At 59.7% G+C, this 115343-nt stretch carries 95 protein-coding genes (2 of these 95 running past the window's edge); 53 read left to right on the top strand and 42 right to left on the bottom strand.

Annotated features, from left to right (window positions below):
• Positions 1 to 373: the 5' portion of a GntR family transcriptional regulator gene (locus tag ASE04_RS22270; RefSeq protein ID WP_443216899.1), read on the bottom strand. The gene continues 305 nt to the left of window position 1, outside the view; only the first 373 of its 678 coding nucleotides appear in the window; its start codon is at positions 371 to 373; the stop codon falls past the left edge of the window.
• Positions 374 to 378: 5 nt separating this feature from the next.
• Positions 379 to 1263: a dihydrodipicolinate synthase family protein gene (locus tag ASE04_RS22265; RefSeq protein ID WP_056822742.1), complete on the bottom strand. Its 885-nt coding sequence runs from the start codon at positions 1261 to 1263 to the stop codon at positions 379 to 381.
• A gap of 202 nt (positions 1264 to 1465) precedes the next feature.
• Here ASE04_RS22265 and cobF point away from each other — a divergent pair, with 202 nt between their 5' ends.
• The 5 genes from cobF to ASE04_RS30330 are packed head-to-tail and all read left to right on the top strand — an operon-like array spanning position 1466 to position 5730.
• On the top strand, positions 1466 to 2233 hold the full coding sequence (cobF, locus tag ASE04_RS22260; protein ID WP_056822208.1) for a precorrin-6A synthase (deacetylating): 768 nt from the start codon (positions 1466 to 1468) through the stop codon (positions 2231 to 2233).
• 32 nt (positions 2234 to 2265) lie between these two features.
• Positions 2266 to 3615 carry a precorrin-3B synthase gene (cobG, locus tag ASE04_RS22255; RefSeq protein ID WP_056822739.1) on the top strand — a complete coding sequence of 450 codons (1350 nt, stop codon included), beginning with the start codon at positions 2266 to 2268 and terminating at the stop codon, positions 3613 to 3615.
• A gap of 2 nt (positions 3616 to 3617) precedes the next feature.
• Positions 3618 to 4250 carry a precorrin-8X methylmutase gene (locus ASE04_RS22250; protein WP_056822205.1) on the top strand — a complete coding sequence of 211 codons (633 nt, stop codon included), beginning with the start codon at positions 3618 to 3620 and terminating at the stop codon, positions 4248 to 4250.
• Positions 4247 to 4978, top strand: coding sequence for a precorrin-2 C(20)-methyltransferase (locus ASE04_RS22245; RefSeq protein ID WP_056822201.1), 732 nt, complete (start codon positions 4247 to 4249; stop codon positions 4976 to 4978). Before ASE04_RS22250 ends, ASE04_RS22245 begins: the two co-directional genes overlap by 4 nt.
• A complete protein-coding gene (locus ASE04_RS30330) occupies positions 4975 to 5730 on the top strand; it encodes a precorrin-3B C(17)-methyltransferase (protein WP_082597439.1) in 756 nt (251 codons plus the stop codon). The genes ASE04_RS22245 and ASE04_RS30330 overlap by 4 nt, the downstream gene beginning before the upstream one ends.
• On the opposite strand, the gene ASE04_RS22235 is transcribed toward ASE04_RS30330, so the two are convergent.
• Entirely contained in the window at positions 5717 to 6472 is a 756-nt protein-coding gene (locus ASE04_RS22235) for a cobalt-precorrin-6A reductase (protein ID WP_082597438.1), read from the bottom strand. The genes ASE04_RS30330 and ASE04_RS22235 overlap by 14 nt on opposite strands.
• Here ASE04_RS22235 and ASE04_RS22230 point away from each other — a divergent pair.
• From ASE04_RS22230 to ASE04_RS22220, 3 genes are all read left to right on the top strand, one after another.
• Entirely contained in the window at positions 6471 to 7700 is a 1230-nt protein-coding gene (locus ASE04_RS22230; protein ID WP_056822196.1) for a bifunctional cobalt-precorrin-7 (C(5))-methyltransferase/cobalt-precorrin-6B (C(15))-methyltransferase, read from the top strand. The two genes, ASE04_RS22235 and ASE04_RS22230, sit on opposite strands and share 2 nt — an antisense overlap.
• 9 nt (positions 7701 to 7709) lie before the next feature.
• Positions 7710 to 8468 (top strand): precorrin-4 C(11)-methyltransferase, encoded by a 759-nt coding sequence (gene cobM / locus ASE04_RS22225; RefSeq protein ID WP_056822193.1) that lies wholly within the window; start codon positions 7710 to 7712, stop codon positions 8466 to 8468.
• A gap of 528 nt (positions 8469 to 8996) precedes the next feature.
• Positions 8997 to 9716, top strand: a complete 720-nt coding sequence (locus tag ASE04_RS22220) for a LuxR C-terminal-related transcriptional regulator (RefSeq protein ID WP_443216902.1) — start codon at positions 8997 to 8999, stop codon at positions 9714 to 9716.
• A 1-nt stretch (position 9717) separates the two neighbouring features.
• Here ASE04_RS22220 and ASE04_RS22215 read toward each other — a convergent pair whose 3' ends face one another.
• Complete coding sequence (locus ASE04_RS22215; protein ID WP_156408867.1) at positions 9718 to 10725, bottom strand: sterol desaturase family protein; 1008 nt, start codon at positions 10723 to 10725, stop codon at positions 9718 to 9720.
• An 847-nt stretch (positions 10726 to 11572) separates the two neighbouring features.
• Between ASE04_RS22215 and ASE04_RS22210 the strand changes: the two genes are divergently transcribed.
• The 5 genes from ASE04_RS22210 to ASE04_RS22190 all read left to right on the top strand — a co-directional run bounded on the left by ASE04_RS22210 (position 11573) and on the right by ASE04_RS22190 (position 17124).
• The gene (locus tag ASE04_RS22210; protein ID WP_056822188.1) at positions 11573 to 12835 is read left to right on the top strand and encodes a polysaccharide biosynthesis/export family protein; all 1263 of its coding nucleotides are present in this window, start codon (positions 11573 to 11575) and stop codon (positions 12833 to 12835) included.
• A 58-nt stretch (positions 12836 to 12893) separates the two neighbouring features.
• Entirely contained in the window at positions 12894 to 14399 is a 1506-nt protein-coding gene (locus tag ASE04_RS22205; protein ID WP_056822185.1) for a GumC family protein, read from the top strand.
• 30 nt (positions 14400 to 14429) lie between these two features.
• Positions 14430 to 15203 (top strand): hypothetical protein, encoded by a 774-nt coding sequence (locus ASE04_RS22200; protein WP_056822182.1) that lies wholly within the window; start codon positions 14430 to 14432, stop codon positions 15201 to 15203.
• 77 nt (positions 15204 to 15280) lie between these two features.
• On the top strand, positions 15281 to 16138 hold the full coding sequence (locus ASE04_RS22195; protein WP_056822180.1) for an ExeA family protein: 858 nt from the start codon (positions 15281 to 15283) through the stop codon (positions 16136 to 16138).
• A gap of 11 nt (positions 16139 to 16149) precedes the next feature.
• Positions 16150 to 17124 (top strand): glycosyltransferase family 2 protein, encoded by a 975-nt coding sequence (locus tag ASE04_RS22190; protein ID WP_056822176.1) that lies wholly within the window; start codon positions 16150 to 16152, stop codon positions 17122 to 17124.
• A gap of 7 nt (positions 17125 to 17131) precedes the next feature.
• Here ASE04_RS22190 and ASE04_RS22185 read toward each other — a convergent pair whose 3' ends face one another.
• Positions 17132 to 18388, bottom strand: coding sequence for a glycosyltransferase family 4 protein (locus tag ASE04_RS22185; RefSeq protein WP_082597437.1), 1257 nt, complete (start codon positions 18386 to 18388; stop codon positions 17132 to 17134).
• 245 nt (positions 18389 to 18633) lie between these two features.
• On the opposite strand from ASE04_RS22185, the gene ASE04_RS22180 reads away from it, so the two are divergent.
• The 25 genes from ASE04_RS22180 to ASE04_RS22060 all read left to right on the top strand — a co-directional run bounded on the left by ASE04_RS22180 (position 18634) and on the right by ASE04_RS22060 (position 53114).
• The gene (locus ASE04_RS22180) at positions 18634 to 19692 is read left to right on the top strand and encodes a glycosyltransferase (RefSeq protein ID WP_244490477.1); all 1059 of its coding nucleotides are present in this window, start codon (positions 18634 to 18636) and stop codon (positions 19690 to 19692) included.
• Between the two features lie 565 nt (positions 19693 to 20257).
• Complete coding sequence (locus tag ASE04_RS22175; RefSeq protein WP_056822172.1) at positions 20258 to 21655, top strand: nucleotide sugar dehydrogenase; 1398 nt, start codon at positions 20258 to 20260, stop codon at positions 21653 to 21655.
• A gap of 103 nt (positions 21656 to 21758) precedes the next feature.
• On the top strand, positions 21759 to 23417 hold the full coding sequence (locus ASE04_RS22170; RefSeq protein ID WP_082597435.1) for a glycosyltransferase: 1659 nt from the start codon (positions 21759 to 21761) through the stop codon (positions 23415 to 23417).
• 9 nt (positions 23418 to 23426) lie between these two features.
• Positions 23427 to 24563: an alginate biosynthesis protein Alg44 gene (locus ASE04_RS22165; protein ID WP_244490472.1), complete on the top strand. Its 1137-nt coding sequence runs from the start codon at positions 23427 to 23429 to the stop codon at positions 24561 to 24563.
• Positions 24564 to 24671: 108 nt separating this feature from the next.
• The gene (locus ASE04_RS22160) at positions 24672 to 28373 is read left to right on the top strand and encodes a right-handed parallel beta-helix repeat-containing protein (RefSeq protein WP_156408862.1); all 3702 of its coding nucleotides are present in this window, start codon (positions 24672 to 24674) and stop codon (positions 28371 to 28373) included.
• Positions 28373 to 29506 (top strand): alginate lyase family protein, encoded by a 1134-nt coding sequence (locus tag ASE04_RS22155; protein ID WP_056822166.1) that lies wholly within the window; start codon positions 28373 to 28375, stop codon positions 29504 to 29506. The genes ASE04_RS22160 and ASE04_RS22155 overlap by 1 nt, the downstream gene beginning before the upstream one ends.
• A complete protein-coding gene (locus ASE04_RS22150) occupies positions 29503 to 32463 on the top strand; it encodes an SEL1-like repeat protein (RefSeq protein ID WP_056822728.1) in 2961 nt (986 codons plus the stop codon). The genes ASE04_RS22155 and ASE04_RS22150 overlap by 4 nt, the downstream gene beginning before the upstream one ends.
• 4 nt (positions 32464 to 32467) lie before the next feature.
• Complete coding sequence (locus ASE04_RS31075) at positions 32468 to 32704, top strand: hypothetical protein (protein WP_162260545.1); 237 nt, start codon at positions 32468 to 32470, stop codon at positions 32702 to 32704.
• A 10-nt stretch (positions 32705 to 32714) separates the two neighbouring features.
• Positions 32715 to 35591 (top strand): tetratricopeptide repeat protein, encoded by a 2877-nt coding sequence (locus ASE04_RS22140; RefSeq protein ID WP_162260544.1) that lies wholly within the window; start codon positions 32715 to 32717, stop codon positions 35589 to 35591.
• 20 nt (positions 35592 to 35611) lie between these two features.
• The gene (locus ASE04_RS22135; protein ID WP_156408861.1) at positions 35612 to 36892 is read left to right on the top strand and encodes a tetratricopeptide repeat protein; all 1281 of its coding nucleotides are present in this window, start codon (positions 35612 to 35614) and stop codon (positions 36890 to 36892) included.
• Between the two features lie 116 nt (positions 36893 to 37008).
• Positions 37009 to 37371 carry a hypothetical protein gene (locus ASE04_RS22130; RefSeq protein ID WP_056822156.1) on the top strand — a complete coding sequence of 121 codons (363 nt, stop codon included), beginning with the start codon at positions 37009 to 37011 and terminating at the stop codon, positions 37369 to 37371.
• Between the two features lie 223 nt (positions 37372 to 37594).
• Complete coding sequence (locus ASE04_RS22125; RefSeq protein ID WP_056822153.1) at positions 37595 to 39037, top strand: exopolysaccharide biosynthesis polyprenyl glycosylphosphotransferase; 1443 nt, start codon at positions 37595 to 37597, stop codon at positions 39035 to 39037.
• Positions 39038 to 39086: 49 nt separating this feature from the next.
• Complete coding sequence (gene rfbB / locus ASE04_RS22120; RefSeq protein WP_056822150.1) at positions 39087 to 40136, top strand: dTDP-glucose 4,6-dehydratase; 1050 nt, start codon at positions 39087 to 39089, stop codon at positions 40134 to 40136.
• Positions 40133 to 41032, top strand: a complete 900-nt coding sequence (rfbD, locus tag ASE04_RS22115) for a dTDP-4-dehydrorhamnose reductase (RefSeq protein WP_056822147.1) — start codon at positions 40133 to 40135, stop codon at positions 41030 to 41032. Before rfbB ends, rfbD begins: the two co-directional genes overlap by 4 nt.
• On the top strand, positions 41029 to 41913 hold the full coding sequence (gene rfbA, locus ASE04_RS22110) for a glucose-1-phosphate thymidylyltransferase RfbA (protein WP_056822722.1): 885 nt from the start codon (positions 41029 to 41031) through the stop codon (positions 41911 to 41913). Before rfbD ends, rfbA begins: the two co-directional genes overlap by 4 nt.
• Positions 41910 to 42455: a dTDP-4-dehydrorhamnose 3,5-epimerase gene (gene rfbC, locus ASE04_RS22105; protein WP_056822144.1), complete on the top strand. Its 546-nt coding sequence runs from the start codon at positions 41910 to 41912 to the stop codon at positions 42453 to 42455. Before rfbA ends, rfbC begins: the two co-directional genes overlap by 4 nt.
• A 213-nt stretch (positions 42456 to 42668) precedes the next feature.
• Positions 42669 to 43706, top strand: coding sequence for a substrate-binding domain-containing protein (locus ASE04_RS22100; protein ID WP_056822142.1), 1038 nt, complete (start codon positions 42669 to 42671; stop codon positions 43704 to 43706).
• A gap of 12 nt (positions 43707 to 43718) precedes the next feature.
• Complete coding sequence (locus ASE04_RS22095) at positions 43719 to 44972, top strand: glycerate kinase type-2 family protein (protein ID WP_056822139.1); 1254 nt, start codon at positions 43719 to 43721, stop codon at positions 44970 to 44972.
• Positions 44973 to 45195: 223 nt separating this feature from the next.
• Complete coding sequence (locus ASE04_RS22090; protein WP_082597433.1) at positions 45196 to 46230, top strand: Gfo/Idh/MocA family protein; 1035 nt, start codon at positions 45196 to 45198, stop codon at positions 46228 to 46230.
• Between the two features lie 11 nt (positions 46231 to 46241).
• Positions 46242 to 47144: a sugar phosphate isomerase/epimerase family protein gene (locus ASE04_RS22085; RefSeq protein ID WP_056822133.1), complete on the top strand. Its 903-nt coding sequence runs from the start codon at positions 46242 to 46244 to the stop codon at positions 47142 to 47144.
• 65 nt (positions 47145 to 47209) lie between these two features.
• A complete protein-coding gene (locus ASE04_RS22080) occupies positions 47210 to 48442 on the top strand; it encodes an ABC transporter substrate-binding protein (RefSeq protein WP_056822130.1) in 1233 nt (410 codons plus the stop codon).
• A gap of 111 nt (positions 48443 to 48553) precedes the next feature.
• The gene (locus tag ASE04_RS22075; RefSeq protein WP_056822127.1) at positions 48554 to 49456 is read left to right on the top strand and encodes a carbohydrate ABC transporter permease; all 903 of its coding nucleotides are present in this window, start codon (positions 48554 to 48556) and stop codon (positions 49454 to 49456) included.
• Entirely contained in the window at positions 49453 to 50280 is an 828-nt protein-coding gene (locus ASE04_RS22070) for a carbohydrate ABC transporter permease (protein WP_056822125.1), read from the top strand. The genes ASE04_RS22075 and ASE04_RS22070 overlap by 4 nt, the downstream gene beginning before the upstream one ends.
• A complete protein-coding gene (locus ASE04_RS22065; RefSeq protein WP_056822122.1) occupies positions 50277 to 51347 on the top strand; it encodes an ABC transporter ATP-binding protein in 1071 nt (356 codons plus the stop codon). The genes ASE04_RS22070 and ASE04_RS22065 overlap by 4 nt, the downstream gene beginning before the upstream one ends.
• Positions 51348 to 51572: 225 nt before the next feature.
• A complete protein-coding gene (locus ASE04_RS22060) occupies positions 51573 to 53114 on the top strand; it encodes a hypothetical protein (RefSeq protein ID WP_244490471.1) in 1542 nt (513 codons plus the stop codon).
• A gap of 57 nt (positions 53115 to 53171) precedes the next feature.
• On the opposite strand, the gene ASE04_RS22055 is transcribed toward ASE04_RS22060, so the two are convergent.
• From ASE04_RS22055 to ASE04_RS22045, 3 genes are read right to left on the bottom strand one after another with little or no spacing between them, the layout of a single operon-like run.
• On the bottom strand, positions 53172 to 54203 hold the full coding sequence (locus ASE04_RS22055; protein ID WP_056822118.1) for an aldo/keto reductase: 1032 nt from the start codon (positions 54201 to 54203) through the stop codon (positions 53172 to 53174).
• A gap of 47 nt (positions 54204 to 54250) precedes the next feature.
• Positions 54251 to 56149 (bottom strand): ABC transporter ATP-binding protein, encoded by a 1899-nt coding sequence (locus tag ASE04_RS22050; RefSeq protein WP_056822112.1) that lies wholly within the window; start codon positions 56147 to 56149, stop codon positions 54251 to 54253.
• A gap of 11 nt (positions 56150 to 56160) precedes the next feature.
• The gene (locus tag ASE04_RS22045) at positions 56161 to 57969 is read right to left on the bottom strand and encodes an ABC transporter ATP-binding protein (RefSeq protein WP_056822706.1); all 1809 of its coding nucleotides are present in this window, start codon (positions 57967 to 57969) and stop codon (positions 56161 to 56163) included.
• 453 nt (positions 57970 to 58422) lie between these two features.
• On the opposite strand from ASE04_RS22045, the gene ASE04_RS22040 reads away from it, so the two are divergent.
• The gene (locus ASE04_RS22040; RefSeq protein ID WP_056822109.1) at positions 58423 to 59829 is read left to right on the top strand and encodes an FAD/NAD(P)-binding protein; all 1407 of its coding nucleotides are present in this window, start codon (positions 58423 to 58425) and stop codon (positions 59827 to 59829) included.
• Here the strand turns inward: ASE04_RS22040 and ASE04_RS22035 are convergent, their stop codons facing one another.
• From ASE04_RS22035 to cyoA, 5 genes are read right to left on the bottom strand one after another with little or no spacing between them, the layout of a single operon-like run.
• Positions 59830 to 60585: an SURF1 family protein gene (locus ASE04_RS22035; protein ID WP_056822106.1), complete on the bottom strand. Its 756-nt coding sequence runs from the start codon at positions 60583 to 60585 to the stop codon at positions 59830 to 59832.
• A 45-nt stretch (positions 60586 to 60630) separates the two neighbouring features.
• Complete coding sequence (cyoD, locus tag ASE04_RS22030) at positions 60631 to 61032, bottom strand: cytochrome o ubiquinol oxidase subunit IV (protein WP_056822102.1); 402 nt, start codon at positions 61030 to 61032, stop codon at positions 60631 to 60633.
• Positions 61029 to 61649 (bottom strand): cytochrome o ubiquinol oxidase subunit III, encoded by a 621-nt coding sequence (gene cyoC / locus ASE04_RS22025; protein ID WP_056822098.1) that lies wholly within the window; start codon positions 61647 to 61649, stop codon positions 61029 to 61031. The genes cyoD and cyoC overlap by 4 nt, the downstream gene beginning before the upstream one ends.
• Before the next feature lie 4 nt (positions 61650 to 61653).
• Positions 61654 to 63657 carry a cytochrome o ubiquinol oxidase subunit I gene (cyoB, locus tag ASE04_RS22020; RefSeq protein WP_056822095.1) on the bottom strand — a complete coding sequence of 668 codons (2004 nt, stop codon included), beginning with the start codon at positions 63655 to 63657 and terminating at the stop codon, positions 61654 to 61656.
• Between the two features lie 46 nt (positions 63658 to 63703).
• A complete protein-coding gene (gene cyoA / locus ASE04_RS22015; RefSeq protein WP_056822088.1) occupies positions 63704 to 64876 on the bottom strand; it encodes a ubiquinol oxidase subunit II in 1173 nt (390 codons plus the stop codon).
• 378 nt (positions 64877 to 65254) lie between these two features.
• On the opposite strand from cyoA, the gene ASE04_RS22010 reads away from it, so the two are divergent.
• Positions 65255 to 66583, top strand: coding sequence for an MFS transporter (locus ASE04_RS22010; protein ID WP_056822076.1), 1329 nt, complete (start codon positions 65255 to 65257; stop codon positions 66581 to 66583).
• A 73-nt stretch (positions 66584 to 66656) separates the two neighbouring features.
• Here ASE04_RS22010 and ASE04_RS22005 read toward each other — a convergent pair whose 3' ends face one another.
• The 10 genes from ASE04_RS22005 to ASE04_RS21960 form a co-directional block, all read right to left on the bottom strand.
• Complete coding sequence (locus ASE04_RS22005; protein WP_056822066.1) at positions 66657 to 67127, bottom strand: cyclic nucleotide-binding domain-containing protein; 471 nt, start codon at positions 67125 to 67127, stop codon at positions 66657 to 66659.
• 94 nt (positions 67128 to 67221) lie between these two features.
• Positions 67222 to 69936: an ABC transporter ATP-binding protein gene (locus ASE04_RS22000; protein WP_056822054.1), complete on the bottom strand. Its 2715-nt coding sequence runs from the start codon at positions 69934 to 69936 to the stop codon at positions 67222 to 67224.
• A 195-nt stretch (positions 69937 to 70131) separates the two neighbouring features.
• Positions 70132 to 71265 (bottom strand): glycosyltransferase family protein, encoded by a 1134-nt coding sequence (locus tag ASE04_RS21995; RefSeq protein ID WP_056822043.1) that lies wholly within the window; start codon positions 71263 to 71265, stop codon positions 70132 to 70134.
• Entirely contained in the window at positions 71262 to 72509 is a 1248-nt protein-coding gene (locus tag ASE04_RS21990) for a glycosyltransferase (protein WP_056822032.1), read from the bottom strand. The genes ASE04_RS21995 and ASE04_RS21990 overlap by 4 nt, the downstream gene beginning before the upstream one ends.
• Before the next feature lie 11 nt (positions 72510 to 72520).
• Positions 72521 to 73729: a glycosyltransferase family protein gene (locus ASE04_RS21985; RefSeq protein WP_056822020.1), complete on the bottom strand. Its 1209-nt coding sequence runs from the start codon at positions 73727 to 73729 to the stop codon at positions 72521 to 72523.
• An 86-nt stretch (positions 73730 to 73815) separates the two neighbouring features.
• On the bottom strand, positions 73816 to 74988 hold the full coding sequence (locus ASE04_RS21980; protein ID WP_056822012.1) for an ABC transporter permease: 1173 nt from the start codon (positions 74986 to 74988) through the stop codon (positions 73816 to 73818).
• Entirely contained in the window at positions 74988 to 75986 is a 999-nt protein-coding gene (locus tag ASE04_RS21975) for an ABC transporter permease (protein WP_056822000.1), read from the bottom strand. The genes ASE04_RS21980 and ASE04_RS21975 overlap by 1 nt, the downstream gene beginning before the upstream one ends.
• 3 nt (positions 75987 to 75989) lie before the next feature.
• Positions 75990 to 77900 (bottom strand): ABC transporter substrate-binding protein, encoded by a 1911-nt coding sequence (locus tag ASE04_RS21970; RefSeq protein WP_056821995.1) that lies wholly within the window; start codon positions 77898 to 77900, stop codon positions 75990 to 75992.
• Positions 77894 to 79792, bottom strand: a complete 1899-nt coding sequence (locus tag ASE04_RS21965; RefSeq protein ID WP_056821986.1) for an ABC transporter ATP-binding protein — start codon at positions 79790 to 79792, stop codon at positions 77894 to 77896. The genes ASE04_RS21970 and ASE04_RS21965 overlap by 7 nt, the downstream gene beginning before the upstream one ends.
• A 148-nt stretch (positions 79793 to 79940) precedes the next feature.
• Complete coding sequence (locus ASE04_RS21960; RefSeq protein ID WP_056821981.1) at positions 79941 to 81284, bottom strand: adenylate/guanylate cyclase domain-containing protein; 1344 nt, start codon at positions 81282 to 81284, stop codon at positions 79941 to 79943.
• A gap of 445 nt (positions 81285 to 81729) precedes the next feature.
• On the opposite strand from ASE04_RS21960, the gene ASE04_RS21955 reads away from it, so the two are divergent.
• A complete protein-coding gene (locus ASE04_RS21955) occupies positions 81730 to 83070 on the top strand; it encodes a nucleotide sugar dehydrogenase (RefSeq protein WP_056821975.1) in 1341 nt (446 codons plus the stop codon).
• Here ASE04_RS21955 and ASE04_RS21950 read toward each other — a convergent pair.
• Positions 83060 to 84235: a DUF3095 domain-containing protein gene (locus tag ASE04_RS21950; RefSeq protein WP_056821964.1), complete on the bottom strand. Its 1176-nt coding sequence runs from the start codon at positions 84233 to 84235 to the stop codon at positions 83060 to 83062. The two genes, ASE04_RS21955 and ASE04_RS21950, sit on opposite strands and share 11 nt — an antisense overlap.
• A 250-nt stretch (positions 84236 to 84485) precedes the next feature.
• Between ASE04_RS21950 and ASE04_RS21945 the strand changes: the two genes are divergently transcribed.
• Positions 84486 to 84965 carry a class I SAM-dependent methyltransferase gene (locus tag ASE04_RS21945; RefSeq protein WP_056821957.1) on the top strand — a complete coding sequence of 160 codons (480 nt, stop codon included), beginning with the start codon at positions 84486 to 84488 and terminating at the stop codon, positions 84963 to 84965.
• Here ASE04_RS21945 and ASE04_RS21940 read toward each other — a convergent pair whose 3' ends face one another.
• Together ASE04_RS21940 and ASE04_RS21935 are read right to left on the bottom strand one after the other, a co-directional pair.
• Positions 84966 to 85841 carry an FkbM family methyltransferase gene (locus ASE04_RS21940; RefSeq protein WP_056821954.1) on the bottom strand — a complete coding sequence of 292 codons (876 nt, stop codon included), beginning with the start codon at positions 85839 to 85841 and terminating at the stop codon, positions 84966 to 84968.
• On the bottom strand, positions 85838 to 87556 hold the full coding sequence (locus tag ASE04_RS21935; protein ID WP_056821951.1) for an adenylate/guanylate cyclase domain-containing protein: 1719 nt from the start codon (positions 87554 to 87556) through the stop codon (positions 85838 to 85840). Before ASE04_RS21935 ends, ASE04_RS21940 begins: the two co-directional genes overlap by 4 nt.
• 191 nt (positions 87557 to 87747) lie before the next feature.
• On the opposite strand from ASE04_RS21935, the gene ASE04_RS21930 reads away from it, so the two are divergent.
• Both ASE04_RS21930 and ASE04_RS21925 read left to right on the top strand, forming a co-directional pair.
• Positions 87748 to 88827: a glycosyltransferase family 4 protein gene (locus ASE04_RS21930; RefSeq protein ID WP_056821946.1), complete on the top strand. Its 1080-nt coding sequence runs from the start codon at positions 87748 to 87750 to the stop codon at positions 88825 to 88827.
• Positions 88828 to 88832: 5 nt separating this feature from the next.
• Positions 88833 to 89585 (top strand): polysaccharide deacetylase family protein, encoded by a 753-nt coding sequence (locus tag ASE04_RS21925; protein ID WP_056822686.1) that lies wholly within the window; start codon positions 88833 to 88835, stop codon positions 89583 to 89585.
• Here the strand turns inward: ASE04_RS21925 and ASE04_RS21920 are convergent.
• The 11 genes from ASE04_RS21920 to pcaD all read right to left on the bottom strand — a co-directional run bounded on the left by ASE04_RS21920 (position 89582) and on the right by pcaD (position 99185).
• Positions 89582 to 90412 carry an MBL fold metallo-hydrolase gene (locus ASE04_RS21920; protein ID WP_056821937.1) on the bottom strand — a complete coding sequence of 277 codons (831 nt, stop codon included), beginning with the start codon at positions 90410 to 90412 and terminating at the stop codon, positions 89582 to 89584. The two genes, ASE04_RS21925 and ASE04_RS21920, sit on opposite strands and share 4 nt — an antisense overlap.
• Before the next feature lie 326 nt (positions 90413 to 90738).
• Positions 90739 to 91455, bottom strand: coding sequence for an ABC transporter ATP-binding protein (locus ASE04_RS21915; RefSeq protein WP_056821931.1), 717 nt, complete (start codon positions 91453 to 91455; stop codon positions 90739 to 90741).
• Positions 91436 to 92200, bottom strand: a complete 765-nt coding sequence (locus ASE04_RS21910; protein ID WP_056821928.1) for an ABC transporter ATP-binding protein — start codon at positions 92198 to 92200, stop codon at positions 91436 to 91438. The genes ASE04_RS21915 and ASE04_RS21910 overlap by 20 nt, the downstream gene beginning before the upstream one ends.
• Entirely contained in the window at positions 92197 to 93207 is a 1011-nt protein-coding gene (locus ASE04_RS21905; RefSeq protein ID WP_056821923.1) for a branched-chain amino acid ABC transporter permease, read from the bottom strand. The genes ASE04_RS21910 and ASE04_RS21905 overlap by 4 nt, the downstream gene beginning before the upstream one ends.
• A gap of 1 nt (position 93208) precedes the next feature.
• A complete protein-coding gene (locus ASE04_RS21900) occupies positions 93209 to 94072 on the bottom strand; it encodes a branched-chain amino acid ABC transporter permease (protein ID WP_056821919.1) in 864 nt (287 codons plus the stop codon).
• 103 nt (positions 94073 to 94175) lie between these two features.
• Entirely contained in the window at positions 94176 to 95348 is a 1173-nt protein-coding gene (locus ASE04_RS21895) for an ABC transporter substrate-binding protein (RefSeq protein WP_056821916.1), read from the bottom strand.
• A gap of 119 nt (positions 95349 to 95467) precedes the next feature.
• Complete coding sequence (locus ASE04_RS21890) at positions 95468 to 96526, bottom strand: 3-carboxy-cis,cis-muconate cycloisomerase (protein WP_056822685.1); 1059 nt, start codon at positions 96524 to 96526, stop codon at positions 95468 to 95470.
• A 74-nt stretch (positions 96527 to 96600) separates the two neighbouring features.
• On the bottom strand, positions 96601 to 97212 hold the full coding sequence (gene pcaG, locus ASE04_RS21885) for a protocatechuate 3,4-dioxygenase subunit alpha (protein WP_200960762.1): 612 nt from the start codon (positions 97210 to 97212) through the stop codon (positions 96601 to 96603).
• A gap of 2 nt (positions 97213 to 97214) precedes the next feature.
• Complete coding sequence (gene pcaH, locus ASE04_RS21880) at positions 97215 to 97964, bottom strand: protocatechuate 3,4-dioxygenase subunit beta (protein WP_056821911.1); 750 nt, start codon at positions 97962 to 97964, stop codon at positions 97215 to 97217.
• A gap of 10 nt (positions 97965 to 97974) precedes the next feature.
• Complete coding sequence (pcaC, locus tag ASE04_RS21875; RefSeq protein WP_056821908.1) at positions 97975 to 98379, bottom strand: 4-carboxymuconolactone decarboxylase; 405 nt, start codon at positions 98377 to 98379, stop codon at positions 97975 to 97977.
• Positions 98376 to 99185 (bottom strand): 3-oxoadipate enol-lactonase, encoded by an 810-nt coding sequence (pcaD, locus tag ASE04_RS21870; protein ID WP_056821905.1) that lies wholly within the window; start codon positions 99183 to 99185, stop codon positions 98376 to 98378. Before pcaD ends, pcaC begins: the two co-directional genes overlap by 4 nt.
• A gap of 121 nt (positions 99186 to 99306) precedes the next feature.
• Between pcaD and pcaQ the strand changes: the two genes are divergently transcribed.
• From pcaQ to ASE04_RS21855, 3 genes are all read left to right on the top strand, one after another.
• A complete protein-coding gene (gene pcaQ, locus ASE04_RS21865; RefSeq protein WP_056821903.1) occupies positions 99307 to 100239 on the top strand; it encodes a pca operon transcription factor PcaQ in 933 nt (310 codons plus the stop codon).
• A 67-nt stretch (positions 100240 to 100306) separates the two neighbouring features.
• Entirely contained in the window at positions 100307 to 100735 is a 429-nt protein-coding gene (locus ASE04_RS21860; protein ID WP_056821901.1) for a lipocalin-like domain-containing protein, read from the top strand.
• A 273-nt stretch (positions 100736 to 101008) separates the two neighbouring features.
• Positions 101009 to 102541 (top strand): adenylate/guanylate cyclase domain-containing protein, encoded by a 1533-nt coding sequence (locus tag ASE04_RS21855; protein WP_056822680.1) that lies wholly within the window; start codon positions 101009 to 101011, stop codon positions 102539 to 102541.
• A 75-nt stretch (positions 102542 to 102616) separates the two neighbouring features.
• Here ASE04_RS21855 and pobA read toward each other — a convergent pair whose 3' ends face one another.
• Entirely contained in the window at positions 102617 to 103789 is a 1173-nt protein-coding gene (gene pobA / locus ASE04_RS21850; protein ID WP_056821899.1) for a 4-hydroxybenzoate 3-monooxygenase, read from the bottom strand.
• A gap of 114 nt (positions 103790 to 103903) precedes the next feature.
• Here pobA and ASE04_RS21845 point away from each other — a divergent pair, with 114 nt between their 5' ends.
• Positions 103904 to 104791, top strand: a complete 888-nt coding sequence (locus ASE04_RS21845; RefSeq protein ID WP_056821896.1) for a helix-turn-helix domain-containing protein — start codon at positions 103904 to 103906, stop codon at positions 104789 to 104791.
• On the opposite strand, the gene ASE04_RS21840 is transcribed toward ASE04_RS21845, so the two are convergent.
• Entirely contained in the window at positions 104788 to 105543 is a 756-nt protein-coding gene (locus ASE04_RS21840) for an IclR family transcriptional regulator (RefSeq protein ID WP_056821893.1), read from the bottom strand. The two genes, ASE04_RS21845 and ASE04_RS21840, sit on opposite strands and share 4 nt — an antisense overlap.
• A 237-nt stretch (positions 105544 to 105780) precedes the next feature.
• On the opposite strand from ASE04_RS21840, the gene ASE04_RS21835 reads away from it, so the two are divergent.
• The 3 genes from ASE04_RS21835 to ASE04_RS21825 all read left to right on the top strand — a co-directional run bounded on the left by ASE04_RS21835 (position 105781) and on the right by ASE04_RS21825 (position 108586).
• Positions 105781 to 106128, top strand: coding sequence for a hypothetical protein (locus tag ASE04_RS21835; RefSeq protein ID WP_056821890.1), 348 nt, complete (start codon positions 105781 to 105783; stop codon positions 106126 to 106128).
• Between the two features lie 70 nt (positions 106129 to 106198).
• Positions 106199 to 106939, top strand: a complete 741-nt coding sequence (locus ASE04_RS21830) for a YoaK family protein (RefSeq protein ID WP_082597431.1) — start codon at positions 106199 to 106201, stop codon at positions 106937 to 106939.
• 141 nt (positions 106940 to 107080) lie between these two features.
• Positions 107081 to 108586 carry a DegQ family serine endoprotease gene (locus ASE04_RS21825; protein WP_056821884.1) on the top strand — a complete coding sequence of 502 codons (1506 nt, stop codon included), beginning with the start codon at positions 107081 to 107083 and terminating at the stop codon, positions 108584 to 108586.
• A 104-nt stretch (positions 108587 to 108690) separates the two neighbouring features.
• Here the strand turns inward: ASE04_RS21825 and ASE04_RS21820 are convergent, their stop codons facing one another.
• From ASE04_RS21820 to ASE04_RS21810, 3 genes are all read right to left on the bottom strand, one after another.
• The gene (locus ASE04_RS21820) at positions 108691 to 109026 is read right to left on the bottom strand and encodes a hypothetical protein (RefSeq protein ID WP_056821881.1); all 336 of its coding nucleotides are present in this window, start codon (positions 109024 to 109026) and stop codon (positions 108691 to 108693) included.
• A gap of 73 nt (positions 109027 to 109099) precedes the next feature.
• Positions 109100 to 112207: an efflux RND transporter permease subunit gene (locus tag ASE04_RS21815; protein WP_056821879.1), complete on the bottom strand. Its 3108-nt coding sequence runs from the start codon at positions 112205 to 112207 to the stop codon at positions 109100 to 109102.
• A gap of 3 nt (positions 112208 to 112210) precedes the next feature.
• Entirely contained in the window at positions 112211 to 113386 is a 1176-nt protein-coding gene (locus ASE04_RS21810) for an efflux RND transporter periplasmic adaptor subunit (RefSeq protein WP_056821870.1), read from the bottom strand.
• 558 nt (positions 113387 to 113944) lie between these two features.
• On the opposite strand from ASE04_RS21810, the gene ASE04_RS21805 reads away from it, so the two are divergent.
• Together ASE04_RS21805 and ASE04_RS21800 are read left to right on the top strand one after the other, a co-directional pair.
• Positions 113945 to 115105 (top strand): NAD-dependent formate dehydrogenase, encoded by a 1161-nt coding sequence (locus ASE04_RS21805; RefSeq protein ID WP_056821869.1) that lies wholly within the window; start codon positions 113945 to 113947, stop codon positions 115103 to 115105.
• 94 nt (positions 115106 to 115199) lie between these two features.
• Positions 115200 to 115343 carry the 5' end (the start) of an oxalate decarboxylase family bicupin gene (locus ASE04_RS21800; RefSeq protein ID WP_056821868.1) on the top strand. Its footprint extends 993 nt past the window's final position, so the window shows 144 of its 1137 coding nt (coding positions 1-144); the start codon lies at positions 115200 to 115202; its stop codon lies off the right edge, out of view.

Genomic DNA, 115343 nt, shown 5'->3' with positions numbered 1-115343 from the left:
CGGTGATGTCGCGATGCTGCCCTACGAGCTTCGCGATCGCCTCGTCGGACGCGGAGCGTGTGAACAGTGCCACCGCCTCCTTCTCCAGGAAAAGGCGCAGCTGAAAGGCCTCACGAATGAGGTTCAGGTCGATGTGGGCAATCTGCAGACCGCGCTGCGGGACCGTCTTGATCAACCCTTCCGCCTCAAGCCGGGGAATGAGTTCGCGGATCGCCGCAAGTGTCAGCCCCGTCAATTCGACAAGCCGGCGCTGGGAGACGAACTGACCGGGACGGACGTCGCGCGCCAGCAGGTGGCGCGTGAAGCTCTCATACGCCTTTTCCCGCAGTGTCGGCTGTTCGTCCGTTCCGTCCATCGGCTCCCCCTCGTACATGGCGCCTATGCTGCTTTGGAGCGGAAAAGTGAATCGAAGGCAAGAGCAAGCTGTTCTTGTCCCCCTTCGGATATTGAAACGAGCGGCGGGCGAACCGCAAGCCAAACATCATCGCCGGTAAGCCGGGCGACCATGACCTTGACCGCTGCCGTGACAGGGTATTTCAGAAGCTCCAGAACGAAGTCCTCGATCCGGGCGTCATCCGTGCCCTCTTCGGCCATCGCCTTGACTTCGCGGGGGAGGAAGTTCGCCATTCCGGATATGGCGCCCTGGCCACCGAGCCGCACACCTTTCGCAAGATGCCGTTCATCGCCGATCAGAATGATCAGGTCGCCATGCGCCTTGAGAAGCGTTTCGGTGAACGGCCAGTCGCCCGACGAATCCTTGACGCCGGTGACCACAGCCGGAAAGGCGTCGCGAAGGCGGGCAATCAGCGAGACCGTCAGCGGCACCATGGTTACCGAAGGAATATTGTAGACGATGATGTCCCGCGCCTTGTCGCCGAGGATCGCGAACACCGCGGAGAACCATTTGAATAGTCCATCATCGCTGACATTCTTGAAGTAGGAAGGCGGCGCGAGCAGGATATTGCGTACGCCTTGCGACAGCGCGTGGCCGGTTTGCGCGGCAGCGTCTTCGGCAGCGTCGACCAGCACACCCATGACGATGTTGCGAGGCTGGATGCCGGAACCAATCAAGGCTGCAAGAATGCGTTCCCGTTCCTGCGTGCCGACGGAGCAACCCTCGCCTGTCGTGCCGAACAGCGTGACGCTCGCACATCCTGCTGCAAGGCTTCGTTTCGCCTGTGCGATCATCGCGTCGACGTCGATGTCACCATTGGCGTCAAACGGCGTGGCAAGCGCAACGGACAGCCCGAATTTCTCAGTCAACTTCATTCCTCCCAATTGACGGGTTAGATATAGCAGACTGACATGTTAGTTGTAAACGTCTAAACTACCACGAAGATGTGGACGTATTCGGCGACCAGCGTGAGCGCAGGCGTGACCCGGTATATCCAAATTACCGGTTCTCTCTTGCGAAGTTGGCTCGGCTGTTTCAGATACGGAGACAGATCGACCAAGGACCGGACATTTGCGGCATATTCACATCATCGGCATCGGGACCGGAAATCCGGAACACGTTACCATTCAGGCGATCAACGCGATGAATGCCGCCGATGCTGTGTTTCTCCCGACGAAGGGCGAGGGCAAAGAGGGGCTTGCATTGGTGCGCAGAGACATCTGCGAGCGCTACATTTCCAATCCGCGTTGCTCGATCATCGACTACGAGGTTCCAAAACGTCAGACGGAAGGCCGAAGCTACGTCCAGAGCGTAGCTGAATGGCATGCCGCGCTCGCCGATAGCTATGTCGACCTGATCCTCAGCCTTCCCCCGAATGGTGCCGGGGCTTTTCTGGTTTGGGGCGATCCGAGCCTCTATGATAGCACGATCCGCATCATCGAGCGGGCCAGGGAGCGAATGACAGTCGAATTCGACTACAGCATCGTTCCCGGCATAACGAGCGTCCAGGCGCTGGCGGCAAGTCACCGCATACCCCTCAATCACGTTGGCAAGCCTGTGGAAATCACGACGGGACGCCGTCTTTCGGAGCTTGGTCTGCAATCGGAATCGACAGTCGTGATGCTCGATGGCGAACAGTCGTTTCGCAAGATCGACGAGCCCGATGCGGAGATCTTCTGGGGCGCCTATCTTGGAACGGAGGACGAAATCATCCTCTCCGGACGGTTGGGTGATATCGCCGAGGAAATCCTGAAGGCGCGCGCCGAAGCGCGGCAACGCCACGGCTGGATCATGGACATCTACCTGCTGCGGAAGGGGCAGGATCTTGAAGAGACTTGACGCGCGCTGTCGTCCACCCGGAGCCTTTTGACATGGCAAGCGAGCAAAGCGATCGCCCAGACGCTGGTGTTGTCGCCGCATCGCGAAGGGGCGCATGCCCGAGCCTGACCGAGCCAATGCAGACGGGTGACGGGTTGCTGGTGCGCCTGCGCCCTCGGCATGGCATTCTCAGTCTCCAACAAGGTCGAGCATTGGGAGAAGCCGCGCTCCGGTTCGGCAACGGACTTATTGAAATCACGGCCCGCGGCAGCATTCAAATTCGTGGCCTGACCTCCGAGATGATCGCACCCCTGGCGGCGGCACTTCATGAGGCGGCAATCGAAATTCCGAAAGGACCGGCGATCGAACTGCCGCCCCTCCATGGCCTGTTTCAAGAGAATGCCAACGCCGCCGCGCTCGAAGACTTGGTGCGACAGCGTCTGACTGCCCTGCTGGACTCGAAAAAGCTTGCCGCAAAGCTCTCCGTCGTCATCGATGGCGGCGGTCCTTTTGGACTCTCCGCCGTGCCCGCCGATATTCGTCTGGAAGCCATTGGGCCAGAACGCTGGCTGGTTTTGATCAATGCAGATGGACATAAGCGCCTCCCTGTTGCCGTCGGGAACGCCGGAGAGGCAGTCGACTGTCTTGAAAAGCTGCTGCAGTTCCTCGCCGAGAATGGCGGCGCGCGGTGGCGCGACATTCCGTCGGACCGATTGCACGCGACATTCCCGGAGTTGCCTGAAAGCAGCGAGACAATCATACGGGCAACACCCGAAGCTCCGATCGGCCTAGTGCAGATCGATGGCGGAGCAATTGCCTATGGCCTGCGAGCCCGGTTTGGTCAGTTGCGGGCAGCCGATCTGATTGGCTTCATTGATGATATCAGCCACCTCGGCATTCAGAGCCTGCGGCCGGGGCCGGGACGGTGGCTGTTTCTTGTTGGTTTCGCGAAGTCCGATATAGATATTGTCGCAGACGCAGCACGGCGCCACGGTCTGTCGATCGACGCGGATGACCCGTCGATCAAAATGGCAGCTTGCGCCGGAGCCGGAGCGTGTGCGTCCGGCCACTATCACACACGGGCGCTGGGCGAGACCATGATCGACCGTTGGCCGGGCGTTCTCGACGGCTCGCTGGCGGTTCACATGTCCGGCTGTGTCAAGGGGTGCGCTGAGCGTCGTGCCGCGCTGACGTTTGCCGGTGTTGACGGCGGCTACCATGTCGTGCTTTCCGGTCGCGCTTCCGATCCGCCTGATGCACTGATCGCTGGCGGTGACATCGAATCCGCTATAGAGAGGCTGGCGCGCCTCATAGAGGCAGAGAAACAGGGCGGCGAAACGACCGCCACTTGCCTCGCGCGCCTCGGCAAGAAGCGCATCGTGGGCGCGCTGCGACAGGAATAGGAATGCCAGAATACGATTACATCCATAGCGGCGACGCAATATACGAGCGGTCGTTTGCAATCATCAGGGCAGAGGCGGATCTTACCCGGTTTTCGGAGCAGGAGGCAGACGTTGCCGTCCGCATGATCCACGCCTGTGGCCTAGTGGAGGCGAGCGAGCGGTTCTTGTTCTCGCCGACTTTTGTCAGCGATGCGCGAGCTGCCCTGAAAGCCGGTGCGCCGATCCTTTGCGACGCCGAGATGGTCGCTCATGGCGTGACGCGCGCGCGCCTGCCGGCGAGCAATGACGTTCTGTGCACGCTCCACGATCCGCGTACGGCTGAGTTGGCAAAGCAGACCAAAAACACGCGGTCGGCCGCGGCCATTCATCTTTGGATGGACCGGCTTGCCGGAAGCGTGGTCGCGATCGGGAATGCCCCGACGGCACTTTTTCATTTGCTTGAAATGCTTCGCGATGGAGCGCCCAAGCCAGCTGCGATCATCGGAATGCCGGTCGGATTCGTCGGTGCAGCAGAATCGAAGGATGCTCTTGCCGAGAATTCCTACGGCGTGCCCTTTGCGATCGTCAAAGGACGACTGGGCGGGAGTGCAATGACGGCAGCCGCACTTAACGCTCTGGCGAGGCCCGGACTATGAGCGGTCAGGGTTGTCTCATCGGCGTCGGCACCGGCCCCGGTGATCCGGAGCTGTTGACGGTCAAGGCGGTCAAGGCGATCGAGAGCGCCGACGTCGTGGCCTATTTTGCCAAGCAGGGCAGGTCGGGCAACGGGAAGGCTGTGGTCGAGCATTTGCTGCGCGCCGACACGACGCTTGTTCCACTTTATTATCCGGTCACGACCGAGATCGATAAATCGGAAGCCGCGTATGTCGATCAGATCACCGCATTTTACGAGCAATCGGCAGAAACGATCGCCGGTCATCTCGATGACGGCAAGACGGTCGTTATTCTGAGCGAAGGCGATCCGCTTTTCTACGGTTCTTATATGCATCTGCACGTGCGACTGGCGAACCGCTATCCGACGCAGGTGGTGCCGGGGATCAGCGCGATGTCGGGGTGCTGGTCGCTGGCCGGTATACCGATCGTGCAGGGTGACGATGTCCTCTGCGTTCTGCCAGGCACAATGGCCGAAGATGAGCTGGAGCGCAGGCTCATCGATACCCAAGCCGCGGTCATCATGAAGGTCGGGCGCAATCTGCCGAAGATCCGGCGCGCGCTTCAGCGCTCGGGACGTCTTGGCGAGGCAGTCTACGTCGAGCGCGGGACGATGGTGAATGGCGCGATGCAGCGGCTTGTCGATCGGGCCGAAGACGAAGCTCCCTATTTTTCGCTGGTGCTCGTTCCCGGATGGGAGGAGAAGCGATGAGCGGTCGGCTTTACGTCATCGGCACCGGGCCTGGTAACCCGGATCAAATGACGCCGGAGACCTGCCGGGCAGTTTCCGATTCGACCGAATTCTTCGGATACGGTCCCTATGTCGATCGGCTTGAACTCCGGCCGGATCAGCACCGCCACGCCTCTGACAATCGCGAGGAGTTGAGCCGTGCTGCTGCGGCCTTGAAGGCCGCCTCGGCGGGTGCGGTCGTCTGCGTCGTATCAGGCGGAGACCCCGGTGTGTTTGCAATGGCAGCCGCGGTTTGCGAGGCGATCGACACGGGGCCGGCGCAATGGCGCGAAGTCGAGCTGGTTATTCTTCCCGGCATCACTGCGATGCTTGCGGTCGCAGCCCGGGTTGGTGCTCCGCTCGGGCATGATTTCTGCACGATATCGCTCTCCGACAATCTGAAGCCTTGGGAGATCGTCGAACGCCGGCTGGAAGCTGCCGCCCGCGGCGGCTTCGTCATTGCTCTTTATAATCCCACCAGCAAAGCGCGGCCATGGCAGCTCGCCAAGGCCTTCGAACTCCTGCGCACACACTTGCCTGCGACAACACCGGTTATATTCGGCCGGGCCGCCGGTCGGCCCGACGAGCGCATTGTTGTGCAGGAGCTACAGAATGCCGACGCCGGGCTTGCCGACATGGCGACCTGTGTCATCATTGGCTCGCCGGCGACAAAAGTCGTCGCACGGCCCGGGATGCAGGATATCGTTTATACGCCGCGCTTCATCGCAGGGTAAAAAGGTGGTCGATTGCTGCCAACGCCTCACTGACATTGCTGACCGTCGGCAGCGCGGAGGCGGAAGCGCGTTCAATCATGACGACGGGCAGAGCCAGACGACGAGCGGCTTCGATCTTCGCATAGGTGGCGCTTCCGCCGCTGTTCTTGGCAATGATTGCGTCGATGCGCCGGGTCGTCAAAAGCTCGAGCTCCCGTTCGACCTCGAAGGGGCCGCGATCGAGAATAGTCTCGACGAAAGGCAATGCCAGCGGCGGATCGACCGGATCGACGCTGCGCACGAGGTAGAAATGCTGCGGAGCCGCCTCAGCATTATGCGCCTCCTGTCTGCCGATGGCCAGAAAGACGCGCCGGGACGCAGGTCCGAGCGCGGCAATCGCATGGGGCACGTCGGGAACAGCTTGCCAGTTGTCGCCCGCTTCGGGTTTCCACGCCTCGCGGCGCAGTCCGAAGGCCCGTGTTTTCGAGTGCAAGACCGCCTCGGCCGCATTGCTGGAAATATTGACCGCGTAAGGGTGCGTCGCGTCTATCAACAAATCGAAACAGCCGTCCTGAAGGAAGGTTGCCAATCCTTGCGCGCCTCCGAAGCCGCCAATGCGGACCGGCACGGGTTGTGCGGACGGCTTTACGGTGCGCCCAGCAAGCGAGAGAAGCACGTCAAAGCGCGGATTGCCTGCAAGCGCTTCGGCCAACGCGCTCGCCTCACTCGTACCCCCAAGCATCAGGATGCGGATTATGTCCATGTCTGAAACCTCGATCGCTCCTGGCCGCTGGCTGACTATTATCGGGATTGGCGAGGACGGTCCAGCCGCCCTCGGAGAGCACGCGAAGCGCCTGATTTCAGAGGCTCCGGTGGTCTATGGCGGCGCGCGACACCACACGTTGATGGCCTCGCTGGTTCAAGGCCAGCAGCTGGATTGGGCCAGCCCCTTCGAGCGCTCCGTGGCGGAGATCGTTGCGCGCAGGGGCACGCCGGTCGTGGTGCTGGCCTCCGGCGATCCATTTCTCTATGGGGTTGGCGCGACGCTTTCGCGGCACGTTCCTGCGGACGAGATTCTCACCATTCCCGCACCGTCATCCTTCAGTCTCGCCGCGTCGCGGCTTGGGTGGGCGCTGCAGGACGTGGCATCGGTATCGCTTCATGGCCGACCGATCGAGCTCCTTTATCCGCATCTGCATCCGGGTCGGCGGATAATCGCTCTGACCTCCGATGCCGAGACGCCTGCGCAACTTGCGGCGCTGCTTTGCAGTCAAGGCTTCGCACTGTCGAAGATCCATGTCCTGGAGGCGCTGGGAGGGTCGCGCGAGCGTATCCGGCAGCAGCTAGCCGAGTACTTCGATCTTGACGATATCGACCCGCTGAATGTGTGCGCGCTTGAGATTGAGGGTGCTGCGGATGCCAGAGTAATCGGCTTTGCGAGTGGCCTCGACGATCGCTTCTTTGAGCACGACGGCCAGCTTACCAAGCGGGAGCATCGGGCGATCACGCTTTCGGCGCTTTCGCCTTGTTATGGCGAGCTGCTGTGGGACATCGGTTCGGGTTCCGGCTCCATCGCGATAGAATGGATGCTGCGGCACCCTTCTCTCAAAGCCATTGCCGTCGAGCAATCGGGCGAACGGGCGCAGCGTATTGCGCGCAACGCGGCTAACCTCGGGGTGCCCACTCTTGCGGTGGTCGAGGGCAGGGCGCCCGAGGCTCTGGAGAACCTACCGCGGCCAGACGTTATCTTCGTCGGCGGCGGGGGGAGCGAAGACGGCGTCATGGATGCCGCTCTTGCCGCGCTCAAGCCCGGTGGCCGCATCGTCGCCAATGGCGTGACGCTTGAGATGGAAGCAAAAATAATGGCGCTGCACGCGGCCATTGGTGGCTCGATGACGCGGATCGAAATCAGCCGCGTGGCAGCCATTGGTCAAATGACGGGCTGGCGTCCGGCAATGCCGGTGACGCAGTGGTGCTGGACGAAGGAGTAGAGACGAGACATGACGGTGCATTTCATTGGAGCCGGACCTGGTGCCGCAGACCTTATTACAGTGCGCGGTCGCGATCTGATCGGCCGATGCCCGGTATGCCTCTACGCCGGGTCGATCGTGTCGCCGGAACTGCTGCAGTATTGCCCGCCGAATGCGCTGATCGTCGATACCGCGCCATTGTCGCTCGATGAGATAGAAGCGGAGTATGTGAAGGCAGCCGATGCCGGCCACGATGTTGCGCGTCTTCATTCCGGCGACCTGTCCGTCTGGAGCGCTGTCGCGGAGCAGATCCGTCGACTGGAGAGACTTGGCATCGACTACACGCTGACGCCCGGAGTGCCTTCATTCGCTGCTGCTGCTGCGGCCCTCGGGCGGGAACTCACGATCCCGGCGGTTGCGCAAAGCCTCGTCCTGACGCGCGTCTCGGGTCGTGCATCGCCGATGCCCAACGACGAGACACTGTCCAAGTTCGGGGCGACCGGATCCACGCTTGCCATTCATCTCGCGATTCATGCCTTGGCGCAGGTCGTTGAGGAGCTGACGCCGCTCTACGGTGCCGATTGCCCGGTCGCGATCGTGGCTAAGGCCACCTGGTCGGATGAAAGGATCATTCGAGGCACGCTTGGCGACATTGAGGCAAAGCTGTCGCAGAACCCGATCGAGCGAACGGCGATCATATTTGTCGGGCCATCGCTCGCGGCCGACGATTTCCGGGAAAGTTCGCTTTACGATCCAGCCTATCAAAGGCGGTTTCGGGACCGGCGATGAAAGTCGCCATTTAGTTACTTCCCGATATTCCTCAATGCTTTTCTTAGCTTGCGGAGATGTAGATTTAAATACAACTTAAACGAAACTTTATGGACATATGCAATATTCAGCCGAGCAATCGCGGCAAGAACTATATTTTTCCGTTATTATTAAGAAACGTTATTTCCAATCAGTAAAGGAAGGGTGCTGCAAGATCGCCTTTCGGTCATACTGGGAAAATTAAATTCCTACTTTGGGCCAATGGAGGTAGAATTTTATATACTAGGCTCTAGTTATGCTTTTGCCGATAAATATTTGAGGTTGATTATTAGAAGGCCTGTATGTAGGTTCTTAACAAAGTAGAAACCTTCTCTCTTCACCGAAGTCAGCGCCGGAAACTACTTGAATATAATAAAGCAGGAAGAAGTCCCAGAGTATTGCATTTCGTTACGAATGGTCACCTCGATAACTATTGAGTATGAGGCTAGTATGAATTACGTACCTTCGGAATTTGAAAGTGGACGCACACCTATCGGCAAAATACAGACGATGACAACGTCGGCGCGAGGACTTAACGATCTCGCCGGCGTCGATGATGATCGCTGCCTTCTAATCATCGACTCCCGGACGCTTGAGCGCGAATGCCTGGCGACGACCCTGACAAGAAACGGATTGGGGATGAAGGCGCTCGCTGTCGGATCAGTATCCGAATGGCGCAGAAAGAAGGATTCGTTCCAGAATCTGACAGCCGTTTTGTTTAACATTGCTGGTCGCAGAGCAAGCGACGGCAATCTTTGCGATGAAATTGCAAGTATCGCTGCCGAGCTTGCTCCGGCGCCTGTCGTCATTCTTGCCGACGGCGATGACCTGAACCAGACGCTCAAAGTATTGGAGCGCGGTGCACGTGGTTTTATTCCGACCTCCGTTGGGGTCGAGGTATGTGTGGAAGCGATTGCGCTCGCGGTTGCGGGTGGCACCTTCATCATTGCCGGAAACACGTTCTCTTCGTCGACCGTTGTCGACAACGCGCCCCGGCAGAAAGAACTCAGCCGCATGTTCACCCTGCGACAGGCGGAAGTGGTCCAAGCTCTTCGAAAGGGCAAGGCAAACAAAATCATTGCGTATGAACTCAACCTGCGCGAAAGCACCGTCAAGGTTCATATCCGCAACATCATGAAGAAGCTGAAAGCGACCAACCGCACCGAGGTCGCCTACAAGCTCAACGATATGTTCCAGGGCGAGTCCCGTTGGAGCGCATCTGCAGAATAGCCTATTGGCTGTTCTGCATTTCGACGATCGACCCTGGTGTGCGATCGTCGGACCTAGATTCAGGTCCATCAAGGCCGGCGATCCCCATTGTGGGATGGTCGGCCTTTCTTCCGAGAATCTGCCGGAACCCGCGTGTCGAAAAGGGCTGCAGGAACTGGCCGACAAAACTGTCGGCGACACGTCCGCTTATGCCGATATCAACCGGCGGACGGCGGTCGGGGTTAAAGTATGTTCTGAAAATCTGGTCCCATATGACCAGGTTCTCTCCGTAGTTGGTGTTGCCTTCGGCCAGGACGCGCGAATGATGCCAGCGATGAAGCTGCGGGGTGCTGAAAATGAAATCCAGCGGTCCAGTGCGAACATCAATGTTGCAGTGAGTGAGCAGACCGATGAAAGCCGTTACCGCGCCGACCCATAAAAAGACTTCGAGCGGCGCCCCGAGCAGATAGAGCGGGATCTGGCTCAGCGCGATCTTGAAAAGGGAATCGACGAGGTGGAAGCGGCCCGTGTTCACCACCCACAGCCGTTCGACGCTGTGATGGAGCGCATGAAACCGCCAGAGAGCCAACTTTTCATGGGCGGCGCGATGGGCGATGTAGAGCCCGAGTTCAGCGATGATCAATCCAATCACCACCTGCACCGCAAGCGGCCATCCCACCGGCCACAGCCAGGCCGGCGCATTGATGGCCGGCTGAGCGATCGTCGCAACAGCAATCGGCGCGGACGCGCCGAGCGCCGCCGCCAGTTGAACGCCGCCCTTGCTCAATAGGGTGTGAGCGACATCGTTGAACGTCTCCCCGTCCCGCTGCAGCCATTGCTGCTCGTAAGGCATCAGCCGCTCGCAGATGGCGATAGCAGCGACGATCGAGAGGTAGACGACGTTGAACCACAATAGAGGCATGGCTGTATGGAAGGCGAAGCCCGCACCGATGAGGCCAGCCGCAAATAGCCCTGGCCAAAGAAGCCATGAAGCCAGACGATAGAACTGAGATCTTGCTTTGATTTGCACGCGCCACTCTCGCTGCTGTCTGAGTGACGCGTAATAGACAGCGAGTTGTGTCGAGACGCAAGACGAACATGCGCCTCCGCGCAGCGCTTGATTGCCCCGTTCCGGCAGCAGGGAAGCGCCCGTCAAACTTATCGCCCTATATAAAGCGAGCCCAGCCAGCTCGCGCAAAATCCATCGCTTGGCTCCTTCGGCGTGACGCACACCCGCGATCTGGTCGCGCCAACCTATGGTGGTGTTTGACGGTTGAGGCAAGCCCCCGGCGCGTTGGCCGCATGCTCATTCTTCCGGAAGCTATGGAAATTCCACCCCGTCACCGACTGTGATCTACACTATCCAAACGGATGATGGCCTATCTCTTCCGACGGACATTGACTTTGGCCCGGCTCGCGCGTCGCTTCCGACAAGGGAGCGGGTGTTCGTTCGTGATAGTTTCGATTTTAATCGAATTTAATACTTTCTCGGAATCGAGCAAGTCGAATTTATACGTAGCATAGAGGGAAATTCATGCGGCAGCTTTCGGATATAATATAAATCGATCAATATATTAGGCGTGGCGCGTCGTTTACTGAGTATAAATTCAACTGTGTCGGAAATATACGGTCGATTGCGGCATGTCATTTTACCGACGTGGACTGCGCCGCAACATGTTCATTGACCCTTGTTCACAGCTCAGCTCCCAAAATGAGGAATCGCGCCTCTGACCCTTTAGCTCCCATGGGGCTTGGCCCATCCGGAATGTACTCCATTGTGCGTTGTTCTCACCCACCGGCGAAGCCATTACTATGCATCCAATGACGGCCCAAGTCGGGCCAAGCTTTGAGAAATAATACTCCTGTCGAGGCAAAGTATGCGTATAAAATATGCCTGTGCGGGTCTGCTTTACTTGGTGCTGTTGGGTGCGGCCCAGGGGCAGGAAAAATATCTGCTACAGCCCGGGGATACTCTCGAGGTTTGGGTTGCTCAGGAAGAAGACCTTCGTCGCAACGTTGTCGTTGAGCCCGATGGCTGGGTGTCGTTCCCTCTGGCAGGCCATCTCAAGGCTGCCGGCATGACAGTCACGGAGGTCGAGGCAGCCTTCAACGAGAAGCTTCGGCCATTCTTCAAGGAGAACCCGAACCTGACGATCATGCTGCGTCCAGATCCTTTGCATCAGCCGAGCATTTTTCTTGGCGGCGAAGTCACGACGCCGGGATCCTATCCGTTTCGCAAGGGCATGACCGTTCTGCACGGTGTCAGTGTTGCAGGAGGGCTGCGTCGCAGCCCGTTGCTGCCCAGCGATGAAGACCGCACGATCGTTGTGCGGCGGACGATTGCGGAGACCGAAACGCGCTTGAAGCAGTTGACGGCCCGCCATGGCCGTCTGCAGGCGGAGCTCGAAGACAAGACCATTCTCGAAGTGGACAGTCAGGATGCGGAGAGCAGGGCGATCATAGAGCAGGAGCAGACGCTTCTCGACGCCTATCGCCAAGGGATAGAGGCCCAGGCAAAGGCTCGCAAGGACACAGAAACACTCGGAGCGCGAAATATCGCGGCCATCAACGAGCAGTCGGAAACACTCGATCGCCGGATCGAAGTCGCCAAGCAACGCCGCGACTCTGTCGTCGCGTTGGTCGAAAGGGGCGCTCTGCAAGCCACCCAGAAATTTGATCGTGAGAACGAAATCGCCGATCTCGAAATTGCCAAAGGCCGGCTCGTCGCTGACTTCACCACCGCTCAGCGCGCGGTTCAGCAGGAACTGACGCAAATCGACACGTCCGTCCGTCAGCAGAGAGAAAGAACACTGTCGGAGATAGTTGATGTCGAGCGTCAGGAGGAGGGAGCAAAGAACAGTCTCGCCGATGCTCGAAAAGTCCTCGATGTATATGAACGCAGCGCGAGTGAGAACCCTGGAAGCAACGTCCGAACAGTTCGCTATCGCATCGTACGAGCGGTCGGAGGTTCACCACAGGAGTTCGAGGCGGATGAGATGACGCCGCTTCTGCCAGGCGATCTTGTGCGCGTTCTTTATGGCACCCTCGATAGCCTGACGACCGGGATTTTACCAAGTGCCCCTGTGCCGCCGCGGCTCGAAAGCAAGGCCGCCGCCGCCGAGGGGGCTGCGGTTCAATGACAATTCGCAACAGCATCCCGCCAGAAACCGAGCAGGCGCCAGGCCGACGAGTGACGCGATGAACAAAGATTTCCTGATCCGAAACGCCCAATACTACTTCGACCTCTTGTTGGCGAAGAAGACCCATTTCCTGATCCCTTTCTTGATAATCCTCCTGTGTGGAATGGCGGTCGTCTTGCAGCTACCGCGCAGTTACTATTCCCAGGCGGTCCTGATCGTTGAAGGGCAACAGATACCCTCCACGCTGGTGCCGGCTACGGTGACGAACGAGCGTCTGCAACTGATCGAGCAACGAGTCCTTGCTCGAGACAGTCTCCTTGACCTCGCCGAACGTCAAAATTTGTTCCCTGCGCTGGCGCAGACGCTTTCCAAAAGCAAGTTTGCTGATCTTATTCGTTTGGCCGTCACAATCACGAGCGAGACGCCGGAAGGCGCCGACCCGACATCGGCCAGTTCCGTCGTCCATGTTGGTTTCAAGTATGGTGATCCAAAGGTTGCAGCCGCCGTAACGAGCGACCTCATCGATATGTTGATGAACGAAACGAAGCGAATTCGTGTCTCGCGTGCAACGGAAACGGCGCAATTCCTGACGCGAGAAACGGAGGATCTGGACGCGAAACTGAAGCAGAAGGAAGCCTATCGCGACAAGTTCGTCGAGGAAAACAAGGACGTGATGCCGAACCGCGTTCCCCAGCTTCTGATCGAGCTACAGGAAAGAGAACGCGATTTGTCGAGCTTGGAGACGGCGATTACCTCGCAGAATGAAGAGGTGAGCCTCCTGCAAGCGCAGTTGCGTCTTGGAATTGAGAACTCGGCCGATACGACGCGCCGGCGTGCCCAGTTGGCGCAATTGCAGACCCAGATCAACGAGAAGCTTCTGATCTACTCTGAGTCCCACCCGCAGATCCGCGCATTGAAGCAGAAGATTGACCTGCTGAAGAGCCAAGCCGCGGCGCCACAGGAAGCAGGTGCGGAAACCGCCAACGCCGATCCAGTCGATTTGCCGCCGGAGTTGGCACTGGTATCGCAACGTGTTCCGATCGCCAAGGCGCGGCAGGCGGCGTTGTTGCAGCAGCGAGATCAGGTGCGGGCGAAAATCTCCGCCATCAAGATGGATATCAGCCGCGCGCCCGATATCGAAGCGCAGATGAATGCAATCGATATCGAGCGCACTGGCCTGCAGCGCAGCCTCGACGACATGAAGAGCAAGCTTGAAACGGCCCGGACCGGGGAGCGCCTGGAAAGCGGTGAATCCGCCATGCAGATCGAAGTCATCGAGACGCCGGATGTTCCTCTCTATCCGACGCAGTCGCGGATGAAGTTCATGATTGTTGTCCTGGTTCTGTCGCTTGCCGCGGGAATGGGCACGGTCCTTCTCGCGGACCTTCTGACACCGACAATACGCGGCACATTTGATCTTGCTGAATCGCTCGGGGGCCAAACGCTGGTGGTGTTGCCGGAGTGGACGCCGCCTGATCCGTCGGGATCTGCGCGACGAGGATGGTTCGGTTCCGTCCGAAAGTTTTTCTCCACGCCGACTGTGCAGAGCGCATCGCGGACCTGAACACCACGTCTTCGAACGGGAAGTGACGTCATGGAAATCATCGCTAGAGCTTTACAGCGTGCCAGAAGCACACCGCAGTTGAATGCGATCGGCGGCTTGCCTGTACAGCCCGAGCGCGCCGCATTGATGGGCGATGAACAGGAGAACGCAGCGGTCAGGTTGTCTCCTTCGACCATGCTGGCCGCTCGCATCGTGGCGTACGACACAAACCATATGGCAACACGTCCCTATGATGTTTTGCGCAACCAGTTGCAATCGCTGACCCAGGACGACCGGAGCGGCCTGATTGCGGTGACTGCGCCGACAGTGGGGTGTGGAACGACAACCGTTGCGGCAAATCTCGCGTTCAGCTTTGCCCGTACGCCCTCTGCCAATGTCTTGCTGGTCGATGCTAATGCCGGCGCCTCGTCTATTATGGCGATGATGGGGTTTCCGCTGAAGGGGCCGCCCGGAAAGATGGAGCGACCGGAGCTTATCCTGGCGGATCTCGGCGGCATGCAGGTGCATGTCTTCTGCCCGGGAAACAGCTATGAGAAGACGTCCGGCAAGAGCGACGCGATGCAGCTGATGCGTCGCATTGATGCGCTCCGTCGCGCGCTCAATCCGACGATCACCATACTCGACCTGCCGCCGATGCTGACCACGGACGAGTCGGCTGCGCTTGCGTCCGAGGCGCAGGCGGTGGTTCTGCTTCTTGCCGTCGGCCAAACTCGGCTCGCGGAGCTTGAGGCCTGCCGCACGTATCTCGGGACAAAGAGCAACGTGCAGGTCGTCCTGAACAAGTGCCGAAAGCACGGTTTGTAGCAAAGGGCATCTCTTGCTGCCGATAGCCCAGGCGCGGAGAGTTCTACCCGGTAGGGCAGGTTTGAGTGGAGTAGTGAATGTACGAAAAACATTACGGACTGTTGGAAAAGCCCTTCTCCATTCTGCCAGATCCGAAGTTTCTATATTTCGGCTCCTCGCATTCCATGGCATTGTCGATGTTGGAATACGGCTTGGTCAACCAGGCGGGTTTTACGGTCATCACCGGAACCGTCGGCTCCGGCAAGACGACGTTGATCCAGCATTTCCTGAGCAACATGCATCAGTCGACCAGGATCGGCATGATCACCCATACCACTCGGGCCGGCGGCAACCTGCTGGAATGGATTCTCATGGCCTTCGGGCAGGGGTTCGAGGACGCGTCCTATCCACGTCTCTACAAGCGGTTCTGCGAGTTCGTGGAGGGCGAGGTGAAGCGCCGCGGGCGCGTGGTTCTGATTATCGACGAAGCCCAGAATCTCGAGCCGGATCGGCTCGAAGAGTTGCGGATGCTCTCCAACATCAATACCAAGTCGATGCTGATGCAGCTCATCCTTGTCGGACAATCGGAGCTGCGCGCGACGCTCCAGCTGCCTGAATTGAGACAATTCGCGCAGCGCGTTTCATCGGACTTCCAGCTGCCGGAACTCGGCCGGGTTGAAGCCAGAGCATACATTGATCATCGCATTCGTGTTGCCGGTGGCCCCGATCATCTCTTCTCCTCGTCCGCCAAGACGCTTCTCTTCGAAGCTTCGAAGGGTATTCCGCGCCAGATCAATGTCCTTGCAGACCGCTGCCTCGTCTATGCCTATGCGAAAATGCGGACGCAGGTTAGCGCCAGCACCGTTCGCCGGGTCCTTGAGGACCGAAGCCGTTATGGGATCTTCGCGTCTGACGAGGCATCCGCTCTGCGCCCCGAGCTGCAACGCGCGTTTTGAAGGCATCTGTCATGGTCGAGCACGATCACAAGCTTTTCATCGTTATCGTCAACTATCGAACCGCCGATCTCGTCATTGACTGCATGCACTCGCTGATGCAGCCGGAGGGCGTGCCGGAGCCAACGCGTATCGTTGTCGTCGACGGCGCGTCCGGCGACGGATCTGCGCGGAAACTCGAGGCGGCGATCGTCGAAAACAGGTGGCAGGACAGGATCGATCTTCTGCCACTGGAGACGAACGGTGGCTTTTCCTACGGCAATAACCGCGGGATCGAGCACCTGAAAGAACGATACGGAAGTGCGGAATACGTGCACCTGCTGAATCCGGACACCGTGGCGCGCGCCGGTAGCATCGGCACACTTGTCGCGTTTATGGATGGGCATCCTTCAGCCGGCATTGCAGGCAGTCGGCTTGAGGATCCGGACGGCACGCCGCAGGCATGCGCATTTCGGTTTCCCACGGCTGTTGCCCAGTTCGAGGGCGAGTTTCGGTTCGGTCTCGTGAGCAAATTGCTGGATCGCTGGCGCGTGGTTCTGGACACCCCAACGGAGGCCGTTCGCGTCGATTGGGTGTCCGGTGCGAGCTTCCTGATCCGAAGCACCCTGCTCGACAAGATCGGCCACCTCGACGAAGAGTACTTTCTCTATCACGAAGAGGTCGATTTCTGCCTCCGTGCTGCCCGCGAAGGCTGGGAGTGCTGGCATGTTCCGCAGAGCCGTGTGATCCATCTGGTGGGGCAATCGACCGGTGTAACGGAGCGCGACGTAGCGCCAAGGCGGCTACCGGCTTATTGGTTCGAGTCTCGGCGGCGCTACTTCACCAAGAACCACGGCAGAACCTATACCGCGATCGCCGATTCCTGCTGGCTTGCGGGAAATCTGCTCGGTCGCGTGAAATCGGCCGTCAAGCGGGAGCATTACCCTCATCCTCCGCATCTGTTGCGCGATTTCGTCCATCACGCGACTTCAAAAGCGAAGCAATCCTGAAGATAAGTTAGCTATCGGTCTGAAGCTGCAGGGAGGTCGTGGCGACCAGTCCCGAAGAGCGGACCTCGGCGGCGCGGACGATCAGTTCTTCGATCTGCGCGGCCGACTGCGAGATATCGTGCCGGGCAAGAACATGCTTGCGGGCAAGCGCGCCCATCGCAGAAAGCGTAGCGGGCTCCGCTGTAAGTGCCGCTTTCATGGCGTCAGCGAGGGCATCGACGTCGCCGGCCGGGACAAGCCAGCCATTTTCAGACTGGACCAGTTCGGGTATTCCGGCGACATAGGTCGAGATGACCGGCCGCCCAAGCGCCATGCTCTCCATCAGCACGACGGGCAGCCCCTCAGCAAAGCTTGCGAGCACCATCGCTCTCGATGCGGCGATCTCGGCTTGGACTCGATCCTGGTCGACGGTGCCAATCAGATCGACGACAGCCTCCAGCGACAGCCTCTTGACCTCTCGTTCGATTTCGCTGCGTAGAGGCCCGTTGCCGGCAAGGATAAGCTTGAAGGATATACCGTCGCGCCTGACGCGTGCTGCAGCCTGCAACAGGAGAAGGTGTCCCTTTTGTTCGCCCAGACGCGCAACGCAGACGAGGCGGCGGTCTTCGGGGAGCGGAACTGCTGGCTGCTGCCGATAGCGCTCATCCAGACCGCAGCGAACGACATGCAACTTGTGCCAGTCATCGGTTCGGGTCCAGCGCATCAGCTGGCTGCGCCCGAACGAGCTGACGCCGATCACGAAGGACGCGGCGCGAGCCTTGAGGCCGAGCCCGATCGTTTGTGGCCTGTCGAATTCCTCGGGGCCATGAACGGTAAAGCTGAACGGCACGCCGGAAATCGCGTTTGCCAGTGCGGCGACTGCCGCCGGGTTGGTGCCGAAGTGAACATGCAGATGATCTATGTCCTGCTCACGGCACCATTTCGAGAGGATCATTGCTTCCGCGAGATAGATAATGTGTCGCGGAAGACTGCCGCCCGGCATAGCGCCAAGACGAAAAGCCAACTTGGCCGCTCTGCCCATGCCTGCCGGATGATGAAGAAGCGTCGATGCAAACGCCGCAAGGGATCTGCCCGCACCTTGCTTGAGCAGGTACGAAGTTCTTGCTTGCTCCGCGATGTCTTCGAGGTCGCTCAGCACGCCGGAAAACGGGCGTATCGCGTATCGGAAAACGGAGTGCCCCCGCTTTTCCAAGGCAAGAATTTCGCGGCGGATAAACGTGTGGCTTGGGGCGGGGTACTGGTTCGTTAGATACGCGATCCTCATGGACAACCCGCCGACACTCGTTACTGCTCAGTCATGTATAGCAACATCGTGCTCACGGCTTAATTTATCCAAAAGGGGAAAATAGCGCCGCGGTTCCAGCCGAAAGGCGGTATCCCACTGTTGGCCTTCGCTCTCTATAGTCAATCCATGGTCGCTACGTTCGCAGTCAGAGTAATGACAGACGCGAACTTTTCAGGCGACATCCCAGCTGCCGGGTTGGCTTCGCGTAGAGCGCTTCGTTGAGTATGATGACGAGCATTGCCAAATTTGATCTGCACGACAGTTCGCCGGTCGCTTCCCTTGAACAGGGAAAAAGCTCTCTAGAAATCAGGAATGGCGACGGAGAGCTTTCCGATGTCGGGATCGTCGCAATAGGACGAAACGAAGGGCAGCGCCTGGTCGACTGCCTGGTTTCGTTGAAAAGCCGTGTGCCGCGTATCGTCTACGTGGACTCCGGGTCCAAGGACGGCAGCGTCGAACGCGCCCGTGATCTTGGAGCGATTGCGGTTGCCTTGGATGACAGCCTTCCTTTCACGGCCGCGCGCGGGCGCAACCGGGGCCTGGAAACGCTGATCGAGCAATGGCCTGATCTCAAGTTCGTTCAGTTCATCGACGGCGATTGCCAACTGCAGGAGGGATGGCTGGAGCGGGCGCGATCTTTCCTCGTTGCGAATTCGACGGCTGTCGCCGCCTACGGCAACCGTCGCGAGAAATTTCCAGAAAGAACGCTCTACAACGCGCTGGTCGATCGGGACTGGAAGGGGCGTCCCGGTGAGATTTACGGCTGCGGCGGCGATGTGATGATGCGCATATCCGCACTCCGCGACGTCGGGGGATACAGGGACTGGCTGATCGCCGGCGAAGAATCCGAGATGTGCGTGCGGCTTCGGGAGAAGGGCTGGCGTATATGGCGGCTGGATGGAGAGATGTCGCGGCATGACGTCGACATGCACAGCTTCAAGCAATGGTGGCGCCGGTCGGTTCGTGGCGGTCATGCCTTCGCGCAGGTTTCCTATCTGCATCGCAAATCCGCCTGTGCCATCTGGAAAAAGGATGTCGCGCGGATCGTCTTCTGGGCCTGCTGCCTGCCACTGACCGCGTTGGCGACGATGGATCCGTCGCTGTTGATCCTATACCCGCTTCAGATCATCAGACAGGCGTGGCGGGAAGGTCTGTTCCGGCGGGAAAGCTGGCGCAATGCGCTGTTCGACAGCCTTATAAAGTTCGCCGAGATGCAAGGGGTGTTCAAGTTCTACGCCAACCTACTTGCGGGCAGGTTGCAGACCATCATTGAGTACAAGTAAGTAAAATCCCGCTAAAGAAGGTTCTACCGCAAATTGAAGGATGTACTGACGGCCTTCTAATACATTTTAATGAACGCCTTTACTTCCAAAGAGCGGGATAGCCCCGAAAGCTCCTGAAAGCAGTTGTCAAGAGGGACCGCTAAGGTCAGAAAGCCACCCTGCTCGAGGACGAAAAGCACTTAAATTTCAAATGCATGTCGGTATAGGATGCGGCGAAAATTCGGCGACTAACGCTGCGTAGGGCAGGCAAAAGCTGCCAACGGGTAGTGTGAACAGAGCGAGCTTGATTGCCGAAAACCCGGTGCAAAGGTCGTCGAGAGTGCCGAAATAGGGTCTTAAGTGTTTGATTTTCCGTAGAGTTGTCGCTCTATTGCAACGCCGCCATTCTATATTAGTAATGGTTAATTTTTGACTATTGCATACATAAATTTTTGCGCTTAGCATCAATTCATAACAAAAAAGACGTCCGAAAATATCACCTAGTGGGGACTCCTTAGACCGCAGGCAGTTGAACTGGCGCGTGTAGTGCGCCGGAGTGTTAATCTGTGCGCAGACGAGGTCTATTATGGAAATTGAGTTGAATCCCGCCAGTCTTTCGCAGAATTCGAAGGCGGCGGTACTGGACAATTTTTATCCCGCGGTAGCGCCTGACGTTAGCAATTCGCGTATCAGCATTTTTGGTGCCGGTTATGTGGGGTGTGTTTCGGCTGCTTGCTTGAGCAATGACGGGTTCCAAGTCGTTGCAGTCGATCCCGATCAGTTTAAAGTCGAGCGTTTGGCCAAGGGCCAGGCGCCGATCGTTGAACCAGGCCTCGCAGAGCTCCTGGATCACGGTCATCACATCGATCTGCTTTCCGCAACGCAGTCCGTGGCAGACGCCATCAGCAATACGGACATCTCCCTATGCTGTGTTGGAACGCCAAGTCTTCCAGACGGAACGTTGAACACCGATTATGTACGCCAGGTCTGCGAGGACATAGGCAAGGCGCTGAAACACAAGTCGGCGTTTCATGTCGTGGTGATGAGATCCACGATCCTGCCGGGAACCATGGAAGAGCTGGTCGTGCCGACCTTGGAACGCGTTTCGGGGAAGACCGCTGGCCGCGATTTCGGTGTCGCCTACTATCCCGAATTCCTTCGCGAAGGCACGGCAATCGCCGATTACTATCGTCCCGGTGCGATCGTGTTCGGCCAGTATGACGGCGACAGCCGGTCGATCGAAGCGCTGAAAGCACTTGTCAGCCACATTCCCGTGACACCGCATGTCGTGGCAATGCGCTGCGCGGAAATCGTGAAATATGCCAACAACTGCTGGCATGCCGTGAAGATCAGCTTCTCGAACGAGATCGGCAACCTTTGCAAGGCAAAGAGCATCGACAGCCATGTCGTCATGGATGTGCTTTGTTCAGATACCCGCCTCAACATATCCCGCGCCTACATGAAGCCGGGTTTTGCCTATGGTGGTTCCTGCCTTCCGAAGGATCTTCGCGCGTTGACGGCGCTCGGCCGGATATTGAACGTGCCGACCCCGGTACTGGATGCCGCCCGCATCGCCAATGCCGGACAGATCGAGCATGCGCGGTCGCTCATCGATACGGCGCACCAGGAGAGGATCGGTTTCGTCGGCATCACGTTCAAGTCCGACACCGACGATCTCAGGGAAAGCCCCTTGCTGGAACTGGTCGAACGCTTCCTCGGCAAGGGCAAAGAGATCGCTGTCTACGACCCGAATGTTGCAAGGACTCCGAGCGAAGGCCGCAATTTCCTAAAGCATGTCGCGCCCTTGCTGCGTGGCAGCATCGAGGACGTTCTGGCGGCGTCTTCGGTCGTGGTTATCGGCAACAAATATCCGGGCCTCAAGGAGGCGATCGAGACGGCAAAGAAACCGCTTGTTGTCATCGATCTGACGCGCATCGAAACACCGCAGAACAGGAACGTAATCTACCACGGCCTGTGCTGGTAGCGCAGGTCCGGGCCATCGGCACGAGGCCGTAAGCTCTGGTTTACAGCATAAAAAGTGGGCCATGACGGCCCGCAGAACCCGTGATGTGTGATGGCAGGGGCATATGCTTGAGCATGCGAAATACGATGATGGCGGAGGTGGCGTTATAGCTACCCCGGTTGCGCAGGACGCGACCGACGGCAGTGATCGGCGTTCGGTTGCCGGCGCGTCGCTCGTTTCCTGGAGTGAGACGCTTGAGGCTCATCTGCTGTACGCTGCGCTTGTGGTGTTCGTGGCGTGGATCGTCCCGGCAGAGGATCTCTGGAGGAGCCACTCCGGTGCGCTTGTTGGCCTCGGATTTCTCGCGGTCTGGCGCTACGGCTGGGGCCTTCTCCATTTCCTCCGCTCCAATATTTACCGCTTCATCGTTTTCCCGCGGATGCGTGCCAAAGCTGATGCGGCGCTTCGTGCCCGCCGCAGCATAGGCGGTGACCCGCATGTCTACTTTCTCGTGACGAGTTTTAGAATTGACGGCGACACGACCGCCCAGGTCTATCGGGCCGTCTTCGACGCGGCGAAGCAGGCTTCAGGTGGAGCGACTGTTGTCGCCTCGATCGTGGAAATGGCCGACCAGCGATTGATCCGGCAGTTGCACCGATTGATTTGCGGTCAGGCATCGGGCGTTCGTCTGGTTATCACGCGTATCGAAGGCAGTGGCAAGCGCGACGCGCTCGCCTATGGATTCCGTGCGATCTCGCATCAGGATCCGAAGCCCGACGATATGGTCGCGGTCATCGACGGCGATTCCATCATTCCTGTCGATCTCGTCAGCAAGTGCGCAGGCTTCTTCCGCACCGACGCCAAAGTTGGAGCGTTGACGACCGATGAGCGGTCGCTCGTCCATGGCGATGCGAAATTTCACATCTGGTACAGCCTGCGTTTCGCGCAGCGCCACATCCTGATGTCGTCGAATGGCTTGTCTCGCAAGGTGCTGACGTTGACCGGACGGATGTCGATGTTCCGCGCCTCGATCGTTTGCGATCCGGATTTCGTACAGCAGGTCGAAGCCGACTACCTCGATCATTGGCGGTTCGGCAGGCTGAAGTTCCTGACGGGCGATGACAAGTCCAGCTGGTTCTGGCTGCTCCGCAACGGCTACCGCATGCTCTACGTACCCGACGTGGTCGTGGCGACCGTCGAGGAACCACCATCGACCCGGTTTCTGCCGGCCGCGACGCAATTGATGGTCCGTTGGTTCGGAAACATGTTGCGTACCAACCGCCGTGCCTTGGCACTCGGTCCGACAAGGATCGGCTGGTTTACATGGTGGACCATTCTCGATCAGAGGATATCGATGTGGACCTCGCTAGCGGGCGTCGCGATGGTGCTCTTGGTCGGCATCTTCGAAACGCCGACGGCGTTCCTCGTCTACCTGCTCTGGATCCTGGTCACGCGCTATCTGCAGACGCTGCTGCTCCTGAATTCGCGACCGCGCGTCTCGGCCTTCTATCCGTTCTTCATCTATTTCAATCAGGTCTACGGCTCGTTGGTGAAGACCTACATCTTCTTCCATCTCAACAAGCAGAGATGGACCCGTCAGAAGACGACATTGGCAGACAACAGAAGTCGCCTGCAGATGTTTTCGCGAGAGTTTGCATCAAGCACGCTGCATGTCGGTTCGCTTCTCTGCTTCATCACATTTGTTGCTTTGCTCCTGGGCCAGCTGCCCATCCCGGAGGCAAGGACGTTTTCCCTGGTCTACGAGTCGAACATGTTAAAGTGAGGGGTTCCCATGAGTATCAATGTCGTCAGTTTCGAAGCGGACACCCAACGCCAGCATCAGCGCTATAAGCTGCCGTTGAAGTGCATCATTGATGGCTATCGCTACAGCTGCCTCGATTGGTCTGTCGGTGGTGTTGGCGTGGCCACCGGGCGCACTGTTTTTCCTCAGTTCGAGACATTTCCAATCGAGCTGGAGTTTCCGTTCGGCGACATTGTCATTTCCATGAAGGTCAACGCGCAGATCCGCTACAGCGATGCAAACAAGGGGCGGACGGGTCTGCAGTATGTTTCTCCGACCGAGAGCAATCTTCGCTTCTTTCGATATGTCAGGGATTGCTATCTGACGGGCGACCTTGTCGCCGCCAACGAAGTCCTCGATTTTTCCAGCCGCATGATCGACACCAAGGCACGCAAGAAGGACGCGGCGCCGCCGGCAAAAGCACCCGCCGAAAAAGTGAAAGCGACCGTCGTTCAGTCGCTGCGCATCGTGGCGACGGCAGCTGCTGGGGTGGCACTGCTGGTGTTCCTGGGCGCGTCGCTCTACCAGAAACTCTGGACGTTCCGCGCGGAGGAATCACTGGTCGCGATCGACGCCTCGGCGGTGGTCGCACCGACCGACGGGATGCTGACGAACATCGTCAAGAGTGGCGCTGTCAAAGCCGGCGATCCTGTTGCGACGATCCTGCCAAGTGCGAACGGCCGAAGCGTAACGGTATTCTCGCGTTGTGACTGCGTGGTTCAAGAAGCGCAAGCCGATGTCGATACGCAGGTCCGCGCGGGTCAATCGCTGTTGTCTCTCAGCATGCACGATGCCAAGCCCCATGTGGTGGCAATGGTGGATTACGGCCAGGCGCTGCGGCTCTACAAAGGTGCTGACGTGGTCGTCGACCTGCCGCAAGGCGGCCGGCTGTCGGATGCACAGATCAGAGAGTTGCCGAAGATCTCCGGTGCCGACCTGGCGTCCGGCCGAAAGTTTCCGGTCAATATCGATGTCGATGGCGCGGATCTCAACGCCATCGTGGGAGCGCCGGTCACCGTCCGGTTCGTCCAAGCACCGTGGACGGGGGCGAGCCCCTCTGTCGATCCTAAGCGTATCGTGACATCCGCACCGGCGGAGAACCGGACGCGACCTGGCTCGGAGGGATAGCAAGGCGCCCCGGTCATGAGGGGCGGTTCGGAGTGAGGGCGATATCCAGGGAATAGCGAGGGCAGGTAAATGCGTCAGATCTGCAAACAATGGGGTTTTGGCAGAATCATGCTCGTTTGGGCGGCCGGGGCGCTGTTGTCGATGGGCCAACTGGAGAGCCCGGCATTCGCCGCTGGGGCCGATGTGCCGGCCCTGGCGGACGACATCAGGCAGTCGGTTCTCCAGGCCGACCGGTCGAAGACGATGGACGAGCGACTTGCTGCCTATAATGACGGGCACGAACATTGGATGTCTCTGTCTGCGCTGGCCGCTGATGGTTCACCCGAAGCGAAAGCCGCGCTGTCAGAGCTGCAGGATGACGGAATCAACGGTGACACTCTGACGAGCGGGGCCTTGAGCGCGTCGCTGTCGCAGCTCGAGAGCAAGATGGACGATCCCGATGCGCGCGTGGCATTGCGCACGAGCGTAGAGGAACTGACCGAAAGCCTGACGACTCCCAGTCTCAAGGTTTCTGCCCTGTCCAGCTATGCACGCCAGCTCGCCGGTGACCACGATGCCGCCGCCGGTCTTCTCCAGCGCGCCATCAATGCAAGCACGCAGATTTCGGATCTCGACGAGAAGAACGCGGCGCTCAACAACATTGCGCAAGTCGCCGCCTCCGTGGAACCGCAGATCGGCTCCACGATCGTCAACCGGACGATCGCCGGCATGTGGCCGGCGCGGATGCGGGGCTACGCTCGCTACGATGTGGCTCTGCGTCTGCTGGACAAGGAGACGATCGGAGGCAAGAAGGTCAAGGAAGCCGATGCCGGCGCCATCCTTGCCGCCGTCAAGTCGTCGTTGAAGGGCGGAAAGCTTGAGGCCGCGTTGCTCTGGGCGCTGGCGATCGACCCGGAGGCGGCCGAAAAGCGGGCGGATGCGGTGAATGAAGTCCTGACTGCGGCCTTGAAAGCCAATGCAGTCAATCTCTTGCCGATCTTCGCGACCAGCCTTGCCGATCGGAGCGACCAGGAAGACCTGATCGTGCGCATCGTGAAGGATCGCATCGATGCCAACCGGCTGGTCGACGCCACGGCGATGACCGCAAACATGGAAGCGGGACCGGGGCTCGTCGAGATCGATTTCACCTTGGCGTCGGAGCTGAACGATCGTGGCCTTTCGGCGATGGCGAAGGAGCAATACCAGCGCGCGCTTTCCATGACCAAGAACTTGAATGGCGATGAAAAACAGGCCGCATTGGTCTCGGCCTTGCGCAGTTCCACCGATCTCAAATTGCTGGACGAGGCGCGTGGTCTTGCTGACGAACTCGGCGGGCACCGCGATGCGTCCAACGCATTGGGCAATCTCGCAAAGGCCTTCGCGGATGCGGGAGATCTCAAGGAAGCCGAGGCTCTCCTGCCAAGGATCGCTTTGGTGAAGGATCAGGAGCAGGCGTTATCAGGTATCGGACGGGCGAAGGCGAAATCCGGCGATGTCGACGAGGCAGTCAAGATCGCGGAGCGCATAGGTGATGTCGAGGATAAGGGGCGCGTCCAGTCCGAGATCGCCCGGGCTTGGGCGCGCAGCGGGCAGGTCGATGATGCGCTCGGGTTGGCATCGTCGATCGCGGAACCGCAATACAGGGTCGAGGCCCTGTTGCGCGTTGCGAAGGAAATCTCCGGCAAGGCTGGTGGGGAAGGCAAGGTTGTCGACCAAGTCGTTGCCTATGTCGGCAAGATTGACGATTCCCATGAACGGGATCAGCGCCTCCTCGATATCGTTGATTATTTCTCCAAGGCCGGACAAATCGATCGCGCCAAGCAGATGGCGGAGAAGATTTCCGACGAGAAACTGAAGGCGAAGGCCGTCGGGCGAATTGCCAGCCGGGCGGTGCTGTCAGACGATGCTCCAAGCGCTGTCGCCTATTTCCAGGCCAGCAAGGCGGCTGCGGACGAAGGGCTCGTGGCCGACGTCATGATCGCGGCCTCGGCAGACCCGAATTACATGAAGCAGGCGGTTCTAGCGGTCGCAAAGATAGAAGACACGATGCTGCGGGTGCGGACCTTCCGTGCGATCGCCGAAGCGCAATTGCGCCAGCTCGATCGCCTTGGATTTGGTTCCGGCAAGGGCCAGCCGTCCGATTTCAAGGACTGGGTTCAGAAGGCCTCCGCCAATGCCACAGGATCTTCCGCTGCAACCCCCGCTGCCCTGCTTTCCGATGGGCGGATGCAGCTTCGGAAAGGGTCGTCCGGGGCCGGTGACTTTGCGGAATACGGCTATCCCGACCTTTCCAAAGGTGCGAGCACAATTCGGGCGATGCTTCCATTGCCGGTGCCAGGACATGTCGCCCTGACGCTTGGGAATCTGAGCCCATATCTTGGAAAGTTCGTCGAGGATATTCAGGACGGTTCGACGAGCCTTTCCTACGCCGCGCGTGCGCAAGGTATGCTCTTCCCGCGCATCATCGTGGTTCAGAGCGGCGTCTACACGCTCGGCAGTCTTGCCGATCAACTGGACAGCGTCAGCGGCATGCGCCTCGTCGAACGGCAAGGCGACACCATCACCCTTCGGGCCCCCATACTTGTAGGTGAAGGCGCGTCGCTCATCCTGTCGGGCGAGGAAGCTTCGACATATCGCCTCTCCGCCACGGCAGGCGCGTTCGTGATCGTTGCCGGGAAGCTGTACATTCAGGACACGACAGTCACGTCATGGGACGAGGAACGGCAGCAGCCTCGCCATTCCGACAAGGACAAGCGAACCATTTTTCGCCCCTTCATCGTCGCGTGGAGCAATTCCGAAACCTACATCGGCGGTTCGATCCTGGACTCCCTTGGATACGCGGCTCCGAAGTCGTTCGGCCTGTCGTTTTCGGCCGGACCGAAATGGGCAAGCGAGACAAAGGACGATACCCGCCGGCCAACGGGCATCGTGGTCGACAACTATTTTCACAACTTTGAATACGGCTTCTATTCCTACGAGGCGGATGACATTTCGCTTGTCGGCAATGAATACGACGACAACGTTCTTTACGCCATCGACCCGCACGACCGCTCGCGCCGTCTGCTGATCGCGCTGAACACCGCGCATGACACGATCATAAAGCACGGCATCATCATCTCGCGGAACGTCGACGACAGTTGGAAAGTCGGCAACGTCGCGTTTCACAACAACGGCTCCGGCCTGATGCTTGACCGCTCCAGCGTCGGCAATCTGATCTATGGCAACACTGCCTTCGAGAACAAGCAGGACGGACTGACTTTCTTCGAAAGCGCCTGCAATCTGGCCTTCAACAACGCCTTCTTCGACAACGGTCGATCCGGCATTCGCGTCCGCAACAGTTGGGACGTTGCCATTCATGACAACCGGATAACCAACAATAAGCTTGAGGCGATCGGTGGCTACATCAGCAATGTCACGCTCGTGCAGACAGACCATAAGCGCGATCTTGCGATCGATCCCTATGTGCCGCTGACCACATTCGCTGCGGTCGACAACGTGATTTCCGAAAATGGAAACGGGATCAAGGTCGCCGGCGTATCCGGGATCACTCTCGCGGGCAATCGCTTCGTCAATCAGCAGGGCAGGCTTCTGGGTGGCGACGCTCGGCCTTTTGAAGGACATATGTTGCGGCTTGCCAGTCAAACCGACGTTGCAATCTCGTCCACATGCCGCCCGCAGCGTCCGCCCGCCGATATCTGCACATTCCGTGAGGCCGGCCTGATCGGCCACGACGACCCACTGTTCTTCGACAGCAAGGGTCCCGCGACGTGCACCGATCAGCGAGGCTCTGTCCAGTTCGGTGCGTTCCACGGCAAGAAGGACGACACGTGATGGCCAGAAATCAATTGATTGCCGTCGTTGGCGCCTGCTCCCTCCTGCTTGCCGGCGCCGTATCGGCTGTGGCGCAGACACCCCAGGCCTATCGCGGTCTGTTTGATGTGGCGGCGCGCAAGGCTTTTCTCGCGCAGGACTCCGCCTCGGACGCGCGCAAGGCATGCCTGGCCGTCGACGCGGATCCCGCTTGGGCTCGCCTCGATGTCATCAAGGGTCTTTCGAGCACGCAGGGATACGGTACGGATCGCTCAGGCGCGGCCTATGCCTGGGCAACGATGGTGTTGTCGGGCCGTGCCCTTGCCGGTGATCAGAATGCCGAGGCGTCACTGAAAGCCCTTCTTTTGAAGTGGGCCGATGCCGACGCTTTCGCGCAGACCGAACAAGTGCACGACGCCTATTATGCGCTCAAGCGCTTGCTGCTGCCGACCATCGTCGCTTTTTCGATCATCCGCGATGACCTGACCGCCGAGGAGAACAAGCGCCTGGAAGCCTGGATCGATCCGTTGGTGCGCCGCGTCGACCAGACATTCGATGGCGATGTCGATCTCAACAACCACCGTTATCTTGCCGACAGTGTCCTGATGACCTGGGGCAGCATGATCGGCGACGAGGCACTGTATCGCAAGGGAATGGACCGGTTCCATGTAATTCTCAGCGAAGCCCGGGACGACGGAAGCCTGCCGCTCGAGACACGACGGGGCTCGCGGTCGCTCTGGTACATGCGCCAATCGCTGAGCAGCATGACGGTCATGACGGAAGTCGCCGCCGGGCACGGCGACGATCTGCTGCGCGAAACCGTCGGCGACGCCGGGGGTCGGCGATCCTTCGCCGCGATCTTGTCCTTTTGGATGAATGGTCTGACGAACCCGATCATGGTTAACGCTTATGCTGCGGAAAACTATATTCCGGGGCCTGAGGAAGATTTCATGAAGACGGATTTCGGATTCCTGCAAAACCGGGGCAATGGGCGTCACTATCTGGCTTTCCTCGAGGGCTTGGCGGTCCATCAACCGGACAGCTACGCGCTCCGCCGCTCCGCTGCGTTGCTGGCGCGTGAGGGAAGCGACGAGCGCCCGTTGATCGACGAATTCATCGGCGGCAACGCCACATGTTTCTGGAGCCGATCATGACACGGCTGCGGCGACATCTCCCGACGGCATTGCTGTTGGCAACGGCGCTTCTGTTGACCTCAAGGTCACCCGGAATTGCGGCCCCTACCGATCAGCCGATCGCAGCTGAGATCAACGAGCTCGTTCAGGACAAGGATGGAATGGGCCTCGTCAAGATGGCGAAGAAGTTGCGGTCGGGCTCGGCCGTGTCTTCCGCCAATCCGCTTCGCATTCCTGACTACATTGCCGCCCGCCAGGTTCTGGAGAACACTGTTTCACTGACTGGTGCCATTCCGGTTGAAGCGAAGGTGATGCTCGCCAAGATGCTGTTGGTCGGTGAGGGCGGGCCGATTGATACCAAACGAGCGCTCGTTCTCCTCGACGAGGCGACGAAGGTCGGGGATGCGTCGGCGGCCTACCTCAAGGGACAGCAGCTTGCCGCGGTCGCCGGGAAGGCGCAAGAAGCTCGTGAGGCTCTGAACCTTGCCTTTCGCCTGGGGGATGCATCTGCGGCCTTCGCGCTTGCGAAGTTGCCTGCTACCGGTGCCGAGCAGGCGCGGGCGATGAATACGTTCGGATTGAACGTCCTGCTCCAGCGCGCGGCTCAGGGGGATGCGGATGCTGCCTTCGAGCTGGGCGCCTATTATCGCAGCCTGCCGCCGAAGCCGGAGGATCAGAGAAGTGCCTTGGACTGGTACCGGAAGGCAGCTGAGCTCGGTAGCGACAGAGCGCCTGTTTGGGTTGCCAGACTTTTGGCCGTGCCGCAGAGCAGCGTCTTTGATCGGCAGGCTGCGCTTGCTCAATACGAGGCGGCAGCAAACGCCGGAAGTCTCGAGGCAGCTCAGGAGATGGTGCGCGATTACACCGACGCGGGAGCGCTCGATGTGCCGGCACCGACCTATGAACAGTGGATCACCAAGCTGCTCGAGGCGAAGGATGCAACGGCGGTTCTTTACAGGCTGGAGGGAGCCGGGGAGAGCTTCGAACAGCGAAAACGGGCGTCGGACGAGCTCTATGCGGCAGCGGTGGGCGGCGCGATCGTCGATGTAGATGATCTGATAAGGGTCGGTGACAGCTTCCAGGATGGCAGTGGTGTTCTCACCGATCGCCGGCGTGCGCTTGATATCTTCCGGCTGGGCATAGAGAGAGGCTCGAACGCGGCATTGACGCGCTTTGTGAAAGCGCTCATCGGTTCGCCGTCGCTCCGTACTGCCGACAACTACGCGCTTGCGTCCGAAAAACTCATCCTTATGGCGCAGAACCAAAGCGCTACCGCCGACCTGCTGCTCGGTGATCTGGCCGCCAAAGGTGTCGGCGGGACGGTCGACGAAGAGAAGGCCGCGAGCTACTACAAACACGCCCTGTCGGTAAGCCAGTCCGCCGAGGTGCTGGAGCGCGTGGCCGGCGTGTATCTCGCATCTCCCGATGCCGATCGCAGGAAGCAGGCTTTTCCCTATCTTCTCCGCGCCTCCGAGCTTGGCTCGAAGAATGCGCTCCTGCGGTTGGCGCGGGCCTATGCGGACGGCGATCTGGTCGCCGTCAACGTCCAGAAGGCGATCCCGCTTTATCGGCAGGCTCTGGCCGCCGGGGCGACAGATGCACTGGGGGAATTGGCCAACCTTTATGTCTCGCAGGATCCGAAGGACGGTCTCGCGAATGCGCGCAAGCTGTTTGCCGAGACGGTCGCTGCCGGCAACAAGGAAGCCGTTCTCGCAATGGCGCGTTTCCTGAAGGCGAACGGCAAGATGGACGAGGCGATCGGTAGCCTCACCGTGGCCGCCCGCAAGGACGATAGCCAGGCAGCCGTGGAACTCTACCGGTTTCTCGCCGAGCGTGCCCACGACGCCAATGTCAGCAAGGAGTGGCTGGAACAGGCTTTGAGCCATGCGGGGCAGCACCCGCAGGACAAGATCGGCCTCGCCAGCGCCATGCTTGAAACCGCGGATCTGAAGCTCAATCTCCGAGGCGTTTCCATCCTGCGCGAGCTTGTTGACATCGATATCCCGGGCGCCAGTGTCGCGCTATCGGCTGCTTATATTGAACGCAAGGGATCGCTCACGGATGCAGCGACAGGCGTGGAACTCCTGCGGCAGGCAGCATCGCGCGGCGACATCGACGCCAGCCTGAAGCTGGGCGATCTCTATATGGAAGGCAAGTTCGTCGAGCAGGACCAGGAAAAAGCGGTCAGCTACTATCAGCAAGCGCTCGCCGACGAGCCAGACAACAGGGCCGCCAATGTCCGGTTGGCCGATGCCTACAGGACGGGCAGGGGTGTCGAGCGCAATCTTGCAAAGTCGGCCGCCCATCTCACCATCTCCGCAGAGGCCGGAAGCCGCATGGCGACGCGGGACCTGGGCCTTGCCTATCTCGAGGGCAGCGGTGTTGCGCGCGACGACGATCGGGCGATCCGGCTTCTGAGTGCCGCCGGCGAACGTGGTTTCGTCTTCGCCTGGCAGGATCTGTCTCAGGCTTACAGTTCCGCGATCGGTCCGGATGTCGACAGCGCGAAGAGCTTCCGTTTCGCCATGCGTGGCGCCCGCAACGGTGACGTATCCTCCATGATCTCGACCGGGACCGCCTTGCTATCCGGATACGGCACCGTCCGGGATTCGGAGGCCGGCATCCTGTGGCTCGAGCGGGCCGCAAGCACAGCTGGGCCGGAGGCATCGGTTGCGATGATGCGCCTTGCCGACACCTATCGATACGGCGCAGGCGTGCCGAAGGACATCGCGAAGGCGCAAGCCTGGCAATTGAAGGCGGCCCAGGCCGGTAGCGGAAGCGCGATGTTTCATATGGCGTTGGATCGTCAGGCGGAGGCGACGCCCGAAGGTCACGCGGCTGCTGTCGAATGGCTGCGCAGCGCAACCGCGCAGCGGCATGTTCAGTCCAGAAAACTGCTTGGAAAAATGGGACTTGGCGCCGACTTCCCGTCCTCGGCGTCTCACGAGAAGGTCGAGGATGATGGCGTGGAAGAGTGAACGGATGCGCAGCATCACGTTCCGCAAGCGCAAACTGCGACCAACGCAGGTCGGGTGGCGCTTGCCTGGGGACGGAGACATGAATACCCGCGTCCTCGCCTGCATGGCAATCATCATGCCTCTGGGGCGAAAGACGGACGTGGAGAGCATTCAGAATTGGTTGCTGCTGATGAAGTTGGACGAAATGGTACGGGCACAAACCCGGGCAATGCGTAACAGGGATGACAGTTCAGACGAGTGAGGCGTTCGAGATGGGTAGGATCGACGAGCAACGAGCACTGAAACTATTGGCCGCATGCCGGCGCGGTGGAATACCGCTCTGCTTCGTCGTGGCGGCGACGATCGCTTCGACATTTGCCACGACAAGCGCGCTGGCCGATCAAGCCGTCCCGATCCCTGTCAGCCCTGAATTCGACTATTCGCAGATATGTGTGACTCCCGCCGTTCCGGCGCCTCCTCGCAACTGGTCCAGCTGGGATGGCAAGAGTGCACCCAAGGTCTCTCCGGATGCGATGCTGAAGGATGCACAGGCGCTCTATAATCCCTACAGCCGATATCCGAGGAGCCCCGCCACAGCCGAGCGCATCGTGCATTATCTCGGTCAGCAATCGTTTCCGGGTGCCGGTCGTGCCCTCTATCTCTATGGTCGCATTCTGGCCGACAGCGATGTGGCTGCCGGATATGCTGAGGAGATCGTGAAGGCCGAGAAGACGGCTTACGAGCGGGGCGTCATCGAAGCGGGAACATTTCTCGGCAAGATGTACAGGAGGGGCGATCTCGTTTCTCCAGACCTTCCCCTCGCCAAGACCTATCTTCGCAATGCCGCCGATGCCGGTGATACCGGGGCCGCTATCGAGCTTGTGCGTCTCTACGCCACAAGCCCCGATCTTGCCGAAACGCCTGACGCGGGCCGGATGCTGCTACAGCGGATCATCGGCAAGCTTTCCGAAAATCTTGGAAAGGGTGACTGCAGCGCACTGACCAGCTTTGCCGAAATTCTTGCCGATCCTGATATTGGCGAGAGGGATGTGAAGGCGTCGGTCCAATGGCTGGCGTCGGCCGCAAAGCTCGGCGACATCAGGGCCATCTCGCTTCTCGCCAAGCGGCTGCGAGATGGCGGCGATGGCATCGATGTTGATCGACAAAAAGCCGCAGAACTACTGCGAACTGCATCGCGTCTCGGCCACTCGGCAAGCAGCTTGGCGCTCGCCGACCTGCTGTTGTCCACTCCTTCCGACGGACAGGCCCGGGAGGAAGGACTTGCCTTGGTCGGGCAAGAATCCGCACGCGGCAATGCTGCCGCCTTCACGATGCGGGCCGCCGATTATCGCGGAAGCTATGGTGGAGCTGTAAACCCCGCACTGGAACGACAGGCCCTGGAGAAGGCGGCCTCGCTGCCGGATGTCTCGGCCGCCGTGCTGGAGCGACTGGGTGTCGTCTATGCCCGAGGCATAGGCGGCTCGCCTGACAGCGTGCGCGCCGTCAAGGTGCAGATGCGCGCGTTGGAGATGGGCTCGGCCCAGGCTGCGTTCGACCTCTACAAGCTCGGCTCCGGTCCGGATGCGGTCCAACTCGATCGTGGGCCACTCGACTATCTCAAGCAATCGTCGGATGCGGGCTTTTCTGGCGCGATGCGGGAACTGTCGGCGCTCTATGACTGCGGGCAGGGCGTGGAAAAGGACCGCGCGAAAGCCGCCGAATGGCTAGAAAAGGCGGCTGCGGCCGGTGACAGCGAGAGCCTGCTGGAACTTGCCGACAAGGCCTTTGCCTCAGCATCCTCCGACAGCAAGGCTGAGGGCGTGGCCTATCTGCAGAAGGCAGCCGAGCAGGGCGACGTCGAAGCCATGATGCGCCTCAGCCTCGCCTATGCCGGTGGAACCGGTACGCCACGCGACGAAGCCGCCAGCCAATCCTGGCGCGCGAAGGCCGTCGCGGCGGATGCGATACTCGCCAAGCTGGTCGAAGCAAAAACGCTGCTGACGCCGACCGGATCAGTGGAACGTGATGCTCCGGCTGCACGCGCGCTTCTGGAGGCATCGCTCTCGACCGAGAATGCCGACGCGCTTTATGAACTCGGGAGGTTGTACGTCGATAATGATCCGGCACTTGATCCAGATCCAATCCGCGCCAAGAGCCTTTTTGTGCGGGCAGCGCAGAAGGGCAGCGTTTCCGCGATGCTTCGGCTTGTTGACCTCAAGGTAAGCGCATCGGAGGGCGGCGGTACGGACTGGCGCCAATGGCTGGATAGCGCGGCGCGCGCGGGTGATCTTCGTGTTGTGTTGAAACAGGCGCAGGTGGAGCCCGATAGTTCCCGCAAGGCGACCATTCTATCCGGTCTGCTTGATCGCCCATTGTGTCTGGACAAGGACAAGGTGCAGCTCGCGCTCGCTCTGCAGGATGTTCCGCAGTTTCGTGACAAGTACCTGGCGATGTTCGATGGGCTGATTGCCGAGAAAACCGATGATCCGGCGATAGAGTACCAGATTGCTGCGTTTCTCCGCGACGAACGACCGAGCGAACAGACCGCTGCGGTGGAATACATGAAAGGCGCGGCCGAGGGCGGCAAGCGAGAGGCGATGCGGGAGCTTGGTCGCCTCTATATGGCCGGCACGGACGTCGGTCTCAGCAAGGCGGAAGCCTATGGATGGCTCTTCAAGGCCGCTCGCCTCGGCGATGGCGGTGCTCTGGAGAGCCTCGTCAAGATGATCCTCGCGCAGCAGACGACACTCGACCATCCAACGCTTGGGGATCAGGAGATCGAAGGCGCTCTCAACAAGCTCACCGCAGAGAATTCACCGCAGGTCGCCATGCTTCTGGCCAGGCTTTATCTGCGTCTTTCGGATAGCAGCCCGGCGTTCAAGGAGCTTGGCAAGACGTGGGTTTTGAAAGCCGCGACGCTCGGAAACGGCCAGGCCATGCTTCTGGCTTCCGATTTCTACGCGACTGGGACCCATGGTTTCGAACAGTCGAGCGAGAAAAGCACCGAATGGATCGCCAAGGCCGCTGATGCGGGGTTCCGGAAAGCCTTCGAGAAATACGCCATTGCGCTGCAAATCGGCTTTGGGACGCCGCCCGACGAAGCACGCGCCCAGGAGTGGTTGGAGAAGTCGGCGAAGCTGTCGAACTGACGGACGGGAGGATAAAATAAATGACGCGCCATCGATCAATCGCTTTCACCGTTCTGGCGTTCCTTGCGATGGCCGCCGGCGCGAACGCCGCGCAACCCGCCAAGCCGACGCCGAGGCCGGCCACCGAGACGTTCTCAAGCTGGGAGGAAATGCGCACCGCCAAAGGCTGGCCCAGCGTCGAGGCGGCAGCCAAACTGCCGCCGCAGAAGCGGCTGGAGATCGCATCCGCGGCCCTGACATCGCGCAACCGCAACATTCGTAACCTTGACTACGGGTTTGCTCTCCTGCTGACGGGAACACCCTCCAAGGATACGACGCGTCTGCTTGCCAAGGCGATCCTCATGAACGAGTACACGTTCGGTCCGAAAGCGCCTTCGGTCCTCAGTCTTCTCGCGGCGGAGAGCATGCGCGGCTGCAAGAGCTGTGTCGCCGCTTATGCCGAGATTCAGTATTCCGGCGACGGCATTCCGCAGAATGACGAGGTTGCTTTCAAATGGTACCGCTGGGCGGCGATCGTCGGCAACAGCAAGGGTATCGAGGCGACAGCGATCGCCCTTACCGAAGGCCGAGGGACACCTAAAGACTTCAAGGAAGCGATGACCTGGGCCGACCGCCTGGACGCGCCGCGCCGCGCCAAGCTTTACGTGGAACTTGCAAAGAGCGTTGCCGGCGGCGGAACTCCCGAGGACCTTGCCACAAGCGCTGACCTCCTGGTGCGCTCGATAAAGCTCAATCCGGCTGATGCACGTCGACCGATCAAGCAGCTTTTGGCGTCCGGATATCCTGCCGATGTTCGAAGCAAGGCGATTTCAGCCTTGCGCGCTGCCGGCGACAAAGCTGATCCTGTCGCGCTTCTCACCATTGCGCAGAGTTTGTGGAATGCGGGCTCTACGGGTGAATCGATCCCGATTTTCGAAGAACTTGTCTCTAACGGTGATGCCGCGGCTGCGGACTACCTCTCTCAGGCACTGGGGCGGTCGGACGTTGCTCAACACGAAAAGGACCGCATTATCGAGACTCTGAGGAAGGCGGCTGATGCTGGGCAGCCTTCCGCTGCGAGAGCACTTGGCAATGCATACTACTATGGTACCGGCGTTCAGCAATCGGCGGTCAAGGCCCGATCCTTTCGCGAACAGGCGGCCAAACGGAACGACGCTGAGGCGCAATATCTTCTCGGCATGATGATCCTGGATGCAGGTGCCGCGGATGAAGCGGCGATCGGCCGGCAATGGTTGGAAAGGTCCGCATCCAGCGGATATACCTTGGCTCGAGCCGCAATCATGAAGATGAACTCAAATTAGTGTTATACGATGTAGAATTGGAATGATTTGGCTGAAAAAATTGCGTGAACTCGTAAGTAAACAACAGAAATGCAAGGTGTAACCTGGAGAAGCGAACGCTAAGGAGGCTTGGTATCATGTGGAAGTCAGCTTTTGCCTTTTCGTTGTCCCTATCGCTGTCGGCGATTTCCGCCCATGCGGATAGCCCCTGGTACCAGTTGTTGCCGGTCCCGAATGCGCCAGAATGCAAGGTCCTGGCCGATCCGCACGGCGAGCCGATTCAACGCCGGTTCGACAAGGGCGGCGCCCGGATCTATGCGATCGGCGGGAAAGCCTGCCCGCCAAGTTTTCCCGGAAACGACTACGCCAAAATATCGACAGCGCGCACCATCACGACCGATGGAAATTTCGCGCGCATCATAACCAAGACCCGGAAATACGTCGTGAGCCGCGCGGGCAGCGGCAATCGCTATGAATTCTCGAGTTTCAAGCTCGATTGAGCTGTGAAAGCGTTTGGAACATCCAGACGGGGTGCTGCCGCCCTGGCTTTCTGCAGCACCCGTCGCCTCTCTGCCTCTCCTCCATCGCTTGCTTTATACTTATGCCAGTATTGGGGGCATCTTGAGCGCATACTTCAGTTTTACTGAATAAGGAGTATTTCGGGGCAATTGTTGCGCGCATTTATCTCATGTTAACTAAGCTGGTGGGTTGAGGTGATCTCTTATGACCATGCCAGTCGAACAGAATTGGAATGCGCGCTTTTCGGTCCGCAGCGATCGGAAGTGGTTGGGCTTTAACAGCGTTGTCGTGACCTATGCGGCAGCAATGGCTGATTTCGCACTGTTGCTCTTCGCCAGCGCCGCGGGCCACATCGCCTACCAGGACCTAACGTTCGGCTTTAGTGACGACCCGTCAGTCTACATCGGTATCGGTCTCCTGGTCGCGACGATGTTTGTTCTGGCGATGGCAGGCGCGCATACCTACAGAGCTGCGGAACTCGTGTCGTTTCGCCGCCAGCTCACCGCGATATGCACCATTCTCCCTGCCGTGGTGGTATTCCTGCTGACAATTGCATTCTTCATGAAAGTTGGATCCGCCATCTCACGCGGGGCGATCGCCTCGACGACGGTTTTGTCTCTTGCCGGACTTCTGGGATTGCGGGTGTTGTGGCGTTCCTATCTCAAACGCGCGGCAGCGCATGCTGCCTTCCCAACGCATCGCGTGCTGCTGATTTGCCCGGAAACAACCGCTGTCGAACCGCTTTCCGAGCGAGCGACTCGCAACGGGTTGGTGATAACGCAAACGATGCGCATCGGGCGCGACGGCAGTGCAGCTGGACCGGGCCTCCTTGAGGCTTGCAGCAAACACGGCATCGACGATGTGGATGAAGTGCTGATCGTCTGGGGCGACTACGGGAATCTAAAGGTTCTGGACGAGTGCCTCGTCACGCTTCGCCAGTTCTGCCTACCGGTCAGCGTCATGTTCACTGGCCTAGTGGGCGAGATCGTGCAAGGCTTCGCACACGGCCTTGGGGAAAACTGCGCATTCCAGACGCATCGCCCGCCGCTCGATCTGTTCGAACGCGCTGTCAAGCGGACTTTCGATATCGCCTTTTCGATTGGTGCGCTTCTCGTCACCCTGCCGATGTGCATCGTCATTGCGATTGCCATCAAGCTTGACAGCCGCGGCCCAATATTCTTCTGGCAGTCGCGCAAGGGCTACAGCGGAAAATCCTTCCGCATTCTGAAGTTCCGCAGCATGTCGGTGATGGAGGACGGTAGCGATATCCGTCAGGCCACCCGGAACGATCCGCGCGTAACGCGGGTCGGCGCGTTCATTCGCTCGTCTAGTCTCGATGAGTTGCCGCAGTTCTGGAACGTGCTGCGTGGCGAGATGTCGGTGGTCGGTCCTCGTCCGCACGCTCTGGCTCATGACGACTTCTACGGCACGCTGATCGCACAGTATGCCTCGCGTCGTCACGTCAAGCCGGGCTTGACCGGCTGGGCGCAGATCAACGGCTACAGGGGCGAGACCCCGACGGTCGACCGCATGGCGGAACGTGTCCGCCATGACATCTGGTACATCAATAACTGGTCTCTCTGGCTTGATCTACGGATCGTTTTGCAGACGATGCTCGGGATCAAGGACCGCAAGAATGTCTATTAGCGGGTGATCCCTCACCTTGTGTTTGCGTTGTAAAAAGGGGTGCGTAGACGTGTTGTTCGTAACGGGTGGTGCCGGATTCATCGGCTCAAATTTTGTCCTGGACTGGTTGGCGCAGAGCGATGAGCCGGTGCTTAATCTGGACGCGCTGACCTACGCCGGAAACCTCGGCAATCTCCGTAGTCTTGAGGGCGACGAAGGGCATATTTTCGTCCACGGCAGCATTGCTGACGGCGCGCTTGTCGAAAGACTACTGGCGGACTATCGGCCGAGGGCCATCGTCAATTTCGCGGCGGAAAGCCATGTCGACAGGTCGATCCATGGTCCCGCCGACTTCATCGACACGAATATCGTCGGCACCTTCCGCCTTCTGGAGGCGGCCCGCGCATATTGGAGCGGCGGTTCCAAGGACGACTCGTTTCGCTTCCTGCATATTTCGACAGACGAGGTCTTTGGCACGCTCGACGCTGACGACGAAGCGTTCCACGAAGAGACGCAATATCAACCGAACAGCCCCTATTCCGCAAGCAAGGCAGCCAGCGACCACTTGGTCAGGGCGTACCATCACACCTACGGGCTTCCGGTCCTCACCACCAATTGCTCGAACAACTATGGGCCATTCCACTTTCCGGAAAAGCTCATCCCGCTGGTGATCAACAATGCGCTGCTCGGGCGGCCGTTGCCGCTTTACGGCGACGGCCAGCAGATCAGAGACTGGCTCTACGTCAAGGATCATTGCAGCGCGCTGCGTCGTGTATTGCAGTCAGGTGTGCCCGGGCGCACCTACAATGTCGGCGGCTGGAACGAGCGCACCAATCTCGATGTCGTGCAATCGATCTGCGATCTGCTTGATGAGCTGAAGCCAAGAGACGATGGTCAGTCTTATCGAGGGCAGATCACGTTTGTTACGGATCGCCCTGGGCACGATCGCCGCTATGCCATCGACGCGCGCAGGATCGAAAGCGAGCTTGGTTGGCGCCCGAGCGAGACGTTCGAGAGCGGCATCCGCAAGACCGTCGGCTGGTATCTCGATAATGCCGAATGGGTGCGCAACGTCACATCCGGCAGTTATCGCAACTGGCTCGAGAAGCAATACGCATGACCGTGATGCTGCTCGGCAGAAATGGCCAGGTTTCCCGCGAATTGCAGCGTACCCTGTTGCCCTTCGGTTCCCTTGATGTTTTCGGAAGGGATCGTCTCGACCTTGAGAAACCCGAGACGATTTCTGCGGCCCTGCGAGAGGCGGCCAATGCGGCGGTCATCGCAAACGCTGCCGCCTTTACCCAAGTCGACCAGGCGGAAACAAATTCCGCTGTGGCCTTCGCGGTCAACCGGGATGCTGTTGGCATACTCGCGCAGCAGGCGCTCGAGCGGGACGCCCTGTTGCTTCACTATTCGACCGACTATGTTTTCAACGGCCGGAAGACTGCGCCTTATGTCGAGACGGACGAGACAGATCCGCTGAATGTGTACGGGCAATCCAAACGGGGTGGCGAACTGGCGATCACCGGTTCGCGCTGCAAGCATCTCGTATTCCGCACAAGCTGGGTGTTTTCGGCAGACGGCGACAATTTCATCAAGACGATCCTGCGATTGGCGCATGAGCGCCCGCAGCTTCGCGTGGTGGCCGACCAGTTCGGTGCGCCGACGTCGGCCGAATTGATCGCTGACGTGACGGCGCTTGCGGTGGCCGGTTATCGCCGCGGCGGTTTGCCTGACGGCATCTATCATTTGACGGCGGGCGGTCGGACGAGCTGGCACGGCCTCGCATGTCATGTGGTGCGTCGCGCTATCGATATCGGATTCGAGCCCAAGGCCGGTCCTGATGACATCGAGCCGATCACCACGGCCGAGTTTCCGCGTCCGGCCGCCCGGCCGATGAACTCGTCACTTGATTGCCATGCTCTCTCGTCCCGCCTTGGGCTCAGCCTGCCGGACTGGACAGTGCACGTCGACCGCATGCTGGATCAACTTCGAAAAAGGGGATGGAAGCCATGACCCGCAAAGGCATCATTCTGGCCGGAGGGTCCGGCACACGCCTGCATCCCGCGACGCTTGCGATCAGCAAGCAGCTGTTGCCGGTCTTCGACAAGCCGATGATCTACTATCCATTGTCGACTTTGATGCTCGCCGGCATCCGCGACATTCTGATCATCTCCACGCCGCAGGACATTCCGAGATTTCGGCAATTGCTGGGGAGCGGACAGGAGTGGGGCGTGACGTTTTCCTACGCCGAGCAACCGTCTCCGGATGGGCTGGCGCAGGCGTTCATCATTGCCGAGGATTTCCTCGCGGGGGCTCCTTCTGCACTGGTTTTGGGGGACAACATTTTCTACGGCCACGACCTCCCTTCCTTGCTTGAAAGCGGGATGTCGCGCAGGCAGGGTGCCACGGTTTTCGCCTATCACGTGCTGGATCCGGAGCGTTACGGTGTCGTCGAATTCGACCGCCGCCGCCGTGTTCTTTCCATCGAGGAGAAGCCGGCCGTTGCGAAATCCAACTACGCTGTGACCGGTCTCTACTTCTACGACGAACGCGCTGTCGAATTCGCAAAGCAGCTGAAACCTTCGCCGCGCGGCGAACTCGAGATCACGGATCTCAACCGTTGCTACCTCGATGACGAAAGCCTGACGGTCGAGATCATGGGCCGGGGCTACGCCTGGCTGGACACCGGGACACATGATTCCCTGCTCGATGCCGGACAGTTCATTTCGACGCTCGAACGTCGCCAGGGACTGAAGGTGTCGTGCCCGGAAGAGATCGCATTCCGCAACGGTTGGGTCAGCCGTGCCGATCTTGAGCGGCTTGCCATGCCGCTTTCGAAGAACGGATACGGCAAGTACCTGTTGCGGCTGCTGGACGAAGGCGCCCTGCAATGAGTTTCATTCCGCTGGATATTCCGGACGTGCTTCTCGTTCAGCCAAAGGTTTATGGCGACGAGCGAGGATTTTTCTTCGAGAGCTTCAATCAGGCACAATTCGATACCGCACTGGGCCGCACGGTGACCTTCGTTCAGGACAACCATTCACGGTCGGGCAAGAATGTCCTGCGCGGGCTGCACTACCAGATCAAGCAACCGCAGGGCAAACTCGTGCGTGTCGTCGAGGGAGAGGTGTTTGATGTCTGCGTCGATATCAGGCGCTCGTCTCCCACCTTCGGACGCTGGGTAGGCGAGGTTTTGTCAGCGACGAACAAGCATCAGCTCTGGGTGCCGCCCGGCTTTGCGCACGGTTTTCTTGTCCTGTCCGAAAGCGCGCAGTTCCTCTACAAGACGACCGATTTCTACTCTCCGGAAAATGAACGAGCGATTATCTGGAATGACCGGCAGCTCGATATTCGCTGGCCGATCGATGGCGAGCCGATCCTCTCGTCCAAGGATGCGATCGCCTCTTCCTTTCAGGATGCTGAACTGTTTCCGTGACGGCGTTTCAGAGCGATCTCAAGTATTCGCGAAAGAGTATTGCGCCTCGGAAGACCAAACCATTACACGCGTAACGTCGTGAAAGGTTCGGCTTGCCTGATCACGTCCCGTGTCAGCATATCGCGCCGAACATTGCCTAAAGTGCTTCTCGGAAACGTTTCTGTATGGCAGATATGAGCCGAGGCGTTTCGGGTGAGGAGGAATTTGCCGCCAATGAAGGGAATTCGCCAGCTGGCAAAACATCTCGATATCTCGATCGGGACAGTATCGCGGGCGCTGAATGACAAGCCTGACGTCAACGAGGAGACTCGCAAGCGCGTGTTGGCGGCAGCGGAGGAACTCGGCTATGTCGCCAATCAATCCGGCCGCAGCCTTCGCCAGGGTACGACGAATGTTATCGGGCTGATGATCGAAGCGAGCCAGGAAACCGTCGAGAACGGGGACAACTTCTTCCTTAGCGTCACGGGCGGGCTTCAGTCCGTCTTTACGCGCCACAAGCTTGACCTCGTCATGCTCCCTTGCCCAAGCGATGAGGATCCGCATGAGTATCTGAAGCGCATGGTCGCCCGCCGCGTCGTCGACGCAATGATCATCTCGGCAACGCAGCGCATCGACAAGCGTATCGATTTCCTCTCGAAGGCAAAGATTCCGTTCGTGGCGCTCGGGCGCAGCTCGTCCGGCGGCAACTATCCATGGATCGATCTCGATTTCGAGGGCGTCGCGGCTTGTGCCGTCGAGCGCCTCGTCGCTAAGGGGCACCGCCGCATCGCCATTGCGGCACCTTCCACCGATATCAACCTCGGCTATGTCTTCGTGGATGCCTACCGGCAGGCGCTGGAGCGGCACGGCCTGGAGTTTGATCCAGATTTAATCATTCGCGTGAAGTCCAGCGAGCAGGGCGGCTATCAGGCCGGTACGGAATTGCTGCGCCTCAAGGACCGGCCAACAGCGATCATCCTGATCTACGAATTGATGGCCATTGGGCTCTATCGGCGAATGGTCGAGGCAGGGGTCGTTCCCGGCCGCGATCTCGCCGTGATCGGTTTTCGCGAGGAGCCTCGCGCGAGGTTCCTGCAACCGACGCTCACTTGCTTCCGCCTGTCGCTTCGCGACCTCGGTACCAAGCTTGCCGAGACACTTCTTGCGTCGATGCCTGCCTATTCCGCTCTTTACCCAAAAGGCGCACAGAATACGATCTGGCCGCTGGAACTCGCCCCTGGCGAAAGCGACGCATTCACAATCACCCCCTGACTGGCAGGCATCATGAAACCGCGCGAGCTTCTCTCCGAACTGTTTACGGCCGCCGTGCGCGCCGCTGATCCGCTGACGGGCATTGCATCCCGTCTTCCCGCCCCACCGCGCGGTCGCACCGTGGTCGTCGGGGCAGGAAAGGGAGCCGCCCAGATGGCGCGCGCGCTGGAAAGCCTCTGGCCGACGCCCCTCGAGGGCATCGTCGTCACGCGCTACGGATATGGTTGCGATACCAAGAGCATCAGGGTCATCGAAGCATCGCATCCGGTCCCCGATGCGGCTGGATTGACTGCATCAGGACTGCTGATGGAGGCCGTTGCCGGGTTGACTGAGGACGATCTTGTCATTGCTCTCATCTGCGGCGGCGGTTCGGCATTGCTGCCGGCTCCGCCAGTCGGCTTGACGCTTCAGGACGAGATCGCGTTCAATGAGCTTCTGCTGGCTTCCGGCGCACCGATCGCCTCGATGAACGTCGTGCGCAAGCATCTGTCGACGATCAAGGGAGGGCGACTGGCGGCTGCGACGAAAGCACGCGTGGTCAGCCTCATCGTATCAGACATACCGGGCGACAATCCCGCTCATGTTGCCTCCGGCCCGACGGTTGCGGACTTCTCCAATCGCCAGCAGGCACAGGCGGTGGTCGCGCAGTACCGATTGAAATTGCCGCAGGCGGCGCTTGATCATCTCGCATCGCCTTCCGCAGACGCGCCGCGGCCGGATGATCCGATTTTTGCCCGCCACGAGCACCATATCATCGCGTCCGCCGGTGTCTCCCTGGAGGCTGCTGCCGCTGCTGCCCGCGCGCATGGCATCGAAGCCGTGATCCTCTCGGATTCGATCGAAGGTGAATCGCGCGATGTTGCGCTCGTCCACGCCGCGATTGCACGAGAGGTGGCCACAAGGAACCGGCCGTTTTCCAAGCCGGTCGTTATCCTTTCCGGCGGGGAGACCACCGTTACCCTGAAGGAACGCGGAGGCCGGGGCGGACGCAACGGGGAATTTGCCCTGGCAATGGCGCTCGCCATCGGCGAGCAGAATATTCACGTCCTGGCTGCCGATACGGATGGAATCGACGGTTCCGAAAACAACGCCGGGGCGTTCGTTGACGGCGATACACTCAGGCGTTTGCGTGAAAAGGGCATCGATCCGCGAAAGCTGCTCGACGCCAACGACTGCTACACATGCTTCGAAGCTCTGGGCGACCTCTTCGTCACCGGCCCGACCGGTACCAACGTGAATGATTTTCGTGCGATCCTGATCGCGTGACGCTTCCGTAAAACGTCGCAAAAAGCAGCTGAAGGGCCTGAAAATTTTCGATGCTGCAGTGCGGCATAGCGTCACCTAAGGCCCGGCATTTTCAGGTGTTTTTCGCAGCATTTTAGCTCCAAGTGCGGCCTATTGACACCACGAAACGTTTCCGCTTAGTATCGTAAACGTTTACGGGATACGTTTCGGGAGGAAAACCGGAAACGATCCACCGGAGGAAATCGTGATATTGAATGCCGTTCTATGCGGGTGCGGAGCCATGTCCAAAGGCTGGTTGCGCGCCATCAAGGAAACCCCGGCTCTCGCGGCCGCCATCGAGGTCAAGGGCCTTGTCGATGTCAATCCAGCGGCCGCCGAAGCGCTCGCTGCCGAGTTCGGTCTTGAGGGCGTTGTCATCGGCACCGATCTTGCCGACGTCATCGCCAAGTCGAACGCCGATATCGTCTTCGACGTCGTTATACCGACGGCACGTTTCAACGTCGTTTCCACGGCGATGAAAGCGGGCTGCCACGTTCTCAGCGAAAAACCAATGGCGACGTCGCTTGCCGAAGGCGCCGCTCTGATCGATCTCGCCGCCGAGACCGGAAAGATCCACGCCATCATCCAGAACCGCCGCTTCATTTCCGGCGTACGCCGCATGCGTCGCTTCGTCGAGAGCGGAGCAATCGGCGATCTGACCGCCATCCATTGTGATTTCTTCCTCGGCCCGCATTTCGGCGGTTTCCGCGAGGAGATGGACAACGTCCTGCTGCTCGACATGGCGATCCACACCTTCGACGCCGCCCGCTACGTGGCTGACAAGAAGCCGCTCGCCGTCTATTGCGTCGAGCGCAATCCGAATGGATCCTGGTACAAGCATGGCGCCTCCGCCAATGCGACCTTCGAATTTTCCGACGACGTCGTCTTCACCTACCGTGGCTCGTGGTGTGCGGAAGGCGAGCGCACCAGCTGGGAAAGCGAATGGCGCCTCGTAGGTTCCAAGGGAATGTTGACCTGGGACGGTGGCGACACGTTCAATGCAGCCGTCGCCGGCACTGAGCCGGGTCTTCTGCATGGCTTTGCTTCCGTAAACGTTCCCGAGCCGGCACACGAAGAAGAGACGCACGGCCACGCCAGCGTCATCGCAAGCTTCGTCGAGGCGATCAAAACCGGCAAGCGGCCCGAGACCGCAAGCTCCGACAATATCAGAAGCCTCGCCATGGTGTTCGGCGCGATCGAAAGCGCCAAGACCGGCAAGCGCATCGAAATTTCAGCATAAGGACAGACATTGTGAGCAACCCCGCCAAGTCCATTCGTGTAGGTACCATGGTCAGCGCCTCCAAGGGCGGCGCCGACAAGCGCATCGGTCAGATTGCCGACATGGGTTTCGAGAGCTTCGAGCCCTTCTTCTGGCAGACGACGAACGGTCAGGATCTGGCCGATCTCGGCAAGCGCTGCGTCGATGCCATTGGTGATCGCGACATCACCATCTCGACGCTCGGCATGTTCGGAAATCCGCTTGAGGCGACCGACATCGACCTGCAGACGCTCCAAGGCTGGAAAGACTGCATCGACAACGCACATCATTTCGGCGCCACCTGCATCGCCGGCTTCACCGGCCGCGTCCGCAACAAGCCGTTGACCGACAGTCTGCCGCGCTACAAGGAAATCTGGAGTGAACTTGCCAAGCGCGCCGCTGACAAGGGCGTCAAGATCGCCTTCGAAAACTGCGCCATGGACGGCAACTGGGCGACCGGCGACTGGAACATCGCCCACAATCCCGATGCCTGGGAACTGATCTTCAACGAAACGCCCGATGACCACATTGGTATCGAGTGGGAACCCTGCCACCAGATGGTTTATCTGATCGATCCACTGCCGCAGATCCGCAAGTGGGCGAAGAAGATCTTTCACGTGCACGGCAAGGATGCGACGATCCGTTGGGACGTCATCAAGGAACACGGCATTTTCGGCAAGGAGAAGTTCGTCTTCATGCGCACGCCGGGCTTCGGCGACAGCAACTGGACCGACATCATTTCGGAACTGCGTCTTGCAGGCTGGTCCGGTTCGATCGACATCGAAGGCTGGCACGATCCTGTTTACCGCGACGAGCTGGAGATGACCGGTCAGGTCTACGCGCTCAACCACCTCAAGCATGCCCGGGGCGGCGACTTCGTCGTCGATCCGGTTTGATGACATCGTGGCCGGCGAGGAGGAATCGCCGGCTTCCGACAGGATAACCACAAAGGAGGAGAACTATGGGTATCCGCAAGTTTGCAATGGTCGGCGCTTTGGCGCTGGCAGGCGTCTCTCTCTTTGGCCTGACTGCCAAGGCCGAAGATGTCACCTTGACCCTCTGGTCGCTGGACAAGGACATCCAGCCGGCACCGAACCTCGTCAAGGAATTCAACGCCCAGAACAACGGCATCAAGATCGAGTATCGTCTGATCCAGTTCGATGACGTCGTCACCGAAGCCATGCGCGCCTATGCCACTGGCCAGGCTCCCGACATCATCGCGGTCGACAATCCCGAGCATGCGATGTTCGCCTCGCGCGGCGCCTTCCTCGATATTTCCGACATGATCAAGGGCTCCTCGGTCATCAAGCCGGACAACTATTTCCCCGGTCCGCTGAAATCCGTGGAATGGGATGGCAAGTATTTCGGTATTCCGAAGGCGACCAACACGATCGCGCTCTACTACAACAAGGACATGTTCAAGGCGAAGGGCCTCGACCCGAACAAGCCGCCGCAGACCTGGGACGAGCTTGTCGAGGATGCACGCAAGCTGACCGATCCGGCCAAGAACGTCTACGGTCTTGCCTTCTCCGCCAAGGCGAACGAGGAAGGTACCTTCCAGTTCTTGCCCTGGGCCCAGATGGGCGGCGGCGGCTACCAGAACATCAATGCCGAAGGCGCGGTCAAGGCGCTTGAGACCTGGAAGACGATCATGGACGAGAAGCTTGCTTCTCCGGACACCCTGACGCGCGGCCAGTGGGATTCCACCGGGACGTTCAACTCCGGCAATGCCGCCATGGCGATCTCCGGTCCTTGGGAACTTGATCGCATGACCAAGGAAGCCAAGTTCGACTGGGGCGTTGCCCTGCTTCCGGTTCCAAAGGAAGGCGCTGAGCGGTCGTCGGCAATGGGCGACTTCAACTGGGCGATCTTCTCGAGCACGAAGCACCCGGCCGAAGCCTTCAAGGCGCTTGAGTTCTTCGCTTCTCAGGACGACAAGATGTTCAAGAACTACGGCCAGCTTCCGGCCCGTTCCGACATCACCATCCCGGAGACCGGCGAGAAGCTCAAGGATGAGGGCCTCAAGGTCTTTATCGAGCAGCTGAAGTATGCGAAGCCGCGCGGCCCGCATCCGCAGTGGCCGAAGATCTCCAAGGCGATCCAGGACGCAATCCAGGCGGCTCTGACCGGCCAGATGACTCCGAAGGATGCGCTCGACCAGGCTGCCGAGAAGATCAAGGCTGTTCTCGGCTAATCCACTCCGCATAACCGGATGGCTTTCGGGCCATCCCTACCATTTCCTCCCGGCAGGGGTTGTCTTGCAGCGCAAGCTCTCGGCAGCCCCGTTCGGAGTATTGGAGGATCGATGAAACGGATTCTTTCAAGCGTCAGGGACGGCCGCGGCTTCGACATCACGCTCGTCGCCTTCCCACTGACGTTCCTGTTCCTGATGGCCGGGCTGCCGCTCATCTATAATGTGGTGATGAGTTTCCAGGAGGTTGATATGTTCAGCCTTGGAACCTTCGCGCGTCCCTTCGTCGGTTTTAAGAACTACAAGGATCTCTTCGCTCAGCCGGAAACCTGGCCGATCCTCGGCAATACGGTGATTTTCGTCGTGGGCTCGATCGCCGGCCAGTTTCTGATCGGCTTCGGTCTGGCGCTGTTCTTCTGGGTCAATTTCCCCGGCGCCTCGTGGCTGCGTGGCCTCTTCCTCGTTTCGTGGGTGATGCCCGGCCTTGTCGTGGGTGCGATCTGGAATTGGATTTTGTCCGGTGACTTCGGTGTCCTCAACTTCATCCTGAAGGAGAGCGGCATCATCAGCAGCAACATCTTCTGGCGCTCCGATCCGCACTTCTCGCTCTATGCCGTGATCATCGCCAACGTCTGGCTGGGCACGGCCTTCAACATGATCCTCCTTTCGGTCGGCCTGTCCGGAATCCCCGGCGACCTCTATGAGGCCGCGGAACTCGACGGCGCCAATGCCTGGCAGCGGTTCTGGACGATCACTTTGCCGATGATGCGCTCCACCATTGGCGCCATCGTCGCCCTCGGCCTGATCTTCACGCTGCAGCAGTTCGACCTCTTCGCTGCGATCACCTCGGGCGGTCCGAACAATTCATCCAACGTCACACAATACTGGGCGTGGGACCTGTCCTTCCGTCAGTATGATTTCGCCAAGGGCGCGACTATCTCCGTGATCATGATCATCTTCGTCATGTTCGCCTCGGTCGTCTATGTCCGCTCCACACGCCATGAGGTGCGCGGATGACCGAAACGATACGCAACCGTCTCATGCTTGTGATCGCCATCGTCATGGCGGCGATCTATCTCTTTCCGCTCTACTGGATGTACATCACGGCCCTCAAGGGCGGATCCGAAATGTTCGCGACACCGCCGAGCTTCTGGCCGGCAGAGCCGCAGTGGGGCACGTTCGGCTATGTCTGGGAAAGCCGCGGCATGGGCCGTTATCTCTGGAACTCGCTGGTCATCGCCATCGGCTCCGTCACGCTCATCACCGTCCTCGGCGTCGGCTGTGCCTACGTGCTGGCCCGCTACCGCAACGTCTGGGTCGATATCGGTCTCTTCATGATCCTGATGCTGCAGGTTCTGCCGGCGTCGCTGATGGTAACTCCGATCTTCGTCGGCTTCTCGCAGTTCGGCATGCTCGACTATCCGCGCCTTGCCGTCATCATCGCGATCGCCGCGAAAAGCATGCCCTTCTTCGTCGTCCTCGTTCGCGCCACCTTCATGGCGGTGCCGATGGAGCTCGAGGAAGCTGCGCTCGTCGATGGCAACAGCCGCGTCGGCGCTTTCTTCAGCATCGTGCTGCCGCTTGCCCGCAACGGCATTCTTGTCAGCGCCATCCTGATCTTCATGCAGGCCTTCGGTGAGTTCGTCTACTCGAAGTCTATGATCCAGGCCGTCGACCTTCAGCCCGCCAGCGTTGGTCTCAATTCCTTCATGGGACCGAATACCAACGAGTGGAACAACATCATGGCCTACGCCACGATGTATGTAACACCGATCCTTGCCATCTTCGTTCTTTTGCAGCGCCGCATCGTATCCGGCCTCACCTCTGGAGCCCTCAAATGACCAATCAGATCGAGCTCAGCGGCGTCAACAAGCATTACGGCGCGTTCCATGCCCTCAAGAACATCAACCTGTCGATCGCAAAGGGCACGTTTGTCGCACTCGTCGGGCCATCCGGCTGTGGCAAGTCCACGCTACTTCGCTCGCTCGCAGGCCTTGAAAGCATCTCCGAAGGTGAGTTGAAGATCGCCGGTGAGCTGATGAACAACGTGCCGCCACGCAAGCGCGACGTCGCCATGGTGTTCCAGTCCTATGCGCTCTATCCGCACATGACCGTCGAGGAGAACCTGACATATAGCCTGCGTATTCGCGGCGTCGCCAAGGCGGAAGCGAAAAAGGCGGCAGAAGAAGTTGCCGCAACCACCGGGCTGTCGAATCTCATGAAACGTTACCCGCGCGAGCTTTCGGGCGGTCAACGCCAGCGCGTCGCGATGAGCCGGGCGATCATTCGCCATCCGAAGGCCTTCCTGTTCGACGAGCCGCTCTCCAACCTCGACGCCGCACTGCGCGTTCACATGCGCAAGGAAATCCGCGCGCTCCACGACCGACTCGGTGCCACCTCGGTTTACGTTACCCACGACCAGATCGAAGCCATGACCATGGCGGACCATGTTGTCGTCATGCGTGAGGGGATCATCGAGCAGCAGGGCAAGCCGCTCGATCTATACGACAGGCCCGCCAACAAGTTCGTTGCCGGCTTCATCGGCTCTCCCGCCATGAATTTCATTCCGGCGGTTGTTGGCGAGGATGGAAAAAGCCTGACGATCGACCTCGGAAGCGTCAAGCAGAAGATCGTGATCGACCATCAGGTACAGCCCGGTCGCAAGGTGACTGCCGGCATTCGCCCCGAGCATATCGGCGTGACCGCGCCGGGACAGGGTACGTTTGACGTGCCTGTCGCGGTGGTGGAATCCACTGGTTCATCCACCTTTGTCACGGCGGCGACCACGCCCGAACTGACCATCGTCGAGACGGGACGCGGCACCGCGCGGGCGGGGGAGACGGTCGGTGCGGTCGTCGATCCGTCGCAGCTGCACTTGTTTGACGACACGAGCGGCACACGTATCTAGCAATGACTTTCAGAAGCGCGGATTGGCTCTAGGGCTATCCGCGCTTTGACTTTCCGCGCAGTATGCGCGCGAAATGGCTTCCCCTAAAGGATGACGGCACGCCACGGCATCTCGTATTTTGTCGGTCTTGCCATTCGATACAGTCTTCCGTTGAATTCCGATACTGGACGCGCCTTCCGGGTTGAGACCCAAATGCGCGGATCGTGAGTACGGAAGGATAGTGCTGTGAAGCGTCGCGATGTTCTGCAAATTCTCTCGGCCGCCGCCTTGGGCCCCTTCGTAAGCCAGTTTCCCTTGAGAAGGCTCGCTGCGGCTCCCTCCGGAAGGAATGGCAGGCTTGGTCTGAATCTGGCCGGCGCTTCCTACTGGTCGAACGAGCAAGTCTTCTCGAATCTCGCTTTGAACGCGTCGAGATGGAGGGTACAGCTCGGCCAGATGCCCTTCACCTGGGACACGCCGCTGCCGCCGATGACCGACTATGGCTATCCGAAGGAAATCCCCGCGCAGGCGTTTCTGGAAAGCTTTCTCATCTTCACGCCGTATCGGAAGAACCTGCCGGTACAGCTTTCGCTCTATTATGATGGCAAGGGGAAGATCGGCTATACGAATGGCGCCGAACTGGAACGGCGCTTCCCTGGCCGCGACGATGTCCGCAACATGCGCAAGAACGAAGCGTTTGTCGCGAGGATCGTGGAAACCGATCCCGACGATCCCATCCGCAACATCCGCCTTTACGAGCGTGGAGAAATGCCGACGAGCGCGTTTCGCCAGCCGTTCCTTGATCGTGCGCGCGACATGTCGGCAATACGGTTCATGGACTGGATGTCGACCAACGGCTCCACTGTAAAGCAGTGGAACGACAGGCCGAAGTATGGCCGCTTCGGCAATTCGGATCTCGGCGTTCCCCTGGAATACATGATCGACCTTTGTAACACCGTCAAAGCTGAACCGTGGTTCAACATGCCCCATGGGGCGGACGACGATTACGTCAGGCAGTTCGCGACTCAGGTGAAGAAGGATCTGTCTCCTGATCTCAACGTCAATGTCGAATACTCCAACGAGGTATGGAACACGTTCTTTGGTCAGTACGATTATGCCGCCTCGCAAGGTAAAGCCCTTGGCTTGTCGAACGATGAGTTCCAAGGGGCGATGATGTTCTACGCAAAGCGGGCAACCGAGATCATCGCCATATGGGAGGATGTCTTCGGAGCGGACAAGGCCCGTGTGATTGGCGTCTACGGTGCACAATCCGCCAACGAGTGGACGAGTGAGGTCATCCTATCCTACGAGGGCGTGAAAGAGCATGCAGACGTGCTGGCGATCGCTCCCTATTTCGGCAATTCGCTGGGGGATCCGGAGCGTGCAAATGATGTCGCGACTTGGTCGCTCGACCGTGTTTTCGATGCGCTTGGCCAGGAGGTCGAGGGCCTGAATCGCGAAACCATCGGGAAGCAGGTCGCTATCGCCGGGAAATACGGCGTGAAACTCTATGCCTATGAAGGTGGTCAACATCTCGTCGGCCACGGCGGGACCGAAAACAACGATGCGCTCACCAAACTGTTCATCGCGGCCAACCGTGATCCCAGGATGGGGGATCTGTACCTGCGCCACCTGAAGAATTGGTGGGCGGCCGGCGGCGATCTCTACACTCTCTTCACGTCGATGAGCGAGCCCGGCAAGTGGGGAAGCTGGGGGCTGTTGGAGTATGAGGGCGCCTCCACACCCAAATGGGATGCCGTGCAGAAGGCGCTGCATATGGAGATCTGATCGAGGCGTAAGAGGGCTTGCACGCCAGGCATGGTCAGCGTGCAAGCCGATCGGATGCTATCGTCCGCCTTCGATCTTGCGATGCCGCTGGCTGGTGCCGCCCGCCCCGTACGGGTAGTCGGCGACGTGCGGCTCGCTGACGTCGCTGAGCCTCGTCATCTCCTCTTCCGAAAGCGAAAGTTTTGCCGCAGCGAGGTTGTCGGCGAGCTGCTCGCTCGTCCGCGCTCCGAGAATGACTGATGTCACGGCCGGTCGCGCCGCTGTCCAGGCAAGGGCCACCTGTGCCATGCTGACGCCACGGGCCTTGGCAATCGCTTCCACAGTTTCGATGATCGCCCATGTCCGTTCCTGCGCGTTGCGCTGGGCATAGGATTCCATTCCCCGGCTCGGGTTCTCGCCGAGGCGAGTGGCACCCGTCGGCGCCTGGTCGCGTCGATATTTGCCTGTCAACCAACCGCCGCCGAGCGGCGACCACGGCAGCAGGCCCATGCCGGCGTCCTGGCATGCGGCGACGATCTCGAACTCGATGTCGCGCACCAGCAGGTTATATTGCGGCTGCAGCGTCACCGGCCGGGTGTAGCCTCGCGCCTTGGCGATTTCGTTGGCCTTGGCAATCTGCCATCCGACGTAGTTGGAGAAGCCGTAGTAGCCGATCTTGCCAGCGGAAACGGCGTCATCGAGAAAGCGCAGCGTCTCCTCGATCGGAGTCAACGCGTCCCAGGCGTGCATCTGGTAGAGATCGATATGCTCGACGCCGAGCCGTGCAAGCGAGACATCCAGCGCTTGGTTCAGATGGCGACGGGAAAGGCCGATGTCGTTCGGACCGGGACCCATCGGGAACCGGCCCTTGGTCGCGATCACCGCTTGTTTCGCTTCGGTCGGGTGCGTCTTCAGCCACCGCCCGATGATCTCTTCCGACTTGCCGGCGCTATAGACGTCGGCCGTGTCGATGAAGTTTCCGCCCCAGGCGAAATAGTCGTCGAGCAGTTTATGCGATGCGGTTTCGTCGGCCTCGGCGCCGAACGTCATGGTGCCGAGGCAGTAGGCGGTCACGACTGCGCCGCTGTGGCCAAGCTTGCGATAATCCATGGAAGATCCTCCTCTTCGGATAGTGGATTTGCTTGAAGGCTTGATCTTTAAGTTGCTGAACCGCTCGCCGTCGTCTCTTCGAGCACGGCATCCGGAATGTCGTCGAAGGACGCGTAGTTGAGGTTATAGAGTCGCGAATAGAGCTTGCGGTTCTTCATCAGCTGCTGGTGGTTGCCGCTCTCGATCAGCTCGCCGTTCTGCAGCACGATGATGCGGTCCGCCTCCCGGATGGTGGCTAGGCGATGGGCGATGACCAGCCCGGTGCGGTTTTCAAGCAGCTTCACGAGCGCCTTCTGGATCAGCATCTCGGTGTAGCTGTCGATGTTAGCCGTCGCCTCGTCGAGCACCAGGATCTTCGCGTCGGCGACAAGCGCACGGGCAAAGCTTAGAAGCTGGCGCTGGCCGAGTGAGAGATTGCCGCCGCGCTCGCCGAGCATGCTGTCGTAGCCCTCGGGCAGGCGCATGATGAAATCGTGAGCGCCAACGGCCTTTGCCGCCTCGATGACCTGCTCGCGGGTCGCTTCCGCTTTGTGGTAGCGGATGTTCTCGAAGACCGTGCCGGTAAACAGGAACGGCTCCTGAAGGACCATGGCGATCTGGTTGCCGAGCGAATCCTGCGCCAGGTCGCGCACATCGTGTCCACCGACCAGCACCTGTCCCTGTTGCACATCATAAAAACGATGGATCAGCGACATGCAACTCGACTTGCCGGAGCCGGTCGGGCCGACAAGGGCAACCGTTTCACCGGGGTTCACCTTGAAGCTCACGTGCTTCAAGACCGGGTGCTTCGGATGATAGCCGAAGACCACATCACGAAACTCGACGGAGCCGTCCATATCGGCGGTAAGTTCCTTTGCGTCAGGCGCGTCCCTGATCTCGACGGGAACGTCGAGAACTTCCGTCAGCCGCTGACCGGAGGCCATGGCGCGCTGCATCACCGAGTATTGCAACGTCAGCGAACGGATCGGATCGAAGAAGCGCTGGATGTAGAACAGAAAGGCGACGAGCACGCCGACATCGAGTGCCTGGTTGAGAACACGCGCACCGCCGACGACGATAACGAGCGCCATGGCGACGCCGGTCAAGGAATCCACGATCGGCACCATCACCTGGGCGTAACGCGCCGCCGTCAGGTGCGTCTTCAGGTTAGCCTTTGCCTTGTCATCGTAGAGCATGAAGTTGACGCCCTGGCGGTCCATGCTCTGCACGGCGCGCACGCCATGAATGGCTTCGGCCAACGCCCCGTTGGCAACGGAGTTGGTCTCATGCGCCGCCATGAAGGACTTTCGTGCCAGCGGCAGCCAGAAGAGGCGAACGACAAACAGGGTCGGCAGAACCGAGAGCGTCAGTAGCCCGAGCTTGAAGTCGAGATAAAGCATGACGAAGACGATGCCGAACAGCAGCACGATGTCGCCGACCGAGAGGACCGAGGTTTCCAGAAACTCCTGCATCGAGTTGACGTCGCCCTGCAGGCGCGACATCAGGCGGCCGACCTCGGTCTTGTCCATGAAGGACAGCGAGACCCGCTGCAGATGCGAGAACATCGCCTTGCGAATGTCGAAGAGCACCTCCTCCGCGACGTTGCCGACCAGCGTCTCCTGCCAGTAGCTGGCGCAGTAGTTGATCAGGATCGCGGCGAGGAAGACGACCATCGCCCATCCCAAGGCGGAATGACTTCCTCCGGGCCGCATGCCGTGGTCGATCGCATAGCGGATGATCAGCGGGATCAGAAGCTGCATGGCAGTGAACGTCAGGACGGCAGCTACCGATAGCAGCACCTGCCTGCGGTAGGGATGTACGAAGGCCCAGATGCGCTTGATGATGTTGCCGTCGAAGGCCTTGCCGAACATCTCCTCTTCGACGCGATGCGAGCCGACGACTGCCCGGGGTGGGCGGCGTCCATCCTCGCGAACGTCGGAGCGTTCGGTTTCCAGTTCCTCGGCCATTTCATTCCTCCCTAGGCGCTCAGCGCCTCGTCGCCCGGCCGCACCTGCAGATCGTAAAGCGCCTTGTAGCGCCCGCCGGCTGCCAGCAGTTCCTCGTGCGTACCCTGTTCGACGATTTCGCCGTTCTCGACGAACAGGATCTGGTCGGCGTGCATCAGTGAGCTCAGGCGGTGTGCAACAATAATTGTCACGCGATCGGCCGCGTATTTGCGCATCGCCGAGCGGATGCGCTGTTCGGTGGCTGCATCGATCGCCGCCGTCGAGTCGTCGAAGACCATGATGGCGGGTTTCAACATCAGTGCGCGGGCAATCGACAGGCGTTGACGCTGGCCGCCCGACAGCGACACGCCACGCTCGCCAACGACCGTGCCGTAGCCGGTCGGCAGGCCCAGCACGTAGTTGTGCAATTGTGCGCTTTCGCTGGCGCGCTCGATCCGCCCTTCCTTGGCCCACGGATCGCCGTAGGCGATGTTGTTTTCGATCGAGGTGGTGAACAGGAAGGAATCCTGTTGGACGACGGCGACCGCCCGACGAAGAGACTGCAGCGTCGCCTTGCGGATGTCCTGGCCATCGATCGTGATCCTGCCCTTGGTGACGTCGTAGAAACGCGGGATAAGATGGGCAAGCGTCGACTTGCCGCTACCAGGCGGTCCCACAATGCCGATCGTCTCGCCGCGTCTTGCTTCGAAGGAGACGTTGTCGAGAACCTCGTGCATCGGCGAGCTCGGATAGGCAAAGCTTACATTCTCGAAGCGAAGCGTCCCCTCCGTCAGCGCCAGGTCCTTGGCGTCTGGCGCATCGCGCACCGCGATTTCGAGGTCGAGCAGGTTGAACAGACGGGTGCCGCAGGTGGAGGCGCGCGCGAAAGCGTTGACCATCAGGCCAAGCTGGCGGACCGGCATCTGCAGGATTGTCATGAACGTCAGAAACGATGCCAGCGTGCCGACGGTGATCTGACCGGCCATCACCTTGCCGCCGCCAATCCAGAGCACAAGGCCCATGGCTGCGAAGAAGGAGAAGGTCATGGCGCTGGTGTTGACGACACGGATGCCGACGCGTTGGTGAGCGAGCAAGAGAGCGTTCTTGGAGGCACCTTCGAACTTCATCATCTCATGTGCCTGCGCGGCGAATGCGCGGACCACGCGGATGCCGCCGAGATTTTCTTCCATGATGCGTGTCAGCACCGACAGCCGCTCCTGCAGGTCGAGCCAGGTCGCGCGTAATTTCAGCTGCGTCACCGAGGAGCGCCAGGCGACGAAGGGCACGAAGCTCAAGGCAAGCAGGCCGAGGACGACATCCGTGGAAAGCAACATGTATGCGCCGATGCCGATCAGCGTGCTCAAGAGCACCATGCGCACCAGCGCCGTCGAGAAATACATGCGCACGCCTTCGAGATCGAGCAGGCCCACGGTGATCAGGTCACCGGAGTGGACGCTGTCATGAAAGCTGAAGGAAAGGCGCTGAATCTTTTCGTAACAGGCAAGGCGCAGCTCGTAGCCCATATGGTGGCCGACGCTCTCGCTGAAATAGTTCTGGACCATGGTGAAGATGCCGCGCAGAACGCTGGCGCCGAGCAGCATCAGCGCCGTCGTCAAGAGCGCATCCTGGGCGAGTTGACCCGCCTGGCCACCCTCCATAGCCACTTGGGTATGATCGACCGCGCGGCCGAGCAGGCGAGGGATCATCAGCTGGAAGGTGGAAGCCACAAGGGTCGCGCCGATGGCGAAACCCGATTGCCAGGGATGGCGAAATGCCATGACGGTGATGCGGACGAGCGTGAAGAGGCCTTTGCCCCAGCCTGCCGCAGTCGCCTTCGCCATCGAGGCCGATGGCTTCGTCGAACGTGTTAAAGCATCGCTGCTCACGGTAATGTTCCAAAACAGAAGTGTGGTCGGACGCTGGTCCGGAAAGACGGCGAATCCATGAAGGGATTGATTAGCGCCCTTACTTTTGCCGATTCCTTGCGGGCCTTCAAGTCAATAATTCACCAGTTGGTTATTTTATCGTGAGTGCGTCAAATGGCGCGATGAAGTCCCAAAACGCCGCTTTTAGCGACCGAAATGTGACAATAATTACAGGCGCTTGCCCTGAACCTGCACGGTGCCCGCGAACAAAGGGCTTGCCTAGAGCGTCATTTGGAGCTTTCATACACGACTAGTTTGATAGACTACGGGCGGTTCAAAACCGCGTGAACCAAGCTCAACGCGCGAACGGTTCTTCCCGCGTTGAAACCAGTCGAGACACGATGCGCAGACGGTCGCAGGGGAGTTGAGATGACGGTTCAAGGCCTGTTTTCTTCGAAGTCAGCGGCGGCAGCACAAATCTCCGCCATACCGCGCTTTGCCATTGTCGGCCGCGGCTTTTCTGGAATGATGATGGCGATCGCTCTGATGAAGACGGTTCGCACGCCTTTCCACCTTCAGCTCTTCGACCCGAACTCTTCGGTGAGCGGCGGGCAGGCGCTTTCCTCCGCGCGTGCATTGACGATCCTGAACACGCGTGTGCGGGATCTCTCGGTGTCGCTCGGCGACAACGACGATTTCAACGACTGGCTCTGTAGCAACGCGGAATTCCGCGCCGCCGTGCCTGCGGCGATACCGGGGTTTCGCCAGATCTTCGTGCCGAAGGAAATTTTCAGCGACTACGTCTATCAGCGCTTTTCAGAAGCATTGTCCGCCCGCAAGGACATCACGGTTCAAGTCTGTCACGAACCGGTCGTGGCAATCCGCAGGAGCCACGGCAATCGCTTCCTGCTGGAGAGCGCCAATCCCGCCAACCCCCTTTTCGATACGGTCATTCTCGCAACCGGTTACGGTCTTCCGGAAGCGGCGGAGACTGAAGAGGCCTCGTCACCGGTAAGAGCGCAACGCCTTGTTGCCCGGCCTCACACGATCCTTCTTGGCAGCGGCATCCGGGTCGTCGATCATCTGCTGCAGCTTCGTGATGCCGGCTATCGGGGGCAGGTTACTATTCTCTCGCGTCACGGCTTCCTGCCGCAGAGCCATACGCCGAACGCGGCCGATCCGGTTTTCCCGGCCGACACGCTGCCATCGACCCTTCCCGATATCCTTCGCTTTATTCGCAGTGCCTGCCGCGAAGCGGAGGAGGAGGGCAGAAGCTGGCAATCGGTGATGAATGGGCTGCGCAAGCATGCGCGCTCGCTCTGGCGCGCATTGCCTGCCTATCAGAAGCGCCAGTTCAATCGGCACCTTCGCGCCATTTACGACAGCCACCGCAACCGACTGCCCGAGGCTATCTACGCCCGGCTTCGGAGTGAACTGGCCAGCGGCAATACGCTTGTCCGCCGTGGTGTCGTCGTAAGGCAGGGCTTCGGTGGCGTCTTCTTCCGCCCTGCGGGCTCGCCGTCGGAAGAGATTATCCATGCCGAGCGGATATTGGACTGCCGCTGCCGCGGTCCCCAGATGAATTCGCGGATGCTTACAAGCCTGATCGAGCAGGGTCTTGCCATGCCGGACGAACTGTCGCTCGGTCTGGCGGTCAATCAGCGTGGCCAGCCGTGCCTTGAGGACGGAGCAACGGTCGATGGATTGTTTGCCGTCGGCCCGCTTGGGCTTGGCAGCCTGCCTGATATCGATCTCGTTCCGGAGATTGTCAGCCAGGCCTATGCCGTCGGCGAGCATGTCGCAGAGCGGTTCTATCCGCGGAGCAAGGCCGTCTGATCAGCTGCGGCGAGCGCGCAGCTCGCTGCGGAGGACGAAGACCAGGAGACCCGTGGCCATGATTGCCAGCACGAACCAGGTAATCGCGTAGACCAGATGGTTGTTCGGGAAGGCGATTTGCGTCAGCCCGCCGACCGGTAGGCCGCCCGGGTTTTGCGTATTGTCGGCGTCGATGAAAAACGGCGCTACGTTAGCGACGGTGCGCTGTTCGGCGATCGCTGCGACGTCACGCGAATACCAACGCTCGTTGACCGGATCGTTGGACTTGATCAGCGTGCCTTTCGGCTCGGTAATTCTGAGCAGTCCGGTAATCTTGACCGGCGTGGAAATCTGGCCTTCGGTGCGTGTCGCGGGCTCGCGCCTTTCCGTCGGCACAAAGCCGCGATTGATCAGAACTGACGTCCCATCATCGAGATTGAGCGGCGTGATGACCCAATAGCCCGGCCCCAACGTCGTCGACGCGTAGATCAGGGTTTCCTTGCCATTGTCCAGGGTGCCTTCAGCCGTCACATGACGGTACTCGTCGGTGGCGCGGTTGACTTTTTCCCACTCCGGGCGCGCGGGCGCCGTCACCGGTTCGCCATGCACGCGTTGATCGACGCGGGCAATCAGCGCCTCTTTCCAGGAAAGCCGTTCGATCTGCCAGACACCCAGCGAAACCAGGGCGGCGATCAATAGCACCATGAGGCCGCAGAATATCGCGGCGCCCACGGCGGTGTGCTGTCTCTGGGATTTTTCGGAGGAAACGTCGGCCATGGCCAAAACCTTTGCGGGCGGCGTGACCGCCGCCCGCTTTTGCCCTTAGGGCATGTTCTTCATCATTTCGGGGCTCATCGGCATCATGTTGGTGTTCAAATGATGCATGACCCAGAGCGAACCAGCGAGCGCGATAGCCACGAGCAACAGCGTGAAGATCAGCGCCATCATCGTCCAACCGCCTTCCGAGCGCGGGTTCATATGAAGGAAGAAGATCATATGAACGACGATCTGGACGGCGCCGAGGCCCATGATCCAGGCGGCCGTTACCGTCGAGTTGTCGAACACGCCGGCCATGACCAGCCAGAACGGGATTGCTGTCAGGATCACCGACAGAACAAAGCCGATCATGTAGCTGCCGAGCGTACCGTGGGCAGCTTCATGTCCGTGGCTGTGGCCGTGATGGGCCTCGTGCGCGTCTTCGGTGGAGGGTGCGTTGGAGGTCATCCGAGGACTCCCATGAGATAGACGAAGGAGAAGACGCCGATCCAGACGACGTCCAGGAAGTGCCAGAACATCGACAGGCACATCAGGCGACGACGATTTTCCGGATTGAGGCCGTGCATCGACACCTGCACCATCAGCGTAATGAGCCAGATGATACCGAAGGTGACGTGCAGACCGTGGGTGCCGACCAGCGTGAAGAAGCACGACAGGAAGGCGCTACGGGTCGGGCCGGCGCCCTCGTGGATCAGGTGCGCAAACTCATAGAGTTCGAGCCCGAGGAAGACGAGGCCGAAGACACCGGTGATGGCGAGCCAGAAGAGCGTTGCGCCCTTTTCCTTGCGCTCCATCTGCAGCATCGCAAAACCATAGGTGATGGACGACAGAAGCAGCATCGAGGTGTTGATGGCGACCAGCGGCAGATCGAAGAGATCGGCCGGGGAAGGCCCGGCCGCATAATTGCGGCCGAGAACAGCGTAGGTCGCGAAGAGAACCGCGAAGATGAGGCAGTCGCTCATCAGGTACAGCCAGAAGCCCAGCATGGTGCTGCCTTCCGGATGGTGCTCCTCGGTCAGGTAGAATTCAGGCTTGTCGGCCTTGTCGATCGTTATATCGCTCATGGTCTTACACCTGCTCGGCAAGCAGCGCCGTGCGCTTGCCTTCCGTTTCGGTGACTTCTTCCGCGGGGATATAGAAATCACGCTTGTAGTTGAAGGTATGGCCGATCGCGACCGCCAGAATGGCGACGAACGACAGGACCACGAGCCACCACATGTACCAGATCAGGGCAAAGCCGAGGACGACGCTGATCGCACCGAGGATGACACCGGTTCCGGTGTTCTTCGGCATGTGGATCGGCTTGAAGCCTTCCAGCGGACGGGCGTAGCCGCGCGCCTTCATGTCGTACCATGAGTCATGATCGTGGACGACAGGCGTGAAGGCAAAGTTGTAGTCCGGCGGCGGCGACGAGGTCGACCATTCCAGCGTACGGGCATCCCACGGATCGCCGGTCGTGTCGCGCAGCTCTTCGCGCTTGAAGAAGCTGACGACGAGCTGGATGATGAAGCTGGCGATACCGATCGCGATCAGGACCGCGCCGAACGCGGCAATGATGAACCAGATCTGCAGCGACGGATCCTCGAACTGCGACACGCGGCGCGTGACGCCCATCAGGCCGAGCACGTAGAGCGGCATGAAGGCGAAGTAGAAGCCGACCAGCCAGAACCAGAAGGACATCTTGCCCCAGAACGGATCGAGCTTGTAGCCGAACGCCTTCGGGAACCAGTAGGTGACGCCGGCCATCAGGCCGAACACCACGCCGCCGATGATGACGTTGTGGAAGTGGGCGATCAGGAACAGCGAGTTGTGCAGCACGAAGTCGGCCGGCGGGACCGCGAGAAGAACGCCGGTCATGCCGCCGATCACGAAGGTCACCATGAAGCCCATCGTCCACAGCATCGGCACTTCATAGCGAATGCGGCCGCGGTACATCGTGAACAGCCAGTTGAACATCTTTGCCCCTGTCGGGATCGAGATGATCATCGTGGTAATGCCGAAGAACGAGTTGACGCTTGCGCCCGAACCCATCGTGAAGAAGTGGTGCAGCCACACCAGGTACGACAGGATCATGATGACGCAGGTTGCGTAAACCATCGACGCGTAACCGAAGAGGCGCTTGCCGCAGAAGGTGGCGACAACTTCCGAGAAGATGCCGAAGGCGGGCAACACGAGGATGTACACTTCCGGGTGGCCCCAGATCCAGATGAGGTTGATGTACATCATCGGATTGCCGCCGAGGTCGTTCGTGAAGAAGTTCGTACCGGCGTAACGATCGAGCGACAGCAGCGCCAAGGTTGCCGTCAGGACCGGGAACGTCGCGACGATGAGGATGTTGGTGCAGAGCGATGTCCAGGTGAACACCGGCATCTTCATGAAGCTCATGCCGGGTGCGCGCATCTTCACGATGGTCGCGATCAGGTTGATGCCCGAAAGCGTCGTGCCGATACCGGCAACCTGCAAGCCCCAGATATAATAGTCGACACCAACGCCCGGGCTGTAATCGGATCCCGACAGCGGCGGATAAGCGAGCCAGCCGGTCTGGGCGAACTCACCGATGAAGAGCGAGATCATGATGATGATCGCGCCCGCGGTGGTCATCCAGAACGAGAAGTTGTTCAGGAACGGGAAGGAAACGTCGCGTGCGCCGATCTGCAGCGGCACGACGAGGTTCATCAGGCCCGTGACGAAAGGCATCGCCATGAAGAAAATCATGATGACGCCGTGGGCGGTGAAGACCTGGTCGTAGTGATGCGGAGGAAGGTAACCGGCCGATCCGTTGAAGGCGATCGCCTGCTGAAAACGCATCATGATGGCGTCGGAGAAACCGCGCAGCAGCATGATGAGCGCCAGGATGACGTACATGATGCCGATCTTCTTGTGGTCGACGCTCGTCAGCCACTCGCGCCAGAGATAACCCCAGAGCTTGAAATAGGTAACTACACCCAGAAGTGCGATGCCGCCGAGCGCGACGACCGCAAAGGTCACGACCAGGATAGGCTCGTGATATGGGATCGATTCTAGGGTCAACCGACCGAAGATGAACTTCAGGAGGTCAGGATTGGAAAACATGGATTAACCCGTTCATTGATGTCGTATCGACGCAAAGCGCCAGGTCTTAGTTGCTGTTAGGTTGCGCAGGCGTCGTTTGGCCGCCGGTCCCGTCGGTCATGCCGGGCATCGTGTGACCGTCATGCTGCTGCATTCCCGGCATGTTCTGCATGTCGCCGCCCTGGCCGCTTGTCGCGTCAGCAGGAGTGGCGTTGGGCGCATCCGAGTTCTCGCCGGTTGCGACGCCGTGGTCGCCGCTGAGGTCGTCGACATGGCGGCTGTCGTATTCGAGCTTTTCGCGGTTCTCGGCGCTTTCCTTGCCGCCGCCGCCCATCATGTCGATGTGCATCATCTCGTTCATGCACATCTTGCCGGGTGTCGCGCACATATTGAGGATCGCGCTGTAGAGATCCTTGTCAGCGGCGCCATAGTAGCGAACCGGCTCTTTTTCGCTTGGACGTTCAAGCTTCAGGTAGGTGTCGCGGTTGAGCGTAGTGCCCTTTTCCTTGACCTGAGCGACCCACTGGTCGAAGCCCTGCTGGTTCACGCCGTGGAACTTGAAGCGCATGTGCGAGAAACCAGCACCGCTATAGTTCGCGGAGAAACCGTCATAGACGCCTTCCTTGTTGATAACAGCGTGCAGTTTCGTTTCCATTCCGGGCATCGCGTAGATCTGGCCTGCGAGCGCCGGGATGTAGAACGAGTTCATGACCGATGACGAGGTGATCTTGAAATTGATCGGAACATCGACCGGTGCTGCCAGTTCGTTGACGGTGGCAATGCCAAGTTCAGGATAGAAGAACAGCCATTTCCAGTCGAGCGCCACGACTTCGACGGTCAGCGGCTTGGCATCGGCAGGCATGGTCCGTTCGGCGTCGATCCGATCCAGGGGACGATAAGGGTCGAGCTTGTGCGTGCTGATCCAGGTGATCGCGCCAAGCGCAATAATGATCGCCAGTGGCGCCGACCAGATGACGACTTCGAGACGGGTGGAATGATGCCATTCGGGATCATAGGTAGCCGCCGTATTGGAGCGGCGATAGCGCCAGGCAAACAGGAACGTCAGGAAGATCACCGGGATGATGATCAGCAGCATCAGAACCGTCGATACGATGATCAGGTCACGTTGCTGTACGGCGATATCGCCCGAGGGCGACATGACCACCAAATTGCATCCTGCCAGCGCGAAAAGCAGCGGCAGAATGAGGAGATGGCGGGAAAACTTTGACAGTTTTTGCACGTCTCTATGCTCTTTTTGTTTCGTCCAATCCGCGACTAAAGCACTACACTTGATAGCAACATGAGGTGTTTGGTCGCAGCGCAGCAGAAATGCCGCACTGCGGGATAAGACACGTCGCGCATAAAGTCAAAATCCTGATTTGTGCCAGAAGGATTTTTCTGCGCGGGCATATTGAAGCGCTAATATAGCCGCCTGACCGGCCTGCGCCAGTGTCTATGAGCCGGTTTTACGCATCGGGACGGTAAATTTTGGTCCATATGTAATTTTCGCGCGCGATGATGAACTATTTACGTTCGTCGGACTTGATAAGCGTAGTGGTTCGTTCAAGATCGCTGTGAGGCGCTTTGCCACAGGGTGCCTCAACGAGGGAGGCGTTTAATGGCTAATGCATCACACGGTCCATCATCGACATCGATGGAGCGCGACGCACGATTGATCCATGCTGACAAACCGGTTTCGGCCGGCAGCATCGCAGTTGGCGTAATCATCGGACGCATGTCCGAATTCTTTGATTTCTTCGTCTATGGCCTGGCTTCTGTGCTGGTCTTTCCACAACTGATCTTCCCCTTCGCGCCCGATCGATTGACGGCGACGCTTTACTCGTTCGCGATCTTCTCGCTTGCGTTCCTCGCGCGCCCGGTGGGCTCGGTTGTCTTCATGACGATCGACCGCATCTACGGGCGCGGCACCAAGCTGACGATCGCGCTGTTCCTGCTCGGCGGATCCACCGCGTCGATCGCATTCCTGCCCGGTTATAGTGAGATCGGCGCCTGGTCGATCGCGCTTCTTGCGCTGTTCCGCCTTGGACAGGGTTTCGCGCTGGGTGGCGCCTGGGATGGCCTTGCTTCGCTTCTCGCGATGAACGCACCCAAGAATCACCGCGGCTGGTATGCGATGATCCCGCAGTTGGGCGCGCCGATCGGCTTCGCGCTGGCTAGCGTGATTTTCGGCTACTTCATCGCGAATCTCTCAAACGAGGATTTCCTCAGCTGGGGATGGCGCTATCCCTTCTTCGTAGCGTTCGCGATCAACGTCGTTGCGCTTTTCGCACGACTGCGCCTTGTGATGACGCAGGAATTCGGCACGCTGTTGGAGCAGCATGAGCTGGAAGCCGCGCCGATCAATCAGGTCCTGCGCGTTCACGGCCGCGACATCCTGCTTGGCGCCTTCGTGCCGCTCGCAAGCTTCGCGATGTTCCACCTGGTCACCATCTTCCCGCTGACATGGATGTCCCTTTACGGCACGCAGCCGATCGGGGCGTTCATGGTTGTTCAGATCATTGGGGCAATGGTCGGTATCGTCGCGATCATCGTCTCGGGCATGATTGCCGATCGCATCGGTCGCCGTGCCCAGCTGGCGGTCTGTGCTGTGCTGATTGCGATCTTCAGCTTCGTTGGCCCGCTGCTTATCGCGATGGGCTCGGAGGGACTGGACGCCTTTGTCATCATCGGCTTTGGGGTGCTTGGACTTTCCTTCGGCCAGGCGACTGGTTCGATCTCTTCGCGCTTCGGCAGAGGATATCGTTACACCGGCGCGGCCTTCACCTCGGATCTGGCATGGCTCGTGGGCGCCGGCTTCGCGCCGCTTGTGGCGCTGACACTCTCCAGCCGCTTCGGCCTACACTATGTCGGCTACTACCTGCTGTCAGGCGCGATCTGTACGCTTGCAGCATTGGCCTTCAGCAAGGCGCTTGAACAGCGCGACTGACGAACGTCAACACAAACCGAAAAGCCCGCCTGGCGCAACCAGGCGGGCTTTTTCGTATCTTGAGAACTGGAACTTACATGGCAGCGGCTTGCGGACGCTTTGCGGCGCGCGCAGCGGTCAGCTCCGCGGTCGTATGATTGAGTCTGTCGGCAAGGACGCGCATGATCTCGACAGCCATCTCCGGAAAGTCACTGAGCAGCTTCAGAAAATGCTCCTTGCTGATGCGTAGGACCTCGAGATGGGAGGTCGCCTTTACGGTTGCCGTTCGCGACACGTCACAAAGGATCGCGATCTCGCCCACGATCGAATTGAGTTCAACGTCGGCCACCTTGATATCGCCAGCCGGCGAATGGACGAGAATGTCGGCGGTGCCTGAGAGTATGACATAGGCGGCGTCGCCGGGATCGCCTTGGCGGAACAAGTCCTGCCCGGCATTGTAGGTCATTCGGTCTGAGGTGAACGCCAAAAGCTTTAGCTTGGCCGGCGCGATCCTCGAGAAGATCGGCACGCGCCGCAGCATTTCGACTTCATCTCTCAACAACATGAGCCTATTTACCCCCGTCGCACACGCGGTGCGCCCGCTAGAATTTCATTCCGTCCCCCTCGAAGGACGTCACTGTTGCCGCTCTAATAGAATATTACGATAACAGTTCCTTGAACATACCGTTTTGTTCGGAAAGTTCGGGAAAGTTGCCGGCCTCGATCAGGCTGCCGCGGTCGAACAGCAGTATCCGGTCGAAGATCTCCGCCAGTTTTGCGTTCGAAAGGACCCAGATAATCGACGGTTTCTCGCCCTCGTGGTGCAAACCATTGACGATGTTATGGGTGATCTGGTCCTGCACGCGCTGATCGAGTGCCGAAAGTGGGCGGTTGAAGATGAAATAGTCCGATCGCCGGATCAGGGCTCGTGCGAGATTGAGTTTCTGCCGCTGCACCATCGTCAGCCGCTTCCCACCCGAACCGACATCGAATTCCAGTCCGATCGAAAGGACATCGTCGTAGAGATCGAGGGAATCGAAGAGGTCGCCCATGATCGCACGAATCCGGTCGGACGCATCCGCCTGCTGGTAGGCGATGCGGCCGAACAGCACGTTGTCCATGAGGCTGGTGGATGAAATGAAGTGTTCCGGATCATAGCGTTCGATAACGGCCGCGAGATCTTCGGGAATGTTCTCGTGGAACTGCTTTCTCGCACTGACGATCTTTGCCATCAACTCGTCGGTCAGAAGACCGAAGCGGTGGCGTGGTTCGATATAGGCAAAGCTTAGGCGGATAATGGCCGAGCGTTCCTCCGGCGCCGCATCATCGAATGTGCGGCTCGACAATTTCTGGAGCAGCGCCTGATAGGTCGGAATGTCGTCTGCCGTCATGAACGTCAGTTGTTGGAAGAACGGGTGATCAGGCGGCAGGTCATGGAACAGTTCAACCGCATTCTCGGCGATCTCAAGGCCCATGGCATAGAGATCATTGCTCAGGCCCGTTTCTCGGAACAGCGTCTGGAAATACGGATGCGCGGCGAGCCGGCGATTGTTCATCGCGGGTCTCTTCATGGAGCCGAACAGCAGGTTCTCGCCGACCGTGGCCTGAGCATTGTAGCTATCGAAGTCGAAGGGGACGACAATATTTCCAAGCTCTGATTGCTGCATGCGCTCGCGCAGGGCTTGTCTGAGGTCGACGATATGATCGGCCAAGGCCACATGAACCCCGGTATCGACGTTGGACCGCAATGCGAGGTCCATGATGTCTTGCGAGATCAGCACCGCATCGAGCACCGGACGAATGCTCTTCAGAAGGTCGTCCGGGCCGGTTGCGCCCGCGGCTCTGTAATCCACCCAGTCGCTCCTGGGATCAAGCGTCGGGTTACCCGCTTTCGTTGCTTCGATGGCGTGCCACTTCGCCTCGGTCGCTTCGGTTTCGTCGTAGCCGGGCTCCTGAAGGGGTGCGTGTTTCAACCCGTAGAAAAGGTTCTCACGCAACGCACCCTGGAAGAAATACATATCGGACGAGGCATAAGATATCCGTCGTCCCGTTACTGATTCAGGAAGCTCCAGCAGGTCCTTTCCATCAATGGTGATGCGGCCGGCGTCCGGCCAGACGACCCGACCGAGCGCTTCCGCAAAAGCTTCCGCTCCGCTGGCGTTCGGGCCGACAATCGCTACAGTCTCGTTCGGCTTTATCTCCGCCGACACATGATCGATCAGGCGAGCGCCGCTGTCGTCACTGACGGAAAGGTTGGTGATCACGATAGAAGCGCCGATGGGCGCGACGATGTCGCTATCCACTTCCTGGATCTTCTCGTCAATCAGCGGCTCGACGTTGAACTGCTCATAGACCTGCTGGTACTTGACCTGCACGTCCTGGCGCATCTGATCCCAATCGATCAGTTCCTTGAGGGGACCGGGCAGATCCTTGTAGGCGCTGATGACGGCAACCAGCTGACCAATGTCGAGGCGGCCCTGAAGCGCGAGATAACCGCCGATCGCGTAAAACAGGAACGGCGTGACCTGAGCCAGGAAGTTGTTCAGGAACTTGACCAGAAACTTCCACTGATAGAGATCGTAGCGGATCGAAAAAATGAGGCCGAGCCGCGAGGCGATGTCCGCTCGCTCTAGGTTGGACGTGTCGTTGGCGTGAATGGTGCCGATGCCATCGACGATTTCGCCGACACGCCCCGATAATTCGCGTGCGGTCAGCTGGCGTTGCCGACCGAGGTCGAGCAGCCTTTTGCGCATGCGCGGAATGACGATCGCCTGCACGCCGACGATCCCCGCCGCGATCATTCCCAGCCAGAAATTCTGCACGATGATGAACGCGAGTGCGGTAATCGCCTGGCCACCAAGCAGCGCCGGCGCCACGAAGGCATCGCCGGTGAAGCCACCCATGGGCTCGACCTCGTCCTTGATCATCGTTGCGATCTCGGCCGATTTCACCCGCTTGAAGTGATTGGGTGGGAAGCGAAGAACGCGATCGATCAGCTGGAAGCGGATACGCCGCAGCATGCGCTCGCCAAGCCGCCCCTTGTAGGTATTGATATAGAACTTGAAGAGTCCGTTCAGGACGACGAGCGCGAGGAATACCAGGCTGAGGGCCATCAGCATCTGCAGTCGATCGAGCTGAATGCCTTGGAAGAACTCCACCTTGCCGATCCACGGAAATGTGTAGGAAAGGTGGAAGAAGGTCTGCGTCGCGCCTTCGCCTTCGAACCCCGATCCCTGAATCGGACCGTTGACGATCTGCTTCGGCAGGTCGAAGGACAGGAAGTAGGGGATCATCGAGACGGCAACGACCGCGAGGATCCACATCTGCTGGAGTCTCGTATTCGACCAGATATAGCGCGCGAGGCTTTTTTCCATTGCTAACCGTTGATTGACTGGAAAATGGGAAACAGCAGCGCTGCTGCAGAAAATGGACGAAATGCCAAGACTGGAAACATCGAAACCCGGCCGCCGGAAATCAAAGAGAAATCAACAAGAAGGCAGCGCAGTAGACTGCGCCGATTCTCGTCGCTTGACTGCTTATATCATAGGACTTTCATAAAGTGCGAGGGGTTAGCCGATCATTGCCCGAATGATCCGGGCGCTCTCCCGTGCCCCCTCCAGATTAAGCGAGAGCTCCGGCTTTTGCCTTGGCCGCAACGCCGCCGCGACGGCATCGGCTACCTTCTCCGCCGTCAACCCGATCTCCGGCAGCACATCTGCCAATCCGAGTTTCTGCAGTCGCTCGGCGCGGACGGTCTGCTCGGTCTCTCCGCCTGCGACAAACGGTATGAGAATCGGATTGCACTGGCTGCGCAGAAGATCGCCGACGGTGTTGTAACCGGCCTGGGAGATCGAGACCCTTGCCTTTGCCAGGAGCGAAGGGAAGTCCTTGCGGAAGCGAACAAGCGAGACATTTGGCGGTAACCCGCTTGCGAGTGCGGCGTAGTCGCCTTCGGGCAGGTTGGGGCCGCTGATCAGCAGCCAGCTTAAAGAGTCGGGCAGACGAGCGGCGGCCGCTGCGGCGGCCCTCAACAGGTCGATCCCGACAGCGCCGCCACCGGCTGACGCTATGACGTCGAACGTCTCGACCGGCAATGGTGCTGGCGGCGGTGCGACAAGCCCGGTGTAACGGACCTTGTCGGCGATCTCAGCGGCAAGCGGGAACGTGTCCTCCAGACGAACAAAACTGGGGTCGCCATGAACGAGCACAGCGTCGAAATGCGCCTTTACAAGAGACGCCGTCTCCGCATCTCGGCCGAGTTTGCGGTTTTCCTGGAGGATATCGCGAACCGAACTTACGAGCTTTGGTCGCGGGGTTGCCTTTTCGACAGCATCCAGAAGCGGCAGCAATTCGAAGCGCATCTGGCGGCGGCCGAACGGAAAGGCCTCGATCAGCACGACATCAGGCTTCGCAGCCTCAAATGCCGAAAGCAGCAAATCACGTCGGCGATTGAGAAAATCTTCGTCGGCGGCTGTGCCGTTGGCGTCTGCCAACCCGGAGAAGCCGGCGTTGCTTGCCACGACCGGCGGCAATGCCACGGTCTTTATTCCTGCGGCCGGGAACCCCGGCACAGGCAGCCCGCCGGTAACGACAGTCACATCGAAGCCGTCGTCGACCATGGCGCTTGCAATACGGCTTGCTCTCGCAATGTGGCCTATGCCGAGCAGGTGCTGGACATAGAAGAATACATGGGGAGCAGTCATGAGGCCTTCAGCCATTCCGCTTCGAACAGGTGTTTGAGCTGGCGAATGCTTGCATGATAGTCGAAGTGCGATCGGACTTGCTCTTCGGCAGCACCGCCGAGGCGATGGCGCAGCGCCGGATCGGTGATCGCCGCCAGCAACGCGTGGGAAAGTGCTGCAGGGTCTTCCGGCTGGACCAGCAGGCCGGTCTCCTTGTCCGTGATAAGTTCCGGTACGCCCGACACCTCGGTCGAAATGCAGGCCAGTCCCTGGCTTGACGCTTCGACCAACACGTTGGGCAAACCGTCGCGGTCGCCATTTGCGGCGATGCGGCAGGCGAGCGCGAATAGATCGGCGCGGCGGTAGTGTTCAAGCACCTCTTCCTGCGCCAGTGCGCCCTTCCAGACGATCCTGTCGGACAGGCCGAGCTCGCTCGCCAGCGCTTTCAGCCTGGGAAGCTCGTCGCCTCCTCCGATATGCTCGAACCGCCAGTGGAGGTCTCGGGGCAAGAGGGCCAGCGCCCTGAGCAGGGTGTCGTATCCCTTTTTCTCGACAGCGCGGCCGACGCTCAGGATAGACACCGGATCTGACGGATCCCGGCCATCCCGAAGCGAGCGTTCACCGGCAAAATGACCGAAGCGCGCCAGATCGAGACCATGGTAGCTGAGATGAACCGCATCGTCCCTGGCCGTTAGCGTGCGCATGTGGTCGTAGCCGCCCTTGGTGCAGGTGACCGTCCAGCGCGCACTGCCGAGCTTTTCGCTGAGCTCCCAGCCGGGCGATGTCCAGATGTCCTTGGCGTGGGCGGAGCATGTCCAGGGGACGCCGGTCAGAATGCTCGCATATTCGGTAACCGACGCCGGGGTATGGATGAAATGAGCGTGCAGCCACGCCCCGTTATCCGGCCATTCGCGGGCCAGAACCAGAGCTTGTCCCAAGCGGCGAAAGCGATTGCGCGAGATGTCACGCGGAAGATCCCGGAAGAACCGGCGCAGCAACGCGCCGAAGCCCGGCTTGCGAAACCCCGCAAAAAGGCCCTTCAAGACCCGTATGGGTTCTTCGTGCAGATACTCCGGCAGGTAGACGACGCGAGCCTTGATTTCGTCATGGACGGGATGGCGCTTTTTGTCGGTCGGGCGCCGCATCGAAATCAATGTCAGATCGAAACCGGCGCGCTCCAGACCAAGCAGTTCCTGCGCAATGAAAGTCTCCGAAAGGCGCGGATAGCCCTTCAGGACGACCAGTATCTTCCTACGCGGCGGCAATGCTTCTGCTCTCACTCAGCGCCAACGACGGACAAGTGGCGACCACGGCTATCCAGCCAGTGCCCCACGGTTTCGGATATGTGATTGAGGCCGTCGAGACGCAGGGCGCCTGCGCTTTTTGACGGCGGCTCTCTATGAGGAAGGCGCTTGAGCGCGTCCGCCATGATTGCGGCATTCGCGGATTGCTCCGGCAGCAGCATCTCCACCAGTCCCAGCTCGCTGGCGCGTTGCGCGCGCAGGAGCTGCTCTTCACGTGGCTTGACCCGGGGGACGATCAGCGCCGGCTTGTCGAACGACAGAATTTCGCAATAGGTGTTGTAGCCACCCATCGCGACGACCCCGGTCGCGCCGGCGATCAGCTCTTCCATGTGGTTATCGAATTCGATGACTTCGATCTGCGAAATCTTGGCGCCTTTGCTCAAAAGCTTATTGCGCTCGGCCGCCGGCATATAGGGGCCGAGGACCATCAATGCCTTCTGCTGCAGGCTGGAATCCTGCTCATAGGCATTCATCACGTCATGAATGAGGTCCGAGCCGTCGCCGCCACCGCCTGTGGTGACCAGGATATAGTTGTCCTTGCGCGCGTTCACCGACGTCTTGCTGCTGGAAACGTTGCGCTGCAGGAAGCCGACGAAGTCCATTTTTCTGCGGACGCCCTGGGGCACGTCCAGTCCGATCAGCGGATCGTAGAAGTCCGGCGGACCGTACACCCAGATCGAATCGTAATACTGATCGATCTTCTGCATCGTGCCGTTCTTCTTCCACTCGGCATCGAGCAGATGCGGCGCATCCATGATCTCGCGAAGGCCAAGCACCAGCGTCGTTCCGCGGGCCTTGAGGTAGGCAAGGGTCTCCTCGACTTCGCCCTTCAGGCCCATAGGCTCCTTGTCGACAATGAAGATGTCTGGCTGGAACGTCTCCGCCGTATGGCGAATGATGGATTCACGCATCTTCAGCGTTTCCTGAAGATCGATGTGGCTTGCCATCGACGTATATTCGCCGTTGCGCAGCTTGATCACGCTCGGGACCTTCACGAAGTCGACGCGGGCGCGATAGTCGAAGGCGCCGGCGATTGTCGCGCCTGAGATGATCAGGATGTTCAGCCCGCGATAATCCTCGACGAGGGCGTGCGCGATCGTGCGACAGCGCCGCAAATGGCCAAGCCCGAACGTGTCGTGGCTGTACATCAGGATACGGGCATCTTCCAGCCGCCGCGCCATGGGCATTCCTTCCGGGCTATACATCAGCGAGCACCGCCGCTTTCCACGGGCGGTGGGAGGGAGCATGTGACTCCATCCGGTCGCCGCTATTTGTAGGGATCAGCCGCGTCACGCAAGCCGTCTCCCAGAAAGTTGAACGCCAAAATCACCAACACGACCGGTATAATTGGAAAAAGCAACCATGGATAGAAGGCGATAACGCTTACGCTTTTGGCCTCTGTCAGCAGGATGCCCCAGCTTGTAATCGGCGGACGAAGCCCGAGGCCAAGGAAGCTCAGCGCGGTCTCGCCGAGGATCATTCCAGGGATCGAGATCGTCGCGGACGCGATCAGGTGCGACATGAAGCCGGGCACCAGATGCCTGCCGATGACGCGAGGCGTGCTCGCGCCCATCAACTGTGCTGCCTGAACATAATCCTCTTCGCGCAAGGCGAGGAGCTTGGATCGCACAGCACGCGCCAGTCCCGTCCAATCGATGATGCCAAGAATGACGGTGATGCCAAAATAGATCACGATCGGGCTCCACGTCACCGGCATGATTGCGGCGAGCGCCATCCAAAGCGGCAGGCTCGGCAGCGACTGCAAGATCTCGATCAGCCTCTGCACAACCAGATCAAACGGACCACCCCAGTAACCCGCCAGACCACCGATCACGATGCCAAGGCAAAAACTGATCGATATACCGAGCAATCCGATCGTCAATGATATGCGCGCGCCATAAAGGATGCGTGACAAGACATCCCGGCCAAGCCGGTCCGTGCCCAGCAGGTACATCTGGCCGCCGATCGCAGGGCAGACCAGATGCAGGTCCGACTTGATGAGGCCCCAGAACTGATAGGGATCGCCACGGCAGAAGAAGCGGATAGGCTGAACGTCGTTCGGGCGGTCGGTGTAATTGCGGCGCAACGTGTCGATGTCGAGCGACATGCTCCGCCCGTAGACGAAGGGACCGACGAACGAGCCATTGTTGAACATATGCACGCGCTGCGGCGGCGAATGGATGAAGTCCACGTTCCTGGTATGAAGGCCGTAGGGCGCCAGGAATTCGACGATGAGAATCATCAGGTAGACGGCGACCAGAAAGAGGCCGGAAATCAGCGCAAGACGGTGCTGCTTGAACTTCCACCACATCAACTGCTTCTGGGAAGCAAGGTGGATGCGCGATTGTGCTGCCGTCATCCCTTCGGTCGCGAAAGGATCGAAAGGCGCGGTCGAGACATAGTGCGGCAGCGGAGCGCCTGGAGGCGGCAAGGGCGACATTATTTGGTGCTCCTGCCTTGGAGGCGTATGCGGGGATCGAGGAAGCCGAGCGCGATGTCGGAGACCAGAACGCCAATGACGTTCAGGAACGCCAGGAACATCAGGAACGACCCGGCAAGATACATGTCCTGGCTCTGCAGTGCCTTGATGAGCATTGGCCCCGTCGTTTCCAGCGACAGAACGATTGCGACGATCTCTGCCCCGGAAATGATCGAGGGAAGAATCGAGCCGATGTCGGCGACGAAAAAGTTGAGCGCCATTCGCAACGGGTACTTCACCAGCGCGCGCAACGGGTGGAGACCCTTGGCGCGCGCGGTGACGACATACTGCTTCTGCATCTCGTCCAGCAGGTTCGCGCGCAGGCGCCGGATCATGCCCGCCGTGCCCGCCGTGCCCACGATGATCACAGGAATCCAGAGGTGGGACAGGATCGAGCGCGCCTTTTCCCAACTCATCGGCTCGGAAAGGTATTTCTGGTCCATCAGGTGGCCGATGGACACGCCGAACCAGATGTTGGCGAAATACATCAGGATCAGCGCCAGCATGAAATTCGGGATTGCGATCCCGAGCAGGCCGAAAAGGGTCAGCCCGTAATCACCCCAGCTGTACTGATGCGTTGCCGAATAGATGCCGATCGGGAAGGCGATCAGCCAGGTCAGCAGGATCGTCGAAAAAGAAACCAGCATCGTCAGCCAGAGCCGGTCGCCGACGACTTCCGATACCGGCAGCTGGTACTCGAAGGAATAGCCGAAATCGCCGTGCAACATTCCGCCGACCCAATAGAAGTACCGGAACACGGCGGGCTTGTCGAAGTTGTACTGCTTCCGCAGCTCCTCCATTTCCTGGAGGTTGGCGTTTTCGCCCTGCGCCCGCAACTCGGCGATCTGGCTTTCGAAGAAGTCGCCAGGCGGCAGTTCGATGATCGTGAAGACCAGCGCGGAGATGACGAAGAGCGTGGGGATCATGGCGGCGATGCGCCAGAGAATATATCTCAGCATCGCTTATGCCTCCTCAAGCCAGAAGCAATCCGGCATGTAGATGCCGAGGAAGGATGTTGGATCGAAGCCGTACAGTGCCTGTTCCGGCACGTTCTGCAGCTTGGCCGATCTCAAGATCGGCTGAAGCGTGCTGTTGATCAGGCCGATCGAGAAAACCTGTTGCGTATAGAGCGACAGCATCTGGTGCCAGATTGCTTCGCGCTCTTCGAACATGGTGGTGTCGCCCCATTGATTGAGTAGGGCCACCAGCTGCTTGACCTCGGGCAGGTCGGGAGCCTTGCCGGCCTGTCCGGCGGAAAGGTAATTCATGCCCCAGAGCGGCCATTGCAGCTGATCGTCGAGCGTCGGCGCGAGTTGTCCCGGCGACATGTCGGCGGTGGCGATGCCGTTATCGATGCCGAACCAGATCGACATCATGATGGAGCCGCTCATGGCGCGGTTTCGGAAGATGTCGCGCTGCGAGGTGCGGGTGTAGAGCGCTAGACCTATCACCTTCCAGTGATCGCGCACCAGCTCGAGAACGTCGGTATCGAGATTGCTTTCACCTGCTGTCTCGACGGTGATCTCCGCGCGCCGGCCATCCGGCAACAGGCGAAAACCTTCCTCGTCCCGCTTGTCCAGGCCGATCTCGTCGAGCAGCTTGTTCGCCGTATCTGGATCATGGGCGATGAACGCGTCGGCATACTCAGACTTGTAGAGCGGGCTTTCCGGCAGAACCGTATCGGCGCTGGCCCGTCCAAGCCCGTAGAAGGCGACCATGTTGATCTCGTGCCGGTCGACCGCGAGCGACAGCGCGCGCCTGAAACGAACGTCGCTGAAAAGCTTTCGCCAGACATCGTCGGCGCAATTGAGGTTTGGCAGCAGGGCCACGCGGGAGCCGCGCGCCTGTTTCCAAAGGTTGACCTTCACGGGGAAGCGCTTCTCCGCGTCCTTCAGGAAGGTGTAGTCGTTGAAGTCGATCCCCGTCGCCTGAAGGTCGGATTCGCCTGCGCCGGCCTTGGCGGCGATGATCGACGACGAGCTGACGTTGAGAATGAACTTGTCGATGTAGGGGAGCTGCACGCCGTTCTCGTCAACCCGGTGGAAAAACGGGTTGCGCACAAAAACGAACTGCTCAGCGGGCGGACGTGTCGTGTTCACCCATGGATCGAGCATTGGCAGATCGGGATTTTCCGGGCGGGAAGAACGCGACAACTTGATGTGAAGGTCTGCCCATTTCTTGACCCGGTTTTCCTTCATCAACGCCGACAGGCGGAAGTCGTCCTGATACTTCTTGTGGAACTGCTTCAGATACTTGCCGGGCCCGAAGATGACGAGCGGCAACGGACCGGCAAGGGCCGGCATGAAGTTCGGATTGGGCTTGGCCCAGCTATAGCGGATCGTCGTTTCGTTCAGCACCTCGAACTTCGGCAGCTCTCCGTGAGGCCGCAGTTCCAGCGCTCCGCCGCCTGGCGTGAGCTCGTTGTTGAGGATGACGTCTTCCCACCAGTAGCGGAAATCGTCGGCCGTGAACGGTGATCCGTCCGACCAGCGATGTCCTTCGCGCAGATAGAAGGTGAAGACGGAATCGTTCTCCGAGGTGAACCCCATCAGAATGTCCGGCTGGAAGCGCAGTTTCGTGTCATAGCCGACAAGCCGCGCATAGCCGTAGATGGTCATGTAACGGATGTCTTTGGCGCTGCCGATGATGGTGCGAACAGTGCCGCCATACGTTCCGGGGCGACGGCCCGACTCTCTCATGTTGACGATGCGTGGATGTGTCGGCAACCGATCGACCATCGGCGGGATACGATCGGCTCGCAGCCAGTCACGCAGAAATTCCGGTTCTATGTCGCGGTCGGCCGCGGCCTTTACAATCGACGGGGCGATTGCTGATCCAACAAGGCCGCCAAGGAAGGTGCGCCGGGTTACCATGACCGAAGCTCCTTTGCATCGGCGCCCTTGCGGGCGCGTACCAGATGTCCGTTGCCGAGGTCGGCGTAGGCGAGTTCGGATGCGTCGTCATGCTCGGCGGTGAAGGTTATGCCCCAATTCTGCTTGTCAGCCGCGCCGTTCTTTCGCAGAGCCTCGAAATCGAGAGGGCGGTCCAGATCCGGGAAGGGCACGGCGGCCAGCAGCGACTTGGTATAGGGATGAACCGGGTCACGCAGGATGATCTCGCGGGGGGCGATCTCGACGATGCGCCCCTTGCACATGACCGCTATCCGATCCGCCATGTAATCGACGACGGCAAGATTGTGCGAAATGAAGAGGTAGGTCAGGCCGAGCTCTTTCTGCAGGTCCTTCAGCAAATTGAGGATCTGGGCCTGAACGGAGACGTCGAGCGCAGAGACCGGCTCGTCCAGAATGATAAGCTTCGGACCGAGCGCAAGTGCGCGTGCTATTCCGATGCGTTGGCGCTGGCCGCCGGAGAAGCTGTGCGGATAGCGATTGAGGTAACGCTTATCGAGGCCGATGGCGCCCATCAAAGCCTCGACCTTGCGGCTTCTTTCCGCCCCATTGCCGCGATCGTGGATTTCCAGTGGCTCGCTCAGAATATTGCGCACGGTCATGCGTGGAGAGAGCGACGAAACCGGATCCTGGAAAACCATCTGGATCTTTGTCCGCAGCTCCTGCAGCTCGTCGCCTTTGACCGAAAGAACGTCGGTCACTTCCTTGCTGTCGTCGAACGTGACGGAACCGCTGTCCGGGGTGATCGCCCGCATCAGGATCTTGCTGACTGTGGTCTTGCCGCAGCCGGATTCGCCGACCAGTCCGAGGCATTCGCCGCGGCGAATATCGAAGCTGACATCGTCGACGGCGCGGAAAGCAGTCGCGTCGCGCGTGCCGAACAGACCACGACTGCGTGTCTTGAAGGTCTTGGAGAGGTTGTTCACCGACAGCAGAACCTTTGAGCCGTCGGTGCTCTCGGCACTCTTCTTCTTGCCGATCAGGGATTCGAGATTAACAGGCACGTCGCGCAGGGCCTTCAACCGTTCTCCCGCCCGCATGTCGAAATGGGGTACCGCGGCCATTAGCCCCTTCAGATACGGATGCTGCGGGTTGCGGAAGATCGCGTCGACAGGACCAGCTTCCATGATCTCGCCGTGGTAGATAACCACCACTTCATCGGCCATGTTGGCGACGACGCCGAGATCGTGGGTGATCAGCAGCATAGCCATGCCAAGCTTATGCTGCAGTTCGCGCAAGAGCTCCAAGATCTGTGCCTGGATCGTCACGTCGAGCGCGGTGGTCGGCTCATCGGCGATCAGCAGGGCCGGATTGCAGATCAGCGCCATCGCGATCATCGCGCGCTGGCGCATCCCGCCGGACAGCTCGAACGGGTACATGTCGAAGGTGCGCTTCGGATTGGCGAAGCCGACGAGCCCAAGCATCTCCTCGGTCTTCTGCCGAGCCTCGACCTTGTCTGCCGAGGTGTGGATGAGCAGCGCTTCGCTGATCTGATTGCCAACCGTGTGAATTGGCGAAAGCGACGTCATCGGCTCCTGGAAGATAGTCGCCATGCGGCGACCCCGCAGATCGCGCATTTCGGCGCTGTCGCGGGAATACTGCAGGATGTCCGTCGTCTTCCCATCCAGCGGATCGGTGAACAGAATCTTGCCCTGCGCTTTGGCCGGATTGGGCAGAATGCCCATGATGCTTTGGCTGATTACGGACTTGCCGGAGCCGGACTCGCCGACCAGCGCCGTTACCTTGCCAGGCAGAATGCGAAGATTGGCGTTTTTTACGACGCGCAGGCTGTCGCCAAAAACGGAGAAGGAGACGTCGAGGTTTTCGATGCGCAGCAGATCGGAGGCGGACGCCATACCAATGAAATTCCCCAGTTTTCTTCGTTCCCGTTGAGGCACACTAGCGTACCGCAATCAGGGTGTCCAGTTGATGACGGACAGCGAAAAATCGGGTGATATGGGCTGCTGCGCGAACGATGAAACAACCGCTCGGCAGCGAGCCTCGCTATTGGATAAACTTCTCGGGCACGGGCGATTGCGCCTGCTTGCGGGCGTCGCGATGCAAGAGAATGACCTGCTCTGCTTCCGAAAGAGCCGTCTGCGGTGCCTCTACATAGCTTTCTTCGACTTCAAGCAACGGCGCGGGTGCCCGCGGGTGCAGAACAGTAATTTTCTGTCGTACACCCCGCAGCTTTTCCTCGCCCAGCGTCGTCCATTCGCCGCCGCAATAACCGGCAAACGCCTGGCTGGCGACAACCTCGTTGTTGTACTTCTTGGTGAGCGCCTGGAGGCGCTGTACTTCGTTCACAGCCGAGCCGAAGGCCGAGAAGGTCAGCCTGTCCTTCAGTCCCACATTGCCGAACATCACGTTGCCGACATGCAGCCCGATCCCGTACGAAATCTTGCTGAGGCCCTTCTCCTGTCGCTCGGTATTGAGCTCGGCTACGCGCGATTGTGCCTGATGAACGGCCGAAAGCGCCGCCTGACAGGCAATTTTCGAAGGATCCTTGTGGCGCCCGCACGGATAGACCGCCAGAAAACCGTCCCCGATAAAGCTCAGGATCTCGCCGCCATTTCGATTGAAGGGCGCGGCGATCGCGTCGAAAAACTGGTTGAGCGTATCGATATAGGTCTGGCGACCTTCCTTCTCGGCATACATGGTCGATTGCCGCATGTCGCCCATGACGAGCGCGGCGCGGATCGTTTCGCCGTCGCCGCGCCGGATTTGTCCGTTCAGCACGCGCTTGCCTGCATCGCCACCGAGATAGGTCGTCAGCATGTTGTTGGCGAGTTTGCCGAGAACCGCCATCTTTGCAGCCACCGCCAGATGGTTCTGCATCCGAAGCAGAGCTTCGATCATGTCGTCGGAGAAGCCGGAATGGCTATCCGTCGACCATGAACCCATCATGCCCTGCACGGACCCGTCGCCGAAGGGCTGAACGAATGCCAGATAGTCGGTGATGCTTTCATGTCGAAGGTCGGCGAAAACCGGAAACTCCGCTGGACCTTCAGCGGGAATACGGCGCCTGATATGCTGAAGGTTGTTATCGAGCAGATAGTAGTAGGGGCTCTGTAGGAAACGGTCAGGCTTCTGGCCGGCCGTGTGACGGTAGCCTTCAATGGTCACGCCGCTGGCGCGCCGCCAGGTGAAGCTTAGCGCATCGTAGAGGGGATGAAGCATCGAGAATGTAAGATGCACCCGCGCGATCGGAAGCCCCGCAGCTGCAATGCGCTCGCAAAAGCCGCGGACGATGTTTTCGAGATCGTCGCCGGCCAGCGAGGAGTTCGTTAGCCACTCTGCGACGCGGTCCAGCAAAATAGATGAGACCCGGAAGTCGACTGCGCCCATTCCTGGTAGTATCCTCATAAGGCACGCCATCCCTCGAAAGTCGCCGATGCATCCTGCAGCAACACTGTGCGCAGGTGAAGGGAGAAGATGGACGCGTGATATTATTGTGTCAACAATGCGCCGGAGAGCCCGGCTGCGGCACCCCTCAAACCCTTGATATCCGGGCTCGACAGGGCAGTCCTTTCTGGTGGTTCGTTATCTCAACTAGATAGTCGTGCGGACCAGTCAAAACAATGGGGCCTGCATGTTTTATGGGCCAGCCCTGCTATCTCGTTAGGCATTTGCGACTTTTCAGTTACACCGTCTCTTGGTTGTATTTGTGTTCGGTCCGCGGCCGGACGACGGTCGAATTCGCGTGCGCAACAATAACCGGGCCGGCCGGGTTTCAATCCCCATCGTCTTACATTAAGTCAGAGGCATCCGACGATTTGATACGAGACCTGCCTTGGCCAGTTCCCCTATGTTCGACGCTCTTTTTCGCAAGATCGAAACCCGTGAGGCGCGTGCCGGCGTCATCGGCCTCGGCTATGTGGGGCTGCCGCTGGCAATGGCGATTGCTCGCAGCGGTTTCCCGGTAATCGGATTTGACATTGACCCGGGGAAGATCGTGGCGATCGACGCCCGCCGCTCTTACATAGACGCGGTTTCGAGCGACGATCTTGCAAAGGAAATGGCTGCCGCGAGGTTCTCCGCGACAACCGATTTTGCCGGTCTCGCTTCCTGCGACGTCATCATCATCTGTGTTCCGACGCCTTTGACGAAGCATCGGGATCCCGATCTCTCCTTCGTCGAGGCGACGTCCCGCGAAATAGCGGCACATCTACGCGGCGGCCAGCTTGTTGTTCTTGAATCGACGACCTACCCGGGGACGACGGATGATGTCGTCAAGGTTATCCTTGAGAAGACGGGCCTGAAGTCCGGAACTGATTTCTTCATCGGCTTCTCACCGGAGCGCGAAGACCCGGGCAATCATCACTTCAACACGGCCACCATTCCGAAGGTCGTCGCCGGCGACGGACAGAACGCTCTGGCGCTGATGACGGAATTCTATGGCGCGGCGGTAAAGACGGTGGTGCCTGTTTCCTCGAATGCCACAGCAGAGGCGGTCAAGCTTACGGAAAACATCTTCCGCTCGGTCAACATCGCTCTGGTCAACGAATTGAAGACTGTCTACGCCGCGATGGGGATCGACGTCTGGGAGGTGATCGACGCGGCGAAGACCAAGCCGTTCGGCTACATGCCTTTCTATCCAGGCCCGGGCCTCGGGGGGCATTGCATCCCGATCGACCCCTTCTACCTGACCTGGAAATCCCGCGAGTATGAACTGCCGACGCGCTTCATCGAGCTTGCCGGTGAAATCAATTCGGCCATGCCGCGCTATGTCGTCGGAAAGCTCGCCGAAGCGCTCGACATTCGCGCTGGCAAGGCGCTCAGCCGATCACGCGTCTTGATCGTTGGTCTGGCCTACAAGAAGAACGTGGCCGACATTCGCGAGAGCCCGTCCTTGCGGCTGATCGAGGTGATCGAGGAACGTGGCGGCCATGCCGATTTTCACGATCCCCACGTGGCCGAGATCCCGCCGACGCGCGAATACCAGGCCCTCAAGGGTCGCAAATCCGTTCCACTCAGCGCCGACCTCATCAGTGGATACGATGCCGTTCTGATCGCGACCGACCACGATTCGGTCGATTATTCGGTGCTCGCTTCGAATGCGCCGCTGATCGTCGATACGCGGAATGTGTTCGCGCGCCTCGGCCTGAGCAGGGATCACATCATCAAGGCGTGAGGTCGCCCATGGTCACGGTCTTGCCCGTCAGCTGACTTGCGGCAACGGCATAGCCGCCGTTTGCGCCATCGATGAAATGCATGTGGTCACGCGAAAGCGGTGTCGGCACAAAGCAGGTCATCAACGCCGATGTCTGCCGGTGCAAACCATAGCGCGCGACGCCATTGTTCTGAGCGTCGGCCAGAAGTGCCTCGATACGCCCCAGGTGGGCTTCATCGACGTCGATCGTCATTTTCAGGCCGTCGTCGAACTTCCGGAAATCCGAGTTGTCGGCGACGTCGCGCTTGTAGCGTCGGGCGTCGAAGGTTCCGAACCGGACCCCGAAACGATGTAGTGCGACCGTAAGCGCGATTTGCATCAGGATCCAAAACCGTTGCCGAAGCCGACGTTTGGCCGGAGCCGTCGCGCGCGCCTCGCGGTTGATGCCCTTCATCGAAAATGCGAGTGCGGGACCTTCCGCAGGCACCGGATGCCCTGAGCGGCTTTGCTCGGTGGAGATCGCGACGATCTCGGCAACAAGCTTTCGAAACTGAGGCGTCGTGCCTTTTTCTCCGGGAACAGCGATGATCGAAACAATCTCGCCGTTCCGGGCTGCGATCGGATTCCAGCGGCAGGAAAGTCCCGCCAGGTCGGGGCGGGTGCCCGCAGGGGCTGGCGCTACGCCGTAGCGTCCGGCCTTCATCTGCTTTTCCGCCCAGCTTGTACCGCCCCCCGCAAACATTGCGTAGCTGACGAAGGCGCTTGCAGAGTAACGCGCGACACGCACATCGAGGCCCGCGTCGCGGATATCCGCCACCGGAACGATCGCTATGCGCAATTCAAGATCCAGATCCTCGGCGACCCAGCGTTGCACGGCCGCCAAAGCGTCTCGAGCTTGCATCTCCAACGAGGCGGGCAACGCCACCAGTGCGCCGTCTCCCCCGAACACGAATGGAAAGTCGCCTTTGCCGACAGCATTGAGAACCGCCGAGATAACGCTGGCGCCAGCCATGTTGACGTCCTTGTAACGTCCGTCCGCAATGGCTTTCGTGGACCCGACAATGTCTGCCAGGGCCAATATCCACCCGTCTGGAAGGGGGCGATAGTTGGCTGTATCTGCCACGCCCTCGAACTGGTCGAAGATCGGCACTCCGGCAAAAAAGGATAAATCGTCGGTCTCGTTCATGAAATTTCTTAGAACAGAGCCTTCGCCGTGCCGCAATCGGATTTTGCAGCGTGCACTCATCAATGATCTCGAAGGCGTGAACGGAGGCGGCAAAACGTCAACTTGCGCGCGCTGCTTTTTGCCGTTAGCTCTGTGCCGCGTTGTCGAGCGCGCGGCAATCGTAGGTGTTGCCTCCAGCACACGACACATCATCCCTTTCGGTAAGGTCGCCATCCGCGACCTTGCAAATCAATGAACGGACAAAGCATAAATGAGCCGTCTCGACAGCTTCATTCGCCGATTGACGGCTCAGCGTGACATTCTGAATGCAATCGTGGAACTCGTCGATGGCCGTGAAGGGCCGGTTCTCGAGTTCGGTCTTGGCAATGGCCGGACATATGATCACCTGCGCGAACAATTTCCGGGCCGGCGCATCATCGCCTTCGATCGCGAGGTGCGCTCCTACTCCTCTTCGACGCCGCCGGCGGAAAACATGGTGACGGGGGATATCAGCCAGTCGGGTCAGGACTTCGTCGGCATCGGTGCTGCGCTCGCGCATGCCGACATCGGCACCGGGCACGATGACATCGACGCGATTACGCTGACCTGGTTGCCGCAGCTGATGGAAGGCGTCCTTGCTCCCGGCGGCATCGCAGTCAGCGGATTGCCGCTCGAACGTGATGCGTTGGAGCCTCTGTCGCTTCCGCCCGGCATCAAAGAGGGCCGCTACTTCATCTACCGGAGACGCTGATTACGGCAGGAACAGCACGTCGTATTGATCGAGGCCACGAGGCAGATCGACGACGTCCATTTCCTGTTCGTGGTCCTCGAAGAAAACCAGGCAACGGCTGTAGAAGCCCGCAAGCCAGGCAACGAATTCGTGCGTCTGCTCCGGGCCGTAGAACAGTGGCGTGAACTCCATGTAGAGCGGCACGCGGCGCGTCAGAAGCGGCGCCATCGATCGGCAGGCGACCGGCTCGTATCCTTCGATATCCATCCACACGAGAGCGACTTCGGCAGGATCGATCGATAGATCGCGCAGGATTTCGGTGACGGGTTTCACCGGCACCGTCGTTCTGACGTCGTTGGGGCTTTGGCGGATCGCGCTGCTCTTGCCGTGGTTGGCGGCATGCATGAAGAAATCGATCTCACCCGCCGTATCGCCCGCCGCGCAGTTCACGAGGGTCACGACATCGTCGAGGTCGTTTTGTCGAACGTTGGTCTGCAGCAATGGAAAATTGCGTGGATCGGGTTCTATGCTGATGATGTGGCGGTAAGTGCGGCTCAAGGCGAAGTAGACGGTTTGCGTACCGATATTCGCGCCGATCTCCAGCAGTTGCCCGCTGCTGTCGAGGATGCCGCGGGAGCGCAACACCGCCAGCAGTCGGTCGACATGATCACGTTCGAAGTGGCCCTTGCGAAAGACCTTGCGGCCGATGTAGTCGGACGGCGCAAAGGTCATGCGGTGATCGCCGGCATCGACCGTCATCGAAACCACGCGCTTGCCGATATTTTCGATCAGCAGCCGGCGGCCGGTGCGCGTGTCGAAAAAGCGACCAACGAGTGCGTTCCGCATTTTTCGCAGGCGTTTGCGCCAGTATTTCTTGATCTTCACGCCGGAAATCATGCGCTCCCTTCAGGCAGTCCGGCCGCTTTATCTCTCGGAATCATATAGACTTTCAAGGGCAGGGCGCGACCGCGCACGCTGATTTCCCGACTTTCGATGCCTGTAAGCTCAATCCCGGCCAGATCGGCCACCGGTTCGGAGATCACGAGCGCGACGTCGAACTCCTTTGCCGCCGTTTCAAGCCGGCTGGCGACGTTGACCGTATCGCCAATCGCGGTGGTGCTGCGCACCCGGCCATATCCCAGGGTGCCGACGACGGCGGGGCCCGTGTGAATCCCGATTGCGATATGCAAAGGCAGAGACAGCTCCTCCGACAGTTCATCGCTGAGCTTCTCGATGTCGCGTGCAATCGAGGCCGCGGCGACCAGAGCCTGTCGACACGCCTGCTCCGGCGACGTGCCAATACCGAACAGTGCCATGGCCCCGTCGCCAATAAACTTGTCAATGCGCCCGCCTGCCTTTTCGACCGCATTGCCGACGAGCGCGAAGTAGCGGTTCAGCAGGAATACGATGTCGAACGGCAAGCGCGTTTCCGTCAGCGTCGTGAAGTTTCTGATGTCGCAGAAGAGAACGGCAATCTCCCTCTCGCGGCCCGGGGACGTTTCCTGGGTATTGGCGGGCAGCGCCGTTTCGGCGGCGGCCACCAGCAATGGCACGACCGTGATGTCGTGCGTCGGATGCAGCTGGCACGCCAGCCGTACGTCGGCGGCGGCGTTGATGCGTTTCAGCGTCGAGAGTTCGAGTTTGTCGGGCGTGGGCAAATCCTCGTAGTGATCGAGAATCTGCACGCGACAGGTTGAGCACTGACCTTTGCCGCCGCAGACCGAGTAATGCGGAATACCGGCCAGCCGGCTGGCTTCGAGGACGCTGAAACCCCTCGGAACGCGAATGGATTCGCCACTTTGATATCGAACGGTGATCTGGTCGACGCGCTCCCGCCATCGCCGCACGCCACGGGCGGCGACAACGCCGAATAGTGCCGTTGCAAAGGAACCATAGAGGCCGACGCGGATCATCGCGATCTCGGCCTGGGCGGCAGGATCGGTCAAATAGCGCGTATTGAGATTGGCCTCGTAGCGACCGGTATCGACCATACCTTCATAGGCAGGCTCGGCGATCGTTCGACCCATTTCGATGAAGCCCAGGATTGCCAGAACAGGTACGAGGATCGCCACCGCCAGGAGGGGCGCGACGATATTCTGGTACCAGGGTCTGTAGCGAAGCCAGTAGTGAAGGCCGATGCAGCCATGTATCCAAACGACAATCAGCGCGATGACCTGGCGCAAACCGTTTCCGGGCACGTTGATCCATAGCTGCCGCACGATCGTTTCGTAATCGTCCCGGTAATGGAACAGCGAATGCGCGACGCGGGTTCCGATCACATGGTCGATGAGAAGCAGCGGGATGGCGAGGCCGAGCAAGATCTGTGCGGTTTCGCCCTTTGGCATGACGAGGCTTCGGCGAATGTAGATCGATCGAAGCACGAGGGCGAGATGGGTGAAGATCGCACCATAAAGAGCCAATGTGCCCAGCGGGTTGCGCCAGAGCGCCGTGAAGAGCCGACGCCCCTCCTCGGCCGCCGAAACCGAAATCAGCCCCAGCGCATGATTCGAGAAATGCAGGGAAATGAAGACGAACATGACGAGGCCGGACCCGAGCCTCGCCCGTCTAACCGAGCGCTCCGAAAAATTGATGCTGGCTGCGAGGCTCGCCATTCAAACCCGTTCTTGAATACCAAATCAGAAATGCACTAGAGATGGGGCAATTGAGGTGAAATTGCCGCCATGGACCGCGATAGCCTGTTAAATTTTGATCCAGCAAGCACCCGGGGAATAACCATAGCAAATTTTCGCGCAGCGATCCCAGTCACCCTGGGTGAACAGTCTGTCTCGATGAGAACGACTTCATGAAGATCGCATTTTACGCTCCGCTGAAGTCGCCCCGCCATCCTGTCCCTTCAGGCGACAGGCTGATGGCCCGTCTTCTCATACGGGCCATGGAAATTGCCGGCCATGACGTCGAAGTGGCGTCCGATTTTCGCAGCTTTGCCCCGACACCGCAGCAAGCCATAGAAAGCGGCGCAAAGGCCGGCGAGGAACTTGAACGATTGCGGCTGGAATGGGCGTCCGGCAGGAAGCCGGATCTCTGGTTTTGCTATCATCCATATTACAAGTCACCGGATCTGCTCGGACCCGCCCTATGCGCCGAGTTCGGTGTCCCTCATGTGACGGCAGAGGCGTCTCATTCACCCAAACGTGACCAAGGCGAATGGGCGCCATTTCAGAAACAGGTCGTCGCTCAGGTCACGAGCGCGCGCATCAATATCGCATTCACGAAGCGCGACAGGATTGGTCTCGAGCGTGCCGTTCCCGGTGGACGCTTTTCCTCGATTGCTCCGTTTATCGATACGACGCTATTCGAGACGAGCGGAGGCAATCCACGGCCAAGCGCCCTGATCGCAGTCGCCATGATGCGCAGCGGCGACAAGTTCCAGAGCTACGCGATGCTGGCCGATGCGCTCCGCCTGATAGCGGATCGCCCGTGGAGCCTGACCGTCGTCGGCGACGGGCCGAGCCGTCCGGAAATCGAGCAGCTATTCTCCGGCTTAGGTGCGGACCGGGTGCAGTTTCGTGGCGAGCTGAGCGCCGAGGCAATCGCGGCCGAACTTGGGAATTCCGGCATCTATGTCTGGCCAGGCTGTGGCGAGGCCTACGGGTTGGCCTACCTCGAGGCACAGGCGTCGGGCCTGCCAATCGTCGCACAAAACGCGGCGGGTGTGCCGGAAGTGGTCAATCCCGGCGTAACCGGATATCTGACGCCTGAGGGCGACGTTGCCGCCTACGCGGCTGCCATCGCTGGCCTCTTGTCCGATCCGCTACAGCGGAGCGCGATGGGGCTGCGTGCGCGCCGGTTCGTGCTGAACGAGCGATCGCTGCCGCACGCGGCACAAGAGCTCGACAGGATTTTGCAGGAAAGCGCGGGATGAATGGCATGACAAGCAACAAGGTCTGGGAACCGCTGCGCATCGAACTGGCGCGTTGGCAGGACGCTGGACGCAAAGCGCGCTTCTGGCTGCGAGACGACGATGCCGTCGAACCGACAGCCGCGCTGGAGCGGCTGCTGCAAATGACGGCAGCGACGTCGACGCCACTGACGCTTGCCGTCATCCCGGCGGCAACGGGCGACGCGCTTGCCGATCGGCTTGCCGCTGAACCCGCCTGTGCCGTTGCGCTGCATGGCTGGTCGCATACCAATCATGCCTCCGCCAACGAAAAGAAGCAGGAGCTCGGGAGCCATCGTCTGGCTTCTGCCGTGCTCGGAGAGTTGGCCGAGGGCTTCGGCAAGCTCAAGATGCTCCACCGCGAGAGATTTGTCCCCATTCTGGTGCCGCCGTGGAACCGGATCAGTTCTGCCCTGCTGCCGGCGCTGCCCGGCATCGGTCTCGAAGCGCTCTCCGTTTATGGCCGGGCCAATGCAGACGGAGGAATCAGCCTCCTGAACACGCATGTCGATCTGATGGATTGGCACGGTACCCGGGGCGGGCTTCCCCATGAACAACTCGTCGCCATGCTTGTGCGCGAGTTGCAGGCGCGCGCCGACGGCGATGATGAGCCCGTCGGCATTCTCGGCCATCATCTCGTTCATGACGAGACCGCCTGGAGCTTCCTCTCAGCCCTGATCGACGAAACCCACGACCACCCTGCGGTCGCCTGGAAGGGCTCCGGCGAGCTTATAGCGGGCTAGAGATCGACGACCTGATTGTCGCGGGCGGCGAAGGAGCGCGGGAAGGCGGCCTGCGCCTCTTTCTCCATGGCTTCGAGCTGCGTGTCGGTGCGCGAAGGCGCGTGATGGAAAAGAGCGAACTGCTTGGTGCCGGCGGCCTTGGCGAGCTCGACGCCGTGCTGCCAGGTCGAATGACCAAAGCCCTTGAAACGCTGCATCTCATCTTCGTTATACGTACAGTCGTAGACGGCGAGATCGACGTCCTTCATCATCTCCAGGGCAACCGGATCATAGACACCGGGAATATGCTCGATGTCGTAGATCAGCGCGACCGAGCGGCCCTGCCACTCGACACGGTAGCCGATTGCGCCGCCGGGGTGGTTGAGCATGAAGGTCTTCACCTTGACACCCGGATGCGGCTCAAGTGTCTGGCCGGCATGGAAGTCGCGAAAGCTCATCGTCGCCTGGCAGATGTCGGTCTTCACCGGAAACCACGGCGGGCTGATGAACTGTTCGATCATCTCACGGGTGGTCATCTTGCCGTCGAGGTGTCCCGACCAGATTCTGAGGTCGATCGTCGGATAGTAGATCGCCTTGAAGAAAGGCAGGCCGATGATGTGGTCGTAATGGCAGTGGCTGAAGAACAGGTCGACGTCGTGGACGTTGTCGTTGAGCAGCGAAAGCCCGGCTTCGCGCACGCCGGATCCGGCGTCGAAGATCATACGGTGTTCGCCGCAGCGGACTTCGATGCAGGACGTGTTACCGCCATAGCGATCGAATTCCGGGCCGGAAACCGGAATGCTGCCACGGACGCCCCAAAACTTTACCTGAAAGAGATCTTTACTCATCGCGTCTTCAAAAGGGACCGGCCTCGCCATGTCGTCGCAATCATTTTCGAGGCTTTCAACCCAACCTTGGATTTCTTGGCCCGCCTGTATCCTTCGCACCGTATCTGTCTGTTTCCAGACGCAGTTATTTCCTAAGCAAGCGGGTTTTGCATCGGAAAGCAACTGTTTATGGTTCGAATTCGGTAAACAGGAGATAACTCCCGACCAAAATGAAGCCGCAGATCATGCAAATTGTTCCAAACAGATAGGAACTTGCGCATGTGAATGCAATTGCCGGGCTTATGCGGCGAAAGTCGAAGTACGGTTTTGCCTGGTACGAGCGGCCTTCAGTGCAGGCCGCCGACCCCGAGCAGACGCTCAATCCTGTCATGATCGCCTGCCAATGCCTTCGGCGTGCCTGACCACGCGAGCTTGCCACGCTCGAGTACGATAACGTGGTCGGCAAAATCGAGAGCGCTTTGTATCCGCTGTTCGACCAGCAGGATTGTCATGTCGCCGCGCTTGGCGAGCTCGGCGAATGCCGCCATCAGCTCTTCGCAAATGACCGGTGCGAGGCCCTCGAGCGGCTCGTCGAGCAGAAGCACCGTCGGCTGCCCGAGAATGCTGCGCGCCGTCGACAACATCTGCTGCTCGCCGCCGGATAGCTGGTTCCCGAGATTGCGTCGCCGTTCCTTCAGCCGCGGAAACATGCCGTAAGCTTCCTCAAGCGCGCTTTTCGGCCGACCCTTGAGGCCGACGAACAGGTTTTCCTCCACGGTTAACGTCGGAAAGATACAGCGGGCCTGCGGCACATAACCCAATCCCTTGTGAGCGCGGGTGGCGCTCGGCATTGCGGTCACATCGGTGTCTCCAATCCGGATCGTGCCGTCGTAGCGCTTGGTCTGCCCGGCAAGGGTCGCAAGCAGCGTTGTCTTTCCCATCCCGTTGCGGCCGAGGACGGCGAGGCGGGCGCCTGCGGGAACGGAAAACGATACGCCTTCCAGCACGCGGGTCGGCCCGTAGCCGGCGGACAGGTTTTCGACCTCAAGCGGCGTGGCTGGCATCGGCATAGCTCCCGAGATAAGCCTCGCGAACGCGGGCATCCTTGGTGACATCGGCGGGCGAACCGTCGAAGATGATCGCGCCCGCGGCGAGAACCACCACGCGCTTGGCGAAGCGGAACACAAGATCCATGTCGTGCTCGATCATCAGGACAGCGAGATCGGCGGGCAGGTCGGCAAGTGCTTGCTCGATACGACCTGTGTCGCTCTGCGGAACGCCGGCAGCCGGTTCGTCAAGCAAAAGCACTTTCGGGCGCAGCGCCATGGCTACGGCGATCTCGAGGAGACGCTGTTGGCCATAGGCGATCTCGTTGACCTTGCGGTGCATCAGATGGGCGATCCCGAGGGTGCCGAGCAGATTGCTGACTTCGTCCATCAGGTCGGGCATTGCAAGAAAATTTCCGAACATGCGACCCGTGCGTCCCTGACGCTGGAGGATGGCAAGGGCAACATGCTCTGCCGGCGTCATCTCCAAGAAGAGCCGAGTAACCTGGAATGAGCGCACAAGTCCGCGTTTCACACGGCCATTGGCGCCGATCTTTGTGACGGTCTCGCCGGCAAGGCGCACGTCGCCTGAATCAGGCTGAAGATTTCCGGTCACGAGATTGACGAAGGTGGTCTTGCCGGCGCCATTCGGCCCGATCAGCGCCACGCGATCGCCAGGAGCCATCGACAACGACACATTGTCTGTCACCGCAAGGCCCCCGAAGGACTTCCTCAGGTTGGTGACTTCGAAGACGGCGCTCATTGTCCGGCCTCCTTTCTGCGGTTCAGGAAGGCGGCGGCGGTGCCATAGAGGCCCTTCGGCGCGAAGAGGACGACTGCAATCAACAGCGCGCCAACCATCGTCAGCCAGTGGAAGGGGTTTGCCGCCGAGACATAATCCTCGAACAGCATGAAGATGACGGTGCCGGAAAGAGCGCCGAACAGGGAGCCCGTGCCGCCAAGCACGAGCATGACCAGCGATTCCGCCGACATGGTGAAGGAGAGGCTGTCGAGCCCGACAACCTGCGTGGTGATGGCGTTGAGCGCGCCGCCGACACCGGCTACCGCGCCTGAAATGACATACATCTTCATTAGGGCTGCCTTTGGCGAGGCACCCATGGCGCGAATGCGCACCGGGTCTTCCTTGATCCCCCGACACAGCATGCCGAAAGGCGAACGGACAAGCAGGCGAAGCACCACGAAGACGATCAGCAGAAGTGCGATCGCGAACGCATAGGCCGTATGGCCGTAAAGGTCGAACTCGAAGTAGCCGAAGATTGGATCGGCCGAGATGCCGGAGAGGCCGTCGCTGCCTCCGGTCCAGCCGGACGCCTTGTTGGCGAATTCGTGGAACAGGTTGATCAGCGCGATCGACAACACGAGCTGCGGCAGGCCGTGGCCGCGCAGGATGACCGCGCCGCTAACCAATCCGGCGGCTGCCCCGCCGACGATGCCGGCGAGCGTCATCAGCAACGGATCGTTGATGCCGTAATGCGCCGAGACGATGCCGGCCGCGTAGGCGCCGGACCCGAAAAGTGCAGCATGGCCGAGTGTCGCCACACCGCAGTAACCGGTCACGAGATCGAGAGAGAGGACAAGCAGGGCGACCGCGACGATGCGCGTGAGCAGCGCCAGATTGTCCGGAAAGACGAAGTAGCCGATGACGGCAACGAGCAGGATCGCCGCAACGCCGGCGGCATCGCGTCCCCACGAACGATGGGTGCGGGTGGAGGCCGAGGTCGCTGTTTCGGTATTCATGATAGCAGCCATCCTATTTCGCCCTTCCCGCAAGACCACGCGGGAATATGCAGATGATGGCAATGACCGCGAGATAGAAGAAGAATTCACCGAACTCCGGCATGAGGTAACGCCCCGTGGTGTCGATACCGCCGAGCACCAGGCAGGCGATCAATGCGCCGGGGATCGACCCAGCGCCCCCGACCGAGACCACGACCAGGAAAGTCACCATGTAGCGCAGCGCATAATAGGGCTCGACCGGCAGGAGTTCGGCGCCGACCACACCGCCGAAAGCGGCAAGCCCGACAGCGACGGCAAAGCTCAACGCATAGATGATCTGCGTGCGGACACCGAGCGCGGCTGCCATGGCGGCATTGTCAACGGAAGCGCGCAATTTCACGCCGAAGCTCGTCTTTTCAATCGCGTACCAAAGCCCGCCCGCGACCGCGAGGCCGCAGAGGATTGCGAAGAGGCGATGAACCGGGATGGTCCGGAAGCCAAGGTCGGCGGAGCCCTGCAGCCCCGATGGCAGCGGGATCGTCTTCAGCGTCGGGCCGAACACATAGTTCGCGATGCCGATGATGCAGAAGGTAATGCCGATCGTCATCAGCACCTGCGTCAGTTCCGGAGCGCCATAGATGCGCCTGTAGAGAAAGCGTTCGATCGGAATTGCTATGATGACCGTTCCGACGACGGCGGCAACCACCGCAACGCCATATCCGAGCCCAAGATCGCGTGCCGCGTAGGAAGCAATATAGCCTCCGATCATGGCGAAGGCGCCGTGGGCGAGATTGACGACGCGCATCAATCCCATCGTGACGGAAAGGCCGATCGAGATGACGAATAGCACCATGCCATAGGCGAGCGCATCGACGGCTATGCTGAAGACTGTTTGCATGAGGCTATCCCGATGCTGTTCGAGCGGGCCGGATCGGGCGCCTGGAACCCTTGCGTTCCAGGCATTTTCAGGTCCGCTGCAGATATTGAAGGCAGTTCAGCCGTTACTTCGCAGCGGCGAGGCCCGGGTCGCTCTGCTTTTCGAAGGTCTGTACTTCCTTGTTGTAGTAAGTGCCGTCATCAGCCTTGGTGACTTCGCGCAGGTAGATATTCTGCGTGATGTGGCGGCTTTCCGGATCGATGGAGACCGGACCGCGCGGGCTGACCCAGGAAAGACCCTTGACCGCATCGACGGCCTTGGCCGCATCCTGCTTGCCGCCGGTCGCCTCGATCATCTTGTAGATGACATGCATGCCGTCGTAGGCGCCGACAGCAGGGAAGGACAGTTCCGCCTTGTTGCCGATTGCCTTGCCTGCCGCATCGACGAACGCCTTGTTTTCGGGCGAGTCATGCGAGACCGCATAATGGAAGGTCGTCTGGATGCCGAGTGCTGCATCGCCAAGGGCGGGCAGATCGGACTCCTGCGTCAGGTCGCCAGGCGCGAAGAACTTGATGCCGGAAGCCTTGAGACCGTTCTCGTTATAGGCCTTGACGAAGCCGAGCGTGGTGGGGCCCGACGGCAGGAAGGCAAAAACACCCTGGGCGCCGGAATCCTTGATGCGCTGCATGATCGGGCTGAAATCATTCGTCGAGAGCGGCATGCGGATCGCCTCGACGACCTGCCCGCCTTCCTTTTCGAAAGCAGCCTTGAATGCGTTTTCGGCGTCGACGCCCGGGCCGTAGTCGCTGACGACGGAGATCACCTTTGCGACGCCTGCGTCATGGGCAACCTTGGCGATCGGGGTCGAGGTCTGCCAGGTCGTGAACGAGGTACGGACCACCAGCGGGCTCTTCGTCACGATCGCCGAGGTGGCGGCGTTCATGATGACGAGCGGCGTGTTTGCCTGCTTCAGGATCGGCGTGGCGGCCATGGCATCCGGCGTGAAATAGAAACCGGCAAGGTACTGGACCTTTTCCTTGACGACCAGTTCCTGCGCCAACGCCTTGGACTGTGCCGGATCGGCGGCGGGAAGATCGCGATAGATAATCTCGACCGTGTTGTCGCCGACCTTGTCTCCGTTGATCGCCATGTAGGCGTCGATGCCGGCCTTGAAGTTCTTGCCCTGCAGGGCAAACGGACCCGAAAACGGCCCGACGACGCCAACCTTGATCGTGTCGGCGTAAGCCGCCGTGCTCATGACAACTGCCGCGACGGCGGCCAGGACAAACCGTTTCATAAATCCTCCCATTGACTGTGGCGCACTCCAACGCCGGATTAGCCCGAAGCTAAACTCGTAGCGATAGTGTCTCATCCAAAACGGTAATGTAAAATGAAATAAAAGGCGAAATACATAGTTTAGCGGTTATGGTTTGCGGAGCCGATCCGCTTGATGTTTGCCGTCAGTTCAAGCGCCAGCCGCAGGCAAGCAGCCGTAGCCATAACCATTTGCGGCAGAATGAGCCATTCGAGCGTCCAGGCGGCACCGGATCGCTCCTGCTCATGCACGAGCGACTGATGCATGCCTGAAAGCTGGGTCGCATTGAAGCGGGCAAGGGCAACAAGCGTTTCCGCGGCGACGGGATTCTGCTTGTGTGCCATGGCCGAGGATCCGCCGCCGCCCGAAAGCTCGATCTCATCGCCGGCCTGCGCCAATAGTGCGATATCCTGGCCGAATTTGCCGAGGCTTCCGCTGATGAGCGACAGCAGATTGGCAAAGTCCGCGATAACAGCGCGCTGGCTTTGCCACTGCGGCACGTCCGAAAGCCCAAGCTCCTGCGCGAGAGAGGCGCGGACTGCGACGGCATCGTCATGGAGCTTGTCCAGCGTACCGGCGGCCCCGCCGAATTGCAGAGGAAAGCGAAGCTCCGTCAGCCGGTCGCGATAATTGTCGAGCGGCGCATGCCATGCACGCAAACGATCCGACGCGGTGATCGCGATCGCTGCCTGCATGCGTGTCCGCCCCATCAGGACGTTATCGCCAAACCGCGCATCGAGATCGTCGAGTCGACCGGCAATGTGCGACAGCCTGTTTGCAAACAGGAACGCAACCGCCTTCAGCCGGGTCATCAAGCTCGTGTCGATGACATCCTGGCTCGTCGCCCCGAGATGAACGCTGTCCGAGAATGGACTTCCGACCGCATTGCGAAGCTGCTTGACGAGATCGGCGACAACGACCCCGTCGCGGGCTGTCGCTGTCCTGAGCCGCAATATGTCGGGTTCGAAGGTGGCGCAGACGTTCCCGATATGGCGGGCGGCATCATGCGAAATCACGCCGTGAATGGCCTCGGCTCTCGCAAGCGCGGCCTCGAAATCCAGCATCGCGCGGATATCCGCCTTTGCAGCGAAATAGGATTTGGTTTCCTCGTCGCCGAGCAGGCCGGAAAGGAAGGGGTGGTCGAAAGCTGAGATGGTCATCGGCGTCTTTCTTGCGGGCATTCCTTACTGCGCCCGGAACGGGTTCGTTGCAAGATGCCCGCGCTGCCGGCAGCTCAGATATCCAGAAACACGGTTTCCCCGTCGCCCTGGAGCCTGATGTCGAAGGTATAGATCGATCCCTCACGGCTGGCGATCAGGGTATCGACGCGTTCGCGGTGCTCGATGCGCAGGAGCAGGGGATCAGCCTTGTTCGCCTCCGCTTCCTCAGGGAAATACATGCGGGTATGCAGGCCGATGTTAACGCCACGTGCAACGATCCAGACGGTGATGTGAGGCGCCATCTTGCGCCCGTCCTTGAAGGGGGCACGGCCGGGCTTGATCGTTTCGAAGGAGAATACGCCGTCTTCGGCGCGGGTTGCGCAACGGCCCCAACCGGTGAAGTTGGGATCGGCCGTGCCGCGCATTTCGGATGGGCTGTTGTAGAGACCGGCGCTGTCGGCTTGCCAGATTTCGATGACGGCGTCACGGACCAGTGCGCCGGCGCCGTCGAGAACGCGGCCTTTCACCGTGATCCGCTCGCCAAGCGTCTTGTCGTTGACCATCACCGAGCCGAGGTCGGTTTTGTAGACGCCGCCGATGTCGCAGATATTCGGTGTCAGTCCGATATGCACGTAAGGGCCTGCTGTCTGCGACGGCGTTTCCTTGAGGTAGCCGAGTTCCTGCACCATCAGTTGCCCTCCATGCGGTTCTCGAACATCGTCGAGCGGCGGCCGCGCAGCACGATGTCGAACTTGTAGGCGCGTGCGTCCATTGGGATCGTGTTGCCCCAGTCCAGCGGCGCGATCAACTGTTCGATTGCCTGCTTGTCAGGGATGGTGCCGACAATCGGACACTTCCAGATCATCGGGTCCCCCTCAAAATACATCTGCGTGATCAGACGCTGGGCAAAGCCGTGGCCGAATATCGAGAAGTGGATATGGGCGGGTCGCCAGTCGTTGACGCCGTTCGGCCAGGGATAGGCTCCCGGTCGAACGGTGCGGAAGGAATACTGGCCGTTCTCGTCGGCAATGCATCGCCCGCAGCCGCCGAAATTCGGATCGATGGCGGCGAGATAGGTTTCCTTCTTATGCCGATAGCGGCCGCCGGCATTCGCCTGCCAGAACTCGACGAGTGCGCCGGGAACCGGCCGCCCACGTTCGTCCAGTACGCGACCGTGGACGACAATCCGCTCGCCGATCGCGCTCTCGCCCGGCTTGGCAAAATTATGGATGAGGTCGTTGTCCAGCTCGCCAACGACGGAGTGACCGAAGACCGGGCCGGTGATCTCGGAGATCGTGCCGTCGAGCGACAGCAGCGCGCGTTGTGGCGAGCGCAACACGGAGGTCTTGTAGCCGGGCGTAAGGGCTGGCGCGTGCCATTCGCGGTCTCGGGCGAAAAAGGCGCCGGTTTCGGGCTTGCGGTTCGGTAGATCAGACATCTTATGCCTTTCAGGCCGCCTTGCCGGCGTCCATCTGTTCGAAAACGTGCTTGGCGATCTTGATGGCGTGATTGGCGGCGGGAACGCCGGCATAGATCGCCACGTGCAGCAGCGCCTCGCAGATGTCATCTCGTGAGGCGCCGGTGTTTACGGTGGCGCGCACATGCATGGCCACCTCGTCATCCTGTCCAAGAGCGGCCAGAAGCGCGATCGTTACGATCGACCGCTCGCGTTTTGTCAGCGTCGGCCGAGACCAGACATGACCCCAAGCCGCTTCGGTGATCAAATCCTGAAACGGCTTGTCGAAAGGCGTCGAACTGGCCTCGGCGCGGTCTACATGGGCGTCGCCGAGCACGGCCCGGCGGGTCGCCATTCCCTGCTCGAAGCGTTCCGATGGCTCGTGGAGTTCACTCATGGGCTCTTTTCTCCATGCAATGCGAAATCGATGAACGCGCGGATGATCGCCGTCAGGGCTTCCGGCTGCTCCACGCAGGGGATATGCCCGGCATCGCGAATGATCTCGAAACGGGCATTGGGAATAAGCTTGGCGGTGGACTTGACGAGATCGGGTGGCGTCGAGCCATCCTGATCGCCGACGATGCAGATCGTCGGAACGCCAATCTTGGTGGCTGCCACCGTATAGTCGGCGTCGCGGATCGCTTCGCAGGTGGCGATATAGCCTTCAACGGGTTGGCGCACGAGCATGTTGCTGTAGCCGTGATAGGCGGTGTTTTCGGGACGCCGGAACGTAGGCGTGAACCACAACTTCATCACACCATCGACGATGCTGCCGATGCCCTTGCTGGCGACGGTCGCGATGCGCGCGTTCCAGCTTTCAGTGGTGCCGATCTTATGGGCCGTGTCACAGAGGATCAGGCCACGCACCAGATCGGGCCGCTGCTCATAGAGCGCTTGCGCGATCAAACCGCCGACGGAAAGGCCACAGATAAAGGCCTGCTTGACCGACAGCAGATCCAGGAGGCCGATCAGATCCGATGCATGGTCCTGCATGGAGTAGGGCACTTGGCCGACATCGGAAAGCCCGTGTCCGCGCTTGTCGTAGAGCACGATCGCGTAGTCACCGGCCAGACGCACGATAACGTCGCGCCAGATGCGGAAGTCCGTTCCAAGCGAATTGGAAAAGACGATGACGGGCTTGTCGGCGGCTGCGCCGATCAGCTGATAGTGAATGGCGATATCGTTGATACGAGCAAACTGCACTGCAAATCTCCTCTCTGCGGTGCCTAAGCCACACGCAGACCCACTGGCAAATTGGATGTTTAATCTGGTTAGGTAAAATGATATTTCGTGGCATTTCAATAACTCTGAGGTTATGAAAACCATGATCGACAGTCGCGTGAAGTTTCGCCATCTCCAGACATTTGTCGAGGTCGCGCGTCAGAAAAGCGTGATGAAGGCCGCGGAGCTGCTGCATGTCAGCCAGCCCGCCGTCACGAAAACGATCCGCGAGCTGGAAGAAGTGTTGGGCGTCGCGGTTTTCGAGCGAGACGGGCGCGGCATCAAGATCACGCGCTACGGCGAGGTGTTCCTGCGGCATGCGGGCGCTGCGCTGACCGCCTTGCGCCAGGGACTGGATTCCGTATCGCAGGAACGTTTCGGCGAGGCACCGCCGATCCGCATCGGCGCGCTTCCGACGGTATCGACGCGGATCATGCCGCGCGCGATGGAGCTTTTCCTGAAGGAAAACACCTGGAGCCGGATCAAGATCGTGACCGGGGAGAATGCCGTTCTTCTCGAGCAGTTGAGGGTCGGCGATCTCGATGTGGTCGTCGGCCGGCTTGCCAGTGCGGAGAAGATGGCGGGCTTCTCGTTCGAACATCTGTATTCCGAACAGGTCGTCTTTGCGGTCAGGGCCGGTCATCCGCTTCTCGAGTCCCGCCGGTCTCTGTTCTCCAGCCTTGGAGATTATACCGTGCTGATGCCGACGAGAGCCTCGATCATCAGGCCATTCGTCGAAAGCTTCCTGATCGCCAACGGCGTGGCGAGCCTGCCGAACCAGATCGAGACCGTGTCAGACGCATTCGGGCGAGCTTTCGTGCGCAAGAGCGATGCGATCTGGATCATCTCGAGCGGTGTGGTCGCCTCGGATGTCAGCGACGGTGTTCTCTGTGTCCTGCCGATCGATACGACCGAGACCCGTGGGCCCGTTGGCCTGACCATGCGTACCGATGCGATCCCTTCGCTTCCGCAATCGATCCTGATGCAAACGATCCGCGAGGCCGCCGCCGAGGTTGCTGCTGCTGACAGCCTTTAGGCAGCCTGTTCGCTTAAGTGCGCACGTGCTAATCTGTGCGGATGAACTGCGCACGAGGGAGGGGACCATGGGAGGTGCCGCAGCATTGCATGGGACGTGGCGAATGATCTCGTGGAAGCGTCGGGCCATCGCCTCGGGCGCCGTCACGGATGCAATGGGTCCTGACCCTGTCGGCTATCTGTCCTATCAACCGGACGGGCGGGTGATGGCTGTCGTCGTCAGGCGGGACAGACCGGCCTTGAAGGGGGCGGTGCCAAGTGATGCCGAGAAGGCTGCGCTATTCGACTCTATGCTCGCCTATGCCGGAACCTACACATACGAGAACGGGCGCGTGGTTCACCATGTCGACGCAAGTTGGAATCCTGCCTGGGGCGTCAGCGACCTGATCAGACCCTTTTCCATCGACGGAAGCCGTCTGTCGATCACCGGCGCGCCCGGTATTGACCCGAAGAACGGCGAGGAGGTGGTCTACGAACTGGAGTTTCGTAAGGTCTAGCCACTCGACATACCTCCAAAATTGGACCGATGGCGCGGTTGACGGCGTGGAGGGACGCGTGCTCCTGTCGATATTGCATTGCGGGAAGGGTTCTTCGCCGAGATGCGTGGCTGAATTACCGGTGCATGACAGAGGAAATAGGCGACGCGCAACGGCGGCCGGCATTCCTGATCTGTTCAGTGCTGGCCCGGATCGATCTTGACGAGGTTTGTCGTGGCATACGGAGCGGATCGCGGTCACACCGCGCGAAAGTCGGGATATTTCATCACCTTCATGATCCTGGCGATGCTGGCCGGTCTGCCGGTTGCCGTCTGGCTTGATGTCAGCACCCTCTCACAGGGCGCCGTCAAACGCCAGGCCGAGGATATGAGTTCGTTGATAACAAGCATACGCTCATACTATGCCAGCAATGTCGTCGGACGCATTCTTGCCGCGCACGCCAACGGTGGCGACACCGGCACGACCGTCACCCACGAGTACGCGGACATCCCCGGTGCGATTCCCATCCCTGCCACTCTTTCACTGGAACTGGGCGACGTCATCCGTCAGCAGCAGGCCAACATTACCTATCGCTTCCTCTCGGATCTGCCGTTCAAGCGGCGCGCGCCTCATCCTCTCGACCCGTTCGAGACGAAGGCGCTGACTGCGCTACGTGGAGATCAGAAGCAGACGCCGACCGAAATCACCCGCAGCGGCTTCACCAACACCTTTCGCCTGGTGACGCCTGTCATCATGGGGAAGGCGTGTGTGGCATGCCACAACACGCACCCGGAGAGCCCGAAGACGGACTGGAAGGTCGGTGACGTGCGCGGTATTCAGGAAGTCATCATCAAGCAGCCATTCGCGCGCAACGTCTTCGCGTTCAAGTATCTCCTGCTTTACTTCCTCTGCATGGCCGCGCTCGGCATCGGTTTCATCATCTTCCAGCAACGGCAGACCGCGCTGATCCAGGGCTTCAACCGCGATCTGGAATCGGCCAACGAGTTCCTCGCCAGCATCTCGATGAAGATTTCGCGTTATCTCTCGCCACAGGTCTACAAAAGCATTTTCAGCGGCCAGAAGGACGTCGTCGTTCAGACGGAGCGCAAGCGGCTGAGCATCTTCTTCTCTGACATCAAGGACTTTACGGCCACCGCCGAGCGCCTGCAGCCGGAGGCCCTGACGGAAATGCTGAACGAATACCTGACCGAGATGGCGGCCATCGCGTTGAAGCACGGCGGTACGCTCGACAAGTTTATCGGCGATGCCGTGCTGGTGTTCTTCGGTGATCCGGAAACCAACGGCGCCGTCGAGGATGCGAAAGCATGCCTGCGCATGGCTGTCGACATGCAGCGGCGCCTCGGAGAACTCAAGGAAAAGTGGAGGCTCGACGGCACGGAAGAGCCGTTCATCGTCAGAATGGGCATCAACTCGGGCTATTGCAACGTCGGCAATTTCGGCAGCAACGACCGGATGGACTACACGATCATCGGCGCCGAGGCGAACCTGGCAGCAAGGCTGCAGTCCATCGCCGAGGGCGGGAAGATCGTCATCAGCTACGAAACCTACGCGCTGGTGAAGGATATCGTCGACGCGACACCGCTTCCGCCGATCACGATGAAGGGGATACAGCGGGAGATCGTCCCCTATGCGGTCAACGGATTGGTTGGCACCGATTGCAATCTGCGTGTCCTGAGCGAGCATTTTGCCGGCCTCGATCTGCACCTCGACATGACGCAGCTCGATCCGGAGGAGCGTGCGCGTGTTCGCGCGGCGCTGGCGGAAGCCATGGCCGTTGTCGATGAACAAACACCGCGCACTGCATAAAAATCTGTCAAACGGCGGCGTGACGCAAACCGCCGCCGTTTGACAGTTCCCTTCCGTGGATGGCGGAAGGGGGAGCTAGTAGGGAAGGCCGACGTAGTTTTCCGCAAGCGCTGTCGAGGCCGCGCGTGAATGCGTGAGGTAGTCAAGTTCGGCTTCCTGAATCTTCTGGTCGAAATCACCGGTATCCGGAAACCGATGCATCATCGTGGTCATCCACCACGAAAAGCGAACCGCTTTCCAAACGCGCGCCAGCGCTTTTTGAGAGTAGGCGTCGATGCCTGTTTTGGAGCGATCCTGGTAATGTTCCATGAGGCCCGAGAACAAATAATGCACGTCGCTCGCCGCGAGATTGAGGCCCTTGGCGCCGGTCGGCGGGACGATATGTGCTGCATCGCCGACAAGAAACAGGCGGCCGAAGCGCATCGGCTCGGCAACGAAGGAGCGTAGCGGAGCGATCGACTTCTCGAAGGAGGGAGCGGTCAAAACTGCTTCGGCGTGGTGCGCGGGCAGGCGCCGGCGCAATTCGTCCCAGAAGCGATCATCGCTCCAATCCTCGATCTTTTCGTCGAGCGAACACTGGATGTAGTAGCGGCTGCGGTGTTCCGACCGCATGGAACAGAGGGCAAATCCGCGCGGATGGTTGGCATAAACTAGCTCGTGGTTGACGGGCGCGACGTCGGCCAGAATTCCGAGCCAGCCGAATGGGTAGACCTTCTCGAAGGTGCGCAGCGATTTCTCGGGCACTGCCTTGCGGCTGGCGCCGTGAAAGCCGTCGCAACCCGCGATGAAATCGCAATCGATGCGACGGGTGGTGCCGTCCTTCTCGTAGGTGACGTAGGGGGCGGCTCCATCGAAATCGTGCGGCTGAACATTCGCCGCCTCGTAGATCGTCTCGGCGCCCGAGATCTCGCGTCGCTCCATCAGATCACGGGTAACTTCCGTCTGGCCATAGACCATGACGCGCTTGCCGCCTGTCAGGCCGTAAAGATCGATGCGATGATCGCGGCCGTCGAAGGCCAGCGAGAAACCGTCATGCGGCAGACCCTCGGCATGCATGCGCGTTCCGGCCCTGGCCTTGTCGATCAATCCGACCGTACCTTCCTCCAGCACGCCGGCGCGTACGCGGCCAAGAATGTAGTCCTTTCCAACGCGATCCAGGATGATGTTGTCGATGCCGGCTTCCGTCAGCAACTGGCCGAGCAAAAGCCCCGATGGGCCGGAGCCGATAATGGCTACCTTGGTGCGCATGTGTCCTCCCGCACGTGTCTTCCGTCAAATTCTGCCGAGGCGCGGAGCGATCAACAATGGACAATTCCGCCATGAAATTGCACTAATCGAACATTGCGGCGCAGGGAGGCGACTGTGGCGAGGCGTGTTCCGACATACGAGCTCTACGGTGAAAGCAGCGGACAAAAACCCGATTTCTGGCTGCATTGCGAAACGATTCCATCAAGAAGTAGCTTGCATCATTGGGAAATTCGGCCGCACCGCCACGATGGCTTCTTTCAAATCTTGTACATCGATGGCGGGGCCGGCGAGGCGATGTTCTCCGGCGTCTGGCATCCGATCGAAGCGCAGTCGGTGGTGACAGTTCCTCCCGGGCTCGATCACGGCTTTCGTTTTTCCAAGGATATCGATGGCTTCGTCATCACGGTGTTGAGTTCGCACCTGAAGGCGATCCCCGGCGATCGCAGCCGGCTCGGCGCCTGGATGGCATCGCCGCATCTGACGAAGCTCGATGTGAACGACGAAGACGCGCGGCATGTCGCGACCTGCCTGCGGCGGCTCGGGCAAGAGTTCTCGCAGCAGCGGGCCGGGCGCAACGACTTGCTGGAATCCTATCTGACGGCCTCGCTGCTGCTGACGGCACGGCTGTCTTCCGCGGGACCGGAAGACAAGGCGGCTGCGGACGAAAATGAACGCCGCATGGAACTGCTGCACGGCCTGATCCAGCAGCATTTCAAATCACACCAGCCAGCGGCGTTCTATGCCAAGGCGCTCGGCGTCTCGCCGACCCATCTCAACCGGATCGTACGCGCAACGACGGGCTACGGCGCGCATGAACTGATCGCTCGCAAGCTGCTTGATGAGGCAAAGCGCGAGCTGGTGTTCACGTTTGGCAGCGTGCAGGAGATCGCCTATCGCCTCGGCTTTTCCGATCCCGCCTATTTTTCGCGTTTCTTTCTCAAGCAGACCGGGCAGACCCCTCGGTCATGGCGTCAGGCGGAGCGCGCCAAGCTTGGCGGCTAGCGCAAGACCAGGCGGAGCGCCTTCTGTGTCTCTCTGAGCAGCGGCAGGTAGCGCGCAGGCATTTCGGCCGCTGATATGTGCGCAGCCGGTGCGCCGATGTTGATCGCCGCCACCGTCTGCCCGCGATCGTTCTCCACAGGAACTGCGATCGAGCAAAGACCGATTTCCAGCTCCTGGTCTATAAGAGCGTAGCCTTGCTCGCGGACGCGTCGAAACTCCGCCAGCAGCTCCTCGACATCGGTCTTGGTGTTCGGCGTGTTGGGCTTACGGTCCGTGCGCGCAAGGACCGCTCTCGCTTCTGCTTCAGGAAGCGCTGCCAGCAGCACGCGGCCCATCGAGGCGCAGAAGGCAGGCAACCGGCTTCCGGGCGTCAGGTTGATCGACATGACGCGACGCTGCGAGGCGCGCGCGATGTAAACGACCTCCGTGTTGTCGAGCACAGAGGCCGAGGCGCTCTGGCCGGCTTTTTCCGACAGCTGATCCAGATGCGGCTGGATCAGCACGGGCAGGGGTGTCGCCGAGAGGTAGGCATGTCCGAGCCGCAGGATCTTGGGTGTCAGGGTGAAGAATTTCCCGTCGTAATCGGCATAGCCGAGTTCGGCGAGGGTGAGCAGCGACCGCCGCACGGTGGCGCGGTCGAGCCCGGTCAGCTTCGCCGCTTCCGCAATCGACAAACGCTGGCGCGTTTCCTCGAAAGCTTCGATGACCTTCAGCCCTCTGGCGAATCCGCTGACGAAATCAGTTTCTCGCATCCGGTCCCGTCCCCGTCTTTGATGCAGCTTCGAAGACTGTTTGGTCGGTTCTGCTTCTCGACGTCAATAGGGAAAGAGAAACCGGCTTGGCTTTCGTCCAGCGCCAGCACGTTCTCGCGGCGCATGCCTGTAAGTATGAGCCGGTTAAACGTCGGTATAGATCACCGGCATGCCGGCAAGAGCTAGATTGCGGTGGATTGCAGCCGTCTTCTTGTCGCCGTTCAAAAGGAACGCTCCATGCCCAAGCGCCTGACACATGTCATCCTAGTTGCCTTGATGGCGCTCACTGCTCCCTGCCTGATATCGACCACTGCGATCGCCCATGGTGACCACGGTGGCGGACATGAAGGCGGCTTCGGCGGCGGCGATCGCTCACATGGTTACGGTCGCGACGGCGGTGAAGGATTCGATGGAGATCACATCGGGTATCAAGGCGGCGATCTCAGCCGCACCCATCGCATTACGCGCCGGTTCCGCCACGGCGACGGATTTATCGACAACTTCGATGACGAGGATGAGTGCTATCCTGAATGGTTTTACAATCGCGATGATCTGCCGTTCCGATCAGATGTTTGCCCTGACTGACCACCACTTGGATCAAAGAGCGGCTTGAGCAGCTCTGCCAGTGTCACCATCTGACGAGTAGCATCCGACCATGCGAAGCACTTTCCTCCCGCTGCTAAAAAGACTGAGTCGAGAAAACCCGTCGAAGCCGATGCTGTTTGCGTCAATCGCGACCGCAATTGCAGGTTTCCTGGATGCCATCGGGTATCAGCAACTCAATCATCTGTATGTGTCCTTCATGAGTGGGAACAGCACGCATTTGGGCATGTCATTTGCACAGGCAAAATGGAGCGATGTCCTCCAGGCGTTCTATGTGATTTCTGCGTTCGTAGCAGGCTCCGCGATAGGAACGCTGATATCTGATGCCCTTGAGAGACCTCTTCTCGCTCTCATTTTGAGTGAGATCGCGCTCTGTTGCGTTTCGGCCTTTCTGGCGGCTATCGGGTTTGGCACTCCTGCCTTGCTGCTCATCGGGCTGACGATGGGGATGCAAAATGTCATGCACCAGAATGTCTCGGGCACGGACGTCGGCAAGGGGTTCATTACCGGAGCCCTGTTCGGCTTCGGCCAGGCCATCGGTCACGCGTTCAAGAAGTCGGCCAGTTGGTCACATGCACGCGTGCACGGATGTTCATGGATCTCGTTCATAACGGGGGTCATCGGAGGAACGATTTTTGTTTCGTCTGTAGGCGTCGCTGCCTCGCTCGGATTTGCCTGCGTCGGTTTGCTGGCAATGACAGCGCTGGTGGTCGATACGGCCGTTTCATGCGATCCTGCTGGAGGGCAGTGCTCGGCTGGAAGGCAGTCGTTGGAGCGTTCTTCAAAGTATTAACTGGAAGTAATGTATTAAATATTCGCAATGAGAATGTAACTAACCTTTAATTTGTAAATCCGTACTTGTAGTTTCATATCTAGTCCACGCGATGAGTTACGAATTCACGCGGTTTGAGCAACTCTTCTCAGGACTGATATCGTGACGAACATTATCAAACGCCGCCGGTCGGTGGCCCTTCTCGGTGCAGCATTTGTTGTTGGCGCTGCTTCCATTCCGCTCGCTCTTGAAACGTCGTCGGCGTTCGCCACGCCGGCAAGCGCTTCGATCTCGGGATCGTCTGCCGGCAATTCCTTTTCCTCGGTCGTCGATGCCGACAAGCCGGCTGTCGTGACGATCGTTACGACGATGAAAGCGCCGGCCCAGCAAGACGGCGACGACAATTCGCAGATGCAGGAGCAGTTCAAGCAATTCTTCGAACAGCAGGGCATTCCGGTGCCTCAACAGGCTCCCGGTCCGCAATCCGGCGAGCGCGCACAGGCGCTCGGATCGGGCTTCATCATCAGCCCGGACGGCTACATCGTGACCAACAACCACGTGATCGCGAATGCCACGGATATCAAGGTGACATTGGATGACGGGACTGAACTGTCCGCCAAGCTCGTCGGCGCTGATCCAAAGGCCGATCTCGCTGTCGTCAAGGTGGACGCGAAGAAGGAGCTTCCGACCGTAGCTTGGGGTGACTCCGACAAGCTGAGACTTGGCGATCAGGTGCTTGCTATCGGCAACCCGTTTGGCATCGGGACGACGGTCACCGCAGGTATCGTATCCGCCCGCGGCAGGGACCTGCATAGTGGTCCCTATGACGACTTCATCCAGATCGACGCACCGATCAACCATGGCAACTCGGGTGGTCCGCTCGTGGACAGCGACGGCAAGGTTGTCGGCATCAACACGGCGATCTACTCGCCTAACGGCGGCAGCGTGGGCGTAGGCTTCGCTATTCCCGCCGATCAGGCGAAGATGATCGTCGCCAAGCTCCAAAAGAACGGCTCCATCGACCATGGCTATCTCGGTGTCCAAATCCAGCCAGTCTCGCAGGACGTTGCCGATGCGATCGGGCTGGCAAAGCCGGCCGGAGCACTGGTTGCTGACGTGACGAAGGGTTCTCCCGCGGCCCGCGCCGGTATCGAGCAGGGCGATGCGATTACCGCTGTCGGCGACAAGACAGTCTCCACGCCGAAGGACCTCTCGCGGCTCGTCGCGGATCTCTCGCCTGGCGACAAGCAGACCATTACGGTCTGGCGTGACGGAAAGAGTCTCGACCTGAACGTTGCGATCGGCGGAAACGACGACGGCAAGCCGGAGAAGGCGTCGTTCAAGGCCGACGACAAAGCAGCGCCGACCGGTCCGCGGATCGGAGTATCGCTCGGCGACCTGACACCGCAGGTGCGCGAGCGCGTCGGTGTCTCCGAGGATGTCGAAGGTGCTGTTGTAGCGGATGTCGCGCCCGATAAGCCGGCGGCCGAGGCAGGCCTCAAAGCCGGTGACATCATCGTATCGGTCAACGGCAAGGCTGTACACGATGCCAGTGAAGCCAAGAGCGCGGTTGCGACCGCGGCGAAGGACGAAAAGAAGTCAGTGCTGCTGCTGATACAGCGCGGCGAAAACAAGACCTTCGTGGCTGTGCCGTTCGCGGCTGCTTAAACTGGCAATGTCGGGCCGGCCTAGCGCAAATGCTACGTCGGCCCTTTTTGTTCCGGTCTTGAAGACAGGCGTTCTCGATATCTGCAGCCCCGCAAACGCTACGCCTATTCGCCTAGCCGGTTCGAGTTTGGAAGCCATACGGCAAACGAGGTGGTTGCCGTGATTGCAAGCAGGATCGCGGCAAACTGCCCGAGCCTTACCTTGTCGAAGCCTTCGACGTGTCCGAGCACGAAACTCGCGCAGGTCAGGACCACGCACACAAGACCGAGATAGGTCACAATGCCCTTCGGGAAAATTCGCGTCGATATGACGATGACGGGAATGTAGAGAACGGTGATCACCGGATCGAACGGTCCCAGGATATCCAGAAGGAATATCGCGGAAAGCGAAACCGGGACCAGGGCGAGCCGTAAGTTCTTCCGAAATTGTTTGAGTTGCATTTTGTAGGTCTCCTGAAATCGAGGAAAACGGATCGACGCGTTGTTGGCCTAGGGGCGCGACTGCGCGTTTTCGCTATCGGGCGGCCTCGGTGGGAGTCTCCACGGATCCGCGCCGTCTGAACATCGAGCTCAGTTGCTCAAGATAGAGATAGACGACTGGCGTGGTGTAGAGCGTCATCATCTGACTGATCAGCAGACCGCCAACGATTGCGTAACCCAGAGGCTGGCGCAGCTCCGATCCCGTTCCGTGACCCAACATCAGAGGAACGCCCGCGAGAATGGCAGCTGCGGTTGTCATGATGATCGGCCGGAAGCGCAGCAGGCATGCCTGCCGAATGGCATCCTCGGGTGACAATCCGGACTGTCGCTGTGCCTCGATCGCGAAATCCACGATCATGATGCCGTTCTTCTTCACGATACCGATGAGGAGAATGACGCCAATGAGCGCAATCACTGTGAAGTCGAATCCGAACAGCCAAAGCATGGTGAGAGCACCCAATCCGGCTGACGGCAGGGTCGACAGAATTGTAAGCGGATGCAGGTAGCTCTCGTAGAGAACTCCGAGGATCAGATAGATCACGATGAGAGCTGCAAGAACCAGAACGGGTTCTGTTGCAAGCGAAGATTGAAAGGCCTGCGCATTGCCCTGAAACGTGCTGATGAGCGTTGCTGGCTTGTTCAACTCGTGTTCGGCCCGGGAAATCGCCGCGACAGCCTGACTGAGGGCGGTACCCTTCGACAGATTGAAGGACAGCGTTACCGACGGAAACTGGCTCTGGTGGTTTACGGCCAGCGCGGCATTGGGCTCGGTCGTTTGCTTTACCAACTGATTCAACGGAACCTGCTGTCCGGTCAGCGGCGATTTCAGATAGAGGTTGTCTATCGCATCCGGCGAATGCTGAAACTCGGGAGCCACCTCAAGCACGACATGATAGCTGTTGAGATCGGTGAAATACTGGGTGATCTGCCGCTGGCCGAAGGCGTCATCAAGCGTGCTGTCAATCAGCTGAGGCGGGATGCCGAACCGAGAGGCTTGATCTCGATCGATCTGCAACGTCACCGTGGCCCCGCCGTTCTGCTGGTCGGTCGCGACGTCGGCGAGTTCCGGAAGGGTCTTGAATTTGGCCAGAAGCTTGTCTGCCCAATCATTCAACTCCGCCGGATTGCCGTCCTGGAGGGTATACTGGAACTGCGTCGCAGCACTTCGTCCCCCAACGTTGATATCCTGGGCCGCCTGCAGAAAGAGCTGTGCGCCTTCCAGCCGCGCCAGCTTCGGGCGCAGTCTTTCGATAATGCCAGTCGCTGACGCGTCCCGCTCGTCGAGCGGCTTGAGGGTGATGAACATACGGCTGACGTTCAATGTTGAGCCCGCGCCGCCACCAACCTGCATGCCGACGGTGGCGATTGCCGGATCACTTCGGACGATCCGGTCGGCTTCAAGCTGAAGCTGCGACATCTTCTTGAAGGATATGTCCTGCGAGGCTTCGAGGACGCCGGTGATCAGGCCGGTATCTTGGGTCGGGAAAAAGCCCTTGGGAATCTGGATGAACACAAATGCCGTTGCACCGAGCGACGCGAGGAAGATCGCGAAGGTGATGCGATGATAGCGCAGTGCTACGTCCAGCGATCGCCGATAGCCAGACAGCAAATGATCGAAACCGCGTTCGAAGACCAGATAGGCGCGGCCATGCGCTGCCTTGTTCTCAGGTTTCAAGAACCGCGAGCTCATCATCGGGGTGATTGTCAACGAGATGAGAGCCGAAACAATGATGGTCATCGTGACCGTGATCGCGAATTCCCTGAGGAGTTCGCCGACAATGCCACCCATCAAGAGCAGCGGGATGAACACCGCGACCAGCGAAATGCTGATGGAAACAATAGTGAACCCGATTTCCTGAGCCCCGTCGAGCGCGGCCCGAAAAGGCGTCTTTCCCATCTCCATGTGCCGCTGGATGTTCTCGATCATGACGATGGCGTCATCGACCACGAATCCGACCGCAATACTCAGCCCCATCAGCGACAGGTTATCCAGGCTGAAGCCGGCCACATACATCAGCGCGAGCGTGGCCATGAGCGCCAGCGGTACCGTTACGCTCGGGATGACCGTGGCCCAGAAGCTTCGAAGGAAGATAAAAATCACGGCCACCACCAAGGCGACGGTGATCATCAGCGTCGTCTCGACATCGAGCACCGAAGCCCGGATGGTGACTGTCCTGTCGCTCAGAATATCGAGATGAATATCAGCGGGAGCAAGCAGCTGCAGGCCAGGCAGTTCAGCTTTGATTTGTTCGACCGTGTCGATGACGTTGGCGCCCGGCAGCTTGAACACCGCGAGGAGGATCGCGGGCTTTCCGTTCGACCAGGCTGCGAGCTGCGTATTTTCCGCGGCATCGACGGCCTGCCCGATATCGCGGATGCGAACCGGCGCGCCGTTCTTGTAGGCAACGATTGCGTCGTTCCAGGGAGCTGCCTGAAGGATCTGATCGTTGTCGTAGAGGGTGTAGGTTCGCTCTTTGCCCTGTATGCTTCCCTTCGGGGAGTCGGTGGTGAGAGCCGTCACTGCTGTGCGAACGTCTTCCAGTCCCAGGCCAAGCTCCGCGATCTTGCGTGGCTCGATCTGCAGCCGCACGGCTGGCTTTTGCTGACCAAACACCAGAACCTGCGAAACGCCGCTGAGCTGGCTGATGTGTTGTGAAAGGATGCTTTCGGAGAAGTCATCCACCTGCGTCAGGGGTGCCGTATTCGATGTGAGAGCGAGGACCATGACCGGTGGGTCGGCTGGATTTACCTTGCGATAGGTGGGCGGGGATGGAAGGCCTGTCGGCAATTGCCCGCCGGCAGCGTTGATGGCTGTCTGGACGTCCTGTGCGGCGCCGTCCACATTGCGGGACAGGTCAAACTGAAGGGTAATCGAGCTGCTTCCGAGCGTGCTGCTTGATGTCATCTGGGTGACGCCGGGAATTTGCCCGAACTGTCGTTCCAGTGGCTGCGTCACCGAAGACGCCATGGTCTTGGGGTCCGCGCCCGGAAGCTGCGTCGAAACCTGGATCGTTGGAAAGTCGACCTGGGGCAGGGGGGCGACCGGCAGCAAGGGATATGCTGCAACCCCCACGGCGAAAAGTCCGGCCATCAACAGCGAGGTCGCGATGGGCCTTTGAATGAACCAAGAGCTGATCGACATCGGCTAGTTCACCTTGCTTGCGGAGGTTGTGGAAGTTTGGATGGGAGTGAAGGAAACCTTCGTTCCTTCCTGCAGCCGATACTGGCCTTGGGTCACGACCTTGTCGGATGCCGCCAGCCCGGTGGTGATGGCCGCTTTGCCGTCTTCAATCGGCCCGGGAGAGACCTGTCTGACCGAAACGGTGGAGTCTGGATTGACGACGTAGACGTAGAAACCATCGGTTCCCCGCTGGAGAGCGGATGACGGCACGGTCAGCGCGCCTGAGAGAGTTCGATCCCGGAGCCTGAGCGTGACAAACTGGCCGGGCCACAATGCATTATCGGCGTTCTGGAACTCCGACTTGATGCGGATTGTCCCGCTGGACTGATCGATTTCATTGTCGATCAGGGAAAGGTGGCCGGTCGCCAGCTTGCTCGACTTGTCGCTGCTGAGCGCCTCGACCTCGACAGGACCTTGTTTCTGCGCTTGCTGAACGGACGGCAGATCATCTTCTCTGAGCGTTGAAATGACCGAGATCGGTTGCATCTCCGTCACCACGACGATGCCGCCGGAATCCGTGGTCTGGATCTGATTGCCGGCGTCGATCAGGCGAATACCTGTGCGCCCGTCGATCGGCGACGTTATCTGGGTGTAAGAAAGCGAAATATCAGCCGCCGCTTTGGCCGCCTTGTCTTGGGCGAGCTGCGCGACCAGCTGGCTCACCTGGCTCTCCTGCGCCTCAAGAGTCTCTTGCGTTGTGATCCCCTGTTCCGAGAGCTTCTGGTCTTTGCCGAGCAAAAACTTAGCGTTGGCCAGATCGGCTTCGTCCTGTTGAATCTTGGCCACCGCCTGATCGAGCGCGGCCTGGTATGGACGAGGGTCGATGACCGCCAGCAGGTCCCCCTTCTTCACATACTGCCCCTCGATGAAATTGACGCTCTGCAATTGTCCGTCGACGCGAGACTTGACCGCGACCGTATTGAACGCCTGCACGGCGCCCAAGCCATCCAGGTAGATTGGAACGTCGCTGATCACAGGACTGGCGACTTGAACCGGAACGGTCGAGGGACCCGCCACAGCGCTGTCGGCCGCAAGGGAGGACTCGGCAACAAAGCCGCACGCCGGCGCGCCGCATATCAAGATGGTCGAGGCAGCCTTCATCAAGGAGTGCCGGAACACTATTCTCGGACCAGTCAGCATGAAAATTCTCCGTCGATAACAGCTCCGAAGATGTTATTCGCGACGCAAAGAACGGGCATCTATACCTACGTTTAGGCGGTACCGGACAAAGGCCTATCAGAGAAATCGGCCAAGACTATTCGCAATAGTCTTGAGAGTTATCCGATGTGCAATTGCGTCGACGTGGAGCAGCGAACTGCGGGATAGAGAGCCGCGTAGGTGACCAGAATATACATCGACCGCAGCGAGATAAGCGAACGTCCGCTTGGATGACGCTGCTGCAAGCGCATGGCTTGATACACGTCAATTCCGCGAGCACGTGGGGCATGATCCATCGATCTAATGCGTCTAAACCTTTGTATAGATGCGGTTCGTAACCCGGCGAATTACCTTCACATCGTTGATGAAACAAGGCGCAACGATGCCAACCCGGATCATATCCGGATTGGGTGATGCACCATTTATTGAAATCGAAAGCCGACCCCGACTTGTCCTGCAGTGGAGCCAAAGCGCCTCTCCTGCAAACGAGAGCCTGTGCCCTCGCGGCACCGAAACGGCGCGAAACCAATGGAGAGCCCAGTGGCCAAGATTCTTTGCGTACTTTTCCCGGATCCCAAGACAGGCTATCCGCCCAAGTACGCTCGGGACAATATCCCTTTCATCAAAGCCTATCCGAATGGCCAGACCGTGCCGTCGCCAAGAGAAACACTTGGCTTCAAACCGGGTGAATTGGTTGGTTGCGTTTCCGGTGAGCTTGGCTTGCGGCCATACCTCGCCTCGCACGGCCACGAGCTCGTCGTAACCAGTGACAAGGACGGTGAAAACTCCGAGTTCGACCGTCACCTCGCCGACGCGGACGTTGTCATTTCGCAGCCTTTCTGGCCGGCATACCTGACTGCCGAGCGCATTGCTAAAGCCAAGAAGCTCAAGCTCGCTCTCACGGCCGGCATCGGTTCTGATCACGTCGATCTCAAGGCCGCGGCGGACCACGGCATCACCGTTGCCGAGGTCACGTTCTCGAACAGCATCAGCGTGGCCGAGCACGTCGTCATGACTGTCTTGTCGCTGGTCCGAAACTATCTTCCGGCTCACGAGATTGCCAATTCCGGAGGCTGGAACATCGCCGATTGCGTCAGCCGCAGTTACGATCTTGAAGGCATGCATTTCGGAACGATCGCCGCAGGCCGCATCGGCCTGGCCGTGCTTCGTCGCCTGAAGCCCTTCGATGTCCATCTTCACTACTACGATCCTCACCGCCTTTCGCCGGCCGTGGAGATGGAGCTGAATCTTGCCTATCACGCGACGCCGCACGATCTCGTCAAGGTCTGCGATGTCGTCAACCTGCAAACGCCGCTCTATCCGTCGACCGAGCACATGTTCGATGACAAGATGTTCGCGCTGATGAAGCCTGGCAGCTATCTCATCAATACGGCGCGCGGGAAGTTGTGCGATCGCGACGCGGTCGTTCGTGCGCTGGAAAACGGCACTCTCGCAGGCTACGGCGGCGACGTCTGGTTCCCGCAGCCCGCGCCGGCAGATCATCCGTGGCGGACCATGCCGCACCAGGGAATGGTGCCGCATATGTCAGGGGCGTCGCTCTCCGGACAGGCTCGGTATGCCGCCGGTACCCTCGAAATCCTGCAGAACTTCCTTGAGGGCGCACCGATCCGCCCGGAATACCTGATCGTCGACGCCGGCAATCTCGCCGGCACCGGCGCTGCTTCCTACAAACTTGCCTAACTCTGCGTCTCTTGCCGGGAGTGTCGTCACGACCAAGGGCAGGCAGCCACTGGCCTTGGTCATCGCCAAAGACCGTAAAATCAGAGGATTCCCAATGAACAAGCACGAAACCATTCAACCGATCCGTGGCACCAGGGGAGCGGATGATCCCGGTCCTCGCAACATCGAGCTCGATCTGCAGAACCCCGATGTTCTGATCCCGCCGGAAACAGACAACGGCTCGTTGCCAAACCTGAGA

The sequence above is a fragment of the Rhizobium sp. Root708 genome, from assembly GCF_001429725.1.
Lineage (GTDB): Bacteria > Pseudomonadota > Alphaproteobacteria > Rhizobiales > Rhizobiaceae > Rhizobium.
The sequence above is the reverse complement of the archived record's forward strand: the minus strand, read 5'-3'. Positions and strand labels throughout refer to the sequence as shown.

Bases quoted from the DNA above. Each gene is read 5' to 3' on its own strand.
- ASE04_RS22055 (WP_056822118.1), bottom strand. From the start codon at position 54,203: ATGGATTATCGCAAGCTTGGCCACAGCGGCGCAGTCGTGACCGCCTAC.
- ASE04_RS22190 (WP_056822176.1), top strand. From the start codon at position 16,150: ATGGTCGAGCACGATCACAAGCTTTTCATCGTTATCGTCAACTATCGA.
- ASE04_RS22000 (WP_056822054.1), bottom strand. From the start codon at position 69,936: ATGGAAAAAAGCCTCGCGCGCTATATCTGGTCGAATACGAGACTCCAG.
- ASE04_RS21935 (WP_056821951.1), bottom strand. From the start codon at position 87,556: ATGGCGAGCCTCGCAGCCAGCATCAATTTTTCGGAGCGCTCGGTTAGA.
- ASE04_RS22045 (WP_056822706.1), bottom strand. From the start codon at position 57,969: ATGGCGAAGGCGACTGCGGCAGGCTGGGGCAAAGGCCTCTTCACGCTC.
- ASE04_RS21860 (WP_056821901.1), top strand. From the start codon at position 100,307: ATGGGAGGTGCCGCAGCATTGCATGGGACGTGGCGAATGATCTCGTGG.
- ASE04_RS22050 (WP_056822112.1), bottom strand. From the start codon at position 56,149: ATGGCCGAGGAACTGGAAACCGAACGCTCCGACGTTCGCGAGGATGGA.
- ASE04_RS21895 (WP_056821916.1), bottom strand. From the start codon at position 95,348: ATGAAACGGTTTGTCCTGGCCGCCGTCGCGGCAGTTGTCATGAGCACG.
- ASE04_RS21985 (WP_056822020.1), bottom strand. From the start codon at position 73,729: ATGGCGCGGCGGCTGGAAGATGCCCGTATCCTGATGTACAGCCACGAC.
- ASE04_RS22100 (WP_056822142.1), top strand. From the start codon at position 42,669: ATGAAGGGAATTCGCCAGCTGGCAAAACATCTCGATATCTCGATCGGG.
- ASE04_RS21910 (WP_056821928.1), bottom strand. From the start codon at position 92,200: ATGAGCGCCGTCTTCGAAGTCACCAACCTGAGGAAGTCCTTCGGGGGC.
- ASE04_RS31075 (WP_162260545.1), top strand. From the start codon at position 32,468: ATGCGCAGCATCACGTTCCGCAAGCGCAAACTGCGACCAACGCAGGTC.
- ASE04_RS22095 (WP_056822139.1), top strand. From the start codon at position 43,719: ATGAAACCGCGCGAGCTTCTCTCCGAACTGTTTACGGCCGCCGTGCGC.
- cobM (WP_056822193.1), top strand. From the start codon at position 7,710: ATGACGGTGCATTTCATTGGAGCCGGACCTGGTGCCGCAGACCTTATT.
- ASE04_RS21995 (WP_056822043.1), bottom strand. From the start codon at position 71,265: ATGACTGCTCCCCATGTATTCTTCTATGTCCAGCACCTGCTCGGCATA.
- ASE04_RS22175 (WP_056822172.1), top strand. From the start codon at position 20,258: ATGGAAATTGAGTTGAATCCCGCCAGTCTTTCGCAGAATTCGAAGGCG.
- ASE04_RS21940 (WP_056821954.1), bottom strand. From the start codon at position 85,841: ATGATTTCCGGCGTGAAGATCAAGAAATACTGGCGCAAACGCCTGCGA.
- ASE04_RS22075 (WP_056822127.1), top strand. From the start codon at position 48,554: ATGAAACGGATTCTTTCAAGCGTCAGGGACGGCCGCGGCTTCGACATC.
- ASE04_RS21820 (WP_056821881.1), bottom strand. From the start codon at position 109,026: ATGCAACTCAAACAATTTCGGAAGAACTTACGGCTCGCCCTGGTCCCG.
- ASE04_RS21905 (WP_056821923.1), bottom strand. From the start codon at position 93,207: ATGGCTGCTATCATGAATACCGAAACAGCGACCTCGGCCTCCACCCGC.
- ASE04_RS30330 (WP_082597439.1), top strand. From the start codon at position 4,975: ATGAGCGGTCGGCTTTACGTCATCGGCACCGGGCCTGGTAACCCGGAT.
- ASE04_RS21950 (WP_056821964.1), bottom strand. From the start codon at position 84,235: ATGAACGAGACCGACGATTTATCCTTTTTTGCCGGAGTGCCGATCTTC.
- ASE04_RS22170 (WP_082597435.1), top strand. From the start codon at position 21,759: ATGCTTGAGCATGCGAAATACGATGATGGCGGAGGTGGCGTTATAGCT.
- ASE04_RS22230 (WP_056822196.1), top strand. From the start codon at position 6,471: ATGTCTGAAACCTCGATCGCTCCTGGCCGCTGGCTGACTATTATCGGG.
- ASE04_RS22250 (WP_056822205.1), top strand. From the start codon at position 3,618: ATGCCAGAATACGATTACATCCATAGCGGCGACGCAATATACGAGCGG.
- ASE04_RS21840 (WP_056821893.1), bottom strand. From the start codon at position 105,543: ATGCGAGAAACTGATTTCGTCAGCGGATTCGCCAGAGGGCTGAAGGTC.
- pcaH (WP_056821911.1), bottom strand. From the start codon at position 97,964: ATGTCTGATCTACCGAACCGCAAGCCCGAAACCGGCGCCTTTTTCGCC.
- ASE04_RS21925 (WP_056822686.1), top strand. From the start codon at position 88,833: ATGACAAGCAACAAGGTCTGGGAACCGCTGCGCATCGAACTGGCGCGT.
- rfbA (WP_056822722.1), top strand. From the start codon at position 41,029: ATGACCCGCAAAGGCATCATTCTGGCCGGAGGGTCCGGCACACGCCTG.
- ASE04_RS22125 (WP_056822153.1), top strand. From the start codon at position 37,595: ATGACCATGCCAGTCGAACAGAATTGGAATGCGCGCTTTTCGGTCCGC.
- ASE04_RS22035 (WP_056822106.1), bottom strand. From the start codon at position 60,585: ATGGCCGACGTTTCCTCCGAAAAATCCCAGAGACAGCACACCGCCGTG.
- ASE04_RS22140 (WP_162260544.1), top strand. From the start codon at position 32,715: ATGGGTAGGATCGACGAGCAACGAGCACTGAAACTATTGGCCGCATGC.
- ASE04_RS22195 (WP_056822180.1), top strand. From the start codon at position 15,281: ATGTACGAAAAACATTACGGACTGTTGGAAAAGCCCTTCTCCATTCTG.
- ASE04_RS22245 (WP_056822201.1), top strand. From the start codon at position 4,247: ATGAGCGGTCAGGGTTGTCTCATCGGCGTCGGCACCGGCCCCGGTGAT.
- ASE04_RS21900 (WP_056821919.1), bottom strand. From the start codon at position 94,072: ATGCAAACAGTCTTCAGCATAGCCGTCGATGCGCTCGCCTATGGCATG.
- ASE04_RS21965 (WP_056821986.1), bottom strand. From the start codon at position 79,792: ATGGCGTCCGCCTCCGATCTGCTGCGCATCGAAAACCTCGACGTCTCC.
- ASE04_RS21815 (WP_056821879.1), bottom strand. From the start codon at position 112,207: ATGTCGATCAGCTCTTGGTTCATTCAAAGGCCCATCGCGACCTCGCTG.
- ASE04_RS21945 (WP_056821957.1), top strand. From the start codon at position 84,486: ATGAGCCGTCTCGACAGCTTCATTCGCCGATTGACGGCTCAGCGTGAC.
- ASE04_RS21970 (WP_056821995.1), bottom strand. From the start codon at position 77,900: ATGGTAACCCGGCGCACCTTCCTTGGCGGCCTTGTTGGATCAGCAATC.
- pcaC (WP_056821908.1), bottom strand. From the start codon at position 98,379: ATGAGTGAACTCCACGAGCCATCGGAACGCTTCGAGCAGGGAATGGCG.
- ASE04_RS22160 (WP_156408862.1), top strand. From the start codon at position 24,672: ATGCTCGTTTGGGCGGCCGGGGCGCTGTTGTCGATGGGCCAACTGGAG.
- cyoC (WP_056822098.1), bottom strand. From the start codon at position 61,649: ATGAGCGATATAACGATCGACAAGGCCGACAAGCCTGAATTCTACCTG.
- ASE04_RS21920 (WP_056821937.1), bottom strand. From the start codon at position 90,412: ATGAGTAAAGATCTCTTTCAGGTAAAGTTTTGGGGCGTCCGTGGCAGC.
- ASE04_RS22220 (WP_443216902.1), top strand. From the start codon at position 8,997: ATGACAACGTCGGCGCGAGGACTTAACGATCTCGCCGGCGTCGATGAT.
- ASE04_RS22235 (WP_082597438.1), bottom strand. From the start codon at position 6,472: ATGGACATAATCCGCATCCTGATGCTTGGGGGTACGAGTGAGGCGAGC.
- pcaQ (WP_056821903.1), top strand. From the start codon at position 99,307: ATGATCGACAGTCGCGTGAAGTTTCGCCATCTCCAGACATTTGTCGAG.
- cyoB (WP_056822095.1), bottom strand. From the start codon at position 63,657: ATGTTTTCCAATCCTGACCTCCTGAAGTTCATCTTCGGTCGGTTGACC.
- ASE04_RS22210 (WP_056822188.1), top strand. From the start codon at position 11,573: ATGCGTATAAAATATGCCTGTGCGGGTCTGCTTTACTTGGTGCTGTTG.
- ASE04_RS22155 (WP_056822166.1), top strand. From the start codon at position 28,373: ATGGCCAGAAATCAATTGATTGCCGTCGTTGGCGCCTGCTCCCTCCTG.
- ASE04_RS21915 (WP_056821931.1), bottom strand. From the start codon at position 91,455: ATGCCAGCCACGCCGCTTGAGGTCGAAAACCTGTCCGCCGGCTACGGG.
- ASE04_RS21855 (WP_056822680.1), top strand. From the start codon at position 101,009: ATGATCCTGGCGATGCTGGCCGGTCTGCCGGTTGCCGTCTGGCTTGAT.
- ASE04_RS21980 (WP_056822012.1), bottom strand. From the start codon at position 74,988: ATGTCGCCCTTGCCGCCTCCAGGCGCTCCGCTGCCGCACTATGTCTCG.
- ASE04_RS22150 (WP_056822728.1), top strand. From the start codon at position 29,503: ATGACACGGCTGCGGCGACATCTCCCGACGGCATTGCTGTTGGCAACG.
- ASE04_RS21960 (WP_056821981.1), bottom strand. From the start codon at position 81,284: ATGGGCGCAGTCGACTTCCGGGTCTCATCTATTTTGCTGGACCGCGTC.
- ASE04_RS22130 (WP_056822156.1), top strand. From the start codon at position 37,009: ATGTGGAAGTCAGCTTTTGCCTTTTCGTTGTCCCTATCGCTGTCGGCG.
- ASE04_RS22010 (WP_056822076.1), top strand. From the start codon at position 65,255: ATGGCTAATGCATCACACGGTCCATCATCGACATCGATGGAGCGCGAC.
- ASE04_RS21975 (WP_056822000.1), bottom strand. From the start codon at position 75,986: ATGCTGAGATATATTCTCTGGCGCATCGCCGCCATGATCCCCACGCTC.
- ASE04_RS22180 (WP_244490477.1), top strand. From the start codon at position 18,634: ATGATGACGAGCATTGCCAAATTTGATCTGCACGACAGTTCGCCGGTC.
- ASE04_RS22005 (WP_056822066.1), bottom strand. From the start codon at position 67,127: ATGTTGTTGAGAGATGAAGTCGAAATGCTGCGGCGCGTGCCGATCTTC.
- cyoD (WP_056822102.1), bottom strand. From the start codon at position 61,032: ATGACCTCCAACGCACCCTCCACCGAAGACGCGCACGAGGCCCATCAC.
- ASE04_RS22165 (WP_244490472.1), top strand. From the start codon at position 23,427: ATGAGTATCAATGTCGTCAGTTTCGAAGCGGACACCCAACGCCAGCAT.
- ASE04_RS21890 (WP_056822685.1), bottom strand. From the start codon at position 96,526: ATGACCATCTCAGCTTTCGACCACCCCTTCCTTTCCGGCCTGCTCGGC.
- rfbD (WP_056822147.1), top strand. From the start codon at position 40,133: ATGACCGTGATGCTGCTCGGCAGAAATGGCCAGGTTTCCCGCGAATTG.
- ASE04_RS21835 (WP_056821890.1), top strand. From the start codon at position 105,781: ATGCCCAAGCGCCTGACACATGTCATCCTAGTTGCCTTGATGGCGCTC.
- ASE04_RS22205 (WP_056822185.1), top strand. From the start codon at position 12,894: ATGAACAAAGATTTCCTGATCCGAAACGCCCAATACTACTTCGACCTC.
- rfbC (WP_056822144.1), top strand. From the start codon at position 41,910: ATGAGTTTCATTCCGCTGGATATTCCGGACGTGCTTCTCGTTCAGCCA.
- ASE04_RS22070 (WP_056822125.1), top strand. From the start codon at position 49,453: ATGACCGAAACGATACGCAACCGTCTCATGCTTGTGATCGCCATCGTC.
- ASE04_RS22200 (WP_056822182.1), top strand. From the start codon at position 14,430: ATGGAAATCATCGCTAGAGCTTTACAGCGTGCCAGAAGCACACCGCAG.
- pobA (WP_056821899.1), bottom strand. From the start codon at position 103,789: ATGCGCACCAAGGTAGCCATTATCGGCTCCGGCCCATCGGGGCTTTTG.
- ASE04_RS21830 (WP_082597431.1), top strand. From the start codon at position 106,199: ATGCGAAGCACTTTCCTCCCGCTGCTAAAAAGACTGAGTCGAGAAAAC.
- ASE04_RS22040 (WP_056822109.1), top strand. From the start codon at position 58,423: ATGACGGTTCAAGGCCTGTTTTCTTCGAAGTCAGCGGCGGCAGCACAA.
- ASE04_RS22135 (WP_156408861.1), top strand. From the start codon at position 35,612: ATGACGCGCCATCGATCAATCGCTTTCACCGTTCTGGCGTTCCTTGCG.
- ASE04_RS21930 (WP_056821946.1), top strand. From the start codon at position 87,748: ATGAAGATCGCATTTTACGCTCCGCTGAAGTCGCCCCGCCATCCTGTC.
- ASE04_RS22185 (WP_082597437.1), bottom strand. From the start codon at position 18,388: ATGAGGATCGCGTATCTAACGAACCAGTACCCCGCCCCAAGCCACACG.
- ASE04_RS21810 (WP_056821870.1), bottom strand. From the start codon at position 113,386: ATGCTGACTGGTCCGAGAATAGTGTTCCGGCACTCCTTGATGAAGGCT.
- ASE04_RS22065 (WP_056822122.1), top strand. From the start codon at position 50,277: ATGACCAATCAGATCGAGCTCAGCGGCGTCAACAAGCATTACGGCGCG.
- ASE04_RS22080 (WP_056822130.1), top strand. From the start codon at position 47,210: ATGGGTATCCGCAAGTTTGCAATGGTCGGCGCTTTGGCGCTGGCAGGC.
- cobG (WP_056822739.1), top strand. From the start codon at position 2,266: ATGGCAAGCGAGCAAAGCGATCGCCCAGACGCTGGTGTTGTCGCCGCA.